This is a genomic window from Streptomyces sp. NPDC052773, assembly GCF_044547145.1.
Taxonomy (GTDB): Bacteria; Actinomycetota; Actinomycetes; order Streptomycetales; family Streptomycetaceae; genus Streptomyces.
In genome coordinates, this window is the sequence record NZ_JBITZX010000016.1 from 57125 (window position 1) to 169308 (window position 112184).

Here is a 112184-nt window from a genome sequence, read left to right on the forward strand (position 1 = left end):
GTTCGCCGCTCATGCCGCCCTGCCTTGGCCGGAGGAGCCGGTACTGCAGCTGTGGCACGCCCAGACACTGCTCCGGGAGTTCCGCGGAGACGGCCATGTCGCGTGCCTGCTGAGCGAGGGCCTCGGGGGCTTGGAGGCCCTGATTCTGCACGCCGCGACCGGTGAGGTTCCCGTCGGCTTCCTCAAGGCGAGCCGTGCGTGGCCCGAGGAGGAGTGGGCCGGCACCCAGGAGCGCCTGCGCGAGCGAGGTCTCCTCGACGGCGACTCCCTCAGCCCGGAAGGCGTACAGCTGCGCCGGCACATCGAGGACCGCACCGACCGTCTGGCCCTTCCCGCCTACGCCGCCCTGGGTGACGCCGGCTGCGAGCGGCTCGCCGAACTCGCGAGGCCCTTCGGCCGCGCGGTCGTCGACGCGGGCCTTCTCAAACCGGGCTGACCGGGCCCTCGTTGCCTCCGCCTCGTGCTGCCCGGCATCGGCCCGGTGCAGCGAGGTCTCGAAGCAGTGACACCGGCAGCCCGTGGCGGACACGGGCTGCCAGGCGCCTTCTCACGCGCCGACGGGCTTGCCCGGACCGGGCACGTGCCGGAAACGGAACGGCTCCGGGTCGCGTCCGGCCTGGACGAACCAGCACTCCCCGGTGCCGTCGCCGGTGACGATCCGCAGCACCGTGTCCGCCACGACCTCGGCCGGGATGATCGGCAGTTCCTGCTCGGAGAGCATGTCGCGCAGGTGGTCGATGATCCGTGACTCGGCGAACCCCGGGCAGACGGCGTTGAAGCGCACGTTCTCACGCGCGAGAGCCGGTCCCAGGGAGCGTGCGAGTCCCACGACCGCATGCTTGTTGGCCGCGTACAGCGGATCCAGCGGTACCGCGGCCAGGCCCGCCAGGGACGCGGTCGCCACGATCGCTCCACCGCCGCGGGCCCGTAGCGCCGGCAGGACCGCATGCGTGCCGAACACCACGCCGTCGAGGTTGGCCCCCATCGCGCGGCGGTAGCGCGCCAGGTCGAAGTCCTCGCCGACGCCGCATCCGGTCGCCACCCCCGCGTTGAGGAACGCGATGTCGACGCCGCCGCACTGCTGCTCGGCGAAGTCCACCAGCGCACGGTTGGCCTCGAGGTCGGACACGTCGCAGGCGCGGAAATGGCCGCCGATCATCTCGGCCACCTCGCGGCCGCCCCGCGCGTCGAGGTCCGCGACCACGACGCGCGCCCCCGCCTCCGCCAGCGCCAGCGCCGTGGCCCGGCCCAGTCCACTGGCACCGCCGGTGACGATCGCCACCTTGCCCCGGAGCGCGGCCCCTCTCTCGGCGGCCGTCACGCCAGCTCCAGGACGAGCTTGCCGACGTTCTCGCCGCGGAAGAGCATCTGCAGCGTCTCGGGGAAGTCGTCCACGGTCCCCCTGACCACATGTTCCTTGACCTTGATGCGGCCGGCGCCGATCCAGGCGGAGATCTCCCGCGCGGCCTCCGCGTAACGCTTGGCGTAGTCGAAGACGACGAAGCCCTCCATGCGGGCGCGGCGCACCAGCAACGAGAGGTAGTTCGAGGGGCCCTTGACCGGGGTGTCGTTGTTGTACTGACTGATCGCGCCGCACACCACCACGCGCGCGTGCATCGCCAGCCGGGTCAGGGCGGCGTCGAGGATGTCGCCTCCGACGTTGTCGAAGTAGACGTCGATGCCGTCGGGGGCGTGCCGGCGCAGTGCCTTCTTGACGTCGTCGGCGCGGTAGTCGATCGCCGCGTCGAATCCCAGTTCGTCGGTGAGCAGCGCGCACTTCTCCGGCCCTCCGGCGATGCCCACGACCCGGCAGCCCTTGGCCTTCGCGATCTGACCCGCGATGGTGCCGACCGCGCCGGCCGCCCCCGACACCACGACGGTCTCGCCCTCCTTCAGCGCTCCGACGTCCAGCAGGCCGAAGTAGGCGGTCATGCCGGGCATGCCCAGCGCGCCCAGATACGTCGAGGGCGGCGCGAGGGACGTGTCGATCTTCATGGCGCCCTTGCCGTCGGAGACCACGTACTCCTGGACGCCGAACGTTCCGACCACGTGATCACCCGGCTGGAAGTCGGGGTGGTTCGATGCGGTGACCTCGATGACCGATCCGGCGCGCATCACCTCACCGATGCCCACCGGCGGCAGGTAGGAGGGACGGTCGTCCAGCCAGCCCCGCATCGCCGGATCCAGGGAGATCACGCGTGTCCGGCCCGCGAACCGGCCCGGGCCCGGCTCGTCGACGGAACCCGTACAGTGCTCCCAGTCATCGGGTTTGACCTCGCCCACGGGGCGGGCTGCCAGACGGATCTGGCGGTTGGTCGCAGACATCGCGCCTCCTGTCGTCGCGGCTTGCCGTGAGCATACCGACCAGTAGGTACGTCGACTGTGGTGATGTTGGCCACAAGCCGCTCTGGTCGGAAGCTCCGGCGGCATGGGGACAGCGCGCATAGCCCACCGCGGAACTATGGTGTCCCACCACATACGCCTCTGACCTCAGCCTTCCTACGGTGTGGCGACACACAAACGTCCCCACCGCACACGAGGAAGTGGCGCACATGGCCTCCGCAGCATCCGCTCCCCCGACACCGAGCAACCTCAAGCGCATCGTCGCCGCCAGCCTCATCGGCACCACGATCGAGTGGTACGACTTCTTCCTCTACGGCTCCGCGGCGGCGCTCGTCTTCAATCAGTTGTTCTTCCCGGAGTCCGATCCGCTGGTCGGCACGTTGCTGTCGTTCCTGACGTACGCGGTGGGGTTCGCGGCACGCCCGCTGGGGGCGCTGGTGTTCGGGCACTACGGTGACCGGCTCGGGCGCAAGAAGCTGCTGGTGCTGAGTCTGCTGCTGATGGGCGGGGCGACCTTCGCGATCGGACTGCTGCCGACGCACGCGACGATCGGGAGTGCCGCGCCGGTCCTGCTGACCGTGCTGCGGCTGGTGCAGGGCTTCGCGCTCGGTGGCGAGTGGGGCGGGGCCGTGCTGCTGGTGTCGGAGCACGGGGACGCGCGGCGCCGCGGGTTCTGGGCCTCGTGGCCGCAGACCGGCGCGCCGGCGGGGCAGTTGCTCGCCACCGGTGTGCTGTCGCTGCTGACCGCCGTGCTGTCGGACGACGCGTTCAACACGTGGGGCTGGCGGATTCCGTTCCTGCTCTCCGGCGTGCTGGTGATCGTCGGTCTGTGGATCCGGCTGTCCGTCGACGAGTCCCCCGTCTTCAAGCAGGCGCTGGCGCAGGCCGAGGCGCGCAAGGCGACGCGGGCGGCGGACGCCGAGAAGCTGCCGCTGGTGGCCGTGTTGCGCCACCACTGGCGGGACGTGCTCATCGCGATGGGCGCGCGCATGGCGGAGAACATCAGCTACTACGTCGTCACCGCGTTCATCCTCGTCTACGCCACCACCGCCGCCGACGTCTCCAAGCAGACCGCCCTCAACGCGGTCCTCATCGCCTCGGCCGTGCACTTCGCCGTCATCCCGCTGTGGGGCGCGCTGTCGGACCGGGTCGGGCGCCGGCCCGTGTACCTGGTGGGCGCGGTCGGCGTCGCTCTGTGGATGTTCCCGTTCTTCGCGCTCGTCGACACCGGTTCCTTCGGCAGCCTGCTCCTCGCGGTGACCGTCGGCCTGGTCCTGCACGGGGCGATGTACGCCCCGCAGGCCGCCTTCTTCTCCGAGATGTTCGCGACCCGGATGCGCTACTCGGGCGCCTCCATCGGTGCCCAGTTCTCCTCGGTGGCTGCCGGTGCCCCCGCCCCGCTGATCGCGACCGCCCTGCTCGACGCCACCGGCGGCTCCACGTGGATCGCGCTGTACGTGATCGCCGCGGCACTGCTCACGATCGTCGCCGTGGCGGTGGCCAAGGAGACCCGCAACCGCGACCTGGCCGACATCGAGCCCTCCGCGGACGCCTCGCCGCAGAGCGCGCGGACCACGGACGCGCACACCGTCTGACCCGCACACCTTCTGACCCGCACACCATCTGACCCGCAGATCCGCCGACCGCGGTCCGTGTACGCCGGTGCGTACGGGGCCGCGGTCAGTGGCGTTCCGGGGCCGACAGCCGGTGCAGCCGCAGGGCGAGCTGGATCTCGAGGGCGCGTGACGGCGTCTGCCAGTCGTCGCCGAGCAGCCGGGCGACGCGTTCCAGGCGCTGGGCGACGGTGTTGACGTGGACGTGCAGCTCGTCCTTGGTGCGGGCGGGGCTCATCCCGCAGGCGAAGTAGGCGTCGAGGGTGCGCAGCAGCTCGGTGCCGCGTCTCTCGTCGTACGTCACCACCGGGCCGATCGTACGGTCCACGAAACCCGTCACGTCCCGGTCGCCGGCCAGCAGCAGTCCGAGGAAGCCGAAGTCATCGGCGGCGGCGCCGTCTCCGCTGCGGCCGAGCAGGCGCAGGGCGTCGAGGCAGCGGCGGGCCTCCGTGTACGCCCCGGCCACACCGTCGGGGTGGGCGGCGAGGTCCCGTACCGGCGGGGAGGCGCCGACGGTGACCGCTTCGTGGACGGCCGTACCGAGGTGCCGGGCGGTGCGCCGGGCCAGCTCGGTGGCGCTGTCGCCGGGGGCCAGCGGCAGGAGGAGGACCGTGCCGCCGTCGCGGGCGGCGGCCAAGCCCTTGCGGGTGGCGGCGAGGTGGGAGGCGGCGGACCACAGGCGGCGCCGGGCGGCGGCCTCCTGGTCGGCGTCGGCGGCGGGGCCGTCGAGGCGGGCGGCCAGCAGGACGTGGGTGGCGTCGAGGTCGGCGTGCAGCCGGGCGGCGCGCTCGCGCAGCAGCCGCGGGTCGCGGTCACGGGCGTCCAGCAGGTCGTCCAGCAGTTCGCCGCGGACGCGTTGTTCGGCCTCGGCGGCGGAGCGGCGGGCGAGCAGCAGCAGGGAGGTCACCATCGCGGCGCGCTCCAGGGTGCGCTGGTCGACGGGGTCGAGGCCGGGGTGGCCGCGCAGCACCAGCGCGCCGAGGAGTTCCCCGCCGGCGGCGACGGCGGCGATCCAGTCGTCCTGGTGCCGCACCGCGTGTCCTTCGGCGCGGGACTCGTCCAGGGCGCGGGCCGGGGCGCCCGCCGCCTCGGTGAACTCGACGGTGCCGTCGAGGACTTCGGAGACCGCGGCGGCCACGTCGTGCACCCCGCCGCCGCGCAGCACCAGTTCGGCGAGCCGGTCGTGCACCTCGGAGGCGCGTTCGATGACGGCGCTGCGGTCCTGGATGATCTCGTTGGCGCGCTCCAGGCGGGCGAGGGCCGAGCGGGTCTCGGTGAGCAGGTTGGCGGTGTCGATGGCGGCGGCGGCCAGCGCGGCGAAGGAGCCGAGCAGCGCAATCTGCTCGCGTTCGAAGACCCGGGCTCGGCGGTCGGCGGCGAAGAGCACCCCGATGACCTGCTGCCCCAGCATCAGCGGCACGCCGAGGATGGCGACCAGTCCCTCGTCGCGCACGCCCGCGTCGATGGCCTCGGTGTGCTGGAACCGGTCGTCCTGGAAGTAGTCGTCGGTGACGTACGGCCGGGCCGTCTGCGCGACGAGGCCGCCCAGGCCCTCGCCCATGCCGAGCCGCAGCTGCTGGAAGCGGGCCGCGACCGAACCCTCGGTGACCCGCATGTACGTGTCGCCGCGGACCGGGTCGTTGAGGCTGAGATACGCCACGTCGGTGCCGAGCAGGGAGCGGGCGCGCTGCACGATCGCCTGGAGGACGGCGTCCACGTCGCGCAGCCCGGCGAGGTCGTGGGCCGTCTCGAACAGCGCCGACAGCTCGGCCTCGCGGCGCCGCCGCCCTTCCAGCTCGGCCCGCACCCGCAGCGCGAGCAGCTTGGCGCGCTCCAGCGCGGCGATCCGCTCGCTCGGCTGCCCCTCGGCGCGGGCGAGCAGCACTGGCTGCTCGTAGGCGTCGACGGACGCGCCGCGCGCCAGCAGCTCGAGGAACGGCGCCTCGGCAGCGCCCTCCGGCGGGGTGAGGGCGGTGGCGGGCACCGCCGTCACGCCGTCGGCGGGCGCCTCTCCTCCCCCGGCGGGGCGCTGGGCGGACTGCACATGATCGCGGGACATGCTCACAGGATTCACCATGACGCGGTCACCCCGGCAGCCCTGTGGACAACTCCGGGCCGCCTGGGGGACCCCGTGCGCGGTCGGACCGCCGGGCTCAGTGCGCGGTCCAGCCGCCGTCGAGGACCAGCGAGGTCCCGGTCACGAAGGACGCCTGCGGCGCGCAGAGGTACGCCACCGCCTCCGCGACCTCCTCCGGCTCGATGAGCCGCTTCACCGCGCTGTCCTGGAGCAGCACCTCCGAGAGGACCCGCTCCCGCGGGATGCCGTGCGCCCGCGCCTGGTCGGCGAGCTGCCGCTCGACCAGCGGGGTGCGCACGTACCCGGGGTTCACGCAGTTCGAGGTGACACCGTGCGGCGCGCCCTCGAGCGCGGCGGTCTTGGACAGGCCCTCGAGGCCGTGCTTGGCGGCGACGTACGCCGACTTGTACGGCGAGGCCCGCAGCCCGTGCACGGAGGAGATGTTCACGATCCGGCCCCAGCCCTGCCCGTACATGTGCGGCAGGGCGCCGCGGATCAGCCGGAACGGCGCCTCCAGCATCACGGTGAGGACGGTGTGGAAGACGTCCGGCGGGAACTCCTCCAGCGGCCGGACCAGTTGCAGTCCGGCGTTGTTGACGAGGATGTCGGTGCCTGCGGCGACGAGTTCGGCGGCGTCCAGGTCGGTGAGGTCGAGGACGTGCGGCTCGACGGTGCCGGCCAGGTCCGTGGCCTGCTCGGTGAGCGCGGCGAGGCCGGCGTCGTCCCGGTCGACCGCTCTGACCTTGGCCCCGGCGGCCGCGAGCCGCAGCGCGCAGGCGCGGCCGATGCCACCGGCGGCACCGGTGACGAGGGCGGTACGGCCCCCCAGGTCGAGCGGGGACAGGGAGAGCCCGGCCGGAGGGCCGTAAGGCGCAGGCGGGGGGCCGGAAGGTCCGGCCGGAGAGCCGGACGGCCCGGGCGGGGAACCGGAGGGACCGGGCGGAGGGCCGGAGGATCCGGGCGGAGGGCCGGGAAGGTCATGCGGCGGGGTCATGACCTCGACCCTAGGCAGCAGCCGACCCCCGCCCCATGTGGTCAACCACCACAGTTCACTGCGAGGTCATAGGGTCGAACCACGTGGGTCCGTCCGACATGGCCTGCTTGATCCGCAGCAGCCCGAACTCGTTCAGCTCCGGCAGCGCGTCGACCTCGAACCAGCCGACCTCCAGCGACTCGTCGTCGTTGACCCGCGCCTCACCGCCCACCGCGCGGCAGCGGAACGTGATGTCCATGTACTGGCAGACGTCGCCGTTCTCGTACGTGACCGGCTCCAGCGCCTGGACGACGACCACCCGCTCGGGGACGCACCGCACCCCGGTCTCCTCCTGGACCTCGCGCACCGCGCAGGCCGCCGGCTGCTCGCCCGGGTCCGGGATGCCGCCGATCACCGACCACCTGCGGGTGTCGGCGCGGCGGTTGAGCAGCACTCGGCCGTCGTCGTCGAAGACGATCGCGGTGACCCCGGGGAGCCACAGCAACTGGTGTCCGGCGGACGCCCGCAGGGTGCGGATGAAGTCAGGAGTAGCCATGCGCCCGACCCTAACGGCCCGTTCGGCCCGCCCCCGGCGGTTCCGGGGGCGTACGGCGGTCGTACGGTTACACGTCACCCGCGCGCCGCCCGCGCGCCGCCGCGGCGACCGCCCAGCCGAGGCCGCCCGCGGCGACCAGTACGAGGGCGATCTCCGGCAGGACGCCGAGCCGGGCGGCGGGGGTCTGGGAGGAGCGCAGCGGCACCTCCTGCACCAGGGAGTCCGCGACGAACATGCCCGTCTTCTGGGTGATCGTGCCGTCCGGCAGGATGATGGCGCTGACGCCGCTGGTCACCGGCACGGTGACGGTCCGGCTGTGCTCGACCGCGCGGATCCGCGACATGGCGAGCTGCTGGTAGGTCATCTCGCTGCGGCCGAAGGTGGCGTTGTTGCTCGGCACGGAGATCATCTGCGCGCCGTGGGTCACGGTGTCCCGCACGGCCCAGTCGAAGGCGGCCTCGTAGCAGGTGGCGAGGCCGACCCGGACGCCGTCGAGGGTGAACACGCCCGGCTCGTCGCCCCGGCTGAAGTCCTGGCGGACCATGCTGGTCCAGTTCTCGTTGATCGCGTCGAGGAGCGAGCGCAGCGGCAGGTACTCGCCGAAGGGCTGGATCTGCCGCTTGTCGTAGGTGTCGACGGGACCCTTCTCGGGGTCCCACAGGATCTGCTCGTTCAGCAGCCTGCCGTCGCGTTCCACGACACCGCCGACGGAGACCGGCACGCCGACGGCCTTGGCGGCGCCGTCGATGACCGCGCGGGCGTCGGCGTTGGCGAAGGGGTCGATGTCGGAGGAGTTCTCCGGCCAGAGCACGAAGTCCGGCCGGGGCACCTTCCCGGCCTTCACCTCGGCGGCCAGCCGCTCGGTCTCGCGCGCGTGGTGGTCGAGCACCGCGCGGCGCTGGGCGTTGAAGTCGAGACCCGCGCGGGGCACGTTGCCCTGGACGACGGCGACCGTGGCGGTGCCGTTCTCGGCCTTGTCGCTGACCAGCGGCAGGGCGGCGAGGGCCGCGAGCGGCGGTACGGCCAGGCCGGCCAGCGCCGCGACGGCCGTGGACCGCCGGACCGCGCGGTCGCGGCGGGCCTCCACCGCGAGCCGGATCACCTCGCAGAGACCGAAACCGCACAGGACGACCGCGAAACCGAGCAGCGGAGTGCCACCGACGGCGGCGAGCGGCAGGAAGACGCCGTCGGCCTGGCCGAAGGCGATCTTGCCCCACGGGAAGCCGTGGAACGGCACGCGCGCGCGTGCGGCCTCGCCCGCGATCCACACGGCCGCCGCCCACACCGGCCAGGCGGGCAGCCGGGACACGGCGGCGACGCCCGCGCCGACCAGGGCGACGAACAGCGCCTCGATCGCGACCAGCGCGAGCCAGGGACCGGGGCCGACCTCCACGCCGGTCCACACCAGCAACGGCAGCAGGAAGCCGAGGCCGAAGAGATAGCCGAGGCCCAGGCCCGCCTTCACACCGCGGCCGCGCAGCACCCAGCCGAAGGCGGCGAAGGCCGGCAGGGCCAGCCACCACAGGGTGCGGGGCGGGAAGCTGACGTAGAGCAGCACTCCGGAGAGCGCCGCGGTGGCGGCCGGGACGAGGCGCAGCAGGCGCGCACCGCGCGGGGCGGGCGCGATCCGCGGCTGGACGTCGTCCGACTCGCCGACGGAGGTTGCGGTGACGGTCACTCCGGGAGTCTACGGCGGCCTCCCCCGAGGCCGACAGCGTGGCCGTCCCCGTCGGCGTCCTCCCTCCGGCCGCCACCGCCGTCGTCCCGCACCCACCCCTGCCGTATCGTTTCCGCACATCTCCCGCGGACGCATCCACAAACCGCCCACCAGCCGTTACGGTGTGCCGGGACCTTGAGCCGCCCGGCGGGGATTCCGGCGACCGCGTGGGGACGCGGCCGTTCGGCAGAGGCATGGGCGGCGGACGGGGACGCGGGCGGAGGACGGGTCCGCCACAGGTCGGGGGACCGGTTTCGGGGGCGGGTGGGGTCATGGGATCCATGGGGACGGCGTCGGTGGCCGGTGAGGACACGGACGACGAGCGAAGAAACGTTTCCGATGCGGCGGGTGTGGCCGTACTCGGCGCCTGTGCCGCGTGGTCCCTGATCACGGCGGCGGCGCACGGCGGCCGGCCCGAAGGCGTGCTGCTGGCCGTGCTCGCCGTGGCCGGCGGATACGCCGCCGGACGGATCTGCGCCTCGCTGCTGCCGGTCGCCGCGCCCTGCGCCGGGGCCCTGGCCGGACTCGGCCTGACGGTCGCCGTACCGCACCTCGCACCGGGTCCGCAGCCCGGCCCTCCGCTCGGGCACGCCGGGGCCACCGCCGCCCTGCTGGCCCTGGCCACGGGCGCCGCCTGCTGCGCCGCCTGGTCGGCCCGCGCCGGTGTACTGCGGCCGGTGCTCGGCGCGCTGGCCGTCGGGATCGCGGTGACCGCGGCCGTCGTGGGTTCGACGACCGGTGCCGTCGCCTGTACGGCGGTGCTGCTGGCCTCGCTCGCCGCCGGCCGCGTACGGCGCCGGGGACCCGCCCTCGCGGCGCTCGCGCTGACCGCGCTGCTGGTCGCCGGCGGGGCCTGGGCGGTCGCCGGGCGAGTGCTGCCGCCCGGGCTCACCGCGTCGCTGGAGGGACTGCTGACTCCGCACCGGGTCGAGCTGTGGCGGGACGCGTTGGCCCTCGCGCGCGGGGATGCCGCGCTGGGTGTGGGGCCGGGGCGGTTCGAGGAGCTGAGCCAGGCCGTGGCCGCGTCGCCGCTGTCCGACGGCAAGCCGCACTCGGCCCTGTTGCAGCAGGCGGCCGAGCAGGGCGTCGTAGGGCTGCTCCTGCTGGCGGCGGTGTTCTGCTGGATGCTCTACACGCTGTGGCGCACCGCGCGCCCCACGCCGGTGGCGCTGACCGCGGGCGCGGCGCTGGCGGCGCTCGCGGCGATCGCCGCGGTCGGCAACGCGCTCAGCTTCACCGCGGTGACGGCGGGTGCGGGACTGCTGGCGGGACTGGCGACCGCACGGCCCATGACACAGGAACCGTCCCGACGGGCGGGGCAGCCGTGAGCGGAGCCCTGATGGGCGCCCCGAGCCGGTTCCGGGCGTCAGCCGGCCGCTCCGGGGGCCCGGGGCATCAGGCGGTCCCTGATCACCCGTACGGCCGACTCGGCGTCGTCCACGGTGACGGTGAGGGTGTGGCCGTCCCACAGCCTCAGGATGATGCCCTCGCCGCGCCGTACGACGACGGCGGTGCCCTTCTCAGGAAGCCACCGGTAGCCCCAGCCGCCCCAGTGACGCGGCGTGACGTGCGGCTCGAAGTCAGCGCCCACGACGTCGGACAGCGGGATGCGGCGGCGGGGTACGCCGATGTGCCCGCAGCGGATCTCCAGGCACTCCCGGTCCACCCGCAGCGCGACGTGTACGAAGGCCAGGGTGCCGAAGAGGACCAGCAGCCCGGCGGCGATGCACCCGACGACGGCCATGACCAGCGGGGCGATGCCGTTCGTCCACGCGGAGTCCACGGCCAGCTCGATGCCCAGCGCCAGACAGGCGGCGCCGACGAGCGCCATCAGCCACTGGACCCGGTTGGTGGCCCGGCCGGTCCAGACGTCGGGGTGGGGGGAACGCGCGTCGCGGGGGTGGTCCCTCATGTTTTTGAGGTTACTCAGCTTTCGCTGCGCGGGTAGCCCGTCGCCCACCGTGACTGGCCCACCCGGGGTCCTCCCCGCCACACGGCCCCGCGACCGGCAGGGTCGGCGCGGCTCGGCCGGCAAGGTCAGCGCGGGTCGGCCACCGGCGCCGGAACCGCTCGCGTGAGCAGGCGCCCCTCCTCGTAGGCCAGCGCGGGCTCGGGCAGCGCTCCCTCGCGTCCGCTCAGCAGCACCGTCACACCGCCGCGCGCCGCGCTCTCCGGCGCGGGGCGGGCGCTGATCCGGCGCAGCGCCTGCGCGGCGACGGCGCCGGCCGAGCCGTGCAGGACCAGCGGCGGACGGCCCGGCTGCCGGACGGCGGCGCGGATGCGCTCGGCGACGAGTTCGTAGTGGGTGCAGCCCAGGACGACGGTCGTCACCTCGTCCGGGGTCAGCTCGGCCGCCGCCGCGACGGCCGCGTCGATCGCCGCATCGTCCGCCTGCTCCACGGCCTCGGCGAGCCCCCAGCACGGGACCTCGGTGACCGGTACCCCGCCGGCGAAGTCCCGGATGAGTCCGCGCTGGTAGGGACTGCCGGTGGTGGCGGGTGTGGCCCAGATCGCGACCGGGCCGCCGCCGGCCGCGGCAGGCTTGATCGCCGGGACGGTGCCGATGACCGGGATGTCGGGCTCCAGGCGGGCGCGCAGCGTGGGCAGGGCGTGCACGGTCGCGGTGTTGCAGCCGACGATCAGGGCGTCGGGCCGGTGCGCGGCGGCGGCCTCGGCGACGGCCACGGCCCGCTGGGTGAGGTCCTCCGGGGTGCGCGGTCCCCAGGGCATGCCGTCGGGGTCGAGGGAGAGCACCAGATCGGCGTCGGGGCGGAGGCGCCGTACCGCGGCGGTCGCCGCCAGCAGCCCGATTCCTGAGTCCATGAGCGCGATCTTCACCCGGCCACGATAGTCGATGTGCCCTCGCCGCCCGCTCCCGTGGGGCACACTGCGCGGGTGAGCGCCCTCGCATGGACCGCCGCCGGTTCCCTCGCCGCCTGGTTGTGGCTGCTGCTCGGCCAGGGCTTCTTCTGGCGTACGGACGTCAGACTGCCACCGCGCCGCGACCCGGCCGACTGGCCGTCCGTCTGTGTGGTCGTGCCGGCCCGCGACGAGGCGGAGGTGCTGCCGGTGAGCCTGCCGTCGCTGCTCGGCCAGGACTATCCGGGGCGCGCGGAGGTGTTCCTCGTCGACGACGGCAGTAGGGACGGCACCGGGGAGCTGGCGCGGGAGCTCGCGCGCGGGCGGGGCGGGCTGCCGCTGACCGTGGTCTCGCCCGGCGAGCCGCCCGCGGGCTGGACCGGGAAGCTGTGGGCGGTGCGCCACGGCATCGGGGAGGCACGCGCGCGTACCCCCGAATATCTGCTCCTGACGGACGCCGACATCGCACACGCCCCGGACAGTCTGCGCACGCTGGTCGCCGCGGCCCGCACCGGTGGCTTCGACGTGGTCTCGCAGATGGCGCGGCTGCGGGTGGAGAGTTTCTGGGAGCGGCTGGTCGTGCCCGCGTTCGTCTACTTCTTCGCGCAGCTGTACCCGTTCCGGTGGATCGGCCGGCCGGGCGCGCGGACGACGGCCGCTGCGGGCGGGTGCGTGCTGCTGCGGACGGAGGCCGCCGAGCGGGCGCGGATCCCGGACGCCATCCGGCATGCCGTCATCGACGACGTGGCCCTCGCGCGCGCCGTCCGGACGAGCGGCGGCCGGCTCTGGCTGGGGCTGGCCGAGCGGGTGGACAGCGTCCGGCCGTATCCCCGGCTGCACGACCTGTGGCGGATGGTGTCGCGCAGCGCCTACGCCCAGCTGCGGCACAACCCGCTGCTGCTGCTCGGCACGGTCGCCGGACTGGCCGTGGTCTATCTGGTGCCGCCGGTGGCGCTGGTCGGCGGAGCGCTCGCGGGCGACACGGCGGCGGGGGCGCTCGGTGCCGGGGCGTGGCTGGTGATGGCGGGGACGTACGTGCCGATGCTCCGCTACTACCGGCAGCCTCCGTGGCTCGCTCCCCTGCTGCCGTTCACCGCCTTCCTCTATCTGCTGATGACGGTCGACTCGGCGGTGCAGCACTACCGGGGGCGTGGTGCGGCCTGGAAGGGCCGCACCTACACCCGTCCGGACGCCGTCGCGGACGAGGGCTGATCACTTCCGTCCGGGCGTCCAGTTCATGCCCCAGCCGTAGGCGTGGTCGACGGTGCGCTGCGGGCTCACCCCGTGCTCGGGGATGAGGTAGCGGGCCTCGCGCCGGACGACGAGGTCGCCGCCGGTGTTGGTGATCAAGGCGAGCGCGCAGACCGGGGAGGGGACCGTGCACTCGTCCAGGGAGAAGTCGACGGGGGCGCCGTGCTGCGGTTGCAGGGTGACCGTGGCGTGCAGGTCGGCGAAGGAGCGGGCGCCCTCGTAGATGGTGACGAAGACGAGGATGCGCCGGAAGGCGTCCTTGTAGTCGAGGTTGACGGTCAGGTTCTCGCCGGACGCGACGGCACCGGTGCGGTCGTCGCCGTCGAGATGGATGTACGGCGGCCGGTGCAGCGAGCCGAAGGCGTTGCCGAGGGCCTGGACGACGCCCTTGCTGCCGTCGGCGAGTTCGTACAGGGCGCACAGGTCGAGGTCGAGGTCGGAGTGGGTGGCGACGGCCCGGCCCAGCTTGCCGCCCCACCCCGAGAACTGCTTGCGCACCTGCCAGTTGAGGTTGACCCGCAGCGCGCCCGAGGTGCCGCCCTGCTTGGCGAGGGACACGGTGGGGGCGGCCTTGGTGAGCGTGACTTTGGTGAGCCGGACGGGTGCGGCGGCAGGCGGGGCGGGCGGGGTCGGTGTGAAGGGTGCCGTCATCTGTGGGGCCGGCCGGGCGGGAGGTGCGGGCGTCGCGTGGGGCGCGGGCGTCGCGGGCGGAGGGGGTGCCACCGGCGGCGTGGCCGTCACGGGATGCGCGGGCGGCACGGCCGGTGCGGTGTGCTGCGGTTCGTCGACGGTGATGCCGAAGTCGGTGGCCAGGCCCTCCAGGCCGCTGCCGTAGCCCTGGCCGACCGCGCGGAACTTCCAGGCGCCCCGGCGGCGGTAGAACTCGCCGAGCACGAAGGCGGTTTCGACCGTCGCGTCCGCGCTGTCGAAGCGGGCCACCACGCCTCCCCGCGCGGCGTCCCTGACCTCGATGGACAGCTCCGGCACCTGTCCGAACGTGCCGCCGTCGGCGGAGGCGGCGAGCACCACCGTCTCGACGGCGGGCTCCACGCGCGCGAGGTCGACGAGCAGGGTGTCGGTCACCCGGCCACCCACCTCCCTCTTGCCCTCGTGGCGGATGGCGCCGGAGGAGTGGACGGGCTGGTTGTAGAAGACGAAGTCGCCGTCGGAGCGGACCTTTCCCCCGACGAGCAGCAGTGCCGAGGCGTCCACGTCGGGGACGCCCGGCCCGCCGCGCCGGCCCACCTCGACCCGCAGGGCCGTCGTCGGCACCGGCGTATTCGCTCCTTTGAGCATGGACATGTCCGCCCCCCTCGCGCGTTCTCCGGGTTCTCCGGACGCCCAACCTATTGCCCGCGGCGGCGAAGTCCCACAGGGCGTGCGCGATAGCCCCGCACGCCCCCTTCGAGAGCTGTACGAAGATCAGACGGCAACCGGCGGTAACCCGCTCGGAGCTGAGCCTTTACACATTCCGAACGCCACGCGGCGCCCCATTTTCCCGAGTTCGCTCGTATTGGGGATCCGGCGTCACCGCAGACACGGAAAACAACCCCATTATCGGTCTCCCCAACCAGCACATCGTGGGCTTAACTTATGTGCCATGACCTCCCCCCGCTCCACTTATGGTGGCGGCTACTACTCCGCCTCCTTCCCGGACACTCCGATCTACGACTCCCTCGTGGCCGAGCGGGGCACCCCGCAGATCGCCCCGATCCGGGTCCCCGCCGCCTACGACACGCCGGCCGCCCCGTCGCTGCCCGCGCTGCCGTCGGCCCTCCCCGCCCTCCCGGCGGCCCCCGCCCAGCCCGCCTACGGCTATCCGCAGCAGCACGCGCAGCCCGCGCCGCTGCAGCACGCGGCGCCGACGGCGTACATCCCGCAGCAGGCCACCGCGCCCCGCGGGTATCCGGGCCCGCAGGCTCCGCAGCAGCCACGCCCGGCCGCCGCGCCGGGCAGCGGCTACGAGGCGATGCGCCCCGCGGCGCCGCGCCCCGCGCCCGCTCCCTACCAGGACCCGTACAACAACCAGCAGTACCGCGGCTACTGACCGCCTCCCCGGGCCGTCGGCGCCACCTGGCACGATGACCCCATGGGGAACGCGGAGCTGCAATCGATACATGTCCATCCGGTCAAGGCGTTCCGGGGCCTGTCGCTCCCGGAAGCCCTCGTGGAGCCCTGGGGGCTGGCCGGAGACCGACGCTGGGTGCTGATCGACGACGGGGGAAAGGTCGTCACGCAACGCCAGCAACCGCGCCTCGCGCTGGCCGCCGCCGAGCTGATGCCCGGCGGCGGCCTTCGGCTGTCCGCGCCCGGCCTCGACCCGCTGACGGTGTCCGTGCCGGAGCCGGCGGACACCGTGCCGGTGGAGATCTGGCGGGACAAGGTGGAGGGCGTCCCTGCCGACGCCGCCGCGCACGCCTGGTGCAGCGCCTACCTGGGGATCGACGTCCGCCTGGTGCACATGGACGATCCCGCCACCCGCCGCCCCGTCGACCCGGAGTACGCGCTGCCCGGCGAGACGGTGAGCTTCGCCGACGGCTATCCGCTGCTGCTCACCTCCGCGGCCTCCCTCGACGCCCTCAACTCGCTGATCGCGCGGGGCGACCACGCCACGGAGGGCCCGCTGCCGATGAACCGCTTCCGGCCGAACCTGGTCGTGGCCGGCACCGCGCCCTGGGCGGAGGACGACTGGACCCGGCTCGCCGTCGGAGAGGTCGAGTTCCGGGTCGCCAAGCCGTGCGGGCGGTGCGTCGTGACCACGACCGACCAGTCCAGCGCCGAGCGCGGCCGGGAGCCCCTGCTCTCCCTGGGCCGCCACCGCCGCATCGACGGCAAGCTGGTCTTCGGCCAGAATCTGGTGCCCCTCTCCCCCGGCACCGTCCGGGTCGGCGACCCGGTGCGCGTCCTCGGCTAGCCGAGACCGCGGCGAGGCCGCGGCGGGGGCTGCCACGGTGGCGGGGTTCCGCGAGGCGGCGTCGGAGGCCGGCTGGGGCGATCCCGCAGCGACGAGATCCCGCCAAGTCGGCGACGCACGGGAACCGCGGTGCGCGGCCCGCACGTTGGCGTTTCGTGAGAAGTTCATGAGGACCCGGCCGCAGGCACCGCCACGGTCACCGGCGCGGTCGCAGCCCCCGCCCCGCGGGAGCGGCCGCACCGCCGTCGGCCGGGTTCCTCACGTGGACGGCTCCGCCGGAGATGGTCACGAAGCGGGAAGGGGGTGCGGGAGTGCGAGCCCTGAGCGGACTCTGGCGCTGGCGGCACAATCCGCTGCGCCGTGCGACCGACCTGGCCGAGGCCTGGCTGGCCCTGACGGCGCTGCTGCTGATGCTCCTCGTCGCGCCCCTGCTCGGCGTCCTCGTCGGCTCCTCCGCCCAGGAGTCCCTGCAACGCTCGGCGCGTGAACAGCGCCTGACCCGCCACCAGGTGACGGCCACCGTGATCCGCCGCCTGGAGCGCGGCCCGCTGGAGGCCGACCCCGAGACCGCCACCCGTGACACCCGCACCCGAGTCCTCGCCGACTGGACCGCGCCGGACGGCAGCGCGCACCAGGGACCCGTCCTGGCGCAGCTCAAGTCCGCGGAGCCCGGCGCCCGGTTCAGACTCTGGACGGACTCCCGGGGTCATCTGGTGAGCCGCCCCCTGGATTCCGCAGCCGCCACCACGCACGCCGTCCTCGCCGGGTTCGGCACCGCCCTGCTGACCGCGGGCCTCGTCGAGACCGGCAGACGGCTCGTTCTGTGGCGCATGGTCCGCCGCCGCCACGCCCGCCTCGACCGGGCCTGGGAACAGGCCGGACCGGACTGGGGCAGAACCGGCGCCGACAGCTGAATCCGCCCTCCGGCGACGGCGGTCGGCCGCCTTCCGGCTCCGGTCAACCCACGGTCCGCGCGCACGCTACGGTGGACCGGCCGAACCCTTCGGCATCGACCCGCGTACGACGAGGTGGGGGCACGACAACGCCATGGCACAGGGCACGGTCCAGGTGACGCACACCGGCACGTCGCGGTGGCGGCGCCGCACAGGTGAGTACGCATCGCTCGCCGCCGCCCTGGAGGCCGCGGCCGACGGTGACGTGCTCACCGTCGCCCCCGGCACCTACCGGGAGAACCTCGTCGTGCGCCGCGCGGTGACGCTGCGCGGACCGGAGGGCTCCCCCGGTTCGGTGCGTATCGCGCCGGCCGACGGCGTGCCGCTGACCGTGCGGGCCTCCGCCGTGGTGCAGGACCTGCACGTGGAGGGCCAGGACGCCGCGGCGCCCGCCCTGCTGGTGGAGGACGGCACCCCGGAGCTGGTGGACGTCCGGGTGGTCACCCGGTCCGCCGCCGGGATCGAGGTGCGCGGCGCGGCCCGGCCGACCCTGCGGCGCTGCACCGTCGACAACCCGGCGGGCATCGGCATCGCCGTGGTGGACGGCGGGGGCGGGTTGTTCGAGGAGTGCGAGGTGGTCGCGGCGGGGCAGGCGGGCGTCGCGGTGCGCGGCGGTGCCCGTCCGCGTCTGGAGCGCTGCCGGGTGCACCACGCCTCCGGTTCGGGCCTGACCGTCACCGGCGAGAACTCGGCGCTGGAGGCGCTGGGTTGCGAGGTCTACGAGGTGCGCGGCAGCGGCGTGCAGATCACCGGCCGCGCCACCGGGCACCTCACCGACTGCGATGTGCACCGCACGACCGCGGACGGCGTCACCCTCGACACGGACGCGGTGCTCACCCTGGCCGACTGCCGGATCCACGACATCCCGGAGAACGCGGTCGACCTCAGGTCCCGCTCGGTGCTGACGCTGACCCGCACCAGCGTCCGGCAGTTCGGGCGCAACGGCCTGTCGGTGTGGGACCCGGGCACCCGCGTGGACGCCAACCAGTGCGAGATCTTCGACAGCACCGGCGACTATCCGGCGGTGTGGGTGAGCGACGGCGCGACCGCGGTCCTGGACTCCTGCCGGGTGCACGACGTACCGGACGCGCTGTTCGTCCTCGACCGCGGCTCCCGCGCGGACGTCGTCGACAGCGACCTGTCCCAGGTGCGCAACACGGCCGTGTCGGTGAGCGACGGCGCGACCGCTCAGCTCGACGACTGCCGTATCCGGGACGCGGCGACGGGCGCCTGGTTCCGCGACCACGGCAGCGGCGGCACGCTGAACAACTGCACGCTGGACGGCACCCAGACGGGTGTGATCGTCACCAAGGGCGCGGACCCGGTCATCGAGCGGTGCACGGTCGAGTCGCCCTCGGAGGCGGGCTTCTACGTCTCGGCGGGCGGTCGCGGCACCTTCCAGAACTGCCGGGTCACGGGCAGCGGCGGCTACGGCTTCCATGTGATCGACGGCTGCCGTACGACGCTCAGGAAGTGCCGTACGGAGCGGTGCGCGCGCGGTGGTTACGAGTTCGCGGAGGGCGGCCCGGACGCGGGCGCGGGGCCGGTCGTCGAGGACTGCACCAGCGACGAGAGCGCGAGCCTGAGGGTGCCCACGGCGCCGGAGCCCGCCGTGCAGACGGTGGGCGCATCCCCCGGGCTGCTGAGCACGATCCCCGACCAGCGGCCCACCGAGCGTCCGCCCGCCGCTGCGGCGGCGCCGTCGCGGCCGCCGGCCCGGACGTCCAAGGACGTGCTCGGCGAACTGGACGCCCTGGTGGGCCTGGAGAGCGTCAAGCGCGAGGTGCGGGCGCTGACCGACATGATCGAGGTGGGCCGGCGCCGGCAGCAGGCCGGCCTGAAGGCGGCCTCGGTCAAGCGGCATCTGGTCTTCACCGGCTCCCCCGGCACCGGCAAGACGACGGTCGCCCGGCTCTACGGCGAGATCCTGGCCTCGCTGGGCGTGCTGGAGAAGGGCCATCTGGTCGAGGTGTCCCGCGTGGACCTGGTCGGCGAGCACATCGGCTCCACGGCGATCCGCACCCAGGAGGCCTTCGAACGAGCCCGCGGCGGTGTGCTGTTCATCGACGAGGCGTACGCGCTGTCGCCGGAGGACGCGGGCCGGGACTTCGGCAAGGAGGCCATCGACACCCTGGTGAAGCTGATGGAGGACCACCGCGACGCGGTCGTGGTGATCGTCGCCGGGTACACGGCCGAGATGGAGCGCTTCCTGTCGGTCAACCCCGGCGTGGCCTCCCGCTTCTCACGCACCATCACCTTCGGCGACTACGGCCCGGAGGAGCTGCTGCGGATCGTGGAGCAGCAGGCCGAGGAGCACGAGTACCGGCTGGCGCCGGGAGCGGCCGAGGCCCTGCTGAAGTACTTCACGGCGATCCCCAAGGGACCCACGTTCGGCAACGGCCGCACCGCGCGGCAGACGTTCGAGGCGATGGTGGAGCGGCACGCGAGCCGGGTCGCCCAGTTCGACGAGCCGAGCAAGGACGACCTGACCCTGCTGTACGCGGAGGATCTGCCGGACCTGCCCTGAGCGGGTCCGCTCAGGGCGCGCACGGGGGCCGCTGGCCCGGCAGGTCGGTCCGCAGCCGGGCCAGCAGCCGCTCGCGTTCCTCGGCGAACGCCGGGTCCGCCTGGTAGTCGGAGTGGCCGAGGACGGGCGCGGGCAGCGGGTGGTCGTCGGTGCGGCCGTGCGCCAGGGGGTCCTTCAGCGGGGCGCGGTCGACTTCGGGGCCGCCGTCGGCGGGCACGCGGACCGGGCCGCCGATGGGGTCGGTGAGGCGGTACAGATTGCGCCAGCAGTCGACCTCGCGGTGCAGGGCGCTCAGCGCGGCCGGCCCGAAGTGGGCGGGGAACCAGCGGCCGTACAGCCGCTCCAGCGGGGAGCCGTACGTCAGCAGGGCGACCCGCTTGCGGGTGGCCGGGGAGAGCTGCCAGGCGGTGGCGGCGGCGAGGACGCTGCCCTGGGAGTGACCGGAGAGGACCAGCCGCCCGCCGGTGGTGCGGGTCCAGGTGTCGATCCGCCAGGTCAGGTCGGGCACCGCCCGCTCGGCGTAGCAGGGCGGGGCGAAGGGGTGGGCGGCGCGCGGCCAGAAGGTGCCGACGTCCCAGAGGATGCCGATGGTGCGGCGCGCGGAGGCGTCCTTGTAGGCGCGCCGGCCCCAGGTGACGAACAGTATGAAACCGAGTCCGATGAGCCAGGAGCCCAGTGCCTGCGCGGTCTCGGCGGCGCCCTGGACGAAGCCGTAGGCGTCGCGGGTGGCGCGGCTGGGGGTCTGTCCGGTGACGAGGGCACCCACCAGCGCCCCGGCGCCCAGCAGCAGGGTGGAGGCGGAGACGACGGCGACGAGGAGGGGGCCGCGGTCGGTGAGGGAGGCCAGCGCGCGGACGCGGGCGATGCGCCGGGTGCGGTCCGGCTCCTGGTGCTCGCCGGGGTAGTCGAGGGCCACGGCCTCGCGTTCGGTGCGGGCCAGCCGCACGGCGCGCCGGGCCAGTACGCCGCAGAGCACGAGCACGACCAGGAGCAGCGGCGGGATCACGGACGCCTGCCAGGTGAGCAGGACGGGCGGGCCGGGGATGACGGCGTGGGTGCCGTCCAGCCAGTCGGCGACCCGCTGGGACACTCCGCCGGACATCACCCCGCCGAGGGCGCAGGCCAGCATGGCGACGGCGGGCCCGCCGAGGCCCTTGAGGGCGGCGCGGGCGTCGGGCCGGCTGCGGTGGAGCAGGTGGGCGACGACGGCGAGGGCGATCACCAGCACGCCCTGGACCAGGTTGATGCCGCCGAAGGCCGCGTCGCCCGGCAGCCGCCCGGAGGACTCCCACGCCGGGCGCTCCCACCCGGCGTACACCAGGGCGAGGGCGAGGAGGACGAGCGCGACGAGCGGCAGCCGGCGGACCAGGGACTCGTCGGTCTGCTGGTCGAGGCGGCGCTCGCTGCGGCCCCGCAGGCAGACCACGGCGACGGCGACGATCGCGACGCCGAGCAGGGCCGCCGTCAGCAGCAGGCCCGCCGCGTCGAGCGCGGCCGGTCCGCCGGGCGCGCGGTCGTGCTCGACGGCGGGGCCGATGGTCGCGGACGCCACCGTCAGCAGTCCGGCGGCGGTGTGCGCGGCGCGCAGCCGGGCGCCCAGGCGCCGCCCGTACCAGAAGCCGGGCCGGGCCAGCGCGGTCGGCGCGTCGTCCTCGGCGGTCCGGGGAGCGGGGGTGAGGGGCAGCTGGGACTCGTAGGCGTTCCAGGTGCGCAGGGAGAGGTACCAGAGCAGGCCGACGAGGGCGGTGGGCAGCAGTGCGGCGAGGGCGAGGCGGCGGCCCGGCAGGCTCCACCAGCCGCCGTCGGAGACGGTGGGTGACAGGAAGCCGATCCAGGAGTGCCGTTCGGCGCACGCGGAGGTGCCCGCGCACTGCCAGGCCGCGAGGTCGAGGGCGACCTCGCAGGCCGCCGCGGTCAGGAGCACCGTCAGGGTGAGTCCGGTGAGCCGCACCAGCAGTCCGTGGAACCGGATCGCGCGCGGGCGGCCCTCGGCGGCGGGGCGCATCCAGTGGGCGAGGTTGACCACCATGAACGGCAGTAACAGCAGCCACAGGGCGCGGGCGCCGTTGCCGGAGGTCAGGTTGCACCAGACGTACGCCTCGGGCACCGGGCGGCCGTCGGTTCCGGCGTTGCGCGCGGCGTCCTCGACGTCGGCGGTGCGGCGGAAGACGGCGGCCGTGTCGTCGCCGGCGACGCGCGTCGTGCGCGGATCGTCCAGCATCCGCTCCGGTGTGGTGCCGCCCACTCCGTGGACCAGCAGTTCCAGGGCTGCTCCGGGCCCGGCGGGGCCGGTCGCGGCAGCCGTTTCGGTCAGGGCACGTTCCTGTGCGTTCTCCACCTGTGGCACTTCCCCCGTGACGCACCGTCGGCAACTCTCGTCCGTGCGGGCACCAGGATGTCCGCCGGACGGATGGCATACCCCCATCGTCACGGAATCTCCCCGATACGGGTCACGGATGAGCGACAGATGAGACACAGGTGACATGTGCGCGTCCGGCAGCCGATGGCGCGGCCCGACCCGGCCCGTGCGAGGATGGGACGCCCACGCACCGAGGCCGCAGGATACGTCCTCGTCGGCGCGGGTGCGCCCGGTCCGAGCGGAGGAGCTGAGCCGGGGCCCGGGGGTGCGAGGGCGTGTCGAAGGTTTGAGGGAAAGGACCGGAGCGTACGTGAGCGAGAATCAGAACCTCCTCGCGGAGCAGCGGCGCGCCCTGATCCTGGACGAGGTGCGGCGCCGCGGCGGCGTCCGCGTCAACGAGCTGACCCGCAAGCTCGGTGTGTCGGACATGACGGTCCGGCGCGACCTCGACGCGCTGGCCCGGCAGGGTGTGCTGGAGAAGGTGCACGGCGGCGCGGTGCCGGTCGCGGAGGCGAGTACGCACGAGCCGGGCTTCGAGGCGAAGTCGGGTCTGGAGCTGTCCGCCAAGGAGGACATCGCACGGGCCGCGGCCGAGCTGGTCCCACCGGGTGCCGCGATCGCGCTGTCGGGCGGGACGACGACGTACGCGCTGGCGCACCGGCTGCTGGACGTGCCCGATCTGACGGTCGTGACCAACTCGGTGCGGGTGGCCGACGTCTTCCACTCGGCGCAGCGCACCTCGGGGCAGCGCGCCGGCGCGGCGACGGTCGTACTGACCGGCGGGGTGCGCACCCCGTCCGACTCGCTCGTGGGCCCGGTGGCCGACCAGGCGATCGCCACGCTCCACTTCGACGTGCTGTTCCTCGGCGTGCACGGGATATCGGTCGAGGCCGGTCTGTCGACGCCGAACCTCGCGGAGGCGGAGACCAACCGGCGTCTGGTGCAGTCCGCGCGCCGGGTGGTGGTGGTCGCCGACCACACCAAGTGGGGCACAGTCGGCCTGAGTTCGTTCGCGACGCTCGACCAGGTCGACACCCTGGTGACGGACGCGGGGCTGCCGGCGGAGGCCCGCGCGGAGATCTCCGAGCATCTGCGGCTGGTGGTGGCGGGCGAGCCGGACGAGGGCACGGAGGGCTGACGCGCGTCAGCGGGGGCGACGCTCCCGTCGACAGGGGGCGTCCGCGTGGCGGCCCGTCGGCTGCGTCGGGTGGGGCCCGACTCGGCCGAGAGTGCGCCCGTACGGCTGTCTTCGCGCGGGAGCGCCGCCCGGAGCCGATCCGGTCCGAGGCGTACGCCTCCCGGGTGTCCGGCCGGTCTAGTCGGGCCACACGCCCGTCGCCAGCAGGGACTCGATCGCGGCCGTGTACGGGCGGATGTCCAGGCCCTGGTCGGCGAGCCAGGCGTCGGAGTAGTACTTGTCGAGGTAGCGGTCGCCCGGGTCGCACAGCAGGGTGACCACGCTTCCGGTACGGCCCTCGGCGACCATCTCGGCGACGATCTTCAGCGCGCTCCACAGCCCCGTGCCGGTCGAGCCGCCCGCCTTGCGGCCGATGGCCTGTTCCAGGGCGCGCACGGCGGCGACGCTGGCCGCGTCGGGGACCTTCATCATCCGGTCGACCGCGCCGGGTACGAAGCTCGGCTCCATCCGGGGGCGGCCGATGCCCTCGATACGGGATCCGCAGTCGCAGGTGACATCCGGGTCGCCGGTGGTCCAGCCCTCGAAGAAGCAGGAGTTCTCCGGGTCGGCGACGCACACGCGGGTGTCGTACTGCATGTAGTGGACGTAGCGGGCGATGGTCGCGGAGGTGCCGCCGGTGCCGGCCGTGGCGACGATCCACGCGGGCTCGGGGAAACGCTCCAGGCGCAGCTGGCGGAAGATCGACTCGGCGATGTTGTTGTTGCCGCGCCAGTCCGTGGCCCGTTCCGCGTAGGTGAACTGGTCCATGTAGTGACCGCCGGTCTCGGCGGCGAGGCGGGCGGACTCCGCGTACATGGTGCGCGGGTCGTCGACGAAGTGGCAGCGGCCGCCGTGGAACTCGATCAGGCGGATCTTCTCGGCGCTCGTCGTGCGCGGCATGACGGCGACGAAGGGCACGCCGATGAGCTTGGCGAAGTACGCCTCGGAGACGGCCGTGGAGCCGCTGGAGGCCTCGATGACCGGGCGGTCGGGGCGGATCCAGCCGTTGCACAGGCCGTAGAGGAAGAGCGAGCGGGCCAGGCGGTGCTTGAGGCTGCCGGTGGGGTGGGTCGACTCGTCCTTCAGATACAGGTCGATGCCCCAGTGCTCGGGCAGCGGGAAGCGGAGCAGATGGGTGTCGGCGGAGCGGTTGGCGTCCGCCTGCACCTTGCGGACGGCGTCTTTCAGCCAGTCGCGGTAGGCGGGGTCGGTCCGGTCGACGTCGAGGGTGTCGAGGGTGGCGCCGACGGGGGGCTGCTGAGGGGTGCGGGTGCTCACGACGGGGCTCCTTAGGCTGCGCGCCGACGGCGCCTCGCGCGGCCGACACCCCGATGATAGACACCTTCCGCACGCTTCTCACCTGCATAAACGCATCTTTGGAGGGCTCAAAGGCAGGCTGCGGGAACAGTCGTGCGAGGGGGCGGGCGGGGCGCGGGGCGGGGGCGCATTCGGGTGAGTGCTCCGGGTGTCCGGTGCGCCCGGCACATGCGCACTGGTGCTCGATGCGAGGCCGGGGCAGACTGCACCGGGGGCGGGGTGATGCCGCCCGGTCGGGCCCACGCGTGACGACGCGACAAGGGGGCGTTGAGGGCATGGCGGAGCCGGAGTTCACGGCCACGGGCGTGCGGATCGGCAAGGGGCTGCGCTCGCTCACCCGGGCCGGTCAGGTCCGGATCAGGCGCGGCCGGCTGGAGTTGCTGACCAGCTACGGCAGCGAGATCGACAGCGCGCCGGTGCAGGCGGTGCGGGCGTCGCGGCCGTGGTTCGGTTCCGACGGGCGGGCTCTCGCCGACCTGAACGGCAAGCGGTATCTGCTCACCCTGGGCGAGCACGACCCGGCGCCGGGTGAGCCGGGGCCGCCCGCGGTGGGCCGGTTCATCGAGGCGGTACGCCGGGCGGCGGGTCGCGGCGAGTGAGATGACGGGGACGTCTGTGAGTTGCGCCACCGCACCCCCTGGGTCACGCTGGTCTCACGTCACTCTGGGTTTACCGGCGATAACGCTGCGAACCAGCCCGCCGGGCACGACAGCAGGCGGCCGTTTCACGCGGGCTCCCTGCTGGATCCGAACTCCGTGTTCTTCCGGACCTCACGTCGGGGAGTCGCAGCCGTGATCAGTTACCCAAGCAGACACTGCACGGTGGAGCTCCAAGCCCTGCCGTCGCGGATCGGCCAGGTCCGCAGAATCGTTTCTGCGCAGTTGCGCTACTGGCATATGGACGCCTTGATAGACCGGGCTCTGCTCGGTGTGACCGAACTGCTCACCAACGTCCACCGTCACGCCCAGCCCGACAAGATGTGCACCGTGGAGATCGAGCTGCTGCTCGACCGGCTGAAGGTCTCGGTGCGCGACCACGATCCCCGCCTCCCGGTGGTCGGGGACGCCGAGTCGCTGGCCACCTGCGGGCGCGGGCTCGCGATGGTGGCGGCGGTCAGCGAGAGCTGGGGTGCGCGGCCGGACGGCGAGCAGGGGAAGGTCGTCTGGTTCACCCTGCCGACGCCGTCTCCCACCCGCAAGGCACCCCCGCGCCCGCCGCGCCGCACGGACACCGAGCCCTCCCCCCGCCCGCCGCGCCGCACGGACGCGGAGGCCCCCGTCCACCGCTTCCCCGAGGTCGAGCCCGTCGGCGGCACGGAGCCCGTCGACGCACGCCGACCCGCTCCCGCTCCCGCCCGGTCGGCCGTTCCCGGTTGATCGGGCGGTGAGGGGCGCGCGCTTCGGAAGCGCGTGCCCTTTCAGGGTGGGGTGCGCTTCGGGCGGGTGGCGTTTCGGGCGGGCGTGCCCACCAGGCGGGGCTGCCCTGCGGGGCGGGCGTGCACTTCGGACCGGGGTGGGCTTCCGAGCGGGGCGTGCGCTGCAGGCGGGCTGCTCTCCGGACCGGGCGTGCCCACCAGGCGGGGCTGCCCTCCGGACCGGGCGTGCCCACCAAGCGGGGCTGCCCTGCGGGGCGGGCGTGCACTTCGGACCGGGGTGGGCTTCCGAGCGGGGCGTGCGCTGCAGGCGGGGCCTGTGCTTCCAGGCGGGGCCTGCCCCCAGGGCTGCGCCCTGGCCGCACCGAGTGACGCCAGTAGGGTGCGGCGCCGCGGGGGCGTGGGCCCTTGGCGCCCTCTTTCCGCCGGGCGCCCCCGGGCACGGCCCCTCCCCCATCGGCGCCGTCACTTCCCCCCTCCCCCACGGCCGAACTGCTCCTCGAGGACCGACAGTCGGCGCCAGTACTCCTCCTCGTCGATCTCGCCGGAGGCGAAGCGGCGGCCGAGGACGGTGAGGGGTGAGGGGTGGTCGGTGGAGGCAGGGCGCCAAGGGGTGGCGCGGTGCCACGCGGTGCGGCGCAGGAGGGTGATGGCGGCGATCATCACGGCTGCCCAGAGGAGGGGCGTCAAGAGGATCCAGGCGCCGGGGCCGGCGTCGCCGAGGTGGGCCAGGGTCTGCATCGTGGGTCGTCTCCCGAGTCGGTTCGTCCGGCTGGGCCGGAGAGGGTGATGAGTCGAGCCTGACTCCGGGGAGGGGGGCGGGGCGTCATACGGCCGGCGGCAGTGGGCGTACTTCGTCGGGAGTAGCAAGAAGCCAGAAAGCCGCGGAAAACGACGAAGGCAAGGAGTCACGTACTCCTTGCCACTCTCAACGTATAGCGCACCGGGGGGCTTGCGGCAAGGCCCCGGTCGTCGCGCAGAATCTCCGGCCTGGACCGGAGTGCGCGGGAGAAACGGGGTGTGGGGATGATCGACGTGGTCGTGGTCGGGGGCGGGCCGACCGGGCTGATGCTGGCGAGTGAACTGCGGCTCCACGGTGTGCGGGTGGTGGTGCTGGAGAGGCTGGCCGAGCCGACCGAGCAGTCGCGCGGGCAGGGCCTGCACGCGCGCAGCGTCGAGGTGATGGACATGCGCGGTCTGCTGGACCGGTTCCTGGCGGTCAGTGAGAAGTTCCAGGTGGGCGGCCTCTTCGGCGGGATCACCAAGCCGTGGCCGGAGCGGTTGGACACCGCTCACCCGTACGGCCTGGCCACGCCGCAGCCGGTCACCGAGCGGCTGCTCAACGGGCGGGCCCTGGAGCTGGGGACCGAGATCCGGCGCGGCTGCGAGGTGGTCGGGCTGGCTCAGGACGAGGAGGGTGTGAGCGTCGAGCTGGCGGACGGTACGCGGTTGCGCTCGCGCTATCTCGTCGGGTGCGACGGCGGGCGCAGCACGGTCCGCAAGCGGCTCGGCGTCGGCTTCCCCGGCGAGCCCGCCACGGTGGAGACGCTGCTGGGCGAGATGGCGTTGACCGAGGATCCGGAGACGATCGACGCCGTGGTCACGGAGGTCCGCAGGACCCAGCTGCGGTTCGGTGCCGCCCCGCTCGGGGACGGGATGTACCGCGTCGTCGTGCCCGCCGACGGGGTGCACGAGGAGCGGACGGCGCCGCCGACTCTGGAGGAGTTCCGGCGGCAGCTGCACGCCGTCGCAGGTACCGACTTCGGCGCGCACGCGCCGCGCTGGCTGTCCCGGTTCGGCGACGCCACCCGGCAGGCCGAGCGTTACCGGGTCGGCCGGGTGCTGCTCGCCGGGGACGCGGCGCACATCCACCCGCCTGCCGGCGGGCAGGGGCTCAACATCGGTGTGCAGGACGCGTTCAACCTCGGCTGGAAGCTGGCCGCCGCGGTGGCCGGCTGGGCACCGGCGGACTTGCTGGACAGCTACCACGCCGAACGGCACGCGGTGGCCGCCCGTGTGCTGCGGAACACCCGCGCGCAGATCGCGCTGATGGGCACCGATCCGGGCGCGACCGCGCTGCGGGAGCTGTTCACGCGGCTGATGGACTTCGAGGAGGTGAGCCGGTACGTGACCGGGATGATCACCGCGGTCGACGTCCGCTACGACTTCGGCGAGGGCCACGAACTGCTCGGCCGGCGGATGCGGGACCTGCCTCTGAAGCGGGGCCGTCTCTACGAGTTGACGCGCACCGGCCGCGGGTTGCTGCTGGACCAGACCGGCCGGCTCTCGGTGGCGGGCTGGGCGGACCGGGTCGACCACGTCGTCGACGTCAGCGAGGAGCTGGACGTGCCCGGGGTGCTGCTGCGGCCGGACGGCCATGTGGCCTGGGCCGGAGAGGACCCGCGGGAACTGCTCGACCGGATGCGGAGGTGGTTCGGCGCGCCCGTCGGGTGAAGTCGGATGAATGCGCCCGTCGGCCAGACGCGCCCCTCGTCGACGCGCCCCTCGTAGACGCGCCCCTCGGGTAGACGCGCCCGTCGGGTGAAGGCGCGGGGAAGGCACTCGTTGGAGCGAAAGCGCTCGACTTCTGTAACTACCAGTATGTACAGTCACTTCATGAGCACCTCGGAGCGACTGATCGACGCCACCCGTGAGCTGCTCTGGGAGCGCGGCTACGTGGGCACGAGCCCCAAGGCGATCCTGGAGCGGGCGGGCGCCGGACAGGGCAGCATGTACCACCATTTCAAGGGCAAGCCGGATCTCGCGCTGGCCGCGATCCGGCGGACGGCCGAGGAGACGCGGGCCACCGCCGAGGCCGTGCTCGGCGGGCCGGGGACGCCGTACGAGCGGATCGCGGGGTATCTGCGGCGCGAGCGCGACGTGCTGCGCGGCTGCCCGGTCGGACGGCTGACCATGGACCCGGACGTCATCGCCAGCGACGAGCTGCGCGCCCCCGTGGACGAGACGCTCGACTGGCTGCGCGAGCGGCTCGCCGGGATCGTCGAGGAGGGGCGAGAGCGGGGCGAGTTCGCGCCCGGCCTCGACGCCGAGGCGGTCGCGGCGACGATCGTCGCGACCGTCCAGGGCGGTTACGTGCTCGCCCGCGCCTCCGGGCTCCCGTCCGCCTTCGACGCGGGGGTGCGCGGCCTGCTCGCCCTCCTCGCGCCGCCCGCCGAACCCACCGCCTGAGGAGCCGTCCGGTGCACGCGATGCAGTACGAGGTCACCCTGCCCGCCGACTACGACATGGACGTCGTCCGCGCGCGCGTCGCCCGCGTCGGACACGCCCTCGACGACTGGGAGGGGCTGGGCTTCAAGGCGTATCTGATGCGGGAGCGCGGGGTGTGGGGCTCGCCGGTCAACCAGTACGCGCCGTTCTATCTGTGGAACACCGTGCGGGGCATGAACTCCTTCCTCTGGGGCGGCGGTTTCCAAGGACTCAGCGACGATTTCGGCCGGCCCGTCGTACGGCAGTGGACGGGTCTCGCCTACGACGAGGGCGGCGCCGCCGGTGCGCCTGCGCGGGTCGCGGTGCGCGAGCGCCGGCCGGTTCCGGAGGGTGCCGTGGCCGGCGAAGCCGCCGAGGAGGCGGTGCGCGAGACCGCACGGCTCGCGGTGCGGGACGGCGCGGTCTGCGCGGCGGCGGCCGTGGACACCGCCCGCTGGGAGCTGGTCCTCTTCTCGCTCTGGGCGGGCGACACCCCCGAGGCGGACGGCGACGTGTTCCGGGTGCTGCATCTGTCGGCGCCGGAGCGGGCACGGCTGCCGCGGGGCCGGCAGTGGTGAGCCGGGTCCGTACGGTGCTCGGGGACGTACTCCCCGGGCAGCTGGGCGTCTGCGACGCGCACGACCATCTGTTCCTGACCAGCCCTCAACTCCCCGGCCAGGAGCTGCGGGACGTGTCCGCGGCCCGCGCGGAGCTGGCCGCGTTCCGCGCGGTGGGCGGCGGCAGCGTGGTGCAGTGGACGCCGTACGGCATGGGACGGCGGGCGGCCGAGCTGCCGGGGCTGTCCCGGGAGACCGGGGTGCGTGTGGTCGCGGCGACCGGACTGCACCAGGCCGCGCACTACGACGACGCCACGCTGGACGGGCTGCGCGGGCGGCTCGCGGAGGTCTTCGTCGCCGAACTCACCGAGGGCATCGGCGCGTCGGGCGTGCGGGCGGGGCTGATCAAGGTGGCGGGCGGGTTCCACGCGCTGGACGCGCACGCCCGCTGGACCATGACCGCGGCGGCCGAGGCCCACCACGCGACCGGCGCGCCCGTCGCCGTCCACCTGGAGCTGGGCACGGGCGCGCTCGACGTACTGGACCTGCTGTGCGGCGAGTCGGATGTGCCGCCGCACCGGGTGATCCTGGGGCACCTCAACCGCTCCCCCGACCCGGTCACCCACCGCCAGGCCGCCGAGTCGGGCGCGTATCTGGCCTTCGACGGGCCCTCGCGGGCGCACCACGCCACGGACTGGCGGATGCCGGACGCCGTGCGGCGGCTCGCCGACGCCGGGTTCGCCGACCGGCTGCTCCTCGGCGGTGACACCACGACGTCCGCCGCCCGCTCGGTCCACGGCGGCCCCGGGATGCCGTATCTGCTGCGCCGGGTACGGCCGAGGCTGGAGGCCGAGCTGGGGCCGGAGCTGGTCGCGCGGGTGCTCACGGAGAATCCCGGCCGGGCGTTCGCGGTGGACTGGGCGTCCTGAGCACCAGGTCGCGCGGGGACGCGATGGGCCGACGGGCCGACCGGCACCCGCCTCGCGTACCGACTCCCCTTCCATACTTGACCGCTCGTTCTTGAATCGCCTAGGGTCACGGCATGGCGAGGAGCAAGGAATTCGATCCGGACGCCGTTCTGCAGTCGGCCCTCGAACTGTTCTGGCAGCGGGGGTACGAGGCGACGTCCATGGCGGACCTCGTCGAGCACCTCGGGATCGGGCGCGCCAGCATCTACGCCACCTTCGGCAACAAGCGCGATCTGTACCTGAAGGCGCTCGACCGGTACGGCCAGTCCCAGAACCCCTTGCTGCTGCACGAGTTGTCCCAGCCGGGGCCCGCCCTGCCCGCCGTGCGCACGGTCGTCCGGCGGTTCGCGGCCGAGGCCATGGACGACGCCCGCCGCGCGGCCGGGTGTTTCATCACCAACACGGCGGCCGAGCTGGCCCCGCACGACACCGCCGCGGCCCGGCGGGTCGAGCTGAGCTGGGAGCACGTGGAGACCCTGCTGCACTCGGCGCTGGTGCGCGCCCAGGCCCAGGGCGAGTTGCCCGAGGAGCGCGATCCGCGGGCGCTGGCCCGGATGCTGCTCGTGCTGATGCAGGGGCTGCGCGTGGTCGGCAAGGCGTCGAGCGATCCGGCGCGGGTGCGGGACGCGGCCGAGCAGGCGCTCGCGCTGCTGGACTGAGCCGGCCCCGAACGATCCGGTCGCCCTCCGGGGCGGTCGCTTTTCGCCGCCCTGATACTTGACCGATCGATCCAGAAAGAGGAGGCGCATGACCAAGCAGGAGGGGGGACTAATGACCGCGGTCGACGCCACTGAGGCCGGCCCCGGCCGTGTGCGTGCCACGCGCTCGGCCTTCGCGCTGCTCGGCTCCTTACAGGTCACTCTGATCTTCACGCTGGCCGCCGTCGCGGTGCCCCTGCCCGAGATCGGCCGCCGCTTCGGGCTGGCGCGCGAGGAGCTGATCCTGCTGAGCGCGTCCTACGGGCTCGCCTTCGCCGGGCTGCTGCTGTTCGGAGGCCGTCTCGCCGACCGGTACGGCGGGCGGCGGACCCTGCTCGCGGGTCTGCTGCTGTTCGGCGCGGCCTCGGTCGCCGCGCCGCTCGCCCCGGGGTATCCGCCGCTGCTCGCAGCCCGGTTCGCGCAGGGCGCCGGTGCCGCTTTGGTCGCGCCGGCCGCCATGACCGTACTGCGCACCCTGTTCCCCGCACCGCCCGCCTACCGGCGCGCGATGGCGACCTGGGGCGGGTTGTCGGTGCTCGGCGCCACGGCGGGCAACCTGCTCTCCGGCGTCATCTCGGCGCTGCTGTCCTGGCGTTGGGCCTTCGCGGCACCGCTCGCCGTCACGGTCCTGGCCCTGCCGCTGGCGCCGCGCCTGCTCCCGGCCGACGGGCCACAGGCCCGCGACACCTCCGACACCCACCACGCCCGCCGGCCCCGCCTCGACCTGCCGGGCGCGCTGCTCGCGACGGCGGGCATCGTGGCCGTCAGCTACGGACTCGTCCTCACCGACGCCCATCCCTGGACCTCGGCGCACGTGATGGGACCGCTGCTCGCGGGCGGGGCGCTGCTCGCGGTGTTCCCGGTCGTGGAGCGGCGTACGACCGACCCGCTGCTGCCGCCGGGGTTCCTGCGCGACGCGCGGCGGGCGCTGGGACTCGTCGCCACGGCGCTGACGGCGGCCGGGACCAGCACCGTCTTCGTGCTCTTCTCCCTCCATCTCCAGCAGGAGCGCGGCTGGTCGGCGTTGTCCGCCTCGGCGGCGTTCGTGCCGTTCGCCGTGGTGCTCGTCGTGTGCGGACGGCTGGCGGGGCGGCTCGTCGCGTGGCGCGGGCCCGGCGCGGTGACCGGCGGCGGGCTGGCCGCGGGTGCCGCGGGGCTCGGGCTGCTCGCGCTCACCGGGTTCGACGCCGGAATCCCGTACGGCTACGGCGTACTGCCCGGCCTGGTGCTGCTGCCCGCCGGGGCCGCCGCCGCGTTCGCCGGGGCGGCCGTGCTCGCCACCGACCGGGTGCCCGCCGCCCGGACCGGCCTCGCCGGCGGGGTGCACAACACCGCGATGGAGGTCGGGCCGACCCTCGTCCTCGCCCTGTTGCTGGCCACCGGCGGCGACCGGGCGAGCCTCGCCGTGGCGGCCGGGCTGTTCGCGCTCGCCGTCCCACTGCTGCGCCTCGCGCGCTCCTGACCACCGACCCGATCGACACCACCGACCCGATCGACGTGATCCCTTGATACGAAAGGCAGTTCACCATGTCCCGTAAGCGTTTCACCGACCGCACCGTCCTCGTCACCGGCGCCGGGTCCGGCATCGGCCGGACCACCGCCCTGGCGTTCGCGGCCGAGGGAGCCCGGGTCGTCGTCGCCGGGCGGCGCCTGGCGGCGCTCGACGAGACCGTCGCGCTGATCGAGGCGGCCGGCGGTACGGCGCTCGCGTACACCGCCGACGTGAGCCGCGCCGACGACGTGGCCGCTCTGGTCCGGACCGCCGTCGACCGGTTCGGCTCGCTCGACGTCGCCGTCAACAACGCGGGCGTCTTCCGCGGCGGGCCGCTGCCCGAGATGTCCGAGGAGGACTGGCGGACCGTCTGGGACGTCAACGTCACCGGCGTCTTCCTCGCCATGGCGGCCGAGATCCGGTGGATGCGCACCCAGCCGGGCGGCGGCACGATCGTCAACGTCGCCTCCAACCTGGGCGTGCACCGGCAAGTGAACGGCACCACCGCCTACGCCGCGACCAAGGCGGCCGTCACCTCGCTCACCCGGGGCGCCGCCCTGGACCACATCGGCGAGGGGGTGCGGATCAACGCGGTCAGCCCCGGGGCGTCCGACACGGCCATGTCGCTCCTGCCGGGCGAGACCGAGGAGGAGCGGGCCGTACGGATGAAGGAGCAGTCGCCGCTGGGCCGGGTGGCCGCCACGGAGGAGGTGGCGCAGGCGGTGCTCTATCTGGCGTCCGACGACGCCGCCTCCCTGGTCGGCACCGATCTCGTGGTCGACGGCGGCGCGTCCCTCTGAGGCCGGGTTCTCTCTGAGGCCGGGGTTCCTCTGAGGCCGGGGCCGGGCGTCAGCCCGACAGGGCCCCGAGCGGGTCGTCCAGTACCGGCTGCCACGCCAGTTCCGCCGCGCCGACCAGGCTGTTGTGGTCGAGGGTGCAGGGCAGGATCGGGACCCCGCCGCTCCGGCCCCACAAGCTGCGGTCGGCGACGACGGCGCGCAGGCGGTCGGGGTCCGTGTCGAGGAGGGTGCGGTGCAGGCCGCCGAGGATGATCCGGTCCGGGTTGAGGATGTTGACCAGCCCGGCGAGGCCCAGGCCCAGCCGGTCGATCAGCGCCTCGGCGGCCGTGCGGACGGCCGGGTCGTCGTACTCCTCGCGCAGCAGGTCGTTGGCCTGCTGGAGCAGCGACACCTCGGGTCCGGGCGCGCGGCCCGCGGTGGTGAGCAGGGCCAGCGGGTCGGCCTCGACGTCGAGGCAGCCGCGGCTGCCGCAGTGGCAGGGGCGGCCCTCGGGGTTGACGGTGAGGTGGCCGACCTCCAGGGCGAGGCCCGAACTGCCGGAGTGCAGGCGCCCGTCGAGCACCAGCGCGCCGCCGACACCGCGGTGCCCGGTGGCCACGCACAGCAGGTCGCGGGCGCCGCGCCCGGCGCCGTGCCGGTGCTCGGCGAGCGCGGCGAGGTTGACGTCGTTGGCGGCGAAGGCCGGTCCGGTGAGGCCGGCGGCGCGCACGCACTCGGCGAAGATCTCCCGTACCGGCGCGCCCGCCGGCCAGGCCAGGTGGAGCGGGTTGAGCGCCAGGCCCTCCGGCTCGGCGACGGCGGACGGCACCGCGAGTCCGGCACCCACGCAGCGCCGCCCGGTCTGCCGCAGCAGCTCGGCGCCCGCCTCGACGACCGAGCCGAGCACCTTGGCCGGGTCGGCGTCGACGGTCTCGCAGCCGGGCGCGGTGGCGACGATCCGGCCGCCGAGCCCGACGAGGGCGGCCCGGAAGCCGTCGGCGTGCACCTGCGCGGCGAGCGCGACGGGCCCGTCCTCGGCGAGCCGCAGTCGGTGCGAGGGGCGGCCCTGGGAACCCGCGGCGGCACCGGGCCGGGCGTCGACCCGGATCAGGCCGAGGGCCTCCAGCTCGGCGGCGACCGCGCCGGCCGTGGCGCGGGTGACGCCGAGTTCGGCGGTGAGCACGGCACGCGTGGGCGCCCGTCCGGTGTGCACGAGCTCCAGCGCGGGTCCGAGCGCACCGCGCCCCCGGTCCAACCGCGCCCTCGAGGTGGTCCCTTCCCCCGCCGGCCGGGGGTCAGCCTTGCCGCTCATGAGAGTGAGTCTCCCATGATCCGCCGGTCAGCCGGCCGTCGGGAAGCCGCTCACGCGCAGCGTCACGTTGAGCCGTCCCCGCAGTCCCAGCCAGGGCGGCGCCGTCCCCGGGTGCACGCGCGGCACGCCGTGGTAGGCGAGCCGGGAGGGCCCGCCGAACACGAACAGGTCACCGCTGCGCAGCTCGACGTCCGTGTACGGGCGGGTGCGGGTCTCGGTGTTGCCGAACCGGAAGACGCAGCTGTCGCCGAGGCTCAGGGACACCACCGGCGCGTCGGAGCGCTCGTCGGCGTCGCGGTGCATGCCCATGCGGGCGTCACCGTCGTAGAAGTTGATCAGGGCGATGTCGTACGGCGGTGTCTCCCGGCCGAGTGCCTCCCGCGCGGCGCGCCGGGCCAGGGCGTCCAGCCACGCGGGGAACGGTTTCACGGGCGCGCCGTCGCCGTCGACGACCGTGCGGGCATAGGCGTACGGGTACCAGTGCCAGCCGAGGCAGACCTGGCGGGCGGTCATGGTGCCGCCGCCCGGGGTGTGCACCGTGCGCAGGCCGGCGGGCGGGCGCGCCCAGTCCCGGCAGGCCGCCAGCAGCGCGCGCTGACCGTCCGGATCCAGCCAGTCCGGGACGTGCACCGCGTCCGGCGCGACGTGCGCGCGGGCTCGAGGGAACAGCTCGGCGTCCATGCCGTCCATCCTCCCCCACCGGCCCTGAGCTGCGGCTCGGCTAGGGTTGACACACGATGAACGACCGTATGACGACCCCCTGGGGCGAGCTGGCGCTCACCCGTTTCCCCGAGGACCCGCGCGAGAGGCTGCGGGCCTGGGACGCCTCCGACGCGTATCTGCTGCGGCATCTCGCGGCCCGGGAAGCGCCGCTCACCGGTACGGTCGTGATCGTCGGCGACCGGTGGGGCGCGCTGGCGACGGCGCTCGCGGAGCACGGGCCGACGCAGATCACCGACTCCTTCCTCGCCCAGGAGGCGACCCGGGCGAACCTTGCGCGGGCCGGGGTGCAGCCGGGCACCGTGCGGCTGCTCACCACGCAGGACGCACCGCCCGAGCGGATCGACGTGCTGCTGGTGCGGGTGCCGAAGAGCCTGGCGCTGCTGGAGGACCAGCTGTCGCGGCTGGCGCCCGCGCTGCACGCGGACTCGGTGGTCGTCGGCACCGGCATGGTGAAGGAGATCCACACCTCGACGCTGCGGCTCTTCGAGCGGATCGTCGGCCCGACCCGGACCTCGCCGGCCGAGCAGAAGGCGCGCCTGATCTTCTGCACGCCGGACCCGTCGCTGTCCCGTCCCGAGAACCCGTGGCCGTACCGCTACGCGCTGCCCGACGGGATCGGGCCCGTCTCCGGGCGTACGGTCGTCAACCACGCGGGGGTGTTCTGCGCGGACCGGCTCGACATCGGCACCCGGTTCTTCCTCGGGCATCTCCCCGAGACCCGCGGGGCGCGGCGGGTGGTGGACCTGGGCTGCGGCAACGGGGTCGTCGGTACGGCGGTGGCGCTGGCCGATCCGCAGGCCGAGGTGCTGTTCGTGGACGAGTCGTTCCAGGCGGTGGCGTCCGCGGAGGCCACCTACCGGGCCAACGGGGTGCCCGGGCACGCCGAGTTCCGGGTGGGCGACGGACTGGCCGGGGTGGCGTCCGACAGCGTCGACATCGTCCTCAACAACCCGCCGTTCCACTCCCACCAGGCCACGACGGACACCACGGCCTGGCGGATGTTCAGCGGCGCCCGGCGGGTGCTGCGACCGGGCGGCGAGCTGTGGGTCGTCGGCAACCGGCATCTCGGCTACCACGTGAAGCTGCGGCGGCTGTTCGGCAACAGCGAGGTCGTCGCGAGCGACCCGAAGTTCGTGGTGCTGCGGGCGGTCAAGCGGGGCTGAATCCGGTCCCGCCCGACGGCCGGTGGTGGTCGGTGTCGGCTTGGGACGCTTGGCCGGCCGGTCGCGGGCCCGGTACTGCGACGGTGGTTGCCGTACTAGGCGGCGAGCAGCGCCTCCACCGTCGAGTTCGGATCCCACTCGGGGTCCAGGCCGGTCAGCCGCTCGGCGACCCGGCCCCAGGCTGTCGGGTCCGTGCCGAGTCGGGCGCGCACGAGGTCCGCGAGGAGCGTGCGGGCCTCGGCGGCCTGGGGCGGGGCGTCCGTGCGGCGGGCGGCGGCGCCCAGGTAGGCGAGCAGGAGCGCGGCCGGAGCAGCGAGGCGCACCAGGTCTGCGCCGTCGAGCAGCCCCGCCGTGAGCAGCCCGTCCAGCTGGGTGGTCGGCGCGCAGTGGAACTGGCCGCCGAGCCCGTGCCGGGCCCGCTCCCGGGTGAGCCGCGCGCTGCCGGGCAGGCCGTCGGGGCCCGGCTCGGGCAGCAGCGCCGCATGCCGTAGTCTCACGTCCTCGGGGACGCCGTCCAGGCGGACGATGTCCTGCCAGTACGGGAGCGGTTCCTGGGCGTGGGCGGCCTCGAGAGCGGCCCAGTCCACGGGCTCGCCCGGCGGGCGGGACTCGACGAGGTCGCGTGCGTGCGCGGCGTGCCGGGCGCGCCTCAGCTTCCTGACGAGCTTCTCCGGCGCCAGTTCGCGCTCCAGCCGGGCGCGGAGGACGGCGGCGGGGTCGGCGGACGCCAGGGCCTTCGCGCATACGGTGGTGGCGGAGCGTCCCAGCACGTCGCGTCCCACGAGCCGCGCCAGCCGGTCGGCGCCGCCATGCTCGAGCAGGCGCACGCAGCCGAGCAGTTGATGCCCGAGGCCGAGCCGTGAGCCCTCTCTTTCCAGCAGTTCCTGCACGAGGTCGGGTTCGGCGGAGCACAGCCACATCAGACCGCCGGCCGGCCGCGCGGCATTCCCGGCACGCCAGTCGGCGAGCACCCGGGCGCCCAGGGACGGCCGTCCGGCGTCGGGCCGGGACCGGGTCACGATCCGCTGGACGACGGGCCGGGGATTCCAGTGCCGCAGCAGGGCGAGGTCGACCTCGGGGTCGTCGAGCTCGACCAGGCGCTCCACCGCGCCGCTGCGCTTCATCCAGCGCGACTGGGCGGCGAGGACGCGCAGCGCGTCGTGGTCGCGGTCCGTGAGCAGCCGGTCGAGGACGGCGCGGGGTGTGCGGTCGTGGCGCAGCAGATACGCGGCGAGCAGCCAGGGTGCGTCGGGGCCGAGCCGGGGCAGCACGGCGTCGACCACCTCGGAGTCGGCGAGGCAGAGCAGGGTGCCCTCCGGCCAGGCCCACAGATGGTCGCCGCGCTCCAGCAGCTTGATGGCCTCGTCGGGCGTGGTCGGCCTGGGCCTGCCGATGGAGGTTCCCGGGCGGTCTTCAGGGCTCGCACCGGATTGCGCGCGCTCCAGCAACTGCGCCCAGGTCGGATTCTCCGAGGCGGCTTCGGATGCCGTCACGGTCGCGGCCAGGCGGAGCCAGGCGTCGGGGTCGGTGCCGAGTTCGGCGCGCAGCCGCCGGGCGAGCGCGGCCCGCCACGCTTCGGCGAACGCGAGCCGCCGCCAGTCGTACGGCAGCAGGAGCAGGCGCCGGGCGGGCAGCAGGGAGAGCAGCTCGTCGGCGGGCAGGACGCCCTGGACGTAGGCGCGTTCGATGTGCTGCGCGCCGGATCCGTACGTCTCGGGGAGTCGCGCACGCACCTCAGCGAGGTGGGGCGCCTCATACACGACGCCGTCCCGTGAGGCGGGGATGCCGTGGGCGGCGCAGGCGAGGGCGAACCAGCGAGGGGTGGCGAGGCCGGGCGCGGTCGCCGGCTCGTACATGGTCAGTGCGCGCAGCACCTCGGGGTCCTTCGGTCGGGGCGCACCGTCCGGGGCGAGGGAGTACAGCAGGTCGAGCGCGGCCAGAGCGTGCATGCGCTCGCGCCGGTGCGGAGGCCGTCGGGATGGGGGTTCCGAGGTCGGCGGTACGGCAGGTTCCGAGGCCGGTGGCACGGCGGGTTCCGAGGCCGGTGGTACGGGCTCGGCCGCGGACCGGGGCTCGGCGGCGCCCTCGGCCGGTGGTTCGGCCCGGACCGGCCTGTCGGGCTCGGCCGGTGGTTCCGGCGCAGCGGTCACGCCCCCGGCCTTCCCTGCCGTGGCGATCAGCTCCGCGACCGTTCCCCTGTGCTCTGGCAGCAGGACGTCGAGCACGTCCCAGGCTCGCTCCCGCTCCCCCAGATGCGTCTGCGTCAATGCCCTCAACTCGGCGACCGCCGCCGTGCCCAGCAGGTCTCGTTCGGCGAGGCGGGCGAGCGCGGCCAGGGCGTGGACGGCAGGGCGCGCGGTGGCGATCAGCTCGACCGGATCGAGGTACCCCGCCACTGCCATGCCCTCCGCCCAGACGGCGGCGCTGTCGTCGAGTTCCTCCTCGGTGAGGCGCCGCGCGGGCGGCGTGGTGTTCCCCGCGCGACGGCCCGCGGCCCGCCACGGCTCGTTGAGGACACTCAGCCGGAACGCCTCGCGCTGTGCGTCGCTCGCCGCCTCGTGACGGGCCAGCTCCTCGCAGGCCTTGGGCATGAACGGAGTCGCGGCATGCGCCTCGGTGAGGGCGTCGAGATCGTGGGCGTACGGCTCGGACAGGAGGTCGCGCAGGGTGCTGGTGCCCCGGGCGGTGGCGAGCAGCGCGGGCAGCCGGGCCGGATCCTCGTACGGCTCGCACCGCGCGCGCAGCCGGTGCGGCCCGTCGCCGTCCGGGGCGGCCAGGGCCTCGCTGACCGTGTCCACGACGGTCCGGCTGAGCCAGGCGGCTGCGGCGGGATCGTCGAGGAGGGCGCGTACGGCGTCCGGACCGCTGCGCTCCCAGATCCGCAGCAGCGCGTACTGCCGGGCGACTTGGCGCACGCCGCACCGCAGCGCCGGCACCACGAGCTGCGGGTCGCCCGAGCCGAGCAGCGGGGCGAGCCAGGTGCGCGGGACCTGGCCGTGCGGCGCCGTCAGCTCGGCGCGCAGAGCGTTGTCGAGCGGAACGGTGTCGAGCCGGTCCACGATCGTGCGGCGCAGGGACTGCGTGGTGCGCGGGTTGCGGTAGACGGCTGCGGCGACCTGGGCGTCGCCGACCGCGACCAGCCGAGCCAGGACCCGGGTGTCGAGCCGGGGATGGCGGGCCAGGGCCGCCCGGGTGCGCGTGTCGCCGTGCTCGACGACGGCGGCGACGAGGGTGGGCGCCGGGTGAGTCCCGCCGGCCAGCAGCTCCGTCGTCACCCGTTCGGGCAGGGCGGCGAACGCGGCGGCGGCGTGACGCGGCTCCGCGTGCTCGAGGAGCAGGCCGAGCGTGCGGTGGACACTGCGGGGCGCGGGCGGCCGGAGCGTGTCGTCGGACTCCGGCGGCACCGGCGGCGCGGCGAGCAGCTCGGGCAGGCTGCCGCCGTACCCGACGAGTGCGTCGTGCAGCCCTCGCCAGCGGGTCCCGTCCGCACCGAGATGACGCTCCGCCAACTGCTTGAGGCAGGCGGACGCCTCGTCGTCGACTCCACCCGCAGCGGCGACCTTGGCAGCCACCGAGCGCGCGGGCCGCGCCCGCTCCACCACGCGCAGCGCCGCACCACTCCCCGGACCCGCGTCCTCCGCCTCCTGGCCAGCCCCGACCATCGCGCGCAGCAGCCGCCCGGCCGCCCCCACCTGCGTCTTCGTCATGGTCGCCATGCTAGACACGGCCACTGACAATCCCGTCGGCACCAGCGCCGGCCTCCGCCACGCCCGCGCGACGGCCGGATCCTGGGCCTCACCGGCCTCCCGCAGAACCCTCACCATGGAGCCAAGACCGGCACCGTCTACAGTTCGACGGTCTCACCCGGGTGCAGCCGTCGGATATCGGCACCTGCCCGCTTGGCCTCCATCGCGAGAACGTCGTCCAATACCTTCAGGCCCCACTCGTTCAGGAGCCCGTCATGGATGGCGTACGCACGGCGCGGTGCCATCCGGCGCAGGTAGTCGATCAGGTCGGGCACCGTCAGCCATGGCGCCTGGCCGGGCACCAGCAGCGTCGGCGCGTCCACCACGGTCAACGCGTCACCCGGGTGGAAGACCTCTCCGTCGATCAGGAACCCGACATTGTCGACGGGAGGCACATCCGGGTGGCTGAAGTGATGCTTGTCGCCCGCCACCGACACCTCGAAGCCCGCGACGGAGAAGCTGTCGCCTTCGCGGACCACGTGCACACGCTCGCAGAACCCGTTCAGGTGCCGGGCGACCCCGGCGCAGGTGTAGATGGCCGTCGGGACTTCGCGCAGGCGCTCTGGATCGAAGTGGTCGAAGTGCTCATGCGTGATGAGGACCGCCTCGGTTCCTGACAGTACGTCAGGATCTGACGTCAGAACGCCTGGGTCGATGACGATCGCCCGGCCGTTCCTTTCCAGCCGAACGCATGCGTGACCGAACTTGGTGATCCTCATGGCCTTCACCCTGCCAACCGACCCGGCAATGCGACACCTACGTTCGCGACCAGCCGAAGTACGTGGCCAGGAGGACGGCGGTCACGAACGCCTCTACCTGGCCTGCGACCACTTCCCGTACGGCACGCCGGCCTGCACCTCAGGGCGGGCTGTCTCGAGGCAACCAGAGCTTGAGTAGCTCGACTATCCAGCAACAGGCAGGGCTGTTTCGGCGACGGCGATGGTGCCCTGGGCGATCGCGCAGAGCGTCTGACTGCCATCGGCATCCAGCATGGACAGGTCGCAACGGCAGACGACCCGGGTGCGGCCGGGACGCACGACCTGGGCGTGGGCGCGGAGAACGGTGCCTTGGGCGGGGCGCAGGTAGTCGATGGTGTAGCCGGCGGTCAGCAGCCCAGGGCCTGCGACGGTACCGGCGGCGAAGGTGAGTGCGTTGTCGGCGGCGTAGCTGAGGACACCGCCGTGGACGAAGCCGTTCTGCTGGCGCAGTTCCTCGCGGACGTCCACCTCCAGGGTGGCCGCGCCGTCGCCGAAATCCGTCAGCCGAGCGCCGAGGTAGATGCTGAAGGGCTGGGAGGCCAGCACCTTGCGGGCGAGTGCCAGATCCGGGGAGTATGCGTTCACCACGACCTCAATTCACTAGTGAACTGAGCATCGCGTCGCGCGGCCCGCTCTGTCAATATCGGCCCATGCCGCCTGAGTCGGACCACCGCCTGTTCTTCCTCCTGCAGCGGGCCGCACACACCCTGCGCCTGACTGCGGACCGCCGCTGCCTGGCCGCCGCCGGAGTGACCACTGCCCAGCTCGGCGCGCTGTTCGCGGTGCAGGACCAGCCGGGCCTGACCCAGCAGCAACTCGCCCGCACCCTCGGCCTGCGCCAGTCCGCGGTGACACCGCTGGTGGGCCGGCTCACCGCCGCCGGACTCGTCACCAAGAGTGCCCATCCTCGGGAACACCGGGCGGTCGTACTGGAGTTGACGGAGGCGGGCGCCGCCGCACTGCACGCCGCCGGCCCGGAGATCGACCGGTTCAACGCGGAACTTCGCGATCTCCTCGGCGATGACGGGTTCGCCCAAGCCTCGGCCGCCATGCACAAGCTCGCACACTGGCACTCCTAGCCGAAACACCACTCCGGCCCGACTCAGCCCACCCAAACGATCTTCAGACAGGTGCCTCAAGGCCATGAGTTGAAGCAACCCCCGTGCCTGCGGGGTTGCTCGGGCCCGCTCACATCTCTGCCTCCGCCACCGGGGCGACCAGCTCACGCAAGGACACCATCTGCCAGGCAACCGCCGACCGCTCGCTGGTCTGCCAGGGCCGTCACGTCCTGGGCTTCCTGAGCCGCGCAGCAGCGACTCGGCGGGGCAGGCCTGGGTGGTCAGCGCGTCGGTCTCAGCCACAGGGGAAGCGAGTCCCCGGCACCGGGGCCAGAGTCGTAGGAAGCCGGGCGGGTCATGGAGGGCTACCGGGGCTCGGGCAGGAGCTTCGCCGATCGTGACCGTCTCGGCGCCGAGGCCGGAGACGGGCAGCAGCGGCAGGTGTCCTGCCGGTGGATCCGGTTGAGTTCCAGGAGGACCTCCACCCGCGCCGGCACGTCCTCCCGCGAGCTGTCGAGCAGGTCCCGCAGGAGGCAGGGGGTGCCGCGGAGACGCGCTGAGGGCGGTGCCGCGGACGCCGGGGGTCCGGGTCATCCGCGAACGGCGGGAGCGCGTCGTCGGGCAGTGCGCCGAGGCGCCCCAGGACGGCCTCCCGCGCCCAGGTCCCGTACCGCCTCCGCCTGCCCACCAGGGCGGCCAGAGAGGCCAGTCGGCGCAGGAGCGCCTTGTCGGCGTCGCCGAGTACACGGTCGAGGATGGCGCGGGCGAGGGTCCGCACGTGCACGTCGGTGTCCGCGCTCCGGATCAGGACGAGCGGCAGGACGGAGGCGGGCAGTTCCGCCGACTCATCGAGGGCCAGCGCCGCCGCGCGGACGCGGGGATCCCCGTGACAGAGGCACAGAGCGATCTCGGACTCGGTGGGCGGCAGGCTCCAGGACGGGACTCCGGTCCCGCCAAGCCCCTCCTGCCAGTACGGGGCCTGGCGCCAGTCCGCGATCTCCCGCGCGTTCACCGACCGAAAGCCGACGCGTATCCAGGAGGTCGACTTCCAGCCGCGGAACACGTTGCTGCGGGTGGCCCAATGGACGCCGCTGTCGAGCCGGATCCAGTCGCCGGCCTCTCCGGCCCCGATCGCGGACTCCACGCCCTTGCCGTGGAGCAGTCGCTCGGAGGGAGCGTAGAGCTTGGTGGGGCCGAGGCCGTACGTCGTCATGCGCGACTGTAGCCCGGTCGCCCACCTCTCCCACCAGTGGATTTTCCAGCAGGTGAAGGGGACTCGGCCCGGCAGGCGGCCCGTGTCCGTGACCGAAGGTGCGGCAGGCCCAGCACCGGTAGTTGTCCCTGCGTTTGGGGCGGTAGCTCGGTGGTGCGGCGGCCGACCTCGTCAGCTCCGGCGCTTCCCTGCCCGAAGAGAAGGACCCAGCCGGTCGGCGGGCCGACACCGTCAGGCCATCGAGCGCAGACGGTCCAGTTCACTGCCGATCGCCTCCCGCAGCGCATCGTGCTGCGGACCCAGCCTGAACCGCTCGTCACTCCACCACTCACGTGGATACAGCCACACCGGCTTGCCCACCAGCTCCGCCGGCTCCCACTCGAACCGCGGCCAGACATGGGCATGCAGGAACGGGTCCGTGTTGCCGAGGATCTCCAGGTTGACCCGGCGGAAATCGGGGTCCAGCCGTCGGCAGGCCCGCTCTACCGCTTCTCCGAGTTGGCCCATGTTGGACAGAAACGACAGCCGCTTGGCCCTCGGCAGGTCGGACAACCGCTGAACACCCGGCTCGTCCGCAAGGAGCACCGAGTACCCGGGCAGGAACTGAACGTCGCCGATCACCGCGAAGCCGGACTCAAGCCGCCGCAGCACAGTTGGATTCTCGCCCCGCAGAGCAGCCCCGATCCGGTCCATCCGCCAGTCACCGGTCATGCTCCGAGCCTACCCATGGGTGATCAAGTCCTGCTCTTGGCTCCCCGCGCTCCCCACTTACTTAAAGACCCACCAACCGAGGTGAGGAGCGGCCCAGCCGTTTTCAAGGCTCTGGGCGCCGTTCGGTGAACCCCAGTGCCTGGTGCGCCGGCAGAGACAGAGCGTCGATCACCCCGTCTCCGACGTGCGGGTGTGGGCCACCCGCTCGCCCACAGGTCGTCGCCGCGCCCCACGCGGGGCACCCATGCCGCTGGTTGAGCCCGCCCGTGACCGATGAGCCGGCCCATCGCGTTCCGCACACGCGCGCTTCGCCGCCGTCCTCGGCAAGCCGGTCGGTGAGCCGGTCGGTGAGCCGGTCGGTGAGCCGGTCGGTGAGCCGGTCGGCCAACAACCGGAGCGCGTCCTTCGGCTGCGTCAGCCAAGCCAGCCAGATGAGTCAGCTCCACCGCGGTCACCGCCTCGACCTGGTCCCGCTGCCAGCCGGACAGCCGGTCCCACAGCCCCGCGACCGGTCGCGGGGCGACAAGCAGACGGAGATCAGCAGGACGGTGGCCATCCCCCGCAGTTGCCGAGCCTCCTCACCCGACGCGCGCGCCGCCGTGTTGCCGGGAGGCGTCAGGCCGGGCGGACGGTCCGGATGATCCGTTCCACCGTGCGGGCCATCGCCTCGCGGCCCGCGGTGAGGTAGGTGCGGCAGTCCACCGCCTCGGGGTGGGCGGCGAGGTGGGTGCGGATGGCGCCGGTCATGGCGATGTTGAGGGCCGTGCCCACGTTGACCTTGGTGATGCCGCCCGTGACCGCGGCGGTCAGTTCGTCGTCCGGCAGGCCGGAGGAGCCGTGCAGCACGAGGGGTACGTCGAGGCTCGCGGAGAGGCGTTTGAGCAGGGCGTGGTCGAGGCGGGCGGTGCGGGTGGTCATGGCGTGGACGCTGCCGATGGCGACGGCGAGGGCGTCCACGCCGGTGTCCGCGACGAAGGCGCGGGCCTGGGCCGGGTGGGTGCGGGCGCCGGGCGCGTGGGCGTCCAGCGGGGGTCTGCCGTCCTTGCCGCCGACCTCGCCCAACTCGGCCTCGATCCAGAGTCCTTGGGCGTGCGCCCAGTCGGCGGCGGCGCGGGTCGCGGCGAGGTTCTCGGCGTACGGGAGTCGCGCCGCGTCGTACATCACGGAGGTGAACCCGGCGTCCGGGGCCTGTCGGAGCAGGCTGTCGCTGTGCACGTGGTCGAGGTGGAGGGCGACGGGCACGCCGGCCCGTTCGGCGGCGGCGACGGCGGCGCGGGCCAGCGGCAGCAGCCGTCCGTAGCGGAACTTCACGGCGTTCTCGCTGACTTGGAGGACGACGGGGGCGTCCGCCGCCTCCGCGCCGGCGACGACCGCCTCGATGTGTTCGAGGGTGATGATGTTGAAGGCGGCCACGGCGGAGCCTTCCGCGGCGGCGGCGGTGACCAGCTCGCCGGTGGTGACGAGAGACACGGTCCGTCCTTTCCGGCAGAGGGTCAGGGGGCGAGGATCACCGAGCGGGTGAGGTGGCGGGGGCGGTCCGGGTCGAGGCCGCGGGCGGCGGCGACGGCGACCGCGAGCCGCTGGGCGCGGATCAGTTCGGCGAGCGGGTCGAGCGCGCCGGCGATCCACTGGGCGCCGGTGGCCCGGACCTGTTCGGCGAGTCCGGGGGGTGCCTCGCCGAGCATCCACGTGGCGGTGGTGTGGGTCGTGACGCTGATGGGTCCGTGGCGGTACTCCATCGCCGGGTAGGACTCGGTCCAGGCGCCGGCGGCCTCGCGCAGCTTCAGGGCGGCCTCGTCGGCGAGGCCCACGGTCCAGCCGCGGCCGAGGAAGGTGAACTGGGTGCGTTCGACGAGCCCTTGGGGCAGTTCTGTGGTGAGGGCGGTACGGGCGTCGGTGACGGCGGCGTCGGTGTGCAGGCCCAGGTGGGCGCGGAGCAGGGTGAGGGCGGTGGTCGCGAACCGGGTCTGGACGACGGAGCGTTCGTCGGCGTAGTCGAGGACGACGAGGTCGTCGGCGGCGTCGGTGACGGGGGTTCGTGGATCGGCGGTGACGGCGGTGGTGCGTGCACGGCCGCGCACCTTGCCGAGCAGGTCGAGGACTTCGGTGGTGGTGCCGGAGCGGGTGAGGGCCACCACTCGGTCGTAGGGGCGGCCGTACGGGAACTCGGAGGCGGGGAAGGCGTCCGTCTCGCCCTGTCCGGTGCTCTCCCGCAGCGCGGCGGCGGCGCGCGCCATGAAGTACGAGGTGCCGCAGCCGACGAGCGCGACCCGCTCCCCCGGTGCGGGCAGGGCCGCGCGGTGTCCGGGTGCCTCCGACGCGGCTCGGGTCCAGCACTCCGGCTGGGTGCGCAGCTCGTCCTCGACATGCGTCATGTCGTAGCCCCTCCCGACGATGATGTGATTGTTTCTGCAAGATAGCGCGAGATTTCGAGCAGCTTCAAGCATTCAGGCGGAATGGGGTGCGCTAGGGTCGCCGTGAGGACGAGGACCGGTTGGCTGGTTGGAGGGTGCGGATGTCGCGCGACGCCCGCTGGAAGGCGCTGCTGGAACTGCTCGTGGAGCGGGGCCGCCTGGACGTCGAGGAGGCCGCCGCCGAGCTGGCGGTGTCGGCCGCGACGATCCGCCGTGACTTCGACCAGCTCGCCGAGCAGCAGATGCTGGTGCGCACCCGGGGCGGGGCGGTGGTGCACGGGGTGTCGTACGAACTCCCGCTGCGCTACAAGACGGCCCGCCGCGCCTCCGAGAAGCAGCGCATCGCGAAGGCGGTGGCGGAGCTGATCGCGCCCGGCGAGGCGGTCGGGCTGACCGGGGGCACGACCACCACCGAGGTGGCCCGGGCGCTCGCCGTACGCGGTGATCTCGGCTCCGGATCCGGCTCCCCCGCCCTGACCGTCGTGACCAACGCCCTCAACATCGCCAACGAGCTGGCCGTACGGCCGCAGTTCAAGATCGTGGTGACCGGTGGGGCGGCGCGGGCGCAGTCGTACGAGCTGATCGGGCCGCTCGCCGACGGGGTGCTGGGGCAGGTCACGCTCGACGTGGCGGTGCTGGGCGTGGTCGCCCTCGACGTGGTGCACGGCGCGGCGGCGCACGACGAGGCGGAGGCCGCGATCAACCGGCTGCTGTGCGAGCGCGCCGAGCGGGTGGTCGTCGCCGCCGACTCCAGCAAGCTGGGCCGTCGCGCGTTCGCCCGGATCTGCGGGACCGAGGCCGTGGACACCCTGGTCACCGACACGGCGGCGGACGAGGCCGTCGTACGGCGCTTCGAGGAGGCGGGGGTGCGGGTGCTGGCGGTGTGAGGGACCCGGCCGTACGTACGTCCTCTCCCGTATCCGTGCCGGCACCCGCGTCGACCGCCCTCCCCGCCCCCCTGCCGGCACCCCTCCCGCCCCCTTGCCGCCGCACGGACTGATCGATTCCGGGAGCCCGGCGATCGGCACCGACCTAAGCTGGAACCGCGCCGGGACAGACCGTTTCGCGTCAGGCCCGCTGGGGCTCACCGTTCGAGGGAGGCGGCGATGGCCGAGGTGTCGAGGGACGGAATATCCGGGGGTCCGCGCTATCTGCCGGTCGCCGAGCACGGACTGATCGGCGATCTGCGCAGCGTCGCCCTGGTGGGCACGGACGGCACCATCGACTGGTACTGCTGCCCCGCTTTCGACGCCCCGAGCGTCTTCGCCTCCATCCTGGACGCGGAGCGGGGCGGTTCCTTCCAGCTGTCGGCGGCCGGCCCGGCGAAGACCAAGCAGTTCTACTTCCCGGACACCAACGTCCTGATCACCCGCTTCTTCACCGAGGACGGCGTGGGCGAGGTGCAGGACTTCATGCCGATCCGCGGCGAGAAGGTCGAGGCCGAACGGCACCGGCTGATCCGCCGGGTGCTGTGCGTGCGCGGGTCGGTGGTGTTCCGTACGCGCGTGGCGCCCCGCTTCGACTTCGGCGCCCGGCCGCACACCCTGCGCATGGACGGCGGAGTGGCGGTCTTCGAGTCGGCGGAGCTGTCGCTCTCGCTCACCGCGACCGTGCCGCTGGAGGCGGACGGGCCGGACGCGCGGGCCGAGTTCAAGCTGGCCGAGGGCGAGTCGGCGGTGTTCGCGCTCGACCAGGTCGGTGGCGAGGTCGCCCCGCGCCGGTGCCCGCGGATGGAGGCGGAGGACCAGTTCGACGCGACGGTGAAGTACTGGCGGCGCTGGCTGTCCCAGTCCAAGTACCGGGGCCGCTGGCGGGAGATGGTGCACCGCTCGGCGCTCACCCTGAAGCTGCTCACCTACGCGCCCACCGGCGCGATCGTCGCCGCACCGACCACCAGCCTGCCGGAACAGCCGGGCGGCGAGCGCAACTGGGACTACCGGTACGTGTGGGTGCGGGACGCCGCGTTCTGCGTCTACGCGCTGCTGCGGCTCGGCTTCACCGGCGAGGCCGAGGCGTTCATGAACTTCGTGACCCGGCACATCAGTCCGGGCGACGGGCACGCCTCCGGCCCGCTGCAGATCATGTACGGCATCGACGGCCGCACCGATCTGACGGAGCATGAGCTGCCCCACCTGGAGGGCCACGAGGGCTCCGCCCCGGTCCGGGTCGGCAACGCCGCCGCCGAACAGCTCCAGCTGGACATCTACGGCGCGCTCATCGACTCCATCTACCTCTACGACAAGTGGGCGCGGCCCATCTCCAGCGCCCAGTGGGACGACGTATGCGCCCTGGTCGACTGGGTGTGCGAGCACTGGGACCAGCCGGACGAGGGCATCTGGGAGACCCGGGGCGGCCGGAAGAACTTCCTGTACTCGCGGCTGATGTGCTGGGTCGCCATCGAGCGGGCCATCCGGATGGCCAACCGGCGCGGCCTGCCCGCCGACCTGACACGCTGGCGGGAGACCCGCGACATCATCTACCGGCGGATCCACAGCCGTGGCTGGTCGGAGAAGCGGCAGGCGTTCACGCAGTACGAGGACGGTGAGGTACTGGACGCGGCGGTGCTGATGATGCCGCTGACCAAGTTCATCGCGCCCACCGACCCCAAGTGGCTGTCCACCCTGGACGCGCTGACCGAGGAGCTGGTGTCCGACTCGCTGGTCTACCGCTACGACCCGGAGGCCAGCCCGGACGGACTGCGCGGCGACGAGGGCACGTTCTCCATCTGCTCGTTCTGGTACGTCGAGGCCATGGTGCACGCCGGGCGGGTCGACGAGGCACGGCTGGCCTTCGAGAAGATGCTCACCTACGCCAACCATCTCGGGCTGTACGCCGAGGAGATCAGCCACACCGGCGAGCAGCAGGGCAACTTCCCGCAGGCGTTCACCCATCTCGCCCTGATCAGCGCGGCGTTCAACCTGGACCGCGCGCTCGGCTGAGTCGGGCCCCGGTGCGCATCCGGTGGGCACCCGCGGTGCGCGCCCGTCCCGCGTACGCCCCGCCCGGGCCGCGCGCACGCCCCGCCGCCTTATGATGGCCGCCGCCAGCGCTCCGCACCCGAAAGGCACGTCCACGCCCCATGAAGACTCGAACGGCGCGCCGTCTGCTGGCCGGTGGGGCGACGGCCGCCTGCCTGGCCGCCGCCACGATCACCGCGACGAGCGCCACCCCGAGTACCGACACGATCACCGCGACGAGCCCCACCCCGAGCACCACCGCGAGCCCGGGTACGGCCTCCGCCACGGCCTCCGCCACGACGCAGGCCCGGCCGGCCGCGCGGCGTAGCGCCCCGGCGGTCGCCCGGCCGCTGCCGCTGGGCGCCGCGGCTCTGGCGGAGTCCCGGACCTCCCGGCAGGTCGCCCCGGGCGTGACCCACATCGCGATCGAACGCGGCCGGGAGTCTACGGACGACTTCTGGACCGTGACGATCGGCGTGGCCACGAGCGAGACGGAGGCCGCCGCGCTGGAGGGGAGGGTCCGCGCCGCCGGGTACGAACCGCGCCGTGACCCCACCGCCGGACCGGACCCCCGGGGGCTCGCCGACCGGCCGCTCGGCTGGATGGTGCGGGTGGGCCGGTACGCCGACAAGGCCGCCGCCGACCGCGCCAGGAGCGAGATCGCGGGCCGCGGACTGCCCGCGAGCGTCCAGCACACCGGTGAGGACGGGCATCCGACGACCGGCCCCTGGTCGCTGGACGTGCTGGTCGTCGACCCGGCGAGGTTCCGCGGCCGGCTGCGGGCCGAGCTGGCCGACGGGATCGTGCCGGGCCGCGAGACCACCAGCGCCATGGCCCGGCGCACCGGCGCCCTCGCCGCGGTCAACGGCGGCTACTTCGTCATCGGCGGCAACCGGACGACCCCGGGCAACTGGGTCGCGGGCACCGACGGCGACCTCGCCGGCGTCTCGGTGGTCGGCGGCGACCTCGTCTCGGAGGCCGTGAACGGGCGGCCCGCCCTGATCGTGCCCGCCGACTCCGGCCGGGGCACGTCGGTACGCCGGGTCGGGACCAGGCTCACGGTCCGCACGGCGGACGGCGCCGTCCACGAGGTGACCGGCCTGAACCGGCAGTCCGGCCTGGTCGTGAACTGCGGCGGCGTCGGCAACGCCACCCCCTTCGCCCGTCCCGCGCACGACTACACCTGCGGCAACCCCGACGAACTCGTCGCCGTCACACCGAAGTTCGGCACCACCGCGCCGGAGGGCCCCGGCTACCAGGTCACCCTGGACGCCGACGGCCGGGTGACCTCGCTCCAGGAGCACCGCGGCGGTCCCGTCCCCGCGCGGGGCACCGTGCTCCAGGGCACCGGAGCCGGAGCCCGGTGGCTGCGCGAGCACGCCCGGACCGGAGCCACGCTGACGGTGCGCGGCACGGTCGTGGACGCGGAGAAGGGGACCTGGCTGCCGCTCACCCCGAAGACCTCCGTCCTCAACGGCGGCCCGCTGCTGCTCCGGGACGGCGGACTCGCCCTCGACCCGGTGCGGGACGGATGGAGCCCCGAGGACATCGAGGGCGCGGACCGCGCCGCCTTCTACAACGGGTGGTATCTGCGGCGAAACCCGCGCACCGCGGCCGGCGTCACCCGGGACGGGCACCTCGTCCTGCTCACCGCCGACGGCCGCCGTCCCGGCCACAGCGCCGGGCTGTCCGTCCCCGAGACCGCCGCCGTCATGCGCGCCCTGGGGGCGGTGGACGCGCTCAACCTGGACGGCGGGGGCTCGACGGCGATGGTCGTACGCGACGAGCTCCAGGGCCTTCCCAGCGACGCGGCGGGAGAGCGCCCCACCGGTGACGCGCTCGTCGTCATGCCCGGAGCGCCACCGGCTCCGGGCTCGTGAGCCGGACGGCCCCCGGGCGGCCGGGTCAGTAGCCGATGGCCTCGCGCAGAAGCAGTACGGTGCCGCGCCCCGGGTACGGTTCCGCGTTGAGGACGAGCAGGCGGTTGACGGCGCTGGGCCTGCCGTACACCTCCTGGGCGCGGGCGTTCTCCAGCGGGAGGGCGTGCTCCTCGACACGGCGCAGGGCCGTGTCCAGGTCGGGCACGACCTTCTGGGCGCCGACGATCCAGACCGCGTGGGCGGCGCCGCCCGCGTTGGCGGGGAGCTGGCTGCCGCTGCCCGAGGCGAGGACGAGCGCGCCGGTCTCGGTGACCGCGGCGACGCTGTTGACGACAAAGTCGGGGCCGGCGAGCAGCTTGCGGATCTCGCCGGCGCCGGTGGCCCGGTCGATGGCCAGGGCGCGCGGCCTGACGGCGTCGTACCGGCCGCTCGCGTTGATGTCCTCGTCGATACCGGACAGCCGGAGGGTCTCGCTGGCTCCGGTGAGCACGCTCGCGCCCTCGGGGATCAGGTCCTTGACACGGGCACGCGCCTGCGCGGCGTCGTCGAGGATCTCGGCGGCGAAGCCGCCCGCCCGCAGCGCGGCGGCCACCCGCTCCAGCCGGACGGCCGGGGCCGGGTCGGCGAAGGACGCGACCGGGGCCGGGGCCGGGGTGGCGGCGGCGTGTGCCGGGTCGTTCCCGGGGCCCTCCTCCGGGCGGGGCGCCGTACCCGCGAGCGGGGAGGTGTCCAGGTACCTGACCTCGTACACCCGCTCCGTGAACCTCCAGCCTTCCTCGGTGCGCTGGTAGCGGTCGTGGTAGACGGCGTGGTTCAGGCCCTCGCGTCCGTCGAGGGTGCGCGCGATTTCGTGGATGTAGGCGCGGCCGGTCGCGGTGTCGCCGTCGAGCCGGACGGTGCCGGGGTGGGTGTTCTGCACGAAGAAGTCCCACTGGCTCTGCAGCCGCTCGCCCCCGGCGAGGATCTCATCGCGGCCCGTCAGCTCGACCGGGATGTTCGGCATCCGCAGGACACCGTCCGGTGTGAACAGCGAGGCGAGGCGGGGCCGGTCGCGCATCATCGCGGCGTCGGTGAACTCGGCGCGCAGTGCCTCGATCTCGACTCGGTCCGCGATGGCCTGGAAGTCGTTCATCTGCATTCCCTCTCCGTCCGGTTGTCGCCCGCACCGGTGCGACACCGTTACGACAACGCGGCGTTCGGGAATGTGAGGCGGCGCGCGGTGGTGCCACCTCCGCCCGCTCTCCTATGATCCTCCTCCCGGTACGCTGCCCGACTCGCGGCCGGGACGAACTCGCCGACACCGGAGGAGAGTTGAGGAACCGGACCACGCTGCGGCTGGGTGCGCGTACGCGTTCCCGCACGCAGTCGTCGAAGCCGCCGGACACTCCCGAGCCCTGGTGGAGGAGGCACGCGAGGCTGCTCTGGCTCGGTGCGGGCCTTCCCGTGATCGGCGCGGTGCTGACCGCGGTCGCGCTCAAGGTGCTCGGCCTGAGCGGTGACTCCGGGCCGGACCCCGCGGGTGCGCCCTCCGGGAGCGCTTCGTCGGCGCCGTTCGCCGTGACCGCCCGGCTGGAGGACGAGGCGGGCTGCACGGCGCTGCCGCGCCGGGTGTCCTCGCCGGGGGACCGCGCGGAGCTCGTGGCCGGCGGTGACGTGAACGCCGTCATCCGGCGCAACCAGGGGGCGCGGGCCGGCGAACTGAACGTCGGGATCACGCTGGAGGGCGGACCGGGCTCGCTGACCATCACATCGATCGACATCAGGCCGACGTCGCCGCGCCCGGCCGCTCCGCTCTCCGGAACGCTGCTGTGCGAGCCGGGCGCCGGGGGCGAGTCCAAGATCCGGCTGTTCGCGGACATGGACGCAGCGGAGCCCGTGTTCCGCGCGGGGAAGGACTCCACGCAGCGGTACTTCCGGGACAAGGTCATCACACTCGGGCCGGGAGAGCAGGTGAACCTGTCGGCGACGTTCCTGGCCGGGCACGGCTCCCGCGAATTCGGGCTGCTCATCCGCTACGTGCGGAACGGGAAGGAGGCGACGCTGCCGGTTCCCGCGCCGCGCGGGGGACGCTACGCGGTGACCGGTTACGCGGCGCGGTACGGGGCCGTCTACGCGGGGTCCCCCGACGGCGGCTACCGCCTTCTCGACGATCCCCGGCCCTGCCGGTGGGTGCCGGAGTCACAGGGATGCTGACCGGTCGCGAGGAACGGGGAACGGCATGACGGGCACACGTACGCACGTCGTCTGGAACGCCGGGTGGGGCATGCTGCTCACCCTCGGTCTCCTGGTGCTGCTGGTCGGCGACGGCGGCACGTCGGGGAAGCCGGGCGCACCGCCGAACGCGCTGGACGTGGCGTGGTCCTTCCGGACCCCGGTCCGGGCGCTGGACGTCTCGGACGTGCCGGCGCCGCTGAGCGACGGGATGCTGGCCGTCCCGCACGGCAGGACGGTGAGCGTCGTGGACACGCGGAACGGTCGTCTGCTGTCCACCCTGCGCAGTTCCGCGGACGAGTTCACGCCCGTGGGGTTCTCGGGTGGCGTGGTGCTCGCGGTGGAGGAGCGCTACGGCCGCATGGATTCCCTGAACGCGTACGATCCCGCGACCGGACGCGCACTCTGGCGCAGGACCGCGAGCCCCGACGCGCGGCGGGGCGAGGACGGCGTCTGGCTCGGCAAGACGCCGTATCTGCCTGCTCCGGGGCCCGTCGTCGAGGCGGCCGGCGGCCGGCTCGTGGGTCTCGCGCCGCGGACCGGTGCGGTGCGCTGGGAGAAGCGGACGTCCGCGCTCACACCGTGCGACGAACCCCCGCCCGGCGCTCCCCGCTCGTCCACTCCCTCCGCCTCGCCCTACAACGTGTCCATGACGGCGCGTTACCTCGTCCTGCTCAGCGGCTGCCCGGGCCTCACCGCGCACCTGGAGGTGATGGATCCGGCGAACGGGGACATCGTCTGGAAGAGACCGCTGGGGCGCTGGCGGGAGTCCATCAGGCTCAGCGCGGTCCGCAATATGGTCGGGGTGAACGTCGACCACAGGCTCCGGCTCTTCACCGAGTCGGGCGAGGAACGTCTGCGGCGCGAGGGAAGCAAGCCGGGAAGCCGGACCTCCCAACTGTGGCCACTGGGAGAGTCCCGCGGGGTGGTGTACCTCTCGGAAGCGCATCACGCGGCGGAGCCCGACTCCCCGTCGATGGGGCGGCGGACTCTGCACGCCGTGCGTGCGGACACCGGGGAGCACCTGTGGAAACGATCCCAGGGGGAGGCGACCGGCGAGGAACTGGAGGGCGACCTGATCGTCGGCGACGCGGGCGCCGCCGGCGGATACGCCGGAAACCTCCGCTGGTCTGTCGGAGACCCTCGGCTTCAGGGGCCGGGCGCGAGCACCCTGACGGACGTGGCGGGCCGGCGCAGCGCCCGCGTTCCCTGGCCGGTGGCCGGGACGTACGTGGGCATGAGCGGACGGCTGCTCATCGTCCGCAGCGAGGAGAGGGACGGAACCCGGTACACGGCCCTGCGGCCCGTCCACCGCGCCGCGGACGCGGAGCGACCCGTCGCACTGGGAGGGGCGAAGCCGGCGGACTGGCCCGACGCCTGCGGGCTGATCAGTACCCGGTTCCTCTCGGAGCTCGCCTCGGACTACGTCAAGCTGCCCGCGCCGTCCGGCCGCAGGGTGCTGGGCACCCGGCTGCCGCGCCCGAGCGGGTGCCGTTTCGCCACGGAGTCCGGTCCCGAGAGCGACTTCTTCTCCGTCACCGTGCGGTGGGTGGCCCCCGACCCGCAGGCCGCCCGGACCTACGCGACGAGCGCCCTGCCCTGGGGATGCAATCCCTGGCTGGGCGGCGGGTGCGTGGTCGCCGAGATCACCCGGCCGTCACCCGGGGTGTATCTGTACACGCACACCACGGGCCTGGAGCAGTTTCCCGTCGCGAGCGCGCTCGTGGTGCGGGGCCGGTATGTCTTCGGGATCAGGGGTGCGGTCAACGAACGCAAGGGCCTGCCGCTGGTGCGGCGGGTGGCGAGCCACCTGGCCCGGCAGACCGGGCCCTGAGGGGGCCGCCGGTGCCGTTCCGGGCCGTGGTCAGCGCTGGTAGAGGCCGACCAGGGTGCCGCTGGCGAGCTGTTCGCGGTCGAGGACGCGGTGTACGTCGTCGGCGGTGGCGTCGTCCGGCAGGGAGACCGGGGCGGGCAGGGCGTACAGGCGGAAGAAATAGCGGTGCGCCGGGTCGCCCGCCGGGGGTTTGGGGCCGCCCCAGCCGCGTTCGCCGTAGCCGTTGCGGTGCGGATGGCCGCCGGGGCCGGTGCCGCCCGCGGGCAGGCCGTCGCTGTCGGGGTCGATCCCTGTGACCAGCCAGTGCAGGAAGGTGCCCGACGGGGCGTCGGGGTCCTCGCACACGAGGGCCAGTTCCGCCGCGTCCTCGGGGACTCCGGACCAGGTCAGGGGCGCGGAGATGTTGTCCCCGTCCTTGGCGTGGCGGCGCGGGATCACGGCGTGATCGTCGAATGCGGAGCTTTTGAGTTCGATTCCGGCCATGCGCGCCGCAGTACCCCCGGAGGCGGGCAGCCAATCGGGCCTCCGGTGCCGTTAGGTCCGCGCACGGCGGCCTCCCCCGCGGCAGCTACTGTCCGAGCGGCGCGGGCGGCGCCGTGTCCCGGAGCGGTTCCGCGAGCGGGGGCCGGGCGGGGGCGGCCCGCTCCCTGGTCAGGGCGTGGACGATCCGGCGGGCCAGGAGGGGGTCGGCGGGCAGGACGTGGGAGGCGAACCAGCGGGCGGCCGAGGGGTCGGGGGACGGGTCGGTGAACTCGGGGCCCGCGTAGTCGTCGAGCGGCGGGTCGTAGACGTATCCGGTGACCACCCCGTGGTCGACCAGTCGTTCCACGAGGGCGTCCCGGTCGTGGACCAGCAGCGGGACGCGGAAGAGCGGCACCAGGCCGTCGTGGGCGGTGAGCGCGCGCAGCGCCGGGGAGGACCAGGCGCTGCGCGACAGGGCCGCGACACCGGCCCTGCGGCGGTCGAGGTCGCCGTCGAGCCGGGCCAGCCGCAGCCCCAGCTGGCCGCGCAGCAGCGCGCCGTGGCGGGCGCGGAAGTCGTGCAGATCGACGCGGACCCAGGGTTCGTACGCGGTGAGGCTGGGCGCCTCGTGCGCGGAGCCGGTGAGCCGGGGCGCGTGCAGGGCCATCCGGAAGTCGTCGCGTTCCAGCAGGCCGAGGCGCTGCATGGAGCGCCACACGGGACGGACCAGGTGCAGGGTGCGCACGGTGGACCGGGCCAGGGGCCGCAGTGTGGTGGCCAGGTCGGCGCGCAGCCGGCGCGGGACCAGCAGGTCGTCGCGCAGCAGCTCCAGCTCGCGGCGGGTGCGGGCGTCCTCGACGGCGAGGAAGCCGCCGGCCGTCGCCGCCACGTGCTTGGACAGGCTGAAGGCCGCCGCCGTCCCGAAGGTGCCGACCGGCCGGCCGTCCACATGGGTGCCGATGGCGTGCGCCGCGTCCTCGATGAGCGGGATGCCGAGGGCGTCGCAGCGCCGGCGCAGTTCCACGACCTGGTCCGGAATGCCGTAGAGGTTGGTCGTCAGGACGGCGTCGACGGTGCGCCAGGTGGCGTCGGGGACGGCGTCCGGGTCGATGTTGCCGTCCCGGATGTTCACCGGTGCCTGCACGGGGCGCAGTCCGGCGGCGAGGACCACGAAGAGGATCACGTCGTCGTTGACCGGGGACATCAGCACCCGGGCGCCCGGCCGGCACCAGCGCCGCAGGGCCAGGTAGAGGGCCAGCCGGGCCGAGGGGGTGTAGACGCACTCGCGTCCGAGCCGCCGTGTCATCGCCGCGGCGAGCCGCGATCCGTACGGCATCGTCACCTCTTCCGTGAAAGCCGTCGAAGAAGGGTCGTGGGAAGTCGCGCGGGAATTGGGCCGCCGGGGCCGGCCTCGGGACAGCGCGCGGCGCGGGCCGGCGCGCCGTCGCAGGGTGCTGTGTGTTCCGCGCGGCGGCGGAAGCTCAGTGCGCCCGCAACCGCGCGTGCATCAGCAGGCCGGGCGAGTAGGGGCGCAGCTCGGGGTCGTACGCGGTGAACCAGGCGGCGAACACAGTGCGTGACCGGGGTCCGAAGTGCGCGGCGACCGGGCGGTCACCGGCGTAGAGGACGGACAGCACGCCGGTGAAGTGCTCCTCGCGCTGCTGGAGGTCGTCGACGAGGTCGATGATCCAGGGCCGCGCGAACCGGTCCATCCGCCCGGTTCTGCGGTACTGGGCGGACTTCCAGGCCATCAGCCGGCGCAGCATCCGGGGGTCGCGCTCGTCGTGTGCGAAGCGCACCTCGCCGTGGTCGCGGCCGGGGCGGCGCTCCTTCTTCAGCGTCGTCCTGGCGAGGCCCGGGTAGGTGGCGCGCAGCCACTGTGGGTAGTCGGCGTCGTCGCCGGGCCGGAGGTCGACGACCGGTGAGGCGAACGTCCCGGTGACGTGCGCGGCGAACGGCTTCTGTCCCTTGAGGAGATGGTCGAACTCGAAGAGGGACAGCCCGCAGGCACGCAGCAGTGGGAAGGGGTTTGCGTACTCGGGCGACTCGTCCATCGCCCGGTGCCAGGCCCGTGTCAGCGAGGCGTCCAGCTCTTTTGGTCCGTGGATCGTGATGCTGCGCGAGCTTCGCATGGCCGACCGCTCCCCCCAGAACTGCGCCGCGAGGCTCAAACGTGGCGAAACAGTACGCATCCTGTCAAGGGCGCCCGCGGAAGACCCGCGGAAGAGGAGGGAGCGACCCCGGTCACAGCCACCTCCACCCAGCATGGTTATCATCTGAGCGCCACCTAGCTCGAAAGATGGATCTGTGACTGTCAACGAGGACTCGTTCACGAACTGGAAGAACCGCGAAGAGATCGCGGAGTCGATGATCCCGATCATCGGGAAGCTGCACCGGGAGCGGGACGTCACCGTCCTCCTCCACAGCCGCTCCTTGGTGAACAAGTCGGTCGTCAGCATCCTCAAGACCCACCGCTTCGCCCGGCAGATCGCCGGCGAGGAGCTGTCGGTCACCGAGACGATGCCGTTCCTGCAGGCGCTGACCACACTCGACCTCGGGCCGTCCCAGATCGACATCGGTATGCTCGCCGCCACCTACAAGGCCGACAACCGCGGTCTGCCGATCGAGGAGTTCACCGCCGAGGCCGTCGCCGGCGCCACCGGTGCCAACAAGATCGAGCGCGGCGAGGGCCGGGACGTCGTCCTGTACGGCTTCGGCCGCATCGGCCGCCTCGTCGCCCGCCTGCTGATCGAGAAGGCCGGCTCCGGCAACGGGCTGCGGCTGCGCGCGATCGTGGTGCGCGGCGGCGGTGACCAGGACCTCGTGAAGCGCGCCTCGCTGCTGCGGCGCGACTCGATCCACGGCCAGTTCCAGGGCACGATCACCGTCGACGAGGAAGCCGGCACGATCGTCGCCAACGGCAACACCATCAAGGTGATCTACGCCAACGACCCCTCCGAGGTCGACTACACGGCGTACGGCATCAAGGACGCCATCCTCATCGACAACACCGGCAAGTGGCGCGACCGCGAGGGCCTGTCGAAGCACCTGCGCCCCGGCATCGACAAGGTCGTGCTGACCGCGCCGGGCAAGGGCGACGTCCCGAACATCGTGCACGGCGTCAACCACGACACCATCAAGCCGGACGAGAACATCCTGTCCTGCGCCTCCTGCACCACCAACGCGATCGTCCCGCCGCTGAAGGCGATGGACGACGAGTTCGGTGTGCTGCGCGGTCACGTGGAGACCGTCCACTCGTTCACCAACGACCAGAACCTGCTGGACAACTACCACAAGGCCGACCGCCGTGGCCGGTCCGCGCCGCTCAACATGGTGATCACCGAGACCGGTGCCGCCTCGGCCGTCGCCAAGGCGCTGCCGGACCTCAAGGCCCCGATCACCGGCAGCTCGATCCGCGTGCCGGTGCCGGACGTGTCGATCGCGATCCTCAGCCTGCGCCTCGGCCGCGAGACCACCCGCGAGGAGGTCCTCGACTACCTGCGGAACGTCTCGCTGACCTCCCCGCTGAAGCGCCAGATCGACTTCACCACGGCGCCCGACGCGGTCTCCAGCGACTTCATCGGCTCGCGCCACGCCTCGATCGTGGACGCCGGCGCGACCAAGGTCGACGGCGACAACGCGATCCTCTACCTGTGGTACGACAACGAGTTCGGCTACTCGTGCCAGGTCATCCGGGTCGTCCAGCACGTCTCCGGGGTCGAGTACCCGACCTTCCCGGCGCCCAGCGCCTGATCAGGGACACGGCAGCGGCCGTACGTCCGACCTCGCCGGTCGGGTGTACGGCCGCTTTCCCGTCTCCTGATCCACGGCCGCTGTCCGGTTTTCGCCGGAGAGAGTGCAACCATTCCGGGAACCCGGCTGTCTCAGCTGATATCGGACAGCTCATCCCCCCGGGGGACACAATGGCACGTACACGAACAGCATGGGCGGCAGTCGCGCTCATGGGAGCCACATTGGGGGCGGCGGCGGTACCGGCCCAGGCCACCGCGCTCACCACCACTCAGACCACGGCCTGCCCCACCGGCTGGGGCAGCGGCGCCAAGACCTCCGACGCCGGCACGATGGCGTCGGTGACGAACGTCAGGGCGGGCCGCCACGCCTGCTTCGACCGGCTGGTCGTCGACATCCCCGGCGGCGGGAAGAACGTCGGCTACCGGGTCGGCTACGTCGACCGCCTCCACCAGGACGGATCGGGCCGCCCCGTCCCCGTCGCCGGCGGAGCCGTCCTCGAGGTGCGGGTGACCGCCCCCGCCTACGACCCCGACACCGGCGCAGCCACCTACCCCGGCCGTGTGGGGCGCCCTCTGCCGGGCGTGGACCTCACCGGCTACCGCACCTTCCGCGACACCCGGTTCGCGGGCAGCTTCGAGGGTGAGACCCAGCTCGGGCTCGGCGTCCGCGCCCGGCTGCCGTTCCGGGTGACGCAGGTGGCCGACCGGGTCGTCATCGACGTCGCCCACAACTGGACCGGCAGCCGCTGACGGCCACTGGGGCGCCGGGCCACCGGTGCACCGCGCTCAGACCGGCTGCCGGGTCCGCCCGGCAGCCGGTGCCGTACGTCCGGACGCCGCCCGCGACCTGCGGCCCCGGCGGGTCGGACCCCAGGGCTTCAGGACCGAGATCGCCGTCATGAAGACGTAGGCGGTCAGCGAGACGACCGGCCCGAACAGGACGTCGCCGGCGTCCGGCAGCGGCCGTCCGCCGCCGACGGCGGCCACCGCCTCGTTCACGCCCGGACGCAGGGCGAACGCCGTGGCGGTGGTCGTGGCGAGAGTGAGCCAGAACTTGGTGTACACCCACCGGTGCCGCGCCAGCCCCCACGCGGTGCCGAGTGCCAGCACCAGCCCGCTGAGGAGGGTGAGGAACGCGACGGGCAGCAGCAGCCAGTCGGCGAACAGCTTCATGGCCCGGACACCGGCCTCCGCCGCCGGCGCGGAGCCGGCGGCGGTGGCGGTGATCCCGAGGGCGAGCAGCCCGAGCGTGAGCCCGAGCCAGCTCGCGGAGGCGGCCACATGGACGACGAGGAGGGCCCGGCGTGCGGGTCGGCTGAGTTTCACCCGACCCACGCTGCCCGACCGCGCCGCCGAACGCGTCTGACGGCGGGAGCAACCGCGCGTACTCGGCTCGGCGTACGGGCCGCCCCCCGGGACCGGGGCCGCCCCCCGGGACCGGGGCCGGACACCCCTAGCGGGCGGCGAGGAGGCGGTCGACGTTGCCGAGGGTGTGGCGGGCGACGTTCCTGCCGAGCGTGATGCCCGCCTCGTCGGCGGTCCGGGTGTGGATGCCGGACCAGACCCGGGCGTCCACGTTCTCGTCCGACAGCTGCTTCCAGGCGGTGTACGTACGGGTCACGCCGGGCGCCGTGGGGCTGGTCAGCTCGAACGGGGCGGTGCCGGGGCCGGTGAGCACCGACAGGACGGTCTCGGCGGCGCCGGAGTAGGTGGCATGACCACTCGGGTAGTCCGGGTGCGCCGGGGTGGTGTGCAGCGGTGTCCAGTCCGGGTCGGGGTCGAGGTCGCCGGTGCGGATCGCGGTCACCGGGCGCCACCGCTCGTAGGCGTACTTGCTGTCGGAGGTGGCGATCTGCGTGTCCACGAGCGCGGTGTGGAACAGCGCGACCAGCCGCGCCTGTCCGGCGATCCCCTGCTCGGTGCGGGAGAGCGCCACCCGCAGCGGCTCGGTGTAGAGGGTGAGGGAGGAGCCGTACCAGAAGGCGGCGGTCTCGGTCTGGCGGGCGCTGCGCACCGCGCTGTCCGCCGCGCCGTACGCCCGTACCTCGGCCAGGTCGGCGGCGTAGCGGGCGGAGTCCAGGGCGGGCGGCGGGCCCAGCCGGAACTGGTCGGCGGTGGTGAGCGTGAACGGCCGGGCGAGCCGGTTGCCGTACTGGGTGGCCGGGGCGTACGCGGGCGGCGTCGGCTGCCACACGCCGGGCGCGGTGGGCCGCACGGGGTAGGGCGCGTTCACGGACGCCGGGTCGAGTCCGTCGCCCTGCCGCTCGGCGAGGGCGCGGTCCGCCTGGCGCTGACCTGCGGCGACGCCGCGCCGCTCCGCCGGTCCGTCCGGGATGGTGTCGAGGGTCGCCGTCAGCTGTGCGTCGAGCTGTTCGGTGCGGCTCGGGGCGAGGGTGACGAGGGCGCGGTGCACGGCGGCGGCGAGGGCGGCCTCCTGGTAGGGGCGGCGTTCCACGCCGTCGGGCACGGCGCGGGTCGCCCGGGCCGCCGCTAGCCAGCCGACGGCCCAGGTGCGGCTGTTGGTGACCTGGGTGGGCGCCCCGGCCGTCGCGATGGTCTCGGCGGTGGTGTCGTACCAGGCGAGCGCGGTGGCGGCCCGGTCGTGGCCGGCCGCGGTGGCCTGCGGGACCGCGACGGAGGTGGTGAGCAGGGCGGTCGCGCCCAGGGCGGCGAGGGCGAAGCGGGTTCTGAGCGCACTCATGCGGTGTCCTTCGCTGGGATCGTCGGTGCGGGGGATACGGCGGCGGGGCGCGGGAGTCCGTAGTGGTCGCGCAGGGTGGTGCCCCGGTAGGCGGAGCGGAACAGGCCGCGGGCGCGGAGGATCGGCACGACCTGGTCGGCGAAGAGGTCGAAGCCGCCGGGCAGCCAGGGCGGCATGATGTTGAAGCCGTCGGCCGCCCCGTGCTCGAACCACTCCTGGATGTGGTCGGCGATCTGTTCCGGGGTGCCCGCGACGACCTGGTGGCCGCGGGCCCCGGCGAGGCGGTGGAGCAGTTCGCGGACGGTGGGCCGTTCGCGGTCGACGATGTCGAGGACCAGCCGGAAGCGGCTGCCGTTGCCGCGCTCGCCGCCGGTCTGGACGAGTTCGCGTGGGAAGGGCTCGTCGAGCCGGTCGGCGGTGAGCCGGACGCCGAGCAGCCGGTGCAGCAGCTCCAGCGAGTAGGCGGGCTGGGTGAGTTCGTCGAACTTGCGCCGCAGCCCGCGTGCCTCCGCCTCGGTCGAGGCGATGAACGGGCTGATGCCCGGCAGGACGAGCACCAGGTCCGGGTCACGGCCGAGCGCCGCCGCCCGCGTCTTGATGTCGGCGTAGAACTCCTGGCCGCTCGCCAGTGTCTGGTGCGCGGTGAACACGGCTTCGGCGTGGCGGGCGGCGAACCCCCTGCCCTCCCGGGAGGAGCCGGCCTGGACGTAGACGGGGCGGCCCTGGGGGCTGCGGGGTGTGTTGAGGGGACCGCGCACCCGGAAGTGGCGGCCTCGGTGGTCGATGGGGTGGATGCGGTCGGTGTCGGCGAAGAGGCCGGTCCTCTGGTCGGCGATCAGCGCCTCGTCCTCCCAGCTGTCCCAGAGTCTGGTGACGACGTCGACGAACTCGTGGGCGCGGCCGTAGCGTTCGGCGTGCGTGGGGTGGGCGTCGAGGCCGAAGTTCGCGGCGGCCTGCGGGGCGCCGGTGGTGACGATGTTCCAGCCGGCCCGGCCCCGGCTGAGATGGTCCAGGGAGGCGAAGAGCCGGGCCAGGTTGTAGGGCTCGGTGTAGGTGGTGGACGCGGTGGCGACCAGCCCGATCCGCTCGGTGGCCGCGGCGATCGCGGCCAGCCAGGTGAACGGTTCCAGCCGGAAGCGGCTGGCGTGGCGGACGTTGTCGGCGAGGGACGGCCCGTCGGCGAGGAACACGGCGTCGAACGTGGCCCGTTCGGCGGCGCGGGCCAGCTCCTGGTAGAAGCCGACGTCCAGCAGGCGGCCCGGATCGGTGCCGGGGTGGCGCCAGGCGGCCTCGTGGTGGCCGCCCGGGTAGACGAAGAGGTTCAGACGCAGTTGGCGTCGCCCGGTCATACGGCGGTGACCTCCTCCAGCGGGTCCACGCCGAGCCGGCCGAGCAGGCGCTCGCGCAGGGCGGCGTATCCGGGGCCGCCGGGGCGGCGCGGGGCCGGCAGCTCCACCGGCAGGTCGGCGGCGATCCAGCCCTCGTCGAGGACCACCACCCGGTCGGCGAGGACGATCGCCTCGTCGACGTCGTGGGTGACGAGGAGTACGGCGGGCCGGTGCCGCGCGCACAGGCGGCGCAGCAGGGTGTGCATCCTGATCCGGGTGAGGGCGTCCAGCGCGCCGAAGGGTTCGTCGGCGAGCAGCAGCCGCGGTTCGCGGACGAGGGAGCGGGCGAGCGAGACGCGCTGCTGCTCGCCGCCGGAGAGTTCCACGGGCCAGGCGCGTTCGCGTCCGGCGAGGCCGACCTCGGCGAGGGCGGCCCGGCCGCGCTGTTCGGCGTCCGGCCCGGTCAGGCCGAGGACGACGTTGTCGAGCAGGCGTTTCCAGGGCAGCAGCCGGGCATCCTGGAAGACGACGGAGAGGTGGTCGGGGGCGGCGAGGGTGCCGCTGCCCGGTACGTCCCGGTCGAGGCGGGCCAGCGCCCGCAGCAGGGTGCTCTTGCCGGAGCCGCTGCGGCCGAGCAGGGCGACGAACTCGCCGGGCGCGATGGTCAGATCGAGTCCGTCGAGGACGCGGCGCTCACCGAAGGAGCGCACCAGGTTCTCGATCCGGACGGCGGCCCGCCCGCCGTCGCGGTGTTCCGCCCCGGTCAGTCCCCGAGCGTGCGTCGCCATGACAGCGTCCCCCTCTCCACGAGCCGGACCAGGGCGTCGGAGAGGAGCCCGAGCAGGCCGTACACGACGAGGCCGACGAGGATGACGTCGGTCTGTCCGTAGGTCCGCGCGAGTTCCATCATGTAGCCGATGCCGCTGGTCGCGTTGACCTGTTCGACCACGACCAGCGCGAGCCACGCGGCGGTCACCGCGAAGCGCATGCCGAGCAGGAAGCCGGGCAGGGCACCGGGCAGGACGACGTGCCGGACGAATGCGAGCCGGCCGAGCCGGACGGTCTCGGCGAGTTCGACGTAGCGGTGGTCGATGGCGCGCAGCCCGTTGTGGGTGTGGATGTAGACGGGGACGAACACGCCGAGGGCGATGGTGACGACCTTCATGGTCTCGCCGATGCCGAACCACAGGATGAGCAGCGGGATCAGCGCCAGCGAGGGGATCGCCCGCTTGATCTGCACCGGGCCGTCGATCACCGCCTCGCCGATCCGGCTGAGCCCGGCGACGAGCGCGAGCAGCAGTCCGCCCGCGACGCCGAAGAGCAGCCCGAGAAGGGCGCGTCGGGCGGAGGTGGCGAGGTGGGACTGGAGCCGGCCGTCGGCGAGCAGGTCGCCGGTGGTGGCGGCGACGGTCCAGGGCGACGGCAGGCTGCGCGGGTCGAGCAGTCCGGCCGCGGAGCCGCCCGCCCAGAGAGCGAGTAGCAGCAGCGGGCCGAGTGCCCACCCGTACGGCACGGGCCGTCCCGGTCCGAGCCGCGTGCGGGGACGGCGCGGGGCGGCGGGTTCCGTGCGTCCGGCCTTCGGCGGGGCGGGCGCGGAGGGTGCGGACGGAGAGGGTGCGGACGGGGAGGGTGCGGACGGAGAGGGTGCGGACGGGGAGGGCGTGGAAGAGAGCGCGGAGGAGGAGGGCGTCGACGAGGAGGGCGTGGGCGAGGAGTGTGTCGGCTGGTGGTCGAAGACGGCGGCGCTCATGACGCGCCCCCCGCTGCTCCGGCGCCCTTTTCTCCCGTATCCGCGATGGCGTCGGCGGCCACCGATTCGTATCGGCGGTCGAAGAGGAGGACCGCGTCGAAGGCCTCACGTTCCTGTTCCTTCGCCAGCAGGTCGATGGTCTGCTGCTGGCGCCGGATGGCCGCGCTCCAGTCCGCCGGAATGTCCGGGTGACCGGCCCGCTCGACGAGGAATTCGCCGTCCTCCCGGCTCAGGCCCTGATCCTTGACGTAATAGCCCTCGACCCATTCCTCGGGATGTTCGTCGATCCAGACCCGGGCGCGCGCCCAGAATTCCACGAGTTCCCTGATGGCAGCGGACTTCTCGGGATCGCTGACGGAATCCGTGAGCGCCCACAGGTGTTCGGGGTCGTCGCGCAGTCCGTGCCGGATGGTCGTGGCGCCGTCCTTTCCGTATTTCGTCAGATAGCGCTTGATGTTGACGTCGCCGATGGGGGCGGCGTGGACCTGGCGGTTGCCGAGTGCCGTGGGATAGACGTCGTCGGTGCTGGCCAGTTCGACGAGTTCGACGTCGTCCCGGGTGAGCCCGGCCTTCCGCAGGATCCGCAGCACCAGCGCGCCCTGGGCCTGGCCGGGACTGTAGGCGATCTTCTTCCCGCGCAGGTCGGCGAGGGTCCGGATGCCGGCACCGGGAGCGATGCCCAGCTCGTAGACGGGGTGCCGCAGGGGGTCCCGGCGGAACTTGGCGGCCACGAGCTTGGTGTCGAGGCCCGTCCAGTGGGCGTTGATCGCCGGGATGTCCGCGGCGGAGCAGACGTCCAGTGCGCCCGCCCTGAAGGCCTCCGAGCATTTGGGGCCACCGCTGATGTTGGCCCACTCGACCTTGAAGGGCAGTTTGTCGATCTGGCCCGACAGTTCCAGTGCGACCTTCAGTTCCGGTGATCCGACGGTGAGGGTGGTGTCGGCGGAGACGGTGGCCGGGATTTCCCGGCCGGAGACGTCCTTGCCGACCGAGGCGGTCTGCGCGGAATCCACGCACGAGGTCAGCAGAAGTCCGAGAGCCAGCGTGGCCGCGGCAGCCGCGGCCCTGGTTCTGGGCATGCGTATACGAGGGATCATTGACGCCTTCACAGAGCGGGCGGGGAGGGGGATCGGGACGGGACGGCCGGCGGTGGAACGTCAGCTACACACCGCGGTGGCGACCCGCATCAGATCAATGGCCCTGCGCCGGAAAAAGCGATCGAAGATCCGCATGGCGCCGAACCTAACGACGGGTCAAAGGCCGGTCAATACGACTTCGCCGACCTGGCCGGTACTGCAATGACACCGTCGTGGCGGCGCCATACGGGTGTTACAAGCCACGGTGGCGAGGCACCTCCCGCCCCTTGCCCCGCCCCGGTCCCCCTCCTAGCCTGAGTTTGTGCCGGAAATAAACAAAACCCGTTCGCACACCGTCGTGCCGGGTCACCAGAGTCAGCTCACCCGTCTCCGTACCGCCCTGACCACCTTCTTCGCCCTGGACGGCTTCATCTTCGCGGGGTGGGTCGTCCGGATCCCCGCCATCAAGGAACAGACCGGCGCCTCCCCCAGCGACCTCGGGCTCGCCCTCCTCGGCGTGTCCGCAGGCGCGGTCGTCACGATGATGCTGACCGGGCGGCTGTGCCGGCGGTTCGGCAACCACCGGGTCACCGTCGTCTGCGCCGTCCTGCTCTCCCTCAGCGTCGCCCTGCCCCCGCTCACCCACTCCGCGCTCGCGCTCGGCGCGGTACTGCTGGTGTTCGGGGCGGCGTACGGCGGGATCAACGTGGCCTTCAACAGCGCGGCCGTGGATCTGGTGGCCGCGCTGCGCCGGCCGATCATGCCGAGCTTCCACGCGGCGTTCAGCCTGGGCGGCATGATCGGCGCGGGGCTGGGCGCGCTGGTGGCGGGGGCGCTGTCGCCCACCCGGCACCTGCTCGGGCTGACCGTCGTCGGACTGGTCGTCACCGCTTTGGCGGCACCGGGGCTGCTGCGTCACCGGCTGCGCCGGCCCGCAGAGCGCCCGCGCCCCACGGCGCACACCCCGCCCCGCCCGGACCGCCCGGACCGCCCCGACCGCCGCACCCGTGCCCTGGTGCTGGTCTTCGGACTGATCGCCCTGTGCACCGCCTACGGCGAGGGCGCCCTGGCCGACTGGGGCGCGCTGCACCTGGAGCAGGACCTCGACGCCTCCCCCGGCGTCGCCGCGATCGGCTACTCCCTCTTCGCGCTCGCCATGACCGTGGGCCGGCTGAGCGGGACGGTGCTGCTGGAGCGCCTGGGCCGTAACCGCACCGTGGTCGCGGGCGGTACCACCGCGGCGGTCGGCATGCTGCTCGGCGCGCTCGCGCCCTCGCTGTGGGCGGCGCTGCTCGGGTTCACGGTCGCGGGCCTCGGCCTGGCCAACCTCTTCCCGGTGGCCGTGGAGCGCGCGGGGGCACTCGCCGGTCCCAGCGGGGTCGCCGTCGCGTCGACACTGGGCTACGGCGGCATGCTGCTCGGTCCGCCCGCCATCGGGTTCATGGCCGACTGGTTCTCCCTGCCGGCCGCCCTCACCAGCGTCGCTGCGCTCGCCGCCCTCGCCGCGCTGATCGGCCTGACGACGCGGCGCGTCACCGCCACCTGAAGCGAACGCGCCGAGAGGCCCGGGGCACATGATGTGCGCCGGGCCCTCGACGTGTGGTTCAGTGCGAGTGGCGAGGGTGCCGCAGCCGTAGTGCCGGCGTCGTCACGTCGCTCACTTCGCGGCAGCCGCGAAGTGGTCCCGCACCGCGTCGGTCTGCTTCTCCATGACGTCGATGATGGCCTCGACCACGTTCAGGTCGGCGTCGTCGGCGATCTCCAGGACCCGGTCCCACTCGAAGAAGCTGCGGGCCGGGTCGTTGGTGATGGGGCGTACGCGGATGGTGGCCTGGTAGCTCTGCACCCCGCTGGTGGGGGCGACGGCCCGGTAGGACTGGGTCTTGTTGATCTCGTCGCGGGCGGCGATCTCCTGCTGGACGAGGCCGCCGTTGAGCGTGAGCCGGAAGTCGTAGCGGGCCGGGACCGTGTCGACCGAGCCGCCTTCCACCCAGGAGACGTCGGTGTGGATGTCCAGGTCGCCCGGGGACACGATCTCCAGGATCTGCATGGCGTCGCGGACGGTCGCCCACACGGTGTCCGGGTCGGCGTCGAGGATGGTGGAGTGGTACATGGTGTGCTTGCGCTGGATCTTCGGCACGGGGTGCTCCTAGCTCTTTGCGATTGACTCTTTGCGATTGACTCTTTGCAATCAGCTCTTGGCGATGAGGTGGTTTCCGAGGACCAGATAGTCGATCTCGGTGCCCATGAAGCAGTTGAGGGCGTCGGTGGGGGTGCAGACGATGGGTTCGCCGGCGACGTTGAACGAGGTGTTGATCAGGCAGGGGACGTCGGTGAGTTCGGTGAACCTCCGCAGCAGTGCCGTGAGTCGCGGGGTCCCCTCGTCGGTCAGGGTCTGGATCCGGGAGGTGCCGTCCACGTGGACGGCACCGGGGATGCGGTCCCGGTACTCGTCGCGGACGGGGAAGACGAACGTCATGTACGGGGAGCTGGTCTTGCGCCCCATGTCGAAGATCTTCGGTGCCCGCTCCTCCAGGACGAGGGGGGCGAACGGGCGGAAGGGTTCGCGGTGCTTGACGCGCGTGTTGATGATGTCCTTGATGTCGGGGAAGCCGGGGTTGGCGAGGATGCTGCGATGCCCCAGCGCGCGCGGCCCGTGTTCGAGGCGGCCTTCGAACCAGCCGATGACGACCTTCTCCGTCAGCAGTGTCGCCACCTGCTCGACGACCTCGTCATCGTCCAGGCGCGAGACGGTGACACGGCCGGTGAAGCCCTCCAGCGCCTCCTCGATCGCGGCCTCGTCGTAGGCCGGGCCCAGGTAGGGGGTGACGGGTGCGGCGGCGGCGAGGACGTCCGCGGGGCCGGTGTCCGGGTGGTCGAGCCAGGCGCGGGCCGCGGCGCCGATGGTGATGCCGGTGTCGGAGGCGCCGAAGCTGACCTGCATGTCCTCGAAGCGTGAGCCCTCGAACAGCGGGGTGTTGTTCAGGCAGTTCAGGGCGACGCCGCCTTCGAACAGCAGCCGGTCGAGATCCGTCCTCTCCCCCAAGTGGCGGACCTGATGGGCGGTGGCGACGTTCAGCATCTGCTGCGCGGCGGCGGCGACGCGGGCCTGGTACTCGAGGGTGTCCTCGAAGGGTCCGAAGTACTCCTCGAACAGGCTGTCGTGACTGTGGGGGTCGTCGGTCCGCAGCGGGGTGGTGAAGGTGTAGCGGCCGTCGTCGTGCAGCCGCAGGAGATGGTCGACGAACGGGTTCGGAGTCGGCGGGTCGGTGTATCCCGCGAGGCCCATCACCTTGTACTCGTCGTTGTTGGGGACGAAGCCGAGGAAGCGGGTGATCGCGGCGAACAGGGTGCCGATCGAGTGCTCGGCGCCGGTGACGGTGTCGTCGAAGACGGTGATCCGGCCGCCGCGGATCTCGCCCGTCAGCGTCGAGAACCGTTCGGCACGGCCGTCGCTGACGAGGAACGCGGAGTCCTTCATGCCTGCGAGGTAGTAGCCGGTCGTGGCGTGGGCCAGGTGGTGAGGGACGAAGCGGACCTTGTCCGGGTCGGGGCGGCGTCCGGTGCGGGCCTCGAAGTCCGCGAGCATCGCTTCGTGGCTGACGACCTGGTCGAACAGGTCGGCCATGTCGCCCAGGAGGCGGGTCTTCGCGGCCTGCGGCATCGGCGCGGCGCGGATGCCGTCCAGGATCTCGTTCAGAACCTGCGGGGACCAGTTCCAGGGAAAGGCGAACAGGTCGACGTCGTCGAACGTGATCCCGGCTTCCTTCAGGCACCAGTCGATCGCGTTGGCGGGGAAGTCGGTGGTCTTCTTCTCCCGGTTGAGGCGTTCCTCCTCCACGGCGGCGACGAGGCGGCCGTCGATCAGGAGCGCGGCGGCGGCGTCGTGGCCCAGGAGGTAGTGCTTGTTGATGCCGGTCGCGCCGAGGCGTTCGGAGAAGAACTCCGACACCCGGCTGAAACCATTACATCCGAGAACGATCACGGGATTCTTTCCTGTTATGGGGCTACTTGGCGATCAGCAGGTCGCGGAGCTTCTCCCCGGCGGCGGGTGCCTGGCACAGACCCGCGCCGGAGAATCCGGCCGCGTACAGGAAGCGGCGGGTGGGGTGTTCGCCGATGAAGGCGGTGTTGTTCGGGCCGGCGTCGAAGTCGCCGCTCCACGCGCGATGCAGTCCGATGCCGTCCAAGGCGGGGAACAGGGCGCCGAGATGACCGCCGATTCGTCCGAGCCAGGCTTCGCGTGATTCGCCGGCCTGGGGTACGCCCATGGCGAGGAGGATGCGGTCCTTCCACGAGCGGATCCGCAGGCCGGAGCCGGCGTGCAGCGTCATGGGCAGCTCGCCGTGCGGGGAGGGCGGGACGTCCGTGAACAGCATCTCGATCGCGCGGGGTGTCATCGGCAGGTCGACCGACGCCATGGACGCCACCTCACCGGACCAGGGCCCGGCCGTGCACACGACGCTGTCCGCCTTGATGCTGCCCCGCGGGGTGTGGACGGTGTTGTCGTCGTCGATGCCGGTGACGGGTGTGTGGGTGAACAGGCGGGCTCCGTGGTTGCGGGCGCCGGCGGCGTAACCGCGCACGATGTCGAGGCCGTCCACGTGGTACGCCTCGGGAGACCAGGCGGCGGCCAGGACGGCGCGTTCGCCGATCAGCGGGTTGAGTTCGGCCGCCTCGCGGGCACCGATCAGGTCCACCCGGACGCCGGCGGCCCGCTGGGCCTGATGGCCGGCCTCGAATTCGGCGATCTCACGTTCGTCGGTGAACAGCACCATGAACCCGAGCCGTTTCAGGGTGAGCGGGGCCGCGGTGTGGCGGGCGAAGTCGCGGTAGGCGGTCAGGCTGCGGACGGCCATCCGGCCGGTGTGGGGGTCGCCGGGAAAGTAGGTGCGGACCATGCCCGCGGTGTGCGCGGACGCTCCGCCGCCGAGGCTTCCGCGTTCCAGCAGCACGGTGTCCACGCCGGCTTCGGCGAGGTGGTGGGCGGCGGAGGTTCCGATCACTCCCCCGCCGATGACGACGGCTTCGGCGCGGGCAGGCAGGGCGCCCACGGTTACACGCCCGCCTTGACGCCCTGCTGGCGCAGGTGGTCTCCGGTCTCCCACGGGTACAGCTGGAGGTTCCAGCCGCCGAGGCAGTTGATGTAGAGGGCCATCTGGCTGGTGGCGGCGTAGAAGTCGTCCCGGTCGACCCGGTCGAGGACGTCGAGGAAGCGCTGGGTGAACGCCCACAGCTTCTCCAGACCGCAGTAGCCCAGGAACTCGGCGGGGACGCCGACGAGCAGGCGGGTCATGTGGACGAGGGAGTCCATCGGCATGCCCTGGACGGCGGCGCGGACGAGTCCGCCGTAGGCGGCGTAACCCAGCGGCCGGGTCTCTCCGTTGACGAACAGCAGGGTGGGCAGGACGGTGCCGAAGTTGCCCGCCTGGGAGGGGATGATGCCCTGGTGGAGGTCGTCCAGCTCGGCCGGGGGTGCGAGCCAGATCTTCTCGGTCTCCTCGACGATGTCGGCGATCAGGCGGTCGGCGGCCGGGTCGGTGGCGTGCAGCCTCGGGATGCGGTGGCCGCCGGGCTCGCCCGCGCGGCGGACTTCGGCGAGGATCTGCTTCTTCGTGGAGTAGACGGCGTCCCAGATCGCGGCCCCGGCCTCCAGCAGGGCGGGCATGTCCGCCTCGCGGATCCGGCCGACGGGGGTGGCGGGCATCGGCTCGGTCAGCGTGCCGTACTTGATGCCCAGGTGCTGCAAGCCGGAGCAGAACACGGTGCCGTCGGGAGCCTCCCGCCGGTCGGGGATACGGGTGGCGTGGGGGGTGTGCAGCAGGCTGGGTATCGGCGCCACGTGGTAGAGGTGCTCTCCGGCGATGAGGGCGTGTCCCTGAAGGCTCCGGTAGGGCAGGGACTCCCACAGGGCGTCGGCGAGTGCCGGGTTACGGTCGTCGAGGTCGGCGGCGACCGTGATGCCGAGGTCGGGCCAGGAGATCTCGATCTGACGGCCAAGCAGCTTCTCAGACAAGGCTTTTCCCGTTCGTTGGTTCGGCTTGCCCGAGGAGTACATCGTCGGCAGACGGCTTTCAGCCAGGCGTCGAAAACCTGAAAACTGGGCAGCCTGAGACCCGTGGTTGGTGTGTTTCTACGAGAACCAGGCCCTCCGGATCATGGCCGATGAGCCACCCCCGCACGCCCCCGAAGCGCGCTTCGATCGCCCCTCAATCTGCCCCTCAATCGCCCTTCGATCGACCTTCGATCGGCCTTCGATCGGCCTTCCAGGGCGGGCCGAAGACGCCTGCGGGGAAACCCACTTGCCCTGGAGCGCCCTCCATCCGGCAGACTCGCCCGCATGGAACCCACTGCCCCGAAGACGGGCCGTTTCATCGAAACCCTCGACCGGGAAGGCCGGTTGCTCGCGGCGGCGGCCGAACAGGCGGGCACGGACGCCAAGGTTCCCACCTGCCCCGGCTGGCAGGTGCGCGACCTGCTGCGGCACACCGGCGCGGTACACCGCTGGGCCGCGTCCTACGTCCGGGAGGGACACAGCGAACGGCGCCCCCTCGGCGATGCTCCGGACCTAGACGGCGCGGAGTTGGTCGACTGGTACCGCGAGAGCCACCGACAGCTCGTCGACACGCTCACCGGAGCGGCGCCCGACGTCACCTGCTTCACGTTCCTGCCGGCGCCGTCACCGCTGGAGTTCTGGGCCCGTCGCCAGCTGCACGAGACGACCGTGCACCGCTACGACGCGCAGGCGGCGCTCGGCGGCACCCCGAGCCCCATCGAGCGGGACCTCGCGGCGGACGGCATCGACGAGCTGCTGCGCGGCTTCCACGCCCGCTCCCGGAGTCAGGTCCGCACGGAGAAGCCCCGTACGCTGCGGGTGCGCGCCACGGACGCGGACGCGGTGTGGACCGTACGGCTGTCCACGGAGCCCCCGGTGACCACGCCGGACGACTCCGGGAACGCCGACTGCGAACTGTCGGGCCCGGCCGAGGAGTTGTATCTGGCGCTGTGGAACCGTGTGCCCGTCCCATCGGTCACGGGCGACCGGGCGCTGGCCGCGTTGTGGCGGGAGCGGTCGGCGATCTGAGGACACCGGCCGGGCCGCCGGTCCCGCACGGCCCGCCGGTCCCGCACGGGCCGCCGGTCCCGCACGGCCCGCCGGTCCCGCACGGCCCGCCCGTCCGGCACGGCACGCCGGCCAGGCACGTCAGCCGCGCGCGCCCTGCCGGCCTTCGGAGCCCCCCGCGCTCGCGCCACCCTCCGCCTCTTCGGCGTCCCGGGCGTCGTCCGCGTCAGCCGCGTCGTCCGCCAGCATCCGGGTCAGCACCGCCCGCTGCACGGGCAGCACCTCCGCGTGCAGGGCGCGCCCCTTGTCGGTGAGGGCCACGCGGACGCCGCGGCGGTCCTCCTGGCACATGCCGCGGCTGACGAGTCCGTCCTTCTCCAGCCGGGCGATCAGCCGGGACAGCGCGCTCTGGCTGAGATGGATGTGCTCGGAGATCTCCTGCACCCGGTAACTGCACGGCCCCTTCGGCATCTCGCCCTGGGCCAGCACGTCGAGGACCTCGAAGTCACTGGCGCACAGACCGTGCCCGTGCAGGGCCCGGTCGAGCTCGCCCTGCGTGCGGGCGTGCAACGCGAGGATGCCCCGCCACTGCTCCACAAGCGCCTGCTCGGCCGCCTTCTTCGCCGCCATGTCCGCACCGTAGCAGAGAAACCGATTTGTTGCGCGGGAATTAAATGCGCTTGCATCTCATGCACGTGCATGTAGTGTCTCGGCCATGACCTCTCCGCTCACCACCGCCCCGTCCGAGGTGCGCTGGACACCTCGTCTGTGGGGCACCTTGCTGGTCCTCTGCGCCGCCATGTTCCTCGACGCGCTCGACGTCTCCATGGTCGGCGTCGCCCTGCCGTCCATCGGAGCCGATCTCGGGCTGTCCACCTCGACCCTGCAGTGGATCGTCAGCGGCTACATCCTCGGCTACGGCGGCCTGCTGCTGCTCGGCGGACGTACCGCCGACCTGCTGGGCCGGCGCCAGGTCTTCCTGGTGGCCCTGGGTGTCTTCGCCCTCGCCTCGCTGCTCGGCGGACTCGTCGACTCCGGCCCGCTGCTCATCGCCAGCCGCTTCATCAAGGGTCTGAGCGCGGCGTTCACCGCACCGGCCGGCCTGTCGATCATCACCACGACGTTCCCCGAGGGCCCGCTGCGCAACCGCGCCCTGTCCATCTACACCACCTGCGCGGCCACCGGCTTCTCCATGGGCCTGGTGCTGTCCGGTCTGCTCACCGAGGCCAGCTGGCGCCTGACCATGCTGCTGCCCGCACCCATCGCCCTGATCGCGCTGCTCGCCGGTCTGAAGCTGCTGCCGCACAGCAGCCGCGAACGCGACCACCGCGGCTACGACATCCCCGGCGCCGTGCTCGGCACCGCCGCGATGCTGCTGCTGGTCTTCACCGTCGTCCAGGCGCCGGAGGTCGGCTGGGCCGCCGCCCGCACCCTGCTGTCCTTCCTGGCGGTGGCCGTGCTGCTGACGGCGTTCGTACTGGTCGAGCGGCGTTCACCGGGGCCGCTGGTGCGGCTCGGCGTGCTGCGCTCCGGTACCCAGGTGCGCGCCCAGCTCGGCGCCATGGCCTTCTTCGGGTCGTACGTCGGCTTCCAGTTCCTGGTCACCCTGTACATGCAGTCGCTGCTGGGCTGGTCCGCGCTGCACACGGCGCTCGCGTTCCTGCCAGCAGGTGCGCTGGTGGCCCTGTCCGCGACGAAGGTCGGCGCGATCGTCGACCGGTTCGGCACCCCGCGCCTGCTCGCGGCCGGCTTCGCGCTGATGGTCGCCGGATACGCGCTGTTCCTCGGCGTCGACCTCGACCCGGTGTACGCCGTCGCCATCCTGCCCAGCATGCTGCTGATCGGCGCGGCCTGCGCGCTGGTCTTCCCGTCGCTGAACATCCAGGCCACCAACGGGGTCGAGGACCACGAGCAGGGCATGGTCTCCGGGCTGCTGAACACCTCGGTGCAGGTCGGCGGCGCGATCTTCCTGGCGGTGGTCACGGCCGTCGTCACCGCGAACGCACCCGAGAGCGCCACCCCGCAGGCCGTCCTCGACAGTTACCGGCCGGGCCTGGTCGTGGTCACGGGCATCGCCGTAGTCGGCCTGCTGATCTCGCTGACGGGCCTGCGCGCCCGGCGCCGCGGACCGTCCGTCGTGGTCGCCAAGTCCCCCGCCCCGGAGGCGGAGCGCGTCCCCGTACGCGACTGAGAACACCCTCGTACGTGACGGAGCGCGTCCCGGTACGCCCCTGGGGGGACCGTTCCTGCCCCCGCGCCCGGCGGAGCCCGCTTGCTCCGCCGGGCGCGCTGCTGTGAGACTCGCGTCATGACGACATACGGGGGACGGCGCGACCAGGCCGAACGGGACGCCATCACGGTGGAGATCGGATACGCGCTGTGCAGCGCGGCCTTCGCGGCGGCGGTGGTCTTCGGGGCGCTGGCCGGGCCGGTGTGGCTGTTCACGCTGCCGGACATCGTGGAGACCGTGCTGCTGCGCACCGCTCAGGTGGTCGCGCCGGTGCTGTTCGCGGCGCGGGTGATCTCGGTGCTGGTCCGCTTCCGGACGGACGCTCAGCCGAGCCAGCCCGGCCGCACCAACCCCGACTCGTAGGCCAGCACGACGAGTTGGGCCCGGTCGCGGGCACCGAGCTTGACCATCGTGCGGCTCACATGGGTCTTCGCGGTGAGCGGGCTGACGACCAGGCGGCGGGCGATCTCCTCGTTGGACAGGCCGATCCCGACCAGGGCCATCACCTCCCGCTCCCGCTCGGTGAGCGCGGCCAGCACGTCGGCCGCCGCGGGCTCCTTGGAGCGGGCGGCGAACTCGGCGATCAGCCGCCGCGTCACCCCCGGTGAGAGCAGGGCGTCGCCCGCGACCACCGCGCGGACCGCGCGCAGCAGTTCGTCCGGTTCGGTGTCCTTCACCAGGAAGCCGGAGGCGCCCGCGCGGATCGCCTCGAAGACGTACTCGTCCAGCTCGAACGTGGTCAGCATGACCACCTTCACGTCCGCCAGCCCCGGGTCCTGGGTGATCCGCCGGGTCGCGGCGAGTCCGTCGAGGACGGGCATGCGGATGTCCATCAGGACGACGTCGGGGCGCCGTTCGCGCACCCGGCGCAGCGCCTCGTCGCCGTCCGCGGCCTCCGCGACGGTCTCGATGTCGGGCTGCGCGTCGAGCAGGGCCCGGAAACCGGCCCGCACCAGGTGCTGGTCGTCGGCGAGCAGTACGCGGATCACCGGTCCTCCTCCTCGCGGTGCGGCGGCGCCAGCGGCAGTACGGCGACCACGCGGAACCCTCCGTCGGGGCGCGGGCCCGCCTGGATGGTGCCACCGAGGGCGGCGGCCCGCTCCCGCATTCCGGCCAGCCCGTTGCCGCCGCCGCCCGCGTCGGCGCCGGTCGCCGGGCCGTCGTCGTCGATCCGCAGCCGCAGCGTGCCGCCGTCCCGGGCGAGCCGCACGCGCGCGTGCCGGGAACCGGAGTGCCGTACGACGTTCGTCAGCGCCTCCTGGACGATCCGGAAGGCGGCGAGATCGGTGGCCGGCGGCAACCGCGGGGCCGTGCCCTCCACCCGGACCGTGAGGCCCGCGTCCGCCGCCGCCTCCACCAGCTCGGGCAGCCGGTCGAGGCCGGGGGCCGGTGCGCGCGGCGCGTCCCCGGGGGTGCGCAGACTGTCGAGCACCTGGCGGACCTCGCCCAGCGCCTCCTTGCTGGCGCCCTTGATGGTGGTGAGCGCGGTCCGCGCCTGCTCGGGGTCGGTGTCGAGCAGGGCGAGTCCGACGCCCGCCTGCACGTTGATCACGGAGAGGCTGTGCGCGAGGACGTCGTGCAGTTCGCGGGCGATCCGCAGCCGCTCCTCGTCGGCCCGCCGCCGCGCGGCCTGGGCCCGCTCGGCCCGCTCCCGCGCCCACTGCTCACGCCGGGCGCGGGCCAGCTCCGCGAGGGCCACGATGGCCACGACCCAGGCGGCGGTCACCGCCTCCTGGCCCCAGGAGGCGGCCGAGTCCCCGGACGGCGGCAGCCACCGGTACAGCCAGTGCGCGACCAGCACATGCGCCGCCCACAGCGTGCCGAGCGCCGCCCAGGCGGCTCTGCGGTGCCCGGCGACGACCGCGCCGAAGCAGGCGACGGCGACCGTCAGCAGCACCGGCCCGTACGGGTACCCGGCGCCGAGATAGACCGCGACGGTCGCCGCCGTACCGAACGCCACGGCCCGCGGATGCCGGTGACGCCACAGCAGCTGCCCGGCCGCGAGGAGCAGCAGCACGCGCGCGAAGGGGTCGAGGGCGGCCCGCTCGTCCACCTGGCCGCGTGCGGCGATCTGCGAGCCCGCCAGCGCGAACGCGGTCAGCAGCACGGTGGAGCGCCACGGCCACCGGGTCGGCCGCCCCTCCTCCTCGGGACGGTCCCGCCACGGCGGCCCGTTCCGCCACCACGCGGGCGGACCGCCCGGACGTACGCGCTGCTCCTCCATGCCTGCCACGCTAGACGCCGGTCCGCGTCGTCGGCGTCACCCGCGGGAGGTGATCACACGTACTCCTCACGGGGTACGTCCGCCCGGGCCCCGCCGTCCTCCCCGAGTCGTATCCGGCGCAGCGGGCGCGGCGCCCACCAGTTGGCCCGCCCGGCCAGCGCGTACGCCCACGAACTCGTCCGCCTCGTCGCCGCCCACCCGCTGCGCGAACGCCTCGACGAACTCCTGATGCCGGCCCTGTGCCGCACCGGCCGTCCCTCCGACGCCCTCACCGCCTACGAGGCCGGCCGCCCGCCTCCGCCTCGGCGAGACCCTGGCGACCGTTCCTCGGTGAGCGACCGCAGCACGGACACCACCGTCTCGGCCACGGTGCTCGCGGCGTGGTCGACGTGCCCCTCCCGCCTCACTGCCGCTCCGTCGTACTCTCCTTCGCTCTTGCGTGAACGGGAGGAAGCCCGGCCCGGCAGCCGACGGGTCCTCAGCGGGTGAGTGCCTTGACGGTGGCCAGGTCCTCACCGGTCAGTTCCGCGATGCGGTGCGCCGGGACACCGGCTGCCAGGGCACGGGCGAGCAGGGCGTCGCGACCGTCCGTGCACGAGCGGTAGGCAAGCAGTTCCTCCTCCAGCCGGGCCTGCTCCGGCGGAGCGGTCCGTTGGCGCAGGCGGCTCAGTTCCTCATCGCCGAGAGGCACAGGCAGCCGCTCGGCGTCCTCCGGGATGGCCGCCGTCTCCTCAGGCGGCACCAGGCGGAGCGCGGGGGACGCCACCGTGACCCCCTGGGCTCGGAGCCACTGCTGTACGGCAGGGGTGTCCATGCAGGCGAGGTCACCGACAGCAGCGGGAGGCACACCGAGCGCGGTGGCCACGCCGGGCAGCAGGACGAGATACGCGTCGTCGGTCACGGTCCGCTCCTCACGTGAGAGGCCTTGTGGTCGTGGCGTTCCGTATACCCGGGGCCGGTCGCCGGATGCTGAGCCACCGTGCCGGCTGCTGCACGTGCAGGCCGGAACGCGCACGGCGCAACTCCTCCATGGCTTACGGCCGCTCGGGGCTCACTCGTGGACCAGCCCCACGGAGTGGGCCAGTCGACCCACCGCGTGGTGGAAGAACGGCTCGCGGTCCTCGACGATCCGGTTGAACTGGCCGAAGACCTCGAAGCCGACCAGCCCGAAGAGCTGCGCCCAGGCCGCGACCAGCACGGCCACGACCTCGGGCGGGAGATCGGGGGCGAGGTCGGCGGCGATGCGCTGGGCCTCGGTGCGGAGTTCGGCGGGCAGCGGGGTCTTGGCGACGCCCTTGCCCCGGTGGGCGTCGCGCACGATACGGATCAGGAGGTGCCCGACGCGGGCGGCGGGCGGGACCGTGGTCTGCGGGGCGGTGTAGCCGGGCACGGGCGAGCCGTAGATCAGGGCGTACTCGTGGGGATGCGCGAGCGCCCAGGCGCGGACCGCCTCGCACACGGCCGTCCAGCGCCGTACCGGTGCGGCGTCGGCGACGGCGTCGTGCGCGGCCTCCGCGGCCTCGCCGAGGGAGTCGTAGGCGTCGATGATGAGCGCGGTCAGCAGGTCGTCGCGGCTGGGGAAGTAGCGGTAGAGCGCGGAGGAGACCATGCCCAGCTCGCGGGCGACCGCGCGCAGGGAGAGCTTGGCGGCGCCGTCGACCGCGAGTTGCCGACGGGCCTCTTCCTTGATGGCCTCGGTGACTTCGATACGGGCTCGGGCGCGGGCGCCGCGCGGGGCGCTGGGGGTGCCTGCCGTGTTGCGTGCCGTGTCGGTGCTGCTCATGGCGGGCAGTCTTCCATGCTTTTCGGAGCGGTGCACACAAACGAGAGCAGTGCACACGGACGAGAGCGGCGCACAGAGACGAGAGCGATGCACTCACCCCAGAGCACCGCACACATTCGAGAGCATTGCTCTTGCTTTGGGTCAGCGCTCTCATGCACACTGCTCTCAACCGAGAGCAGTGCTCACACAACGAGTACTGAGACCACGGCCACGCCCACGCGTGACCTCACAAGGGGGAACCCCATGCCCACCCACGTCCGCAAGCCCGGCTGGCTCACCGTCAACGTCTTCAACCGCACCGTCGCCTGGCTGGCCCGCCGCGGCATCAGCATCTGGGGCTCGCGCGTCCTCGCGGTCCGCGGGCGCAAGAGCGGCCAGTGGCGGACCACGCCGGTGAACCTGCTGACCGTCGACGGCCGGCGGTATCTCGTCGCGCCGCGCGGCCACGTCCAGTGGACGCACAACATGCGCGCGGCAGGCGGCGGCGAGCTGCGCCTCGGCCGGACCGTGGAGGCCTTCACCGCGACCGAGGTCGCCGACGACGACAAACCGCAACTCCTGCGCGCCTACCTCAAGCGGTGGAAGGCCGAGGTGGGCGTGTTCTTCGACGGCGTCGGCCCGGATTCCCCCGACGCCGAGCTGCGCCGGATCGCCCCCGACCACCCCGTCTTCCGCATCGAGACGACCTCGGTCAGGACGACGAGCTGACCTCGGCCCCGGCCGCCCCGCTCCCGGACTCGTTCTCGGTCCCGGCCGGGGGCTCCGCCGCGGAGCGCCGGTCCAGCATGGTGAGGGCACGCTGGGCGATCGGCCGGGTCCGGACGATCTCGCCCAGGGACGTCGAGCCGCGCGTGATGTCCATGAACGCCCGCCAGGCCGGCCGGAAACCGGTCAGCGCCGCGTGGAACAGGCCGGGCCGCCGCTCGAACGCCTGGAGCAGCCGCCTGCCGACGGCCATCTCCACGCCCAGCCCCGCCTTGATCGCGAACGCGTAGTTCAGGGCCTGCCGGCGCGTGTCCACGGCGTCGTGGGCCTCGGCGATGCGCACCGCCCACTCCCCCGCGAGCCGCCCCGAGCGCAGCGCGAACGAGATGCCCTCGCGGGTCCACGGCTCCAGCAGCCCCGCCGCGTCCCCGCACACCAGCACCCGCCCGCGCGACAGCGGCGAGTCGTCGGCACGGCAGCGGGTGAGGTGCCCGGAGGAGATGCTCGGTTCGAAGCCCGCGAGTCCGAGCCGCCCGATGAAGTCCTCCAGGTACCGCTTGGTCGCGGCGCCCTCGCCGCGCGCGGAGATCACGCCGACGGTGAGCGTGTCGCCCTTGGGGAACACCCAGCCGTAACTGCCCGGGATGGGCCCCCAGTCGATGAGGACGCGCCCCTTCCAGTCCTCGGCGACCGTCTCCGGCACCGGGATCTCCGCCTCCAGGCCGAGGTCGACCTGACCGAGCTTCACGCCGACGTGCGCTCCTATCCGGCTGGCGCTGCCGTCCGCGCCGACGACGGCCCGCGCGAGCAGCGTCTCGCCGCCCTGGAGGACGACGGCGACCGTGCGCCGGTCCGGGACCGCCGAGCCGTGCTGCTCGACCCGCTGGACGGTGACGCCGGTGCGCAGCTCGGCGCCCGCCTTCTGCGCGTGCTCGACCAGCCGCTGGTCGAACTCGGGCCGGTTGATCAGCCCGAAGAGCATCTGCTTGGAGCGCCGGGTGCGGGCGAAGCGGCCGTTGTGGGAGAACGTCACCGCGTGCACGCGGTCCTTGAGCGGCAGCTCGAAGCCGGGCGGCAGGGCGTCGCGCGAGGGCCCGATGATGCCGCCGCCGCAGGTTTTGTAGCGGGGCAGCTCCGCCTTCTCCAGCAACAGCACACGCCGTCCGGCGACCGCCGCCGCGTAGGCGGCCGAAGCCCCCGCGGGTCCCGCGCCCACCACGACGACGTCCCACACCTGCCGCACGTCGTCCGCCGAAGAGTTCTCGCTGCTCACGATGGTCTGCTGCTCCCGATCCGCCGCCTGCCGCTTCCCCAGGCCCTCGGTTCCTCGGGCAGGGGTCCCCCATGTCCTTCGCATCCTACGGCGAAGATCGCGGATGGCCGCTGTGGGAGGATCGGCAGTATCCGCACCCGTAACAACGTCGCACCCACAAGGAGCGTGCCCATGTCGTCGAATCCGGTCGCCGAGACCGTCGCCTCGCTGATGCCCAGGGCGAAGGCGGAGCTCACCGAACTGGTGGCCTTCAAGTCGGTGGCGGACTTCGACCAGTTCCCGAAGACAGAGAGCGAGGGAGCCGCCCGCTGGATCGCGGACGCGCTCACCGCGGAGGGCTTCCAGGACGTGGCCCTGCTCGACACCCCGGACGGAACCCAGTCGGTGTACGGCTACCTGCCCGGGCCGGAGGGCGCGAAGACGGTGCTGCTGTACGCGCACTACGACGTGCAGCCGCCGCTGGACGAGGCGGCCTGGACCACCCCGCCGTTCGAGCTGACCGAACGGGACGGCCGCTGGTACGGGCGGGGCGCCGCCGACTGCAAGGGCGGCGTGATCATGCACCTGCTGGCGCTGCGCGCGCTGAAGGCGAACGGCGGCATACCGGTGCACGTCAAGGTGATCGCCGAGGGCTCCGAGGAGATGGGCACGGGAGGTCTGGAGCGGTACGCCGAGGCGCACCCGGAGCTGCTGGAGGCCGACACCATCGTGATCGGCGACGCGGGCAACTTCCGCGTGGGCCTGCCGACGGTCACCTCGACGCTGCGCGGGATGACCCTGGTGCGCGTGCAGGTCGACACCCTGGCGGGCAATCTGCACTCGGGCCAGTTCGGCGGTGCCGCGCCGGACGCGCTGGCCGCGCTGATCCGCGTCCTGGACTCGCTGCGCGCCGAGGACGGCTCGACGACGGTGGACGGGCTGTCCGGGGACGCGTCGTGGGAAGGTCTGCAGTACGACGAGGAGCAGTTCCGCAAGGACGCCAAGGTGCTGGACGGCGTGGAGCTGATCGGTTCCGGGACGGTCGCCGACCGCATCTGGGCGCGGCCCGCGGTCACCGTGCTCGGCATCGACTGCCCGCCGGTGGTCGGCGCGACCCCGTCGGTGCAGGCGAGCGCCCGGGCCCTGGTGAGCCTGCGGGTGCCGCCGGGCATGGACGCGGTGGAGGCGACGAAGCTGCTCCAGGCGCACCTGGAGACGCACACGCCGTGGGGCGCGCGGGTGAGCACCGAGCAGATCGGCCAGGGCCAGCCGTTCCGCGCCGACACGACCAGCCCCGCGTACCAGGCGATGGCCGACGCGATGGCGGTGGCCTACCCGGGCCAGGAGATGCAGTACGCCGGCCAGGGCGGCTCGATCCCGCTGTGCAACACCCTCGCCGCGCTCTACCCCCGCGCGGAGATCCTGCTGATCGGCCTGAGCGAGCCGGAGGCGCAGATCCACGCGGTGAACGAGAGCGTGTCGCCCGAGGAGCTGGAGCGCCTGTCCGTGGCGGAGGCGCTGTTCCTGCGCAACTACGCGGCGAGCTGAGGCACCGCCTCCGCTCTGCCCTCGGCTAAGGCCCCTCGCCTCGGAGCGGGGGGCCTTCTACCGTCCTGCCATGGACGTCATCGAACTCCTCCCCCGTCTGCATCTGCTGCGTTTCCCGGTCGGCCAGGCCTATCTGTGGCGGGACGGGGACGAGTTGACCCTGATCGACGCCGGTCCGGGCGGCTCGGGCGCGGCGCTCGCCGAGGCGGTCGCCGGGCTCGGCCGGGTCCCGGGCGACGTACGGCGGATCGTGCTCACCCACTTCCACGAGGACCATGTGGGCGGGGCGGCCGAGTTCGCCGCGCTGAGCGGGGCGGAGGTGTACGCCCACGGTCTGGACGCGCCGTACGTCCGGGGTGAACTGCCGGGTCCGCCGCCGGTGTTCGAGGACTGGGAGCGCCCGATCCACGCGGAGGCGGCCAGGCACCTCCCGCCGGACGACTTCCCGCGTCCGGCGGAGGTGACGGAGGTGTCCGACGGCGACCTCCTCGGCTTCGGCGGCGGGGCGCGGGTCGTCCACGTCCCCGGCCACACGGAGGGCAGCGTCGCGTTCCATCTGCCGCGGCACGCGGTGCTGTTCACCGGGGACACGGTGGCCGCGTCCCCGGTGGACGGCGCGGTGATGCCGGGCGTCTTCAACCTGGACCGGGCGCGCACCCTCGCGTCGTTCCGTCGGCTGGCCGGACTCGACACGGAGGTGGCCTGCTTCGGACACGGGGATCCGGTGGTCGGAGGGGCCGGGGCGGTGCTCAGGAGGGCGGCGGAGTCCGCTGTCTAGGGTCTGAAGCTTAGGGTCTGTCCGGCGAAGTCCCGTCGTGCCGGTCACCGACCGGGATGCCCGCCTCCAGGTACAGGGCCGCTCCGCGCTCGCGGGCGCGCAGGGCCCAGCGCAGGCGTTCGTAGCGGACGGGCGGCAGCAGGTGGGCGGCTTCCTGTTCGGTGACGAAGCGCCAGGCGCGCAGTTCGGGTCCGGGCAGCAGGACCCGGGCGGTCTCGGCGGAGTCGAGGCGTCCGCCGTCGAAGAGGAGGCGCAGCCCGCCGTAGCCGGGTGGTGCGGGCGGCTCCCAGTCGGCGACGAGCAGGCGCGGTACGTCCGTCAGGCGGATGCCGGTCTCCTCGGCGACCTCGCGGATCCCCGCCCGGGCGGGTGCCTCGCCGGGCTCCACGACGCCGCCGGGGAACTCCCAGCCGGGCTTGTAGGTGGGGTCGACGAGCAGCACGCGGTCCTGCTCGTCGAAGAGGAGGACGCCGGCGGCCAGCGTCTCCGCGGTGGGTTCGGGGGTCTGCACGATGTCGCACGCGGGGACCTCGCCCGCGGCGACGGCCTCCGCGATGCGGACGGCTGTCTCGTAGGGCGTGAGGGCGCCGTTGTCGACGAGATGGGCGTCGGCGGCGAGCCAGGAGGCGAGGGCGGCGCGGTACGGCTCGATGTGGTCGTAGGCCCACTGCCGTATCCGTATCTCGCCGTCGGGGAGGTCCGGGGGGATCTCCCGGTGGGCTATCCGCTCCCGCAGTATCGTTTCAGCCGGGGCGAGCAGCACATGGCTGACCGTGATCCGGCGGGCGGCGAGCCCACCGAAGATCTCGTCCCGGTAGTCCTGGCGGAGCAGGGTCATGGGGACCACGAGGGTGCCGCCGAGCTCGGCCAGCATCGCGGCCGCCGTGTCGATGACGAGCCGGCGCCAGATCGGCAGATCCTGGAAGTCGCCGACCTCGGCGAGGTGTTTGGCCGGCAGCAGATGTGCGAGTGCGCCTCCGATGACCTCGGGGTCGAAGAGCGTGCTGTTCGGGATCAGTTCGATCAGTTCCCGTGCGGTGGTCGTCTTTCCCGCACCGAACGTGCCGTTGATCCAGACGACGGTCACGTTTCCCCCTCTTCTGTTGGCCCCCTGTGGCTTGCCCGCTCCACCCTGCCATGGAAACCAGCCCCCGTTGAGGGCGCACAAACGGAAGGCGCCGGTCCCCCTGGCGGGGAGCCGGCGCCTCAGGGCCCTGCCGCTCGGTCAGTTCTCCTGGTCGCCGGGGTCGTCGTCGCCGGACGTGTCCAGGCTGTCGGTGGCGAGGACCGGGTCGAGGCTGCTGACGGTGTCGCCCACGTTGGGGCCGGACAGCTGTTCCCCGAGCGCGTGCGACGGCGTGACCGCCGCGACGACGAATCCGGTGGCGAGGGAGGCGATGGCGAGCATGCTGCGCTTCTTCATGCCCGTTCAACTGCTGACCGGGCGCCAGGTCACGCCCGGACGGAGAGTGCGTCGTCCCGGGGGTGAGCGCGCGGCCTCGCACCCGGTCACACCCGGACGGCGAGTGCGTCGCCCCGGCGTGAGCGCGCCGCCTCGCGGGGCGGGGCCGTCGTCCGCGCGGGAGGGCGTCGTCCGTGCGGGGCGGGGGCGTCGTCCCTGCAGAAGGGCGTCGTCCGCGCAGGAGGACGTTCTCCGCGCCGTGAGCCCGTCGCCTCGCGCGGCGGGGCGTAGACCCGCGTTCGGGTGCCTGGGCCCGCGTGGCGAGTTCGCAGACCCTCGCGGTCAGAAGGTCATCCCGTGCGCCCAGGCGTCATCTTCCGCGCCCGGGCGCCATCTCGCGCGGCGAGTGCCGCGGGAGCCGCGAGTGCCGAGTGCCGCAACTGCCGCAACTGCCGCAACTGCATACTCCCGCGCGGGCCGGAACGATCCCGCGCCGTCACACGCCCGCCGCGGCCGCGTCCCGGCGCCCGGCGAGAACCGCCGCCGCCGCGCCCACCAGCCCCGCGTCGGTGCCCGTCTGGGCGGGGGCGATGTCGAGGTGCCGGACGAAGGAGAGGGTGGCGTAGTCGGCGAGGGCCCGGCGCAGGGGCGTGAACAGTACGTCGCCCGCCTTGCCCACCCCGCCGCCGATCACGGCGATGTCGATCTCGACGAGGGTCGCGGTGGCCGCGATGCCGGCGGCCAGCGCGCGGGCGGCCCGCTCGAAGGAGGCCACGGCGACGGGGTCGCCGGCACGGGCCGCGGCGGCCACCGCGACGGCGGAGGCGTCGCCGTCCGGGCCGGGCCGCCAGCCGTTCTCCAGGGCGCGCCGGGCGATGTTCGGGCCGCTCGCGATGCGCTCGACGCAGCCGCGCCCGCCGCACGGGCAGGGGTCGCCGTCGAGGTCGACGCTGATGTGACCGATGTGGCCCGCGTTGCCGGTCGGGCCGGGATGCAGCCGCCCGTTCAGCACCAGCCCGCCGCCGACGCCCGTGGACACCACCATGCACAGCGCGTTGTCGTGCCCCCGCGCGGCGCCCTGCCAGTGCTCGGCGGCGGTGATCGCCACCCCGTCGCCGATCAGCTCGACCGGCAGCCCGCCGGTCGCCGCCCGGACCCGCTCGACCAGCGGATAGCCGCGCCAGCCGGGCACGTTCACCGGGCTCACCGTGCCGGCGGAGGCGTCCACCGGGCCCGCGCTGCCGATGCCGACGGCGTCCACGCGGCTCCACAGCGGCACGGCGGCCAGCTCGGCGAGGACGTCCTCGACGGCCCGCATCACGGTGTCGCCGTCCTCCCGCGCGGGGGTCGGGCGCTGCGCGCGCACCACGATCCGGCCGCCGCCGTCCACCAGCGCGCCTGCGATCTTGGTGCCGCCGATGTCGAGCGCGGCCACGAGGTGGGTGTGCATCAGAGTCGGATCTCCCCGTCAACCAGGTGGGTTCTCCCCGTCGACCAGGGGAGATGGGCCGGCCGGTCCTGCGGTGGGGCGCGGGGCCGGAATGTGCGGTGGACAGTCTCTCCCGGGTCTGACAACGTTGTCCAGGCTCTATGCTCGACGCCACATCCTCGTACAACCCCACGGACCGACGCACCCCCGTGGATCACAGGACAGGACACCGCACCGTGCCCGAGACCATCCGCCGAGCCGACCGTCTCCCCGGGAACCGCTACGGCAACCGGCCCACCATGAAGGACGTCGCGGCGCGCGCCGGAGTCGGACTGAAGACGGTTTCCCGGGTCGTCAACGGCGAGCCGGGCGTGACACCGGAGACCGAGCAGCGCGTCCAGGAGGCCATAGCGGCCCTGGGTTTCCGCCGCAACGACAGCGCACGGGTGCTGCGCAAGGGCCGTACGGCGAGCATCGGGCTGGTCCTGGAGGACCTCGCGGACCCGTTCTACGGCCCGCTGAGCCGCGCGGTCGAGGAGGTGGCCCGCGCCCACGGCGCCCTGCTGATCAACGGTTCCAGCGCGGAGGACCCGGAGCGGGAGCAGGAGCTGGTGCTGGCGCTGTGCGCGCGGCGGGTGGACGGGCTGGTGGTGATCCCGGCCGGGGACGACCACCGCTATCTGGAGCCGGAGATCAGGGCGGGCGTGGCCACCGTCTTCGTGGACCGTCCGGCCGGGAAGATCGACGCGGACGTGGTGCTCGCCGACAACTTCGGCGGCGCCCGCGACGGCGTCGCCCATCTGATCGCCCACGGGCACCGCCGTATCGGCTTCATCGGCGACATGCCCCGCATCCACACCGCGGCGGAGCGGCTGCGCGGGTACCGGGCCGCGATGGAGGACGCGGGGATACCGGTCGAGGAGTCCTGGATGTCGCTCGGCGCCACGAACCCGGCTCGGGTGCGCCGCGCCGCCGAGGAGATGCTCTCCGGCCCGGCGCCGGTCACCGCGGTCTTCGCGGGCAACAACCGGGTCACCGTCACGGTGATCCGGGTCCTGGCCGAGCACAGTCGCCGGGTGGCCCTGGTCGGCTTCGACGACATCGAGCTGGCCGATCTGCTCCAGCCGGGCGTGACGGTCGTCGCCCAGGACGCGGCCGCGCTCGGCCGGACCGCCGCCGAGCGGCTGTTCCGCCAGCTGGACGGCTCCCTGGTGGTCCCGGAGCGGATCGAGCTGCCGACCCGCCTGATCACCCGCGGCTCGGGCGAGCTGCCCCCGGCCGACTGAGGCCCCCACCCCGGGCCCCACGGCAGGCCCCGTGACCGGCCCCGGCGACTCTCCCCTACGGCCGCTCACCGCGCACGCCCGGCCTCGCCGCGGGACACCACGCGACCACCCGCTGCCCCACCCGCCGGGTGCCTGGCCAGGAGACTTCCGGCGGGCCCGGCTGACCGGCAGAGTGGCGGGCCTCGTCCACGGCAGTTCGCTGCCCGGCGCATACGCCTGTGTGATCGCCACGGCGTCCCGCACCGCGGCTCGGATGCGCCGCGCCCCCCCTGCCGGCCGGCAAGCGCGCCCTGCCCGCTGCCGCCCTGCCGCCCTGCCCGCCGAACTCCAAGCAGCAAGACAGGGTTCACCACGCGAGTCCGCCGACGCCCCGCACAAGGCGCCGCAGCGGGCCGAAGGTACCGCTGCGGGCAAAGGGGGCCGTGGGACACCGCTGCCCCGCCCCCTGCGCGTCCTGACGGGCGTGCGGGGGCGGGGCAGGGTCGCACGGCGGCCCGGGGGATGACCGCCGTGGGCGGGCCGTTACCGTGCCGAGGGGGTCAGGTCGCCTCGGCGGGGGGCGGCGAAGCCCTCCAGGTCGGCCCGGGTCAGTCCGGACAGCTTGGCGACCTCGGCGATGTCGAGGGCGCCGCAGTCGAGGCCGCGCAGCAGGTAGCCGCTGAGGGCCTTGGCGGTGGCGGGCTCGTCCATGACGTCGCCGCCGGCCCGGTTGGCGTACCGGGCGAGGCGGCCGGCGGCCTGTTCGAAGCCCTCGCGGTAGAAGGCGAAGACGGCCGCGTAGCGGGTGGGGATGTGCCCGGGGTGCATGTCCCAGCCCTGGTAGTAGGCGCGGGCCAGGGCGCGGCGGGTGAGGCCGTAGTGCAGGCGCCAGGCGTCGTGGACCTTCGCGGTGGGGCCGACCGGCAGGACGTTCGTGGAGCCGTCGGAGACGCGTACGCCGGTGCCCGCGGCGGCGACCTGCATGATCGCCTTGGCGTGGTCGGCGGCGGGGTGGTCGCTGGCCTGGTAGGCGGCGGAGACGCCGAGGCAGGCGCTGTAGTCGAAGGTGCCGTAGTGCAGGCCGGTGGCGCGGCCCTCGGCGGCCTGGATCATGCGGGCGACGGTGGCGGTACCGTCGGCGGCGAGGATGGCCTGGCTGGTCTCGATCTGGATCTCGAAGCCGATCCGGCCGGGCTCCAGGCCGTGCGCCTTCTCGAAGGCCTCCAGGAGCCGGACCATGGCGGCGACCTGCTCGGGGTAGGTCACCTTGGGGAGGGTGAGGACGAGCCCGCCGGGCAGGCCGCCGGCGTTCATCAGGCCGGTGAGGAAGATGTCCAGGGTGCGGATGCCGCGGTCGCGGACGGCGGCCTCCATGCACTTCATGCGGATGCCCATGTACGGGGCGGCGGTGCCGTTCTCGTACGCCTCGGCGATCAGGCGGGCGGCGCGGGCGGCGTCCCGGTCCTCGTCCTCGCCCTGGTAGCCGTCCTCGAAGTCGACGCGCAGGTCCTCGATGGGTTCGCGTTCCAGCTTGGCGCGTACGCGGGCGTGGACGGGTTCGGCGAGGTCGTCGGAGAGGCCGAGGGCGGCGGCGAAGGACGCGGCGTCCGGGGCGTGCTCGTCGAGGGCGGCGAGGGCCTGGTCGCCCCAGGAGCGGATGGTGTCGGCGGCGAAGGCGTCGCCGGGGACGTAGACGGTGTGGACGGGCTGGCGGGTGCCGGGGTCCCCGGGGTAGAGGCGCTCCAGTGCGGCGTCGACCGGGGCGAGGGAGGCGCTGATCTCCTCGCCGACGGCGCCCGAGAGGCTCGTCGCCACCTGCTCCTGCTGACCCTGACCCATCCCAACACCCTCCTGTTTTCCACTCTACGGAATCAACAATCCGTTGAATGAAAACTATCTGCGGACCTGCGGCTGGTCAACACCCTCAGTACAGCACCGGGTACGCCGAGGCCCCCGTGACCGTCGGCGGTCACGGGGGCCTCGGTGCGGCTGTGCGGGGATCAGCCCTTGCGGGCCTTGACCTGCTCGGTCAGCTGCGGGACGACCTCGAACAGGTCGCCGACGACGCCGTAGTCGACCAGGTCGAAGATCGGGGCCTCGGGGTCCTTGTTGATGGCCACGATCGTCTTCGAGGTCTGCATACCCGCGCGGTGCTGGATCGCGCCGGAGATGCCGGCGGCGATGTACAGCTGCGGGGAGACGGACTTACCGGTCTGGCCGACCTGGTTGGTGTGCGGGTACCAGCCCGCGTCCACCGCGGCGCGCGAGGCGCCGACGGCCGCGCCGAGCTCGTCGGCGAGGGCCTCGATGATCGCGAAGTTCTCCGCGCCGTTCACGCCACGGCCGCCGGAGACCACGATCGCGGCCTCGGTCAGCTCCGGGCGGCCGGTCGACTCACGCGGCGTACGGCCGGTGATCTTGGTGCCGGTGGCCTTGTCGGAGAAGGTCACGTTCAGGGCCTCGACCGCACCGGCGGCCGGGGCGGCCTCCACGGCGGCCGAGTTCGGCTTGACCGTGATGACCGGGGTGCCCTTGGAGACACGGGACTTGGTGGTGAAGGCGGCGGCGAACACCGACTGGGTGGCCACCGGGCCTTCGTCGCCGGCCTCCAGGTCGACGGCGTCGGTGATGATGCCGGAGCCGATGCGCAGCGCCAGACGGGCGGCGATCTCCTTGCCCTCGGCGGAGGACGGGACCAGCACGGCGGCCGGGGAGACGGCCTCGTATGCGGCCTGCAGGGCGTCGACCTTCGGCACGACCAGGTACTCGGCGTACTCGGCGGCGTCGTGGGTCAGGACCTTCACCGCGCCGTGCTCGGCGAGGGTGGCGGCGGTGTCGGCGGCGCCGTTGCCGAGGGCGACGGCGACCGGCTCGCCGATGCGGCGGGCCAGGGTCAGCAGCTCCAGGGTGGGCTTGCGGACGGCACCGTCCACGTGGTCGACGTAGACGAGGACTTCAGCCATGGGACTTCTTCTCTCCTGCTTGCGAAGTTGAGGGGCGGTCAGCGAAGCCGGGCTCAGATGAACTTCTGGCCCGCGAGGAACTCAGCGAGCTGCTTGCCGCCCTCGCCCTCGTCCTTGACGATCGTGCCGGCCGTACGGGCCGGGCGCTCGGCCGCGGAGTCGACCGTGGTGTAGGCACCCTCGAGACCGACCTCGTCGGCCTCGATGTCCAGGTCGGACAGGTCCCAGGACTCCACCGGCTTCTTCTTGGCGGCCATGATGCCCTTGAAGGACGGGTAACGCGCCTCGCCCGACTGGTCGGTGACGGACACGACGGCCGGGAGCTGCGCCTCCAGCTGCTCGGAGGCGGCGTCGCCGTCGCGGCGGCCCTTCACGACGCCGTCCTCGACGGAGACCTCGGACAGCAGGGTGACCTGCGGGACGCCCAGGCGCTCGGCCAGCAGGGCCGGGACGACGCCCATGGTGCCGTCGGTGGAGGCCATGCCGGAGATGACCAGGTCGTAGCCGGCCTTCTCGATGGCCTTGGCCAGGACCAGGGAGGTGCCGATGGCGTCGGTGCCGTGCAGGTCGTCGTCCTCGACGTGGATGGCCTTGTCGGCACCCATGGAGAGGGCCTTGCGCAGGGCGTCCTTGGCGTCCTCGGGGCCGACCGTCAGGACGGTGACCTCGGCGTCGTCGGCGTCCTCCGCGATCTGCAGCGCCTGCTCGACCGCGTACTCGTCCAGTTCGGAGAGCAGACCGTCCACGTCGTCACGGTCGACGGTCAGGTCATCGGCGAAGTGCCGGTCGCCAGTGGCGTCGGGCACGTACTTCACAGTGACAACGATCCTCAAGCTCACGCCGGCTCTCCTACTGCATCGTCATTTCTCGGCTGCCTCTTGCAGGCAGCATAGGCGCCCCAAGTGGCCGCTCCCGACCGGGGCGACCTGCGCTCCCGGCCGAAATATTACTCGTCAGTACACCCAGTTCCTGCCCGCTAAGCAAGCGCTTTGAACTGTGACCTTCGCAACGCAGCGTAACCGGAACTCGACGCGTCCGCAGGCGGAGCGAGGCGTGATCAATCACGCAGAGCGGCGAACCGGCCCTGGTGGTAGAGCAGCGGACGGCCGGTGCCGGTGGGGTCGCCCACGACGACCTCGGCGAGGACGATGCGATGGTCTCCCGCGGGCACGCGCGCGTGGACCCGGCACACCAGCCAGGCCAGCACGCCGTCGAGGACGGGCACGCCCTCGGGGCCGTCGTGCCAGGCGGTGGGTGCGCCGAAGCGGTCGGCGCCGCTGCGGGCGAAGGTGGCGGCCAGCTCCTGCTGGTGCTCGCCGAGTATGTGGACGCCGACGTGGTCCGCCTCCGCGATGGCGGGCCAGCTGGAGGCGCCGGTGCCGATGCCGAAGGAGAGCAGCGGGGGGTCCGCGGAGACGGAGGTGAGGGAGGTGGCGGTGAAGCCGACCGGGCCGGACGCGCCGCGCGCGGTGATCACCGCGACGCCGGCCGCGTGGCGCCGGAAGACGGCGCGGAGCAGGTCGGGAGAGGCGGTCTGCGGCGCGCCCCGGCGGGGGCCGGGCAGGGACGAGGCGGACCGGGTCGGAGTGGGCTGGGCGGGAGTGGTCGGCGCGTGGCCGGCCAGGTCGGGCGTTGCCGTCATGGGATGGGCCTTCTGAGGGTGGGGACGAGCGGGTCCGTGGCTGCTCAACAGCCCGGACAGCGTGCGCTCGCGGTGCGGGCGAGGTCGATGTGGGCCCGCCCGTGGAGAAGGAGTTCCGAAGGCATAAGGTCAGGCTGACGATAGCTGGCATGCACAGTCAAGTACGTCCCGGGTTCTGGGAGCTGGGTCACGTCGGCCTCAGACCGCTGCGCCGAGCGCCGCGATCACATCGGCCTTGCGCGGTCGGCCGGTGGCCCGGCGGACGATCCGGCCGTCGGCGTCGAGCACCAGCACGGTCGGCGTCTTGAGGATGTCGAGGCGCCGGACGAGGTCCAGGTGGGCCTCGGCGTCGATCTCCACATGGCTGACGCCGGGGACCATGCCGGCCACCTCGCCGAGGATCCGCCGGGTGGCCCGGCAGGGGGCACAGAAGGCGCTGGAGAACTGCACCAGCGTGGCGCGCTGACCGAGTTCGGCACCCAGTTCGGCCTCGCCGAGCCGCTTGCCCGCGGCCGGTTCGTCCTCACCGAGCCGCCGACCCGCGCCCGGCTGGGCCCCGTCGAGCCGCTGTTCCACGTCCCGCTCGTCTCCCTCGTCCCGCATGTCCGCGCACCACCAGTCCGGCGGTCACCCGTCTTCAGCGTTCACGGAACCGCAAAGATTCCCGGCGCTCCCGATCAGCCCCGCTGTTCGCGTGCCCCCTGGGCCACGAGATGTACCTGCTCGCGCGGCGCGTCACGGAACGCGCGGAGTAAAGGGCGGTTAAAAACCCGAGGTGATCATGGGGGCGACGTGACGAGAATCTCGCCGCATACGGGCACCAGGACTGGCTACCCGCCCGTTCTTGGGGCACCATCTGCGACATGCCGTAAACCTACGGCTGCGTAACTTTCCACTGGGAGCCCCTTCCCAGGAGAGAAGGAAGGGTCCACTTCGTCCATGGCAGAGCTCGTCTACCGTCCCGTCATCGGTCTCGCCCGCACGATGTTCAAGGTGTGGGACCTCAAGATCGACTGCAAGGGCTCGGAGAACATCCCGCGCTCGGGCGGTGCCGTGCTGGTCAGCAACCACATCAGCTACCTGGACTTCATCTTCAACGGACTCGCGGCACTGCCGCAGAATCGGCTCGTCCGTTTCATGGCCAAGGAGTCGGTCTTCCGGCACAAGGTGTCCGGGCCGCTGATGCGCGGAATGAAGCACATCCCCGTGGACCGCAAGCAGGGTGAGGCGGCGTACGCGCACGCTCTCGACTCGCTGCGCTCGGGAGAGGTCGTCGGGGTCTTCCCGGAGGCCACCATCTCGGAGTCGTTCACGCTGAAGAGCTTCAAGTCGGGCGCCGCGCGGCTGGCGCAGGAGGCGGGCGTGCCGCTGATCCCGATGGCCGTGTGGGGCACCCAGCGGCTGTGGACCAAGGGCCAGCCGCGCAACTTCAAGCGCAGCCACACCCCGATCACCATCCGGGTGGGCGAGGCGATCGAGGCGTCCCGCGACAAGTACGCCGGCGCCCTGACCCGCCAGCTGCGCGAGCGCGTACAGGAGCTGCTGGAGGCCGCGCAGCGGGCCTACCCGGTCCGCCCGAAGGACACCGACGACCCGTGGTGGCTCCCCGCCCACCTCGGCGGCACCGCCCCGACGGCGGAAGAGGTCCGGGCGGCCGAGGCCCGCTGACCGCGCCTGGCGCATCGGCGCCAGGCCCTCCGGCGAACTCAGAGTGCGGTGGGGAGCGTCCGCATCAGGTGCACCCGGTCGGTGGCGGCCTTGAGGGCACGCACGACGGCCGGGTGGGCTGCGGCGTACAGCACCGGATAGTCCAGCTCACCGGAGTCCGGATCGGTCGCGAAAGCCAGTCGCTCACCGTCGAGGGAGAACCGGGCGTCCACGCCGGGCTTGTTGCCCCGGGGGTCCTGCCGGTGCCAGGCGCCGTGGAAGCGGACGGCGACCAGGCCGTGCACGACATCGAACTTCTGGTAGCAGAGCGCGGTGGGGATGTCCTCCGCGCGCAGCAGCGCGGCGAGCGCGTGCGCCTTGGCGTAACAGATGCCGGTCCCCTGCTCCAGCACGTCGGAGGCCCGCCAGGTGACGCGCGGGTCGCCGGAGTCCTGTGAGTGGGGAATGGTGTCGCGGACGAACTCGAAGGCCGCGCGCGCATACTCATACGAGTCGGATACGTCCCGTGCGAGGCGGGCGGCCGTTTCCCGCACCCGTGGATGGCCGTGATCGATGACCTCGTCGGCGGCCAAGTAGGCGGACAGGTCGGCGGTTTCCTGGATCAGCTGCATGCCCGGGGAGCCTAGAGCCGTAACCGATCACCAGTCAATGAAATTACACTCAGCCGCATAATCATTCATCGTGGTCACTCGTCGGCCGGAATGCCGGAACGACGCGGGAGCGGCCGTCCCCCGGATCCCCGGCGGGACGGCCGCTCCCTCACGTCTCGGCCCTTCAGCGGGCCATCTCCTCCTTGAGCGCCGCGACGAACGCGTCCACGTCCTCCTCGGTCGTGTCGAACGCGCACATCCAGCGCACGACGCCGGCCGCCTCGTCCCAGAAGTAGAAGCGGAACCGCTTCTGAAGGCGCTCGCTCACCTCGTGCGGGAGCTTGGCGAAGACGCCGTTGGCCTGTACCGGGTAGAGGATCTCGACGCCGTGCACCGCCCGGACGCCCTCGGCGAGCCGCTGGGCCATCTCGTTGGCGTGACGGGCGTTGCGCAGCCACAGGTCCTTGGCGAGCAGCGCCTCGAGCTGCACCGACACGAAGCGCATCTTCGAGGCCAGCTGCATGGACATCTTGCGCAAGTGCTTCATCTTGCGGACGGCGTCCGGATTGAGGACGACGACCGCCTCGCCGAACAGCGCGCCGTTCTTCGTCCCGCCCAGGGAGAGGATGTCGACGCCGACCGCGTTCGTGAACGTGCGCATCGGCACGTCCAGCGAGGCGGCGGCGTTGGCTATCCGGGAGCCGTCCAGGTGCACCTTCATGCCGTGCGCGTGGGCGTGCTCGCAGATCGCGCGGATCTCGTCGGGCGTGTAGAGGGTGCCCAGCTCGGTGGACTGGGTGATCGAGACGACCTGCGGCATCGCACGGTGCTCGTCCTCCCAGCCCCAGGCCTGCCGGTCGATCAGCTCCGGGGTGAGCTTGCCGTCCGGGGTGGGGACGGTGAGCAGCTTCAGCCCGGCCATGCGCTCCGGCGCGCCGCCCTCGTCGACGTTGATGTGGGCGCTCTCGGCGCAGATCACCGCGCCCCAGCGGTCGGTGACCGCCTGGAGCGCGACGACGTTGGCGCCGGTGCCGTTGAAGACCGGGAACGCCTCGGCGCTCGCCCCGAAGTGGCTGCGGATGATCCGCTGGAGGTTCTCGGTGTAGACGTCCTCGCCGTACGCGACCTGGTGCCCGCCGTTGGCCAGGGCCAGGGCGGCGAGCACCTCCGGGTGCGCTCCGGCGTAGTTGTCACTGGCGAAACCGCGGACCTCCGGGTCGTGATGGCGACGCGCGTCGGTCTTCGGGGGGTTCACGGCTTCTCGGTCAGCCACAGACGGTTTCCGTTCACTTCCGCGGCGGGCTTGTCCCAGACGCCGGCGATGGCCTCGGCGAGGTCCTTGACGTCCGTGAAGCCCGCGAACTTCGCGTTGGGCCGCTCGGCGCGCATCGCGTCGTGCACCAACGCCTTCACCACCAGGATCGCAGCCGCCGACGTCGGCCCCTGCTCGCCCCCGGCCTTGCGGAAGTAGTCGGCCATGGCCAGCGTCCACGCCTCGGCGGCGGCCTTGGCGGCGGAGTAGGCGGCGTTGCCCGCGGTGGGCTTGGTGGCGCCGGCCGCGCTGATCAGCACGTAGCGGCCGCGGTCGCTGCGCTGGATCGCCTCGTGGAAGGCGAGGGAGGTGTGCTGCACGGTGCGGATCAGCAGCAGCTCCAGCAGGTCCCAGTCGTCGAGGTTGGTCTTGGTGAAGGTCTCGCTGCCGCGCCAGCCGCCGACGAGGTGGACCAGGCCGTCGACCCGGCCGAACTCCTTCTCGGTGCGGGCGGCCCAGTCCCGGGTGGCGTCCAGGTTGAGCAGGTCGACCGTCTCGCCGGTGACGGTGGCGCCACCGGAGGCGTAGCGAGCGGCGTCCACGGCCTCGGCGAGCCGCTGCGGGTCGTTGTCGGCGCCGACGACCGTGGCGCCGGCCTCGGCCAGCCGCAGCAGGGTCGCCCGTCCGGCGGGTCCGCCCGCGCCGGCGACCGCGATCACCGCACCGCTGAGAGCCCCGTTCCCCATGTTCTTCGCCTCCTGAGCAGTGTTCTCGGTACGGCGGTCGCTCACGCGGCGATCCGCTCGGCGCTGTCCGCCGTGATGCCGCGCGTCGACGCGATAACGTTGCGCAGCTTCTTGGACAGTGCCTCATAGAACATGCTCAGCGGAAACTCGTCCGGAAGCACGTCATCGACGAGCTTGCGCGGCGGCTGGGTCAGGTCCAGGGCGTCCGGGCCCTTGGCCCACCTGGAGCCGGGGTGCGGGGCGAGGTAGGTGGAGACCAGCTCGTAGCCGGCGAACCAGTGGACGAGCTTGGGGCGGTCGATGCCGTCGCGGTAGAGCTTCTCGATCTCGGCGCAGAGCTGGTTGGTGACCTCGGGAGCGCGCTTCCAGTCGATGGAGAGCTTGTTGTCGGTCCAGCGCACCACGTCGTGCTTGTGCAGGTAGGCGAAGAGCAGCTGGCCGCCGAGGCCGTCGTAGTTGCGGTTGCGGTCGCCGGTGACCGGGAAGCGGAACATGCGGTCGAAGAGCACCGCGTACTGCACGTCACGGGCCTGCGGGACGCCCTCGGCCTCCAGCTTCACGGCCTCCTTGAAGGCGGTGAGGTCGCAGCGCAGCTCTTCCAGGCCGTACATCCAGAACGGCTGGCGCTGCTTGATCATGAAGGGGTCGAACGGCAGGTCGCCGTGGCTGTGGGTGCGGTCGTGGACCATGTCCCAGAGCACGAACGCCTCTTCGCAGCGCTTCTGGTCGTGGACCATCGCGGCGATGTCCTCGGGCAGCTCCAGGCCGAGGACGTCGACGGCGGCGGCGGTGACCCGGCGGAAGCGGGCGGCCTCGCGGTCACAGAAGATGCCGCCCCACGTGAAGCGCTCCGGGGCCTCGCGCACGGCGATGGTCTCCGGGAAGAGGACGGCGGAGTTGGTGTCGTAACCGGCCGTGAAGTCCTCGAACTTGATGCCGCAGAACAGCGGGTTGTCGTAGCGGGTGCGCTCCAGCTCGGCCAGCCACTCCGGCCAGACCATGCGCAGCACGACCGCCTCGAGGTTGCGGTCGGGGTTGCCGTTCTGCGTGTACATCGGGAAGACGACCAGGTGCTGGAGGCCGTCCTGCCGGTTCGCGGCGGGGTGGAAGGCCAGCAGCGAGTCGAGGAAGTCCGGCACCTGGAAGCCCTCGTCGGCCCAGCGGCGCAGGTCCTTCACAAGGGCCGCGTGGTAGGCGGCGTCGTGCGGGAGCAGCGGGGACAGGGCCTCGACGGCCTCGGCGACCTCGCGTACGGCGGCCTCGGCGTCCTCGCGGCGCGGGGCGCCCTCGGCCTCGAAGTCGATCGATCCGTCCTTGGACTGCCATGGCCGGATCCGCTCCACGGCATCCTTGAGCCGGGGCCACGCAGGGTGCTCCACGACCCTGTCCACCGAAGGAACCTGTCCCTCCGTACCCACCTGCACAAGAATTTCCGTCATGTCCCATCCTCCGCTGGAGAACCTTGCGTAAAGACACCGTATGCATACACGGTTTCTCCCAGCAAGAGGAGGAGCGGGAAATTATCCTGCGCTCCCCCATGGTCACAGAACTTTTTCCTGTCCCTCACGGCGGTTCGCGTGACGCGTCGCGGAACCGTCACCGCCGCGACACGGTCACACGAGACCGTGCGGGTGTGCGGGGCCACGCGGGCAAGCTGCCCGTATGACGAAGGAGCACCGTCGCGGGCCCGGAAGACGTCCCGGGCAGCCGGCCGCCCCGGGACTCCGCTCCGGCACGAGCCGCGCACGTTCGGCTCCCTTCCGGAGCGGGCCCACTAGGCTGACGGACCTGTCCGTCGACGGAAGCGAGTGAACCTTGAACTTCCTCACCATCGGTCATCGCGGAGTCATGGGTGTCGAGCCCGAGAACACCCTGCGTTCCTTCGTCGCCGCCGAACAGGCCGGCCTCGACGTCATCGAACTCGATCTGCATCTGAGCAAGGACGGCGCCCTGGTCGTCATGCACGACGCCGAGGTGGACCGTACGACCGACGGCAGCGGCCCCATCGCGGAGAAGACGCTGGCGGAGCTGCGCGCCCTGGACGCGGGCGACGGCGAGCGGGTCCCGGTCTTCGAGGAGGTCCTGGACGCGGTGAGCACCCCGCTCCAGGCGGAGATCAAGGATGTGGCGGCGGCGCGGGCGCTGGCGGAGGTGATCCGGCAGCGGGGACTGACCGGCCGTATCGAGGTGTCGTCGTTCCACGACGACGCCATCGCCGAGACGGCCCGGCTGCTGCCCGGCGTGCGCACCGCGCTGATCGCGAGCCGCTACGGCACCGACATCGTGGAACGCGCGGTGCAGGCCGGTGCCGCGACGGTCTGTCTCAACATCCGCCGCCTCACCCTGGAGGTCGTCGAGCACGCCCGCGCGGCCGATCTGAGGATCATCGGCTGGGTGGTGAACTCGCAGAAGCATCTGCGGCTGGTGCGCGCGCTGGAACTGGACGGCGCGACCACCGACTTCCCGGACATCAAGCGCACCGGCCGCTTCACGGCGTGAGCGTCAGTCCAGCGGCTTGACCAGCAGCTCGAACTGCAGATCGGGGCGCAGCGGGATGCCGAAGCGCTCGTCGCCGTACGGGAAGGGGGACATCTTCCCCGTACGGCGGTAGCCGCGCCGCTCGTACCAGGCGATCAGGTCGTCGCGCACGGAGATCACCGTCATGTGCATCTCCCGTACGCCCCAGCTCTCGCGCGCCTGGCGCTCCGCCTCCGCGATGACCGCCTTGCCGAGTCCGGCGCCCTGGAGCGTCGGGCTGACCGCGAACATGCCGAAGTAGGCGTACTCACCGCGGTGTTCGAGCTGGCAGCAGGCGACGACGGTGCCGTCCCGCTCCACCGTCAGCAGCCGGCTGTCGGGCGACTTGACGACCTCCAGCACACCCTCCGGGTCGGTCCGCTGTCCGTCGAGGATGTCCGCCTCGGTGGTCCACCCGGACCGGCTGGCGTCCCCGCGGTACGCCGACTCGATCAGCGCCACCAACGTGTCGACGTCGGCCTCCGTGGCGTCGCGGAAGGTCAGTCCCGGGGTGGCGGTGTCCATGCGGTACGTCTCCGTTCTCGGCGCGGCTCGGGCAGGGACGAGACTAACCCCGGCGTTAGGGGGTGTCTCGCCGCTCAGGCCGGGCTCCCGGCGTCTGGCACCGCGCCTCGCCGCGTTGTCGTCGGTCGCCGATTCCCCCACGCTCGGCTGCGCTCGCGCGGGGGCACCCCCATCGCATCGACTCCCTCCTCCGCCTTGCGATGCACGGCACCAGACGCCGCTCGCTGATCCGGCCCGATCGACGAGACACCCCCTAAGCTCCGGTGCATGGTGCATGTACTGGGCAGCCGGATCCTGCTGCGCCCCACGGACCCCGAGCGGTCCCGGACCTTCTACGGCGAGCAGCTCGGCCTCGCCGTCTACCGGGAGTTCGGCACCGGTCCGGAGCGGGGCACCGTCTACTTCCTCGGCGGCGGCTTCCTGGAGCTCTCCGGGCGCTCCGACACCGCGCCCTCCCCCGCCGTACGCCTCTGGCTCCAGGTCGCCGACGCGGAGGCGGCCCACGCCGAGCTGCGCGGGCGGGGCGTGGAGATCGTCCGGCCGCCGGTGCGGGAGCCGTGGGGGCTGATCGAGATGTGGATCGCCGATCCGGACGGGACGCCGATCGTGCTGGTGGAGGTGCCGGCGGACCATCCGCTGCGGTACCGGCCGGGGATCTGACTTTCAGCGTCGACGTGTCCGGTGCCCGCGTGACGGTGACCATGGCCCTGGCGGACATCGGCGAGCCGGTCCGCGTGACGGTTCCGCCAGCCTCGGACACGGTCCCCGTCACCGAGGCCGGCGGCGTACTCAACGGCTGAGCCCCGGCTCGGATGGCCGTCGGGCAGGGCCGGGGCTAGCGTGCTGGCAGGGGGCGCCCCGGCGTCCCCGCGCCCTGCCCGCCTGCGGAAGGAACGCCATGAAGCTCGACGCGCCGGTGACCGGCGGGCCCTGCTGGACGGAGCTGGGGACCAGCGACCTGGAGGCGGCGCAGCGGTTCTACGCGCGCCTGTTCGGGTGGCGGTGCGAGACGGACCCGCGCCAGGAGGCGGGCGGCTACACCATCGCCCACCTCGGTGACGCGCCGGTCGCCGCGCTGGCCCCGCTGTACCAGGAGACGCAGCCCGTGGCGTGGAACCTGTCATTCGCCGTGGCCGACGCGGACGCCACCGCACGGCTGGTCCAGGAGGCCGGCGGCAAGGTGCTGCTGGGGCCGATGGACGTCTTCGACCTGGGCCGATTCGTGGTGGCCCTCGATCCCGGCGGCGCGGCCTTCCAGCTGTGGCAGGCGCGGCAGTTCCCCGGCGCCGGGGTGTTCAACGCGCCGGGCTCGCTCGGCTGGGTGGAACTGATGACCCGCGAACCGGAACGGGCCGAACGGTTCTACACCACGCTCTTCGGCTGGACCGTGCGCGCGTCGGAGCACTATCCGCAGTGGGGTGTCGACGGCGCCGACTTCGGCGGCATGATCACCATGGACGACAAGTTCCCGCACGAGGTGCCGCCGCACTGGCTGCCCTACTTCGCCGTCGCCGACGTCGACGCCTCCGCCGCCACGGCGATTGATGCCGGCGGCACGGTGCTCATGGAGCCCACCTCCGTGCCCGAGGGCCCGCGCATCGCGGTGCTGCGGGATCCGCAGGCCGCCGTGTTCGGCGTCTACCGGGCCGGCGACCACGACTGAGCCCGGACGGGCTTGCCCTGGAGTGCGCTTCATCTCCTAGCGTCGACCGCACGAACTGCTCGAAGGGGAAAGCGACGTGCGGTACACACTGTTCGGCAGGACCGGTCTGCGGGTGAGCGAGCTGAGCCTCGGCGCGATGGTCATGGGCGACGGCCTCGACCACGGCTCCGACAAGGACACCAGCGCCCGGATCCTCGACGCCTACGCGGACGCCGGCGGCAACTTCGTCGACACCGCCGACATCTACGGGCACGGCGCCTCGGAGCGGATCCTGGGCGAGCTGCTGGAGGGGCGGCGCGACGAGTTCGTCCTGGCCAGCAAGTACACGTGCGCCACCCGGGAAGGCGATGTGAACGCCGCCGGGAACCACCGCAAGAACCTCGTGCGGTCGGTGGAGGGGAGCCTGGAACGGTTGCGTACCGACCGGCTGGACGTGCTGTGGGTGCACGCGCGCGACCAGTTCACCCCCGTCGAGGAGGTGATGCGCGCGCTCGACGACCTGGTCCGCGCCGGGAAGGTGCTGTACATCGGCGTCTCGGACTGGGCGGCGTGGGAGATCGCGCAGGCCTGCACCCTGGCCGAGCTGCGCGGCTGGACGGCGTTCGCCGGCTCCCAGCTGCGCTACAACCTGCTGGAGCGCACCCCGGAGCGCGAACTGCTGCCGCAGGCGCGGGCGTTCGACCTGGCGGTGCTGGCCTGGGCGCCGCTGGCGGCCGGGAAGCTGACCGGCAAGTACCTGCGCGGCGAGCCGGGCCGGCTGGGCGCGTTGGGTGGTACGGCCGACGCGCGGGAGGAGGCCGTCGTCCGCGCCGTCGTGGAGATCGCCGAGCAGGGCGGCTGGAGCCCGGCGCAGGTGGCGCTGGCCTGGCTGCTGGGCCGGCCCGGGAACGTGGTGCCCATCGTGGCGGCGACCAAGGAGAGCCAGCTCGCCGACAACCTGGGCGCGGTCGGCGTCCGCCTCGACGCCGACGCCGTCGCCCGCCTCGACGAGGTGAGCGCCGTACCGCTGGGCTTCCCGCACGACTTCCTCCGGGAGCCCGGGGTCACGCGGACCGTGTACGGCGACCGGTGGGAGCGGATCGACGAGCGCCGCTCCACGTACCGGCGCAGCGCCCACGACGTCCTCTGACGCCGGGGCCCGCGGGTCAGGCGCGCCGCACCGCGCCGAGGCGTCCTTCCAGCTGGGAGAGCAGTGTGCCGAGCAGAGCCGCGAGTTCGCCCTGCTCGGCGCTGCCCACACCGGACAGGACGGCGCTCTCGTAGGCCAGCTGGTCGGGCAGGATCGCGTCGACCAGCTCGCGTCCGGCGTCCGTGAGGCGGACGTGGGCCACCCGGCGATCGCGGGTGTCACCGCGCCGCTCGACCAGTCCGCGCTCGGTGAGCTGCTTGAGCCGTTTGGTGACGGCGGCGCCCGAGGAGAACGTCTCCCGGGCCAGCTCGCCGGGCGTCAGCTCGTGGCCGGTGCGGCGCAACGCGCCGAGCAGGTCGAACTCGGGCCGGCTGAGCCCGGCCCGGCGCAGGGGGGCGTCCTCGGCCTGCTGGAGCAGGGCGGCGCAGCGGTTGACCCGGCCGATGATCTCCATGGGGCCGGTGTCCAGGTCCGGGTGGACGGCCCGCCACTGCCGTACGACGGCGGCCACGGTGTCGGCTCGTACGGCCTCTCGGCCCTCTTCCGTGTCCGGCAGCCCGTTCGTCGCCGTCATGGCCGTAGGTCCTCCGTGGTGTCGTCGTCCGCTGGGGCGCGGTCCGCTGTCGTGTGGTGCGGTGCGGTGTGGTCCGCCGGGGTGGGGTCCGCGGCCGGGCCGGGCGCCCGCCCCTCCAGGATCAGGCCCTGGCGGCGTACCGTCTCGGCGAGCGTACGGTGTCCGGCCTGCTCGGCGCGGTCGACCCCGTCCTCGGGCGGGGTGCGCTGCCACCATTCGCCGGACGCGGCGTCGGCGGTGGCGCGCAGCTCGACCAGGGCGGCGGCGAGGGCGCGGCGGGCGGCTTCCAGGGCGCCGGGGGCGGGGTGCGGTTCGGCGAGGAGGCGGGCGGCACGCTCGCGGGCGCGTTCGGCGGCGGCGAGCGCGTGCCCGAGGCGGGCGCCGGCCCGGCGGTTGGTGACCGCGACGGCGGCGGCGAGGCCGAGCAGCGCGCCGACGAGGGTGTCCACGATCCGCTCGGTGACCAGGTCGCCGGGGTCCTGGTAGCCGGTGAACTCGGTGATGAGCAGCGCCATCGGGGTCACGCAGACGCTGCCGAGCCAGTAGTTGCGGCTGATCAGCGCCTCGGCGCCGAAGCTGAAGGCCAGACAGCACAGCACGAGGGCGGCCTGGCCGAAGTGGGCGAGCGGGGCGACGGCGGCGAAGACGAGGACGCCGGCGAGGTTCCCGACCACGCGCTGCACACTCCGGTTCCAGGTGAGGGCGAGGTTGGCCTGGTAGAGGGCGGCGGCGGTGACCAGGGCCCAGTAGGGGCGGCCGATGCCGAGGGCGAGGGAGGCGTACCCGGCGAGGGCGCAGCCGAGGGCGGTGCGGGCGGCGAGCGGGGCGAGCGGGACCAGCCGGTGCCACAGCCGTTCGGCGGGGCCCTCTTGGGCGTCCGGCTCGGGAGCGGTCGGCACGCCGTCGTGGTCGTGCGGGACGGGGCCGGTGCCGCGCAGGGCGCGGGCCCAGGCGCGCAACCGCTCGGGGTCCGCGTCGGCGGGGGCGGCGAGGGCGATCTCGGCGCGCAGGAGCAGGTGCGCGAGAGCGGGGCGGGCGGAGGCCGAGCGGGCGCCGCCGGTGAGCTGGGCCTGCCGGGCGGCGAGTACGGCGGCAGTGGCGGCCGTACGCGCGCGGGCGTGGCCGGTGCCGGTGCCGCGGGTGTCGGCGTACGCGGCGGCGGCGTTCAGGGCCTGCGCGGTGGCGCGGCGCTCGGGCCCGTGCGGGCGGAGGAGTCCGGGTGCCATGCACACCAGCCAGGCCCAGGCGCCCGCCGCGAGGCCCAGCGCGAGGTGGCCGGGCACCTGGCCGAGGCTCTGCGGGGCGAACAGGGCGGCGGAGCTGACGAAGGTGAGCACCACGTTGCCCGGCGGCCCGAGGCGGGTGGCGTCGCACAGCGCCTTCTGCGCGGCGGCGAGCAGCGCGCCGACGGTGACGAGCACGAGCGCGTTCCCCGTGAGCGAGGCCGTGACCAGGGCGATCGCCAGCCCGCCGAGCATGCCGAGCACCACCCGGGCCAGGACCCGGGCGCGGGCGGCGTACGGGCGGTTGTGGGCGTAGAGCGCGCACAGCGAGCCGGCCATCGTGTACATGGCCAGGTCGAGACGGCCGAGCGCCAGCAGGGTCAGGTTGGGCGGTGCGATCGAGACGACGACGCTGAGCGCGGGTTTGAACCAGATGTCGGACGGGCGGCCGACGCGCAGGGCGGCGGCGAGCGGGAGGGGACGGACGTGCATACCCATAAATTTAGCAGGTGTTTTATCTGTAAATAATCTACCGCCGCGCCCCACGCCGGAGCGGTCGTGCTCCGCCGCACGCTCCCCCTCTACACCCTTGCGCTCGTATGCGCGCCGCACCGCCCGGGCATCGCTTCCCGTGGACCGACGTCGAGCGGGGAGGTGCGTGTGCACGGACCGGCTTCGCCCGGCTGGCTGATGGTCGCGCTGTGCGCGGCGACCGGCGCGTACTGCCTGCTGCGGATGCGCGGCACCGTCGGGGAGCAGCGCCGGGCGGCGGGCGCCGAGGCCCTGATGGGGTTCGGCATGGCCGTGATGGCGGTGCCGTCGACGGCGTTCACCCCGCCGGGATGGGCCTGGGCCGGTTACGCGGCGGTGTTCGGCGCGGCCGTGCTCCACGCCCTGTGGGCGGCCCGGCGCGGCGCCCACCATCTGCACCATCTGATGGGGGCCGTGGCCATGGTCTACATGGCGGTCGCGATGGCCGCCGCCCCGGGCCACCACCACGGGGGCGGTGGTTCGGGCGTGCCCCTGGTGACGGGGGCACTGCTGGCGTACTTCGCCGGGTACGTGCTGCTGACCGGGGCCCGGCTGGTGCCCGCCGCCGCGGTGGCCGCGGGTCCCGCGCCGCCGGGCTGGGCCGACCGGCCGGAGCTGGCGCGGGCGTGCCGGCTGTCGATGGCGATGGCGATGGTGGCGATGCTGCTGACGATGTGACCCCGCAACGGAATCCGTCGTGGTGTCCGTCACTTCGCGCAGCGGGCCGTACCGCTCGGTAGCCGCGGCTCATAGGGTTGTTCCCATGATGGTCCCCGCGGCATTGCTGCTGCTCGGCGCCCTGACCGCCGTGGCGGCACCTCGACTGCTCGCCCGGGCCGACTGGCCGGACCGTGAACCGGTGGTCGCCCTGTGGGTGTGGCAGTGCGTGGTGGCGGCGGTGCTGCTGTGCTGTGCGCTGTCGATGATCCTCAGCGCGTCGGCCGCCTGGCAGGCGGTAAGGGGCCATGTGTTCGCCCCGGCGCCGCGCGCGGTGGTGGAGGCCTACGCGCTGGGCGCGGCCGGGCCCTGGGCGGCGACCACCGCGGTGGCGCTGGCCCTCGGCGGGGTGTGGAGCGCGGCCATGCTGGTCCGTGAGGTGGTACGGGCCCGGGCCCGCCGTCGGCAGCGGCGCGCCGAACTCCTCCTGCGGGCCCCGCTGCTGCCCGGCGAGGAGCCCGGGCGGGGACGCCTCGTGGTGCTGGAGGGCGAGCGGCCGGACGCCTGGTGGCTGCCGGGCACGGCACCCGGGCTCGTGGTGACGACCGCGGCGCTGCGCCGGCTCAAGGGGCGTCAGCTGGATGCCGTACTCGCCCACGAGCAGAGTCACGCGCGGGCCCGGCACGACTGGCTGCTGCACTGCTCGGCGGCGCTGGCGGGCGGGTTCCCGCAGGTGCCGGTGTTCGCGGCGTTCCGTGACGAGATGCACCGGCTGGTGGAGCTGGCCGCCGACGACATGGCCTCGCGGCGCTTCGGACGGCTGACGACCGCGCTGGCGCTGGTCGAACTCAACGAGGACCGGGGGGTCTTCGGGCCCGGCCCGGCCGCGCACGCGCACCTTCCGCAGCGGGTGCACCGCCTGCTCACTCCCCCGGACCGGCTCACCGCGGCGCGCAGACTGCGGCTGACCGCGGCGGCGGCGCTGGTGCCGGTGGTACCGGTGCTGGTGGCGTTCGTGCCGGGGTTGCGGGCGCTGGGCTGAGCGGTTCGCGGCTCGCTTCGCGAGTCCCCCCACCCGGCGATCAGGCGCGTGTGAGCGCCAGCTCCCTCTCGTAGCCGGACAGCAGCGCGTCGAGCGCGAACTCGAAGCGTCCCTCGGCCGCGTCCTCGCCGGCCTCCCGCGCGGCCTCGACCAGCAGCGGGTAGGCGTCCGCGTCCAGCGAGGAGGCCAGTTCGCCGGCGCCGTCGACGCCGCCCGCCCGCGCGGCTGCCTGGCCGACGACGAATCCGGTCAGGGAGTAGAGGATGTCCAGGGTCCGGCGCAGCGGGAAGCCCGCCTCGTGCAGCATCGCGACGACGGCCTCCATGGTCCGCAGGTTGCGGGGCGTCATGGCGGGCCGCGACAGCAGCAGCGGGACGGCGTGGGGGTGCGCGGCCAGCGCGGCCATCAGCGCGTGGGCGTAGGCGCGCAGGTCCTCCCGCCAGGTGGCGGCGCCGAACTCGGGAGGTACGGCCTCGGCGACGATCTGCTCGATCATCCCGTCCAGCAGGGCGCTCTTGTTCGGCACGTGGTGGTAGAGGGTCATCGCCTCCACGCCCAGTTCGGCGCCGAGCCGGCGCATCGACAGCGCTTTGATGCCCTCCCGGTCGACGAGCCGTACGGCCGCCTCCAGGACCGCCTGCCGGGTGAGTCCCGCGCGCTGCCCGCGAGCCCTGTTGGCCGTCATGGCCCCTCCCTGTTCCGCAACCGGCCGCTCAATCAACCGGGTTGACCATTCTTACAGCGTAAGTATAACGTCTGACGTCAGTCTTACGTCGTAAGAATCTGTGGAGGTGCGGAGACGATGACCGGCACCGAGTTCGCAAAGGTGCGTCCGTACGCGGGGGCCTTCGCCGCCGTGGTCGTGTTGCAGGTCATCGGCGCGGTGGCGGGGCTCGCGCCGCTGCTCGCCATCGTCGAGCTGGGCCGCACCCTGCTCGGGCCCGGTCCGGTCGACGACGGCCACGTCCGGTTCGTCATGGCCGCGGGCGCGGCGGGCCTCTTCGTCCGGCTGCTGTTCACCGGCGCCGCGGCGGCCGTCGGGCATCTGCTGGACGGGCGGGTGCAGTTGGCGTTACGCCGCGCTCTGGCCGCGCGGCTGGGGCGGGTGCCGATCGGCTGGCTGTCCCGTCGCCGCAGCGGTGAACTGGCCAAGCTGGTGGGCGAGGACGTGGGCGCGGTCCACCCGTTCATCGCCCACACCCCCGGCGAGCTGGTGTCCGCGTTCGTCGTGCCGCTGGTGTCGCTGGTCTACCTGTTCACCGTCGACTGGCGGCTGACGCTGATCACGCTGATCCCGGTGGTCGCGGCGATGGCGCTGGTGCCGCTGATGATGACTCCGGCCCGGCTGCGTGAGCAGGCCGACTTCGACGCGGCGATGACGCGGATCGCCGGCTCCGCCGTGGAGTTCGTCCAGGGCATCGCGGTGGTCAAGGCGTTCGGCGGGGGCGAGCGCGCCCACCGCGCGTTCCGCGCCGCCGCCGACGACTTCGTCGCCGCGTTCCGCCGCTGGGTGCACGGGATCTCCCCGATCGCCGCGGGGATGCAACTGGCGCTGTCGCCTCCGTTCGTGCTGCTGACCGTCCTGGTCGGCGGCGCCGCACTGATCGCGGGCGGGGAACTGGCCCCGGCCGATCTGCTGCCGTTCCTGCTGCTGGGACTCGGGCTGACCGCCCCGGTGGCGGCGCTCGGGCACGGCTTCGACGAGGTGCAGGCCGCTCGCCGGGCGGTCGGCCGGATCCGCGACGTGCTCGCGGTGGAGCCGCTGCCGGAGCCGGCGCACCCGGTCGCGCCGCGCGGCCACCGCGTGGAGCTGCGCGGCGTCCGCTTCGCCTACGAGCCCGGCCGCGAGGTGCTGCGCGGGGTCGACCTGGTGCTGGAGCCGGGGACGGTCACCGCGCTCGTCGGCCCGTCGGGCAGCGGCAAGTCCACGCTGGTGCAGTTGCTGCCGCGGTTCGTCGACCCCACCGGCGGCTCGGTCCGCCTGGGCGGCGTCGACCTGCGGGAGCTGAGCAGCCGGGAGCTGTACCGGCACGTGTCCTTCGTCTTCCAGGACGTCCGCCTGCTGCGCGCCTCGGTCGCCGACAACATCGCGCTGGCGGTCCCGGACGCCGGTCCGGAGGAGGTGGCGCGCGCCGCCCGCCTCGCGAACATCCACGACCGCGTCCTCGAACTGCCGTACGGGTACGACACGGTGATCGGCGAGGACGCGCGGCTGTCCGGCGGTGAGGCCCAACGGGTCGCGCTGGCCCGCGCGTTGCTGGCCGACACCCCGGTCCTGGTGCTCGACGAGGCGACCTCGTTCGCCGACCCGCACACCGAGCGGGCGGTGCGCCGGGCCCTGGAGACGCTGCGGGGCAGCCGTACGGTCCTGGTCATCGCCCATCGCCTGGAGACCGTCGGCGGCGCGGACGCCGTCGCCGTACTGGAGGACGGGGTCGTCGTCGAACACGGCAGGCCCGCCGACCTGCTCGACGCCGGCGGGGCGTTCGCCGCGCTGTGGCGCTCCCGGCGCGCGGACCCCACGGCAGGGGGTGCGCGGCTGTGACGACGGCCGACCCACGCGAGCGATCCCACGCAGTACGGCAAGAGGTACGGCAAGGAGCACGCCGAGGAGGCGACCCACGATGATCCGTCTGCTGCTGCGCGTGCTGGGCGACCGGCATGCCCGCCCGATGCGCCGCACCCTCGTCCTGATGACGGTGACCGCGGTCGCCGAGGGCCTGTCCTACGCGCTGCTGGTGCCCGTGCTGCGGGCGCTGCTCGGGGGTGCGCCCGAGGACGCCTGGCCCTGGCTGGGCGCGTTCGGGGCCGCGGTGGCGGCCTACGCGGTGCTGCGCTACGCCGGCGACCTGTCCGGGTTCCGCGTGGGCACCGCGCTGCTGCGCGGCGTGTACCACCGCCTCGGCGACCATCTCGCCCGGCTGCCGCTCGGCTGGTACAACGCGGCCCGGGTCGGAGAGGTGTCCGTCCTGGCCGGTCAGGGCGTGCTGCGGGCGATGAGTGTGATCGCGCACCTGCTGGCGCCGTTCGTCTCCGCCGCCGTGACACCGCTGACCGTTGTCGCCGTCATCCTCGCCTTCGACTGGCGGCTGGGCCTGGCCGCGCTGGCCGCCGTGCCCCTCGTGGCGGCGACCCAGAGACTCACCGGGCGGGCGACGGCCGCCGAGGACGCGGAGCGCGCCGCACGCGACCGCGAGGCCACCGGGAGGGTCGTCGAATACCTCCAGGCCCAGCCGGTGCTGCGGGCCGGCGGCCGGACCGCCGAGCGGTTCCGGCTGCTGGACGACGCCCTGCGGGAGGTCCAGCGAGCCTCCCGCCGCTCCACGCTGGCCGCGCTGCCCGGGGCGCTGGGGCTGACGCTCACGGTCCAGGCGGCATTCACCGCCCTGCTGCTCCTCGGGGCGTATCTCGCGCTCGGCGGGGACGTCGGGGCCGCGGAGCTGCTGACGATCCTGGTGCTGGCCGCCCGCTGCGCCGATCCGCTGCTGTCGCTGGCCGACCTCGGCGGCAAGCTGCGCGGCGCGCGCGGCGAACTGGCCCGGCTCGACGCGCTGCTGCGCACCGAGCCGCTGCCGCAGGCGCCCGTCCCGGTCCAACCGGTGGGCCACGCCCTGGAGTTCGACTCGGTGGTCTTCCGGCACGGCGGACGCACGGTGATCGACGGCCTGTCGCTGTCCGTGCCCGAGGGGCAGCGGCTGGCCGTGGTGGGGCCGTCGGGCGCGGGCAAGACGACACTGCTGCAACTGCTCGCGCGCTTCTACGACGTGGACGCGGGCGCGGTCCGCGTCGGCGGCGCGGACGTCCGCGCGATCGACACCGAGACGCTGATGGCGCGCTTCGCCATCGTCTTCCAGGACGTGTACCTCTTCGACGGCACGATCGAGGACAACGTGCGCCTGGGCCGCCCCGGCGCCACCGCCGCGGAGGTGCGGGCGGCCGCTGCCGCCGCGCGGCTGGACGAGGTGGTGGAGCGTCTGCCCGACGGATGGGCGACGCACGTCGGCGAGGGCGGCGCGCGCCTGTCGGGCGGCGAGCGTCAACGGGTCTCGATCGCGCGGGCGCTGCTGAAGGACGCGCCGGTCGTGCTGCTGGACGAGATCACCTCCGCGCTGGACCCCGTCGGCGAGGCGGCCGTGCACGCCGGCATCGAGCGGCTGATGGCGGGGCGGACGGTGGTGATGGTGGCCCACCGGATGCGCACCGTCCAACGCGCCGACCGCATCGTCTTCCTCGACGCCGGCCGTGTCGTCGAGGAGGGCGGCCACGAGGAACTGCTGCGCCGCGGCGGCCGTTACGCCGAGTTCTGGAACCTGTCCCTGACACCCGCGGCCGACGCGTGAGCGGCGGTACGCGTGCCCCGCGACGCGCCCGTATTGGCCTTCCACCCCGCCCCTCGGCGAGGATCGCACCATGCACACCGGTTCCGTCGACTCCCCGCCCCGCCCCCCGCAGCACCGCCGCACCGTGCGCGCGGGCACCGGTCTGGCCCTGTGCTCGCTGCTGCTCATCGCCCTCGTCGCCGCCGAATGGGGGCCGCTGCTGTCCTTCGACGGCGATGTCGCCCGCACCACCCACCGCTGGGCCCTCGACGCGTCGGACCTGACGCAGGCGTGCCGCATCCTGACGGACTGGGTGTGGGATCCCAACACCATGCGGATCCTGTGCGGCGTGACCGCGGTCGCCCTGGTGTGGCGGTTCAGAGCGTGGTGGACGGCGCTGTGGCTGGTGGTGACGGTGGCGCTCGGCACCGCGCTCCAGCAGTCCGTGAAGGCCGCGGTGGACCGCGCCCGCCCCGTCTGGCCGGACCCCGTCGACTCCGCCCACTACGCGGCCTTCCCGTCCGGTCACGCCATGTCCGCCGCGGTGGTCTGCGGCCTGCTCCTGTGGCTGCTGCGCCGCCATGGCGTGCGCGCCGCCCTCTGGCGTACGGCGGTGACCGTCGCGGCGGTCTCGGTGCTCGGCGTGGGCCTGACCCGCGTCTGGCTCGGCGTCCACTGGCCGACGGACGTACTCGGCGGCTGGCTG

General features: G+C 73.3%; 103 protein-coding genes and 1 pseudogene (2 of these 104 running past the window's edge). 46 read left to right on the plus strand and 58 right to left on the minus strand.

Features of this window, described 5'->3' with window-relative positions:
* A protein-coding gene (locus ACIG0D_RS28965) for a hypothetical protein (protein ID WP_399806501.1) crosses the window boundary here: on the plus strand, positions 1-436 show its 3' portion. 389 nt of this gene lie to the left of the window's left edge; only the last 436 of its 825 coding nucleotides appear in the window; the start codon falls outside the window, past its left edge; it ends in the stop codon at positions 434-436.
* Between the two features lie 111 nt (positions 437-547).
* Here the strand turns inward: ACIG0D_RS28965 and ACIG0D_RS28970 are convergent, their stop codons facing one another.
* Positions 548-1321: an SDR family NAD(P)-dependent oxidoreductase gene (locus ACIG0D_RS28970; RefSeq protein WP_399806503.1), complete on the minus strand. Its 774-nt coding sequence runs from the start codon at positions 1319-1321 to the stop codon at positions 548-550.
* Positions 1318-2325 carry an NADP-dependent oxidoreductase gene (locus tag ACIG0D_RS28975; protein WP_399806506.1) on the minus strand — a complete coding sequence of 336 codons (1008 nt, stop codon included), beginning with the start codon at positions 2323-2325 and terminating at the stop codon, positions 1318-1320. Before ACIG0D_RS28975 ends, ACIG0D_RS28970 begins: the two co-directional genes overlap by 4 nt.
* Before the next feature lie 227 nt (positions 2326-2552).
* On the opposite strand from ACIG0D_RS28975, the gene ACIG0D_RS28980 reads away from it, so the two are divergent.
* Positions 2553-3938, plus strand: coding sequence for an MFS transporter (locus ACIG0D_RS28980; RefSeq protein WP_399806509.1), 1386 nt, complete (start codon positions 2553-2555; stop codon positions 3936-3938).
* A gap of 85 nt (positions 3939-4023) precedes the next feature.
* Here ACIG0D_RS28980 and ACIG0D_RS28985 read toward each other — a convergent pair whose 3' ends face one another.
* From ACIG0D_RS28985 to lnt, 4 genes are all read right to left on the minus strand, one after another.
* Entirely contained in the window at positions 4024-6015 is a 1992-nt protein-coding gene (locus ACIG0D_RS28985) for a helix-turn-helix domain-containing protein (protein WP_399806512.1), read from the minus strand.
* Positions 6016-6109: 94 nt separating this feature from the next.
* On the minus strand, positions 6110-7027 hold the full coding sequence (locus tag ACIG0D_RS28990; protein WP_399806515.1) for a 3-hydroxybutyrate dehydrogenase: 918 nt from the start codon (positions 7025-7027) through the stop codon (positions 6110-6112).
* 55 nt (positions 7028-7082) lie between these two features.
* Positions 7083-7562 (minus strand): NUDIX hydrolase, encoded by a 480-nt coding sequence (locus tag ACIG0D_RS28995; RefSeq protein WP_399806517.1) that lies wholly within the window; start codon positions 7560-7562, stop codon positions 7083-7085.
* A 67-nt stretch (positions 7563-7629) separates the two neighbouring features.
* Positions 7630-9240, minus strand: a complete 1611-nt coding sequence (gene lnt / locus ACIG0D_RS29000; protein WP_399806519.1) for an apolipoprotein N-acyltransferase — start codon at positions 9238-9240, stop codon at positions 7630-7632.
* Between the two features lie 311 nt (positions 9241-9551).
* Between lnt and ACIG0D_RS29005 the strand changes: the two genes are divergently transcribed.
* On the plus strand, positions 9552-10607 hold the full coding sequence (locus ACIG0D_RS29005) for an O-antigen ligase family protein (protein WP_399806521.1): 1056 nt from the start codon (positions 9552-9554) through the stop codon (positions 10605-10607).
* 38 nt (positions 10608-10645) lie between these two features.
* Here ACIG0D_RS29005 and ACIG0D_RS29010 read toward each other — a convergent pair whose 3' ends face one another.
* Together ACIG0D_RS29010 and ACIG0D_RS29015 are read right to left on the minus strand one after the other, a co-directional pair.
* A complete protein-coding gene (locus ACIG0D_RS29010; protein WP_399806524.1) occupies positions 10646-11191 on the minus strand; it encodes a hypothetical protein in 546 nt (181 codons plus the stop codon).
* A gap of 125 nt (positions 11192-11316) precedes the next feature.
* Positions 11317-12117: a glutamate racemase gene (locus ACIG0D_RS29015; RefSeq protein ID WP_399806526.1), complete on the minus strand. Its 801-nt coding sequence runs from the start codon at positions 12115-12117 to the stop codon at positions 11317-11319.
* Positions 12118-12174: 57 nt separating this feature from the next.
* Here ACIG0D_RS29015 and ACIG0D_RS29020 point away from each other — a divergent pair, with 57 nt between their 5' ends.
* Positions 12175-13350 carry a glycosyltransferase gene (locus tag ACIG0D_RS29020; protein ID WP_399806529.1) on the plus strand — a complete coding sequence of 392 codons (1176 nt, stop codon included), beginning with the start codon at positions 12175-12177 and terminating at the stop codon, positions 13348-13350.
* Here the strand turns inward: ACIG0D_RS29020 and ACIG0D_RS29025 are convergent, their stop codons facing one another.
* Complete coding sequence (locus tag ACIG0D_RS29025) at positions 13351-14685, minus strand: TerD family protein (RefSeq protein ID WP_399806797.1); 1335 nt, start codon at positions 14683-14685, stop codon at positions 13351-13353.
* A gap of 304 nt (positions 14686-14989) precedes the next feature.
* Here ACIG0D_RS29025 and ACIG0D_RS29030 point away from each other — a divergent pair, with 304 nt between their 5' ends.
* From ACIG0D_RS29030 to ACIG0D_RS29045, 4 genes are all read left to right on the plus strand, one after another.
* Positions 14990-15436 (plus strand): DUF6643 family protein, encoded by a 447-nt coding sequence (locus ACIG0D_RS29030; RefSeq protein ID WP_399806532.1) that lies wholly within the window; start codon positions 14990-14992, stop codon positions 15434-15436.
* 42 nt (positions 15437-15478) lie between these two features.
* Positions 15479-16303 carry an MOSC domain-containing protein gene (locus ACIG0D_RS29035; RefSeq protein ID WP_399806534.1) on the plus strand — a complete coding sequence of 275 codons (825 nt, stop codon included), beginning with the start codon at positions 15479-15481 and terminating at the stop codon, positions 16301-16303.
* A gap of 311 nt (positions 16304-16614) precedes the next feature.
* Positions 16615-17217: a hypothetical protein gene (locus tag ACIG0D_RS29040; protein WP_399806537.1), complete on the plus strand. Its 603-nt coding sequence runs from the start codon at positions 16615-16617 to the stop codon at positions 17215-17217.
* Between the two features lie 133 nt (positions 17218-17350).
* Positions 17351-19783 (plus strand): right-handed parallel beta-helix repeat-containing protein, encoded by a 2433-nt coding sequence (locus ACIG0D_RS29045; RefSeq protein WP_399806540.1) that lies wholly within the window; start codon positions 17351-17353, stop codon positions 19781-19783.
* A 10-nt stretch (positions 19784-19793) separates the two neighbouring features.
* On the opposite strand, the gene ACIG0D_RS29050 is transcribed toward ACIG0D_RS29045, so the two are convergent.
* A complete protein-coding gene (locus ACIG0D_RS29050) occupies positions 19794-22121 on the minus strand; it encodes a hypothetical protein (protein WP_399806543.1) in 2328 nt (775 codons plus the stop codon).
* Positions 22122-22452: 331 nt separating this feature from the next.
* On the opposite strand from ACIG0D_RS29050, the gene ACIG0D_RS29055 reads away from it, so the two are divergent.
* Complete coding sequence (locus ACIG0D_RS29055; RefSeq protein WP_399806546.1) at positions 22453-23280, plus strand: DeoR/GlpR family DNA-binding transcription regulator; 828 nt, start codon at positions 22453-22455, stop codon at positions 23278-23280.
* 177 nt (positions 23281-23457) lie between these two features.
* On the opposite strand, the gene ACIG0D_RS29060 is transcribed toward ACIG0D_RS29055, so the two are convergent.
* Positions 23458-24597, minus strand: coding sequence for a PLP-dependent cysteine synthase family protein (locus ACIG0D_RS29060; RefSeq protein ID WP_399806549.1), 1140 nt, complete (start codon positions 24595-24597; stop codon positions 23458-23460).
* A 314-nt stretch (positions 24598-24911) separates the two neighbouring features.
* Here ACIG0D_RS29060 and ACIG0D_RS29065 point away from each other — a divergent pair, with 314 nt between their 5' ends.
* Both ACIG0D_RS29065 and ACIG0D_RS29070 read left to right on the plus strand, forming a co-directional pair.
* Entirely contained in the window at positions 24912-25235 is a 324-nt protein-coding gene (locus ACIG0D_RS29065; RefSeq protein ID WP_365766738.1) for a hypothetical protein, read from the plus strand.
* Positions 25236-25427: 192 nt separating this feature from the next.
* Positions 25428-26012, plus strand: coding sequence for an ATP-binding protein (locus ACIG0D_RS29070; RefSeq protein WP_399806552.1), 585 nt, complete (start codon positions 25428-25430; stop codon positions 26010-26012).
* Positions 26013-26473: 461 nt separating this feature from the next.
* On the opposite strand, the gene ACIG0D_RS29075 is transcribed toward ACIG0D_RS29070, so the two are convergent.
* Complete coding sequence (locus ACIG0D_RS29075) at positions 26474-26749, minus strand: SHOCT domain-containing protein (RefSeq protein WP_399806554.1); 276 nt, start codon at positions 26747-26749, stop codon at positions 26474-26476.
* A 285-nt stretch (positions 26750-27034) separates the two neighbouring features.
* Here ACIG0D_RS29075 and rox point away from each other — a divergent pair, with 285 nt between their 5' ends.
* The 7 genes from rox (at position 27035) to ACIG0D_RS29110 (ending at position 33730) form a co-directional block, all read left to right on the plus strand.
* Positions 27035-28462, plus strand: a complete 1428-nt coding sequence (rox, locus tag ACIG0D_RS29080) for a rifampin monooxygenase (RefSeq protein WP_399806556.1) — start codon at positions 27035-27037, stop codon at positions 28460-28462.
* 147 nt (positions 28463-28609) lie between these two features.
* The gene (locus tag ACIG0D_RS29085; protein WP_399806558.1) at positions 28610-29197 is read left to right on the plus strand and encodes a TetR/AcrR family transcriptional regulator; all 588 of its coding nucleotides are present in this window, start codon (positions 28610-28612) and stop codon (positions 29195-29197) included.
* A gap of 11 nt (positions 29198-29208) precedes the next feature.
* Positions 29209-29793 (plus strand): DUF4865 family protein, encoded by a 585-nt coding sequence (locus tag ACIG0D_RS29090; protein WP_399806561.1) that lies wholly within the window; start codon positions 29209-29211, stop codon positions 29791-29793.
* Entirely contained in the window at positions 29790-30701 is a 912-nt protein-coding gene (locus tag ACIG0D_RS29095; protein WP_399806563.1) for a phosphotriesterase, read from the plus strand. Before ACIG0D_RS29090 ends, ACIG0D_RS29095 begins: the two co-directional genes overlap by 4 nt.
* A 113-nt stretch (positions 30702-30814) precedes the next feature.
* Entirely contained in the window at positions 30815-31399 is a 585-nt protein-coding gene (locus ACIG0D_RS29100; protein WP_399806565.1) for a TetR/AcrR family transcriptional regulator, read from the plus strand.
* Between the two features lie 112 nt (positions 31400-31511).
* The gene (locus tag ACIG0D_RS29105; RefSeq protein ID WP_399806568.1) at positions 31512-32900 is read left to right on the plus strand and encodes an MFS transporter; all 1389 of its coding nucleotides are present in this window, start codon (positions 31512-31514) and stop codon (positions 32898-32900) included.
* A 65-nt stretch (positions 32901-32965) separates the two neighbouring features.
* Positions 32966-33730: an SDR family NAD(P)-dependent oxidoreductase gene (locus tag ACIG0D_RS29110; protein WP_399806570.1), complete on the plus strand. Its 765-nt coding sequence runs from the start codon at positions 32966-32968 to the stop codon at positions 33728-33730.
* Between the two features lie 49 nt (positions 33731-33779).
* Here ACIG0D_RS29110 and ACIG0D_RS29115 read toward each other — a convergent pair whose 3' ends face one another.
* Positions 33780-35021, minus strand: coding sequence for an ROK family protein (locus ACIG0D_RS29115; RefSeq protein ID WP_399806573.1), 1242 nt, complete (start codon positions 35019-35021; stop codon positions 33780-33782).
* A 27-nt stretch (positions 35022-35048) separates the two neighbouring features.
* Positions 35049-35702 carry an alpha-ketoglutarate-dependent dioxygenase AlkB family protein gene (locus tag ACIG0D_RS29120; protein ID WP_399806576.1) on the minus strand — a complete coding sequence of 218 codons (654 nt, stop codon included), beginning with the start codon at positions 35700-35702 and terminating at the stop codon, positions 35049-35051.
* Between the two features lie 68 nt (positions 35703-35770).
* Here ACIG0D_RS29120 and ACIG0D_RS29125 point away from each other — a divergent pair, with 68 nt between their 5' ends.
* Positions 35771-36907 carry a methyltransferase gene (locus ACIG0D_RS29125; protein WP_399806800.1) on the plus strand — a complete coding sequence of 379 codons (1137 nt, stop codon included), beginning with the start codon at positions 35771-35773 and terminating at the stop codon, positions 36905-36907.
* Positions 36908-37002: 95 nt separating this feature from the next.
* Here ACIG0D_RS29125 and ACIG0D_RS29130 read toward each other — a convergent pair whose 3' ends face one another.
* From ACIG0D_RS29130 to ACIG0D_RS29140, 3 genes are all read right to left on the minus strand, one after another.
* Positions 37003-40614, minus strand: coding sequence for a hypothetical protein (locus ACIG0D_RS29130; RefSeq protein ID WP_399806579.1), 3612 nt, complete (start codon positions 40612-40614; stop codon positions 37003-37005).
* Between the two features lie 137 nt (positions 40615-40751).
* A complete protein-coding gene (locus ACIG0D_RS29135; RefSeq protein WP_399806582.1) occupies positions 40752-41372 on the minus strand; it encodes an MBL fold metallo-hydrolase in 621 nt (206 codons plus the stop codon).
* 183 nt (positions 41373-41555) lie between these two features.
* The gene (locus tag ACIG0D_RS29140) at positions 41556-41996 is read right to left on the minus strand and encodes a PaaI family thioesterase (RefSeq protein WP_399806585.1); all 441 of its coding nucleotides are present in this window, start codon (positions 41994-41996) and stop codon (positions 41556-41558) included.
* Between the two features lie 65 nt (positions 41997-42061).
* Between ACIG0D_RS29140 and ACIG0D_RS29145 the strand changes: the two genes are divergently transcribed.
* Positions 42062-42490 carry a MarR family winged helix-turn-helix transcriptional regulator gene (locus ACIG0D_RS29145; RefSeq protein ID WP_399806588.1) on the plus strand — a complete coding sequence of 143 codons (429 nt, stop codon included), beginning with the start codon at positions 42062-42064 and terminating at the stop codon, positions 42488-42490.
* Between the two features lie 334 nt (positions 42491-42824).
* On the opposite strand, the gene ACIG0D_RS29150 is transcribed toward ACIG0D_RS29145, so the two are convergent.
* The 4 genes from ACIG0D_RS29150 to ACIG0D_RS29165 all read right to left on the minus strand — a co-directional run bounded on the left by ACIG0D_RS29150 (position 42825) and on the right by ACIG0D_RS29165 (position 46768).
* Positions 42825-43682: a hypothetical protein gene (locus ACIG0D_RS29150; protein WP_399806592.1), complete on the minus strand. Its 858-nt coding sequence runs from the start codon at positions 43680-43682 to the stop codon at positions 42825-42827.
* A 231-nt stretch (positions 43683-43913) separates the two neighbouring features.
* Entirely contained in the window at positions 43914-44393 is a 480-nt protein-coding gene (locus ACIG0D_RS29155) for an HIT family protein (protein ID WP_399806595.1), read from the minus strand.
* 615 nt (positions 44394-45008) lie between these two features.
* Complete coding sequence (locus ACIG0D_RS29160; RefSeq protein WP_399806597.1) at positions 45009-45863, minus strand: ketose-bisphosphate aldolase; 855 nt, start codon at positions 45861-45863, stop codon at positions 45009-45011.
* A gap of 23 nt (positions 45864-45886) precedes the next feature.
* Positions 45887-46768 carry an SIS domain-containing protein gene (locus tag ACIG0D_RS29165; RefSeq protein WP_399806599.1) on the minus strand — a complete coding sequence of 294 codons (882 nt, stop codon included), beginning with the start codon at positions 46766-46768 and terminating at the stop codon, positions 45887-45889.
* A gap of 140 nt (positions 46769-46908) precedes the next feature.
* On the opposite strand from ACIG0D_RS29165, the gene ACIG0D_RS29170 reads away from it, so the two are divergent.
* The 3 genes from ACIG0D_RS29170 to ACIG0D_RS29180 all read left to right on the plus strand — a co-directional run bounded on the left by ACIG0D_RS29170 (position 46909) and on the right by ACIG0D_RS29180 (position 51644).
* Complete coding sequence (locus ACIG0D_RS29170) at positions 46909-47694, plus strand: DeoR/GlpR family DNA-binding transcription regulator (RefSeq protein WP_399806602.1); 786 nt, start codon at positions 46909-46911, stop codon at positions 47692-47694.
* A gap of 219 nt (positions 47695-47913) precedes the next feature.
* Complete coding sequence (locus ACIG0D_RS29175) at positions 47914-49746, plus strand: glycoside hydrolase family 15 protein (RefSeq protein WP_399806605.1); 1833 nt, start codon at positions 47914-47916, stop codon at positions 49744-49746.
* 140 nt (positions 49747-49886) lie between these two features.
* Positions 49887-51644 (plus strand): phosphodiester glycosidase family protein, encoded by a 1758-nt coding sequence (locus ACIG0D_RS29180; protein WP_399806608.1) that lies wholly within the window; start codon positions 49887-49889, stop codon positions 51642-51644.
* Between the two features lie 25 nt (positions 51645-51669).
* Here ACIG0D_RS29180 and ACIG0D_RS29185 read toward each other — a convergent pair whose 3' ends face one another.
* The gene (locus ACIG0D_RS29185) at positions 51670-52782 is read right to left on the minus strand and encodes a nuclear transport factor 2 family protein (protein ID WP_399806610.1); all 1113 of its coding nucleotides are present in this window, start codon (positions 52780-52782) and stop codon (positions 51670-51672) included.
* A 305-nt stretch (positions 52783-53087) separates the two neighbouring features.
* Here ACIG0D_RS29185 and ACIG0D_RS29190 point away from each other — a divergent pair, with 305 nt between their 5' ends.
* Together ACIG0D_RS29190 and ACIG0D_RS29195 are read left to right on the plus strand one after the other, a co-directional pair.
* On the plus strand, positions 53088-53837 hold the full coding sequence (locus tag ACIG0D_RS29190) for a hypothetical protein (RefSeq protein ID WP_399806613.1): 750 nt from the start codon (positions 53088-53090) through the stop codon (positions 53835-53837).
* 25 nt (positions 53838-53862) lie between these two features.
* Complete coding sequence (locus ACIG0D_RS29195) at positions 53863-55689, plus strand: PQQ-binding-like beta-propeller repeat protein (RefSeq protein ID WP_399806615.1); 1827 nt, start codon at positions 53863-53865, stop codon at positions 55687-55689.
* 30 nt (positions 55690-55719) lie between these two features.
* Here ACIG0D_RS29195 and ACIG0D_RS29200 read toward each other — a convergent pair whose 3' ends face one another.
* From ACIG0D_RS29200 to ACIG0D_RS29210, 3 genes and pseudogenes are all read right to left on the minus strand, one after another.
* Positions 55720-56172, minus strand: a complete 453-nt coding sequence (locus ACIG0D_RS29200) for a YbhB/YbcL family Raf kinase inhibitor-like protein (RefSeq protein ID WP_399806618.1) — start codon at positions 56170-56172, stop codon at positions 55720-55722.
* Positions 56173-56257: 85 nt separating this feature from the next.
* Positions 56258-57487, minus strand: a complete 1230-nt coding sequence (locus ACIG0D_RS29205; protein ID WP_399806620.1) for a DegT/DnrJ/EryC1/StrS family aminotransferase — start codon at positions 57485-57487, stop codon at positions 56258-56260.
* Positions 57488-57644: 157 nt separating this feature from the next.
* A pseudogene (locus ACIG0D_RS29210) lies at positions 57645-58283 on the minus strand (GNAT family N-acetyltransferase); the annotation flags it as partial.
* A 175-nt stretch (positions 58284-58458) separates the two neighbouring features.
* On the opposite strand from ACIG0D_RS29210, the gene ACIG0D_RS29215 reads away from it, so the two are divergent.
* Positions 58459-59904, plus strand: coding sequence for a glyceraldehyde-3-phosphate dehydrogenase (locus ACIG0D_RS29215; RefSeq protein ID WP_399806622.1), 1446 nt, complete (start codon positions 58459-58461; stop codon positions 59902-59904).
* A gap of 209 nt (positions 59905-60113) precedes the next feature.
* Positions 60114-60653, plus strand: coding sequence for a hypothetical protein (locus tag ACIG0D_RS29220; protein WP_399806625.1), 540 nt, complete (start codon positions 60114-60116; stop codon positions 60651-60653).
* 36 nt (positions 60654-60689) lie between these two features.
* Here the strand turns inward: ACIG0D_RS29220 and ACIG0D_RS29225 are convergent, their stop codons facing one another.
* The 7 genes from ACIG0D_RS29225 to ACIG0D_RS29255 all read right to left on the minus strand — a co-directional run bounded on the left by ACIG0D_RS29225 (position 60690) and on the right by ACIG0D_RS29255 (position 66914).
* On the minus strand, positions 60690-61229 hold the full coding sequence (locus ACIG0D_RS29225) for a DUF2269 domain-containing protein (protein WP_399806628.1): 540 nt from the start codon (positions 61227-61229) through the stop codon (positions 60690-60692).
* A 127-nt stretch (positions 61230-61356) separates the two neighbouring features.
* On the minus strand, positions 61357-62604 hold the full coding sequence (locus ACIG0D_RS29230) for a vanadium-dependent haloperoxidase (protein WP_399806630.1): 1248 nt from the start codon (positions 62602-62604) through the stop codon (positions 61357-61359).
* A complete protein-coding gene (locus ACIG0D_RS29235) occupies positions 62601-63953 on the minus strand; it encodes an LLM class flavin-dependent oxidoreductase (protein ID WP_399806633.1) in 1353 nt (450 codons plus the stop codon). The genes ACIG0D_RS29230 and ACIG0D_RS29235 overlap by 4 nt, the downstream gene beginning before the upstream one ends.
* Complete coding sequence (locus ACIG0D_RS29240; protein ID WP_399806636.1) at positions 63950-64720, minus strand: ABC transporter ATP-binding protein; 771 nt, start codon at positions 64718-64720, stop codon at positions 63950-63952. The genes ACIG0D_RS29235 and ACIG0D_RS29240 overlap by 4 nt, the downstream gene beginning before the upstream one ends.
* On the minus strand, positions 64696-65682 hold the full coding sequence (locus tag ACIG0D_RS29245) for an ABC transporter permease (protein ID WP_399806638.1): 987 nt from the start codon (positions 65680-65682) through the stop codon (positions 64696-64698). The genes ACIG0D_RS29240 and ACIG0D_RS29245 overlap by 25 nt, the downstream gene beginning before the upstream one ends.
* A complete protein-coding gene (locus tag ACIG0D_RS29250; RefSeq protein WP_399806641.1) occupies positions 65679-66761 on the minus strand; it encodes an ABC transporter substrate-binding protein in 1083 nt (360 codons plus the stop codon). The genes ACIG0D_RS29245 and ACIG0D_RS29250 overlap by 4 nt, the downstream gene beginning before the upstream one ends.
* Before the next feature lie 78 nt (positions 66762-66839).
* The gene (locus ACIG0D_RS29255; protein ID WP_399806803.1) at positions 66840-66914 is read right to left on the minus strand and encodes a putative leader peptide; all 75 of its coding nucleotides are present in this window, start codon (positions 66912-66914) and stop codon (positions 66840-66842) included.
* 202 nt (positions 66915-67116) lie between these two features.
* On the opposite strand from ACIG0D_RS29255, the gene ACIG0D_RS29260 reads away from it, so the two are divergent.
* The gene (locus ACIG0D_RS29260) at positions 67117-68304 is read left to right on the plus strand and encodes an MFS transporter (RefSeq protein ID WP_399806644.1); all 1188 of its coding nucleotides are present in this window, start codon (positions 67117-67119) and stop codon (positions 68302-68304) included.
* A gap of 111 nt (positions 68305-68415) precedes the next feature.
* Here the strand turns inward: ACIG0D_RS29260 and ACIG0D_RS29265 are convergent, their stop codons facing one another.
* From ACIG0D_RS29265 to ACIG0D_RS29280, 4 genes are read right to left on the minus strand one after another with little or no spacing between them, the layout of a single operon-like run.
* Positions 68416-68898, minus strand: coding sequence for an SRPBCC family protein (locus tag ACIG0D_RS29265; RefSeq protein ID WP_399806646.1), 483 nt, complete (start codon positions 68896-68898; stop codon positions 68416-68418).
* A gap of 51 nt (positions 68899-68949) precedes the next feature.
* Positions 68950-70743: a carbamoyltransferase gene (locus ACIG0D_RS29270; protein WP_399806648.1), complete on the minus strand. Its 1794-nt coding sequence runs from the start codon at positions 70741-70743 to the stop codon at positions 68950-68952.
* A 22-nt stretch (positions 70744-70765) separates the two neighbouring features.
* A complete protein-coding gene (locus ACIG0D_RS29275; protein ID WP_399806650.1) occupies positions 70766-71812 on the minus strand; it encodes an NAD(P)/FAD-dependent oxidoreductase in 1047 nt (348 codons plus the stop codon).
* A 2-nt stretch (positions 71813-71814) separates the two neighbouring features.
* Complete coding sequence (locus ACIG0D_RS29280) at positions 71815-72774, minus strand: hypothetical protein (protein ID WP_399806652.1); 960 nt, start codon at positions 72772-72774, stop codon at positions 71815-71817.
* Between the two features lie 324 nt (positions 72775-73098).
* Here ACIG0D_RS29280 and ACIG0D_RS29285 point away from each other — a divergent pair, with 324 nt between their 5' ends.
* A complete protein-coding gene (locus ACIG0D_RS29285; RefSeq protein WP_399806654.1) occupies positions 73099-73842 on the plus strand; it encodes a maleylpyruvate isomerase family mycothiol-dependent enzyme in 744 nt (247 codons plus the stop codon).
* 120 nt (positions 73843-73962) lie between these two features.
* Here ACIG0D_RS29285 and ACIG0D_RS29290 read toward each other — a convergent pair whose 3' ends face one another.
* The gene (locus tag ACIG0D_RS29290) at positions 73963-74451 is read right to left on the minus strand and encodes a MarR family winged helix-turn-helix transcriptional regulator (protein ID WP_399806657.1); all 489 of its coding nucleotides are present in this window, start codon (positions 74449-74451) and stop codon (positions 73963-73965) included.
* Positions 74452-74536: 85 nt separating this feature from the next.
* Between ACIG0D_RS29290 and ACIG0D_RS29295 the strand changes: the two genes are divergently transcribed.
* Together ACIG0D_RS29295 and ACIG0D_RS29300 are read left to right on the plus strand one after the other, a co-directional pair.
* On the plus strand, positions 74537-76012 hold the full coding sequence (locus ACIG0D_RS29295; RefSeq protein WP_399806660.1) for an MFS transporter: 1476 nt from the start codon (positions 74537-74539) through the stop codon (positions 76010-76012).
* Between the two features lie 117 nt (positions 76013-76129).
* Complete coding sequence (locus ACIG0D_RS29300; RefSeq protein WP_399806662.1) at positions 76130-76414, plus strand: DUF6332 family protein; 285 nt, start codon at positions 76130-76132, stop codon at positions 76412-76414.
* On the opposite strand, the gene ACIG0D_RS29305 is transcribed toward ACIG0D_RS29300, so the two are convergent.
* The gene (locus ACIG0D_RS29305; RefSeq protein WP_399806665.1) at positions 76375-77040 is read right to left on the minus strand and encodes a response regulator; all 666 of its coding nucleotides are present in this window, start codon (positions 77038-77040) and stop codon (positions 76375-76377) included. The genes ACIG0D_RS29300 and ACIG0D_RS29305 overlap by 40 nt on opposite strands.
* Positions 77037-78275, minus strand: coding sequence for a sensor histidine kinase (locus tag ACIG0D_RS29310; protein ID WP_399806667.1), 1239 nt, complete (start codon positions 78273-78275; stop codon positions 77037-77039). Before ACIG0D_RS29310 ends, ACIG0D_RS29305 begins: the two co-directional genes overlap by 4 nt.
* Positions 78276-78416: 141 nt before the next feature.
* Here ACIG0D_RS29310 and ACIG0D_RS29315 point away from each other — a divergent pair, with 141 nt between their 5' ends.
* Entirely contained in the window at positions 78417-78764 is a 348-nt protein-coding gene (locus tag ACIG0D_RS29315; RefSeq protein WP_399806670.1) for a BTAD domain-containing putative transcriptional regulator, read from the plus strand.
* Here the strand turns inward: ACIG0D_RS29315 and ACIG0D_RS29320 are convergent.
* Entirely contained in the window at positions 78754-79176 is a 423-nt protein-coding gene (locus tag ACIG0D_RS29320; RefSeq protein ID WP_399806672.1) for a DUF6003 family protein, read from the minus strand. The two genes, ACIG0D_RS29315 and ACIG0D_RS29320, sit on opposite strands and share 11 nt — an antisense overlap.
* Before the next feature lie 150 nt (positions 79177-79326).
* The gene (locus ACIG0D_RS29325; RefSeq protein ID WP_399806675.1) at positions 79327-80058 is read right to left on the minus strand and encodes a TetR/AcrR family transcriptional regulator; all 732 of its coding nucleotides are present in this window, start codon (positions 80056-80058) and stop codon (positions 79327-79329) included.
* Between the two features lie 243 nt (positions 80059-80301).
* Here ACIG0D_RS29325 and ACIG0D_RS29330 point away from each other — a divergent pair, with 243 nt between their 5' ends.
* The gene (locus tag ACIG0D_RS29330; RefSeq protein WP_399806678.1) at positions 80302-80766 is read left to right on the plus strand and encodes a nitroreductase family deazaflavin-dependent oxidoreductase; all 465 of its coding nucleotides are present in this window, start codon (positions 80302-80304) and stop codon (positions 80764-80766) included.
* On the opposite strand, the gene ACIG0D_RS29335 is transcribed toward ACIG0D_RS29330, so the two are convergent.
* A complete protein-coding gene (locus ACIG0D_RS29335) occupies positions 80750-82036 on the minus strand; it encodes a geranylgeranyl reductase family protein (RefSeq protein WP_399806680.1) in 1287 nt (428 codons plus the stop codon). The two genes, ACIG0D_RS29330 and ACIG0D_RS29335, sit on opposite strands and share 17 nt — an antisense overlap.
* A 171-nt stretch (positions 82037-82207) precedes the next feature.
* Here ACIG0D_RS29335 and ACIG0D_RS29340 point away from each other — a divergent pair, with 171 nt between their 5' ends.
* Complete coding sequence (locus ACIG0D_RS29340; protein ID WP_399806683.1) at positions 82208-83563, plus strand: dipeptidase; 1356 nt, start codon at positions 82208-82210, stop codon at positions 83561-83563.
* Positions 83564-83633: 70 nt separating this feature from the next.
* Positions 83634-84341 (plus strand): MBL fold metallo-hydrolase, encoded by a 708-nt coding sequence (locus tag ACIG0D_RS29345; RefSeq protein WP_399806687.1) that lies wholly within the window; start codon positions 83634-83636, stop codon positions 84339-84341.
* 10 nt (positions 84342-84351) lie between these two features.
* Here ACIG0D_RS29345 and ACIG0D_RS29350 read toward each other — a convergent pair whose 3' ends face one another.
* The 3 genes from ACIG0D_RS29350 to ACIG0D_RS29360 all read right to left on the minus strand — a co-directional run bounded on the left by ACIG0D_RS29350 (position 84352) and on the right by ACIG0D_RS29360 (position 87193).
* Complete coding sequence (locus tag ACIG0D_RS29350) at positions 84352-85428, minus strand: NUDIX domain-containing protein (protein ID WP_399806690.1); 1077 nt, start codon at positions 85426-85428, stop codon at positions 84352-84354.
* Positions 85429-85566: 138 nt separating this feature from the next.
* Positions 85567-85764: a hypothetical protein gene (locus tag ACIG0D_RS29355; protein ID WP_399806692.1), complete on the minus strand. Its 198-nt coding sequence runs from the start codon at positions 85762-85764 to the stop codon at positions 85567-85569.
* Between the two features lie 475 nt (positions 85765-86239).
* The gene (locus ACIG0D_RS29360) at positions 86240-87193 is read right to left on the minus strand and encodes an ROK family protein (protein ID WP_399806695.1); all 954 of its coding nucleotides are present in this window, start codon (positions 87191-87193) and stop codon (positions 86240-86242) included.
* A gap of 215 nt (positions 87194-87408) precedes the next feature.
* Here ACIG0D_RS29360 and ACIG0D_RS29365 point away from each other — a divergent pair, with 215 nt between their 5' ends.
* A complete protein-coding gene (locus ACIG0D_RS29365) occupies positions 87409-88458 on the plus strand; it encodes a LacI family DNA-binding transcriptional regulator (RefSeq protein ID WP_399806698.1) in 1050 nt (349 codons plus the stop codon).
* A 522-nt stretch (positions 88459-88980) separates the two neighbouring features.
* Here ACIG0D_RS29365 and ACIG0D_RS29370 read toward each other — a convergent pair.
* From ACIG0D_RS29370 to ACIG0D_RS29390, 5 genes are all read right to left on the minus strand, one after another.
* Positions 88981-90276 carry a DUF6986 family protein gene (locus ACIG0D_RS29370; RefSeq protein WP_399806701.1) on the minus strand — a complete coding sequence of 432 codons (1296 nt, stop codon included), beginning with the start codon at positions 90274-90276 and terminating at the stop codon, positions 88981-88983.
* 161 nt (positions 90277-90437) lie between these two features.
* On the minus strand, positions 90438-91400 hold the full coding sequence (locus tag ACIG0D_RS29375; RefSeq protein WP_399806703.1) for an electron transfer flavoprotein subunit alpha/FixB family protein: 963 nt from the start codon (positions 91398-91400) through the stop codon (positions 90438-90440).
* A 53-nt stretch (positions 91401-91453) separates the two neighbouring features.
* Positions 91454-92239, minus strand: a complete 786-nt coding sequence (locus tag ACIG0D_RS29380; RefSeq protein WP_365766771.1) for an electron transfer flavoprotein subunit beta/FixA family protein — start codon at positions 92237-92239, stop codon at positions 91454-91456.
* 218 nt (positions 92240-92457) lie between these two features.
* Entirely contained in the window at positions 92458-93042 is a 585-nt protein-coding gene (locus ACIG0D_RS29385) for a flavin reductase family protein (protein ID WP_399806706.1), read from the minus strand.
* 198 nt (positions 93043-93240) lie between these two features.
* Positions 93241-93645: a thioredoxin family protein gene (locus tag ACIG0D_RS29390; protein ID WP_399806709.1), complete on the minus strand. Its 405-nt coding sequence runs from the start codon at positions 93643-93645 to the stop codon at positions 93241-93243.
* A gap of 336 nt (positions 93646-93981) precedes the next feature.
* Here ACIG0D_RS29390 and ACIG0D_RS29395 point away from each other — a divergent pair, with 336 nt between their 5' ends.
* Positions 93982-94710, plus strand: a complete 729-nt coding sequence (locus tag ACIG0D_RS29395) for a lysophospholipid acyltransferase family protein (RefSeq protein ID WP_399806712.1) — start codon at positions 93982-93984, stop codon at positions 94708-94710.
* 38 nt (positions 94711-94748) lie between these two features.
* Here the strand turns inward: ACIG0D_RS29395 and ACIG0D_RS29400 are convergent, their stop codons facing one another.
* The 4 genes from ACIG0D_RS29400 to ACIG0D_RS29415 all read right to left on the minus strand — a co-directional run bounded on the left by ACIG0D_RS29400 (position 94749) and on the right by ACIG0D_RS29415 (position 98737).
* Positions 94749-95321, minus strand: coding sequence for a transglutaminase domain-containing protein (locus ACIG0D_RS29400; protein ID WP_399806714.1), 573 nt, complete (start codon positions 95319-95321; stop codon positions 94749-94751).
* 163 nt (positions 95322-95484) lie between these two features.
* On the minus strand, positions 95485-96555 hold the full coding sequence (locus ACIG0D_RS29405) for a threonine aldolase family protein (protein ID WP_399806717.1): 1071 nt from the start codon (positions 96553-96555) through the stop codon (positions 95485-95487).
* Positions 96552-97298, minus strand: coding sequence for an SDR family NAD(P)-dependent oxidoreductase (locus ACIG0D_RS29410; protein ID WP_399806806.1), 747 nt, complete (start codon positions 97296-97298; stop codon positions 96552-96554). Before ACIG0D_RS29410 ends, ACIG0D_RS29405 begins: the two co-directional genes overlap by 4 nt.
* A gap of 41 nt (positions 97299-97339) precedes the next feature.
* Positions 97340-98737 carry a DUF6421 family protein gene (locus ACIG0D_RS29415; protein WP_399806720.1) on the minus strand — a complete coding sequence of 466 codons (1398 nt, stop codon included), beginning with the start codon at positions 98735-98737 and terminating at the stop codon, positions 97340-97342.
* A gap of 376 nt (positions 98738-99113) precedes the next feature.
* Between ACIG0D_RS29415 and ACIG0D_RS29420 the strand changes: the two genes are divergently transcribed.
* Complete coding sequence (locus tag ACIG0D_RS29420; RefSeq protein WP_399806723.1) at positions 99114-99797, plus strand: glycerophosphodiester phosphodiesterase; 684 nt, start codon at positions 99114-99116, stop codon at positions 99795-99797.
* Between the two features lie 3 nt (positions 99798-99800).
* Here ACIG0D_RS29420 and ACIG0D_RS29425 read toward each other — a convergent pair whose 3' ends face one another.
* Positions 99801-100340, minus strand: coding sequence for a GNAT family N-acetyltransferase (locus tag ACIG0D_RS29425; protein ID WP_399806726.1), 540 nt, complete (start codon positions 100338-100340; stop codon positions 99801-99803).
* Positions 100341-100607: 267 nt separating this feature from the next.
* On the opposite strand from ACIG0D_RS29425, the gene ACIG0D_RS29430 reads away from it, so the two are divergent.
* The 3 genes from ACIG0D_RS29430 to ACIG0D_RS29440 all read left to right on the plus strand — a co-directional run bounded on the left by ACIG0D_RS29430 (position 100608) and on the right by ACIG0D_RS29440 (position 103132).
* Positions 100608-101000 carry a VOC family protein gene (locus ACIG0D_RS29430; protein ID WP_399806729.1) on the plus strand — a complete coding sequence of 131 codons (393 nt, stop codon included), beginning with the start codon at positions 100608-100610 and terminating at the stop codon, positions 100998-101000.
* Positions 101001-101238: 238 nt separating this feature from the next.
* Positions 101239-102003: a VOC family protein gene (locus tag ACIG0D_RS29435; RefSeq protein ID WP_399806731.1), complete on the plus strand. Its 765-nt coding sequence runs from the start codon at positions 101239-101241 to the stop codon at positions 102001-102003.
* 76 nt (positions 102004-102079) lie between these two features.
* Positions 102080-103132, plus strand: a complete 1053-nt coding sequence (locus ACIG0D_RS29440; protein ID WP_399806734.1) for an aldo/keto reductase — start codon at positions 102080-102082, stop codon at positions 103130-103132.
* A gap of 16 nt (positions 103133-103148) precedes the next feature.
* On the opposite strand, the gene ACIG0D_RS29445 is transcribed toward ACIG0D_RS29440, so the two are convergent.
* Together ACIG0D_RS29445 and ACIG0D_RS29450 are read right to left on the minus strand one after the other, a co-directional pair.
* A complete protein-coding gene (locus ACIG0D_RS29445; RefSeq protein WP_399806737.1) occupies positions 103149-103706 on the minus strand; it encodes a MarR family winged helix-turn-helix transcriptional regulator in 558 nt (185 codons plus the stop codon).
* Positions 103703-105421: an FUSC family protein gene (locus tag ACIG0D_RS29450; RefSeq protein WP_399806740.1), complete on the minus strand. Its 1719-nt coding sequence runs from the start codon at positions 105419-105421 to the stop codon at positions 103703-103705. Before ACIG0D_RS29450 ends, ACIG0D_RS29445 begins: the two co-directional genes overlap by 4 nt.
* 168 nt (positions 105422-105589) lie before the next feature.
* Between ACIG0D_RS29450 and ACIG0D_RS29455 the strand changes: the two genes are divergently transcribed.
* Positions 105590-106138, plus strand: coding sequence for a DUF5134 domain-containing protein (locus ACIG0D_RS29455; protein WP_399806743.1), 549 nt, complete (start codon positions 105590-105592; stop codon positions 106136-106138).
* Positions 106139-106223: 85 nt separating this feature from the next.
* A complete protein-coding gene (locus tag ACIG0D_RS29460) occupies positions 106224-107159 on the plus strand; it encodes a M56 family metallopeptidase (RefSeq protein WP_399806746.1) in 936 nt (311 codons plus the stop codon).
* A 40-nt stretch (positions 107160-107199) separates the two neighbouring features.
* Here the strand turns inward: ACIG0D_RS29460 and ACIG0D_RS29465 are convergent, their stop codons facing one another.
* The gene (locus ACIG0D_RS29465) at positions 107200-107844 is read right to left on the minus strand and encodes a TetR/AcrR family transcriptional regulator C-terminal domain-containing protein (protein WP_399806748.1); all 645 of its coding nucleotides are present in this window, start codon (positions 107842-107844) and stop codon (positions 107200-107202) included.
* A gap of 117 nt (positions 107845-107961) precedes the next feature.
* On the opposite strand from ACIG0D_RS29465, the gene ACIG0D_RS29470 reads away from it, so the two are divergent.
* The 3 genes from ACIG0D_RS29470 to ACIG0D_RS29480 all read left to right on the plus strand — a co-directional run.
* Positions 107962-109704 carry an ABC transporter ATP-binding protein gene (locus ACIG0D_RS29470; protein ID WP_399806751.1) on the plus strand — a complete coding sequence of 581 codons (1743 nt, stop codon included), beginning with the start codon at positions 107962-107964 and terminating at the stop codon, positions 109702-109704.
* Positions 109705-109783: 79 nt separating this feature from the next.
* Positions 109784-111499, plus strand: coding sequence for an ABC transporter ATP-binding protein (locus ACIG0D_RS29475; protein WP_399806754.1), 1716 nt, complete (start codon positions 109784-109786; stop codon positions 111497-111499).
* A 70-nt stretch (positions 111500-111569) separates the two neighbouring features.
* On the plus strand, positions 111570-112184 hold the 5' portion of the coding sequence (locus ACIG0D_RS29480) for a phosphatase PAP2 family protein (protein ID WP_399806757.1). 57 nt of this gene lie beyond the right edge of the window; 615 of the gene's 672 nt are visible here — the first part of the coding sequence; its start codon is at positions 111570-111572; its stop codon lies beyond the right edge, outside the window.

Bases quoted from the DNA above. Each gene is read 5' to 3' on its own strand.
- ACIG0D_RS28975 (WP_399806506.1), bottom strand. From the start codon at position 2,325: ATGTCTGCGACCAACCGCCAGATCCGTCTGGCAGCCCGCCCCGTGGGC.
- ACIG0D_RS28980 (WP_399806509.1), top strand. From the start codon at position 2,553: ATGGCCTCCGCAGCATCCGCTCCCCCGACACCGAGCAACCTCAAGCGC.
- ACIG0D_RS28985 (WP_399806512.1), bottom strand. From the start codon at position 6,015: ATGTCCCGCGATCATGTGCAGTCCGCCCAGCGCCCCGCCGGGGGAGGA.
- ACIG0D_RS28990 (WP_399806515.1), bottom strand. From the start codon at position 7,027: ATGACCCCGCCGCATGACCTTCCCGGCCCTCCGCCCGGATCCTCCGGC.
- ACIG0D_RS28995 (WP_399806517.1), bottom strand. From the start codon at position 7,562: ATGGCTACTCCTGACTTCATCCGCACCCTGCGGGCGTCCGCCGGACAC.
- ACIG0D_RS29005 (WP_399806521.1), top strand. From the start codon at position 9,552: ATGGGATCCATGGGGACGGCGTCGGTGGCCGGTGAGGACACGGACGAC.
- ACIG0D_RS29010 (WP_399806524.1), bottom strand. From the start codon at position 11,191: ATGAGGGACCACCCCCGCGACGCGCGTTCCCCCCACCCCGACGTCTGG.
- ACIG0D_RS29025 (WP_399806797.1), bottom strand. From the start codon at position 14,685: ATGCTCAAAGGAGCGAATACGCCGGTGCCGACGACGGCCCTGCGGGTC.
- ACIG0D_RS29030 (WP_399806532.1), top strand. From the start codon at position 14,990: ATGACCTCCCCCCGCTCCACTTATGGTGGCGGCTACTACTCCGCCTCC.
- ACIG0D_RS29035 (WP_399806534.1), top strand. From the start codon at position 15,479: ATGGGGAACGCGGAGCTGCAATCGATACATGTCCATCCGGTCAAGGCG.
- ACIG0D_RS29045 (WP_399806540.1), top strand. From the start codon at position 17,351: ATGGCACAGGGCACGGTCCAGGTGACGCACACCGGCACGTCGCGGTGG.
- ACIG0D_RS29065 (WP_365766738.1), top strand. From the start codon at position 24,912: ATGGCGGAGCCGGAGTTCACGGCCACGGGCGTGCGGATCGGCAAGGGG.
- ACIG0D_RS29075 (WP_399806554.1), bottom strand. From the start codon at position 26,749: ATGCAGACCCTGGCCCACCTCGGCGACGCCGGCCCCGGCGCCTGGATC.
- rox (WP_399806556.1), top strand. From the start codon at position 27,035: ATGATCGACGTGGTCGTGGTCGGGGGCGGGCCGACCGGGCTGATGCTG.
- ACIG0D_RS29085 (WP_399806558.1), top strand. From the start codon at position 28,610: ATGTACAGTCACTTCATGAGCACCTCGGAGCGACTGATCGACGCCACC.
- ACIG0D_RS29100 (WP_399806565.1), top strand. From the start codon at position 30,815: ATGGCGAGGAGCAAGGAATTCGATCCGGACGCCGTTCTGCAGTCGGCC.
- ACIG0D_RS29105 (WP_399806568.1), top strand. From the start codon at position 31,512: ATGACCGCGGTCGACGCCACTGAGGCCGGCCCCGGCCGTGTGCGTGCC.
- ACIG0D_RS29110 (WP_399806570.1), top strand. From the start codon at position 32,966: ATGTCCCGTAAGCGTTTCACCGACCGCACCGTCCTCGTCACCGGCGCC.
- ACIG0D_RS29115 (WP_399806573.1), bottom strand. From the start codon at position 35,021: ATGAGCGGCAAGGCTGACCCCCGGCCGGCGGGGGAAGGGACCACCTCG.
- ACIG0D_RS29120 (WP_399806576.1), bottom strand. From the start codon at position 35,702: ATGGACGCCGAGCTGTTCCCTCGAGCCCGCGCGCACGTCGCGCCGGAC.
- ACIG0D_RS29125 (WP_399806800.1), top strand. From the start codon at position 35,771: ATGACGACCCCCTGGGGCGAGCTGGCGCTCACCCGTTTCCCCGAGGAC.
- ACIG0D_RS29130 (WP_399806579.1), bottom strand. From the start codon at position 40,614: ATGACGAAGACGCAGGTGGGGGCGGCCGGGCGGCTGCTGCGCGCGATG.
- ACIG0D_RS29135 (WP_399806582.1), bottom strand. From the start codon at position 41,372: ATGAGGATCACCAAGTTCGGTCACGCATGCGTTCGGCTGGAAAGGAAC.
- ACIG0D_RS29145 (WP_399806588.1), top strand. From the start codon at position 42,062: ATGCCGCCTGAGTCGGACCACCGCCTGTTCTTCCTCCTGCAGCGGGCC.
- ACIG0D_RS29150 (WP_399806592.1), bottom strand. From the start codon at position 43,682: ATGACGACGTACGGCCTCGGCCCCACCAAGCTCTACGCTCCCTCCGAG.
- ACIG0D_RS29155 (WP_399806595.1), bottom strand. From the start codon at position 44,393: ATGACCGGTGACTGGCGGATGGACCGGATCGGGGCTGCTCTGCGGGGC.
- ACIG0D_RS29165 (WP_399806599.1), bottom strand. From the start codon at position 46,768: ATGACGCATGTCGAGGACGAGCTGCGCACCCAGCCGGAGTGCTGGACC.
- ACIG0D_RS29170 (WP_399806602.1), top strand. From the start codon at position 46,909: ATGTCGCGCGACGCCCGCTGGAAGGCGCTGCTGGAACTGCTCGTGGAG.
- ACIG0D_RS29175 (WP_399806605.1), top strand. From the start codon at position 47,914: ATGGCCGAGGTGTCGAGGGACGGAATATCCGGGGGTCCGCGCTATCTG.
- ACIG0D_RS29180 (WP_399806608.1), top strand. From the start codon at position 49,887: ATGAAGACTCGAACGGCGCGCCGTCTGCTGGCCGGTGGGGCGACGGCC.
- ACIG0D_RS29185 (WP_399806610.1), bottom strand. From the start codon at position 52,782: ATGCAGATGAACGACTTCCAGGCCATCGCGGACCGAGTCGAGATCGAG.
- ACIG0D_RS29195 (WP_399806615.1), top strand. From the start codon at position 53,863: ATGACGGGCACACGTACGCACGTCGTCTGGAACGCCGGGTGGGGCATG.
- ACIG0D_RS29200 (WP_399806618.1), bottom strand. From the start codon at position 56,172: ATGGCCGGAATCGAACTCAAAAGCTCCGCATTCGACGATCACGCCGTG.
- ACIG0D_RS29205 (WP_399806620.1), bottom strand. From the start codon at position 57,487: ATGCCGTACGGATCGCGGCTCGCCGCGGCGATGACACGGCGGCTCGGA.
- ACIG0D_RS29220 (WP_399806625.1), top strand. From the start codon at position 60,114: ATGGGAGCCACATTGGGGGCGGCGGCGGTACCGGCCCAGGCCACCGCG.
- ACIG0D_RS29230 (WP_399806630.1), bottom strand. From the start codon at position 62,604: ATGAGTGCGCTCAGAACCCGCTTCGCCCTCGCCGCCCTGGGCGCGACC.
- ACIG0D_RS29235 (WP_399806633.1), bottom strand. From the start codon at position 63,953: ATGACCGGGCGACGCCAACTGCGTCTGAACCTCTTCGTCTACCCGGGC.
- ACIG0D_RS29240 (WP_399806636.1), bottom strand. From the start codon at position 64,720: ATGGCGACGCACGCTCGGGGACTGACCGGGGCGGAACACCGCGACGGC.
- ACIG0D_RS29245 (WP_399806638.1), bottom strand. From the start codon at position 65,682: ATGAGCGCCGCCGTCTTCGACCACCAGCCGACACACTCCTCGCCCACG.
- ACIG0D_RS29250 (WP_399806641.1), bottom strand. From the start codon at position 66,761: ATGCCCAGAACCAGGGCCGCGGCTGCCGCGGCCACGCTGGCTCTCGGA.
- ACIG0D_RS29285 (WP_399806654.1), top strand. From the start codon at position 73,099: ATGGAACCCACTGCCCCGAAGACGGGCCGTTTCATCGAAACCCTCGAC.
- ACIG0D_RS29290 (WP_399806657.1), bottom strand. From the start codon at position 74,451: ATGGCGGCGAAGAAGGCGGCCGAGCAGGCGCTTGTGGAGCAGTGGCGG.
- ACIG0D_RS29295 (WP_399806660.1), top strand. From the start codon at position 74,537: ATGACCTCTCCGCTCACCACCGCCCCGTCCGAGGTGCGCTGGACACCT.
- ACIG0D_RS29300 (WP_399806662.1), top strand. From the start codon at position 76,130: ATGACGACATACGGGGGACGGCGCGACCAGGCCGAACGGGACGCCATC.
- ACIG0D_RS29310 (WP_399806667.1), bottom strand. From the start codon at position 78,275: ATGGAGGAGCAGCGCGTACGTCCGGGCGGTCCGCCCGCGTGGTGGCGG.
- ACIG0D_RS29325 (WP_399806675.1), bottom strand. From the start codon at position 80,058: ATGAGCAGCACCGACACGGCACGCAACACGGCAGGCACCCCCAGCGCC.
- ACIG0D_RS29330 (WP_399806678.1), top strand. From the start codon at position 80,302: ATGCCCACCCACGTCCGCAAGCCCGGCTGGCTCACCGTCAACGTCTTC.
- ACIG0D_RS29340 (WP_399806683.1), top strand. From the start codon at position 82,208: ATGTCGTCGAATCCGGTCGCCGAGACCGTCGCCTCGCTGATGCCCAGG.
- ACIG0D_RS29345 (WP_399806687.1), top strand. From the start codon at position 83,634: ATGGACGTCATCGAACTCCTCCCCCGTCTGCATCTGCTGCGTTTCCCG.
- ACIG0D_RS29355 (WP_399806692.1), bottom strand. From the start codon at position 85,764: ATGAAGAAGCGCAGCATGCTCGCCATCGCCTCCCTCGCCACCGGATTC.
- ACIG0D_RS29360 (WP_399806695.1), bottom strand. From the start codon at position 87,193: ATGCACACCCACCTCGTGGCCGCGCTCGACATCGGCGGCACCAAGATC.
- ACIG0D_RS29370 (WP_399806701.1), bottom strand. From the start codon at position 90,276: ATGGGTCAGGGTCAGCAGGAGCAGGTGGCGACGAGCCTCTCGGGCGCC.
- ACIG0D_RS29375 (WP_399806703.1), bottom strand. From the start codon at position 91,400: ATGGCTGAAGTCCTCGTCTACGTCGACCACGTGGACGGTGCCGTCCGC.
- ACIG0D_RS29385 (WP_399806706.1), bottom strand. From the start codon at position 93,042: ATGACGGCAACGCCCGACCTGGCCGGCCACGCGCCGACCACTCCCGCC.
- ACIG0D_RS29390 (WP_399806709.1), bottom strand. From the start codon at position 93,645: ATGCGGGACGAGGGAGACGAGCGGGACGTGGAACAGCGGCTCGACGGG.
- ACIG0D_RS29395 (WP_399806712.1), top strand. From the start codon at position 93,982: ATGGCAGAGCTCGTCTACCGTCCCGTCATCGGTCTCGCCCGCACGATG.
- ACIG0D_RS29400 (WP_399806714.1), bottom strand. From the start codon at position 95,321: ATGCAGCTGATCCAGGAAACCGCCGACCTGTCCGCCTACTTGGCCGCC.
- ACIG0D_RS29410 (WP_399806806.1), bottom strand. From the start codon at position 97,298: ATGGGGAACGGGGCTCTCAGCGGTGCGGTGATCGCGGTCGCCGGCGCG.
- ACIG0D_RS29415 (WP_399806720.1), bottom strand. From the start codon at position 98,737: ATGACGGAAATTCTTGTGCAGGTGGGTACGGAGGGACAGGTTCCTTCG.
- ACIG0D_RS29425 (WP_399806726.1), bottom strand. From the start codon at position 100,340: ATGGACACCGCCACCCCGGGACTGACCTTCCGCGACGCCACGGAGGCC.
- ACIG0D_RS29430 (WP_399806729.1), top strand. From the start codon at position 100,608: ATGGTGCATGTACTGGGCAGCCGGATCCTGCTGCGCCCCACGGACCCC.
- ACIG0D_RS29435 (WP_399806731.1), top strand. From the start codon at position 101,239: ATGAAGCTCGACGCGCCGGTGACCGGCGGGCCCTGCTGGACGGAGCTG.
- ACIG0D_RS29445 (WP_399806737.1), bottom strand. From the start codon at position 103,706: ATGACGGCGACGAACGGGCTGCCGGACACGGAAGAGGGCCGAGAGGCC.
- ACIG0D_RS29450 (WP_399806740.1), bottom strand. From the start codon at position 105,421: ATGCACGTCCGTCCCCTCCCGCTCGCCGCCGCCCTGCGCGTCGGCCGC.
- ACIG0D_RS29460 (WP_399806746.1), top strand. From the start codon at position 106,224: ATGATGGTCCCCGCGGCATTGCTGCTGCTCGGCGCCCTGACCGCCGTG.
- ACIG0D_RS29465 (WP_399806748.1), bottom strand. From the start codon at position 107,844: ATGACGGCCAACAGGGCTCGCGGGCAGCGCGCGGGACTCACCCGGCAG.
- ACIG0D_RS29470 (WP_399806751.1), top strand. From the start codon at position 107,962: ATGACCGGCACCGAGTTCGCAAAGGTGCGTCCGTACGCGGGGGCCTTC.
- ACIG0D_RS29475 (WP_399806754.1), top strand. From the start codon at position 109,784: ATGATCCGTCTGCTGCTGCGCGTGCTGGGCGACCGGCATGCCCGCCCG.